The 113542-nt window shown below is 68.3% G+C and carries 101 protein-coding genes, 1 tRNA gene, 2 pseudogenes and 1 riboswitch (2 of these 105 only partly in view); of the genes and pseudogenes, 67 read left to right on the top strand and 37 right to left on the bottom strand.

Annotated features, from left to right (window positions below):
• The 5 genes in view from TMO_RS31670 to TMO_RS29430 are tightly spaced (at most 43 nt apart) and all read left to right on the top strand, a layout consistent with a single transcriptional unit that may run on beyond the window.
• Window positions 1-64, top strand: partial view of a hypothetical protein gene (locus TMO_RS31670; RefSeq protein WP_014745833.1) — the 3' portion only. 89 nt of this gene lie to the left of the window's left edge; the window shows 64 of its 153 coding nt (coding positions 90-153); the start codon falls outside the window, past its left edge; it ends in the stop codon at window positions 62-64.
• A 12-nt stretch (window positions 65-76) separates the two neighbouring features.
• Complete coding sequence (locus TMO_RS11660) at window positions 77-712, top strand: DUF2460 domain-containing protein (RefSeq protein ID WP_014745832.1); 636 nt, start codon at window positions 77-79, stop codon at window positions 710-712.
• A 15-nt stretch (window positions 713-727) separates the two neighbouring features.
• Complete coding sequence (locus TMO_RS11655; RefSeq protein ID WP_014745831.1) at window positions 728-1561, top strand: DUF2163 domain-containing protein; 834 nt, start codon at window positions 728-730, stop codon at window positions 1559-1561.
• A 2-nt stretch (window positions 1562-1563) separates the two neighbouring features.
• A complete protein-coding gene (locus TMO_RS11650) occupies window positions 1564-4851 on the top strand; it encodes a phage tail protein (protein ID WP_041604936.1) in 3288 nt (1095 codons plus the stop codon).
• Window positions 4852-4894: 43 nt separating this feature from the next.
• The gene (locus tag TMO_RS29430; RefSeq protein WP_014745829.1) at window positions 4895-6349 is read left to right on the top strand and encodes a DUF2793 domain-containing protein; all 1455 of its coding nucleotides are present in this window, start codon (window positions 4895-4897) and stop codon (window positions 6347-6349) included.
• An 82-nt stretch (window positions 6350-6431) separates the two neighbouring features.
• Here TMO_RS29430 and TMO_RS11640 read toward each other — a convergent pair.
• Window positions 6432-6506 (bottom strand) — tRNA-Val (locus TMO_RS11640).
• Between the two features lie 265 nt (window positions 6507-6771).
• Here TMO_RS11640 and glmS point away from each other — a divergent pair.
• Window positions 6772-8598, top strand: a complete 1827-nt coding sequence (gene glmS, locus TMO_RS11635) for a glutamine--fructose-6-phosphate transaminase (isomerizing) (protein WP_014745828.1) — start codon at window positions 6772-6774, stop codon at window positions 8596-8598.
• A 90-nt stretch (window positions 8599-8688) separates the two neighbouring features.
• Here the strand turns inward: glmS and TMO_RS11630 are convergent, their stop codons facing one another.
• From TMO_RS11630 to TMO_RS11615, 4 genes are read right to left on the bottom strand one after another with little or no spacing between them, the layout of a single operon-like run.
• Window positions 8689-9216, bottom strand: a complete 528-nt coding sequence (locus TMO_RS11630; RefSeq protein ID WP_014745827.1) for a cupin domain-containing protein — start codon at window positions 9214-9216, stop codon at window positions 8689-8691.
• Between the two features lie 33 nt (window positions 9217-9249).
• Complete coding sequence (locus TMO_RS11625; protein WP_014745826.1) at window positions 9250-10545, bottom strand: TRAP transporter large permease; 1296 nt, start codon at window positions 10543-10545, stop codon at window positions 9250-9252.
• A complete protein-coding gene (locus TMO_RS11620; protein WP_014745825.1) occupies window positions 10545-11075 on the bottom strand; it encodes a TRAP transporter small permease in 531 nt (176 codons plus the stop codon). Before TMO_RS11620 ends, TMO_RS11625 begins: the two co-directional genes overlap by 1 nt.
• A 36-nt stretch (window positions 11076-11111) precedes the next feature.
• Window positions 11112-12131: a TRAP transporter substrate-binding protein gene (locus TMO_RS11615; protein ID WP_014745824.1), complete on the bottom strand. Its 1020-nt coding sequence runs from the start codon at window positions 12129-12131 to the stop codon at window positions 11112-11114.
• Between the two features lie 204 nt (window positions 12132-12335).
• On the opposite strand from TMO_RS11615, the gene TMO_RS11610 reads away from it, so the two are divergent.
• Genes TMO_RS11610 through fahA form a run of 3 tightly spaced genes read left to right on the top strand, consistent with a single transcriptional unit; the run spans window position 12336 to window position 15706 of the window.
• Window positions 12336-13742 (top strand): amidohydrolase family protein, encoded by a 1407-nt coding sequence (locus TMO_RS11610; protein WP_014745823.1) that lies wholly within the window; start codon window positions 12336-12338, stop codon window positions 13740-13742.
• On the top strand, window positions 13742-14434 hold the full coding sequence (locus TMO_RS29425; protein ID WP_014745822.1) for a TetR/AcrR family transcriptional regulator: 693 nt from the start codon (window positions 13742-13744) through the stop codon (window positions 14432-14434). Before TMO_RS11610 ends, TMO_RS29425 begins: the two co-directional genes overlap by 1 nt.
• 15 nt (window positions 14435-14449) lie before the next feature.
• Entirely contained in the window at window positions 14450-15706 is a 1257-nt protein-coding gene (gene fahA / locus TMO_RS11600; protein ID WP_014745821.1) for a fumarylacetoacetase, read from the top strand.
• Between the two features lie 12 nt (window positions 15707-15718).
• On the opposite strand, the gene TMO_RS31240 is transcribed toward fahA, so the two are convergent.
• Together TMO_RS31240 and TMO_RS11590 are read right to left on the bottom strand one after the other, a co-directional pair.
• Window positions 15719-16642: a hypothetical protein gene (locus tag TMO_RS31240; protein ID WP_145978120.1), complete on the bottom strand. Its 924-nt coding sequence runs from the start codon at window positions 16640-16642 to the stop codon at window positions 15719-15721.
• Window positions 16643-16854: 212 nt separating this feature from the next.
• On the bottom strand, window positions 16855-17214 hold the full coding sequence (locus tag TMO_RS11590) for a hypothetical protein (RefSeq protein WP_014745819.1): 360 nt from the start codon (window positions 17212-17214) through the stop codon (window positions 16855-16857).
• Window positions 17215-17399: 185 nt separating this feature from the next.
• Between TMO_RS11590 and TMO_RS11585 the strand changes: the two genes are divergently transcribed.
• The 19 genes and pseudogenes from TMO_RS11585 to rpsD all read left to right on the top strand — a co-directional run bounded on the left by TMO_RS11585 (window position 17400) and on the right by rpsD (window position 40987).
• Window positions 17400-18890: an NAD-dependent succinate-semialdehyde dehydrogenase gene (locus TMO_RS11585; RefSeq protein ID WP_014745818.1), complete on the top strand. Its 1491-nt coding sequence runs from the start codon at window positions 17400-17402 to the stop codon at window positions 18888-18890.
• Between the two features lie 92 nt (window positions 18891-18982).
• A complete protein-coding gene (gor, locus tag TMO_RS11580; protein ID WP_014745817.1) occupies window positions 18983-20332 on the top strand; it encodes a glutathione-disulfide reductase in 1350 nt (449 codons plus the stop codon).
• A gap of 352 nt (window positions 20333-20684) precedes the next feature.
• Complete coding sequence (locus tag TMO_RS11575) at window positions 20685-22079, top strand: class II 3-deoxy-7-phosphoheptulonate synthase (protein ID WP_014745816.1); 1395 nt, start codon at window positions 20685-20687, stop codon at window positions 22077-22079.
• 170 nt (window positions 22080-22249) lie between these two features.
• Window positions 22250-23380, top strand: coding sequence for a nicotinate phosphoribosyltransferase (locus tag TMO_RS11570; protein WP_014745815.1), 1131 nt, complete (start codon window positions 22250-22252; stop codon window positions 23378-23380).
• Between the two features lie 41 nt (window positions 23381-23421).
• Entirely contained in the window at window positions 23422-25086 is a 1665-nt protein-coding gene (locus TMO_RS11565) for an NAD+ synthase (protein ID WP_041604934.1), read from the top strand.
• A gap of 80 nt (window positions 25087-25166) precedes the next feature.
• On the top strand, window positions 25167-26522 hold the full coding sequence (gltX, locus tag TMO_RS11560; RefSeq protein ID WP_014745813.1) for a glutamate--tRNA ligase: 1356 nt from the start codon (window positions 25167-25169) through the stop codon (window positions 26520-26522).
• A 94-nt stretch (window positions 26523-26616) separates the two neighbouring features.
• Window positions 26617-28008 carry a cysteine--tRNA ligase gene (cysS, locus tag TMO_RS11555; protein WP_014745812.1) on the top strand — a complete coding sequence of 464 codons (1392 nt, stop codon included), beginning with the start codon at window positions 26617-26619 and terminating at the stop codon, window positions 28006-28008.
• Window positions 28009-28244: 236 nt separating this feature from the next.
• A complete protein-coding gene (locus tag TMO_RS32920) occupies window positions 28245-28577 on the top strand; it encodes a DUF1800 family protein (RefSeq protein WP_145978119.1) in 333 nt (110 codons plus the stop codon).
• Window positions 28558-29577: a DUF1800 domain-containing protein gene (locus TMO_RS30420; RefSeq protein ID WP_081598884.1), complete on the top strand. Its 1020-nt coding sequence runs from the start codon at window positions 28558-28560 to the stop codon at window positions 29575-29577. The genes TMO_RS32920 and TMO_RS30420 overlap by 20 nt, the downstream gene beginning before the upstream one ends.
• A 13-nt stretch (window positions 29578-29590) precedes the next feature.
• A complete protein-coding gene (locus tag TMO_RS30415; protein ID WP_081598883.1) occupies window positions 29591-30769 on the top strand; it encodes a DUF1501 domain-containing protein in 1179 nt (392 codons plus the stop codon).
• Window positions 30770-30876: 107 nt separating this feature from the next.
• Complete coding sequence (gene cimA, locus TMO_RS11545; protein WP_014745809.1) at window positions 30877-32514, top strand: citramalate synthase; 1638 nt, start codon at window positions 30877-30879, stop codon at window positions 32512-32514.
• A gap of 53 nt (window positions 32515-32567) precedes the next feature.
• Window positions 32568-33323 (top strand): annotated as a pseudogene (locus TMO_RS32195) (RNA methyltransferase); the annotation flags it as partial.
• Window positions 33324-33509: 186 nt separating this feature from the next.
• Entirely contained in the window at window positions 33510-34139 is a 630-nt protein-coding gene (gene pncA, locus TMO_RS32190; protein WP_041606115.1) for a bifunctional nicotinamidase/pyrazinamidase, read from the top strand.
• 110 nt (window positions 34140-34249) lie between these two features.
• Window positions 34250-34463, top strand: a riboswitch (cobalamin riboswitch).
• Between the two features lie 98 nt (window positions 34464-34561).
• On the top strand, window positions 34562-35368 hold the full coding sequence (locus TMO_RS29420; RefSeq protein ID WP_014745807.1) for a type 11 methyltransferase: 807 nt from the start codon (window positions 34562-34564) through the stop codon (window positions 35366-35368).
• 47 nt (window positions 35369-35415) lie between these two features.
• Window positions 35416-37575, top strand: coding sequence for a TonB-dependent receptor (locus tag TMO_RS11530; protein WP_014745806.1), 2160 nt, complete (start codon window positions 35416-35418; stop codon window positions 37573-37575).
• Entirely contained in the window at window positions 37575-38516 is a 942-nt protein-coding gene (locus tag TMO_RS11525; protein WP_014745805.1) for an ABC transporter substrate-binding protein, read from the top strand. Before TMO_RS11530 ends, TMO_RS11525 begins: the two co-directional genes overlap by 1 nt.
• Window positions 38513-39508 (top strand): FecCD family ABC transporter permease, encoded by a 996-nt coding sequence (locus TMO_RS11520; RefSeq protein ID WP_014745804.1) that lies wholly within the window; start codon window positions 38513-38515, stop codon window positions 39506-39508. Before TMO_RS11525 ends, TMO_RS11520 begins: the two co-directional genes overlap by 4 nt.
• Window positions 39505-40296, top strand: coding sequence for an ABC transporter ATP-binding protein (locus TMO_RS11515; protein ID WP_014745803.1), 792 nt, complete (start codon window positions 39505-39507; stop codon window positions 40294-40296). Before TMO_RS11520 ends, TMO_RS11515 begins: the two co-directional genes overlap by 4 nt.
• A 76-nt stretch (window positions 40297-40372) precedes the next feature.
• The gene (gene rpsD / locus TMO_RS11510; RefSeq protein WP_014745802.1) at window positions 40373-40987 is read left to right on the top strand and encodes a 30S ribosomal protein S4; all 615 of its coding nucleotides are present in this window, start codon (window positions 40373-40375) and stop codon (window positions 40985-40987) included.
• 106 nt (window positions 40988-41093) lie between these two features.
• Here the strand turns inward: rpsD and TMO_RS11505 are convergent, their stop codons facing one another.
• From TMO_RS11505 to ccoN, 8 genes are all read right to left on the bottom strand, one after another.
• Window positions 41094-41810 (bottom strand): sulfite exporter TauE/SafE family protein, encoded by a 717-nt coding sequence (locus TMO_RS11505; RefSeq protein WP_014745801.1) that lies wholly within the window; start codon window positions 41808-41810, stop codon window positions 41094-41096.
• 29 nt (window positions 41811-41839) lie between these two features.
• Window positions 41840-42496, bottom strand: a complete 657-nt coding sequence (locus TMO_RS11500) for a hypothetical protein (RefSeq protein WP_014745800.1) — start codon at window positions 42494-42496, stop codon at window positions 41840-41842.
• A 104-nt stretch (window positions 42497-42600) separates the two neighbouring features.
• On the bottom strand, window positions 42601-43134 hold the full coding sequence (locus TMO_RS29415; RefSeq protein ID WP_081598882.1) for a FixH family protein: 534 nt from the start codon (window positions 43132-43134) through the stop codon (window positions 42601-42603).
• Window positions 43131-44711, bottom strand: a complete 1581-nt coding sequence (locus TMO_RS11490) for a 4Fe-4S dicluster domain-containing protein (protein WP_014745798.1) — start codon at window positions 44709-44711, stop codon at window positions 43131-43133. Before TMO_RS11490 ends, TMO_RS29415 begins: the two co-directional genes overlap by 4 nt.
• A complete protein-coding gene (gene ccoP, locus TMO_RS11485) occupies window positions 44708-45577 on the bottom strand; it encodes a cytochrome-c oxidase, cbb3-type subunit III (protein ID WP_014745797.1) in 870 nt (289 codons plus the stop codon). Before ccoP ends, TMO_RS11490 begins: the two co-directional genes overlap by 4 nt.
• A complete protein-coding gene (locus tag TMO_RS30405; protein ID WP_014745796.1) occupies window positions 45564-45731 on the bottom strand; it encodes a cbb3-type cytochrome c oxidase subunit 3 in 168 nt (55 codons plus the stop codon). Before TMO_RS30405 ends, ccoP begins: the two co-directional genes overlap by 14 nt.
• Complete coding sequence (gene ccoO / locus TMO_RS11480; protein ID WP_014745795.1) at window positions 45728-46489, bottom strand: cytochrome-c oxidase, cbb3-type subunit II; 762 nt, start codon at window positions 46487-46489, stop codon at window positions 45728-45730. Before ccoO ends, TMO_RS30405 begins: the two co-directional genes overlap by 4 nt.
• Before the next feature lie 17 nt (window positions 46490-46506).
• A complete protein-coding gene (ccoN, locus tag TMO_RS11475; RefSeq protein ID WP_081598881.1) occupies window positions 46507-48018 on the bottom strand; it encodes a cytochrome-c oxidase, cbb3-type subunit I in 1512 nt (503 codons plus the stop codon).
• Window positions 48019-48581: 563 nt separating this feature from the next.
• Here ccoN and TMO_RS11470 point away from each other — a divergent pair.
• The 4 genes from TMO_RS11470 to TMO_RS11455 all read left to right on the top strand — a co-directional run bounded on the left by TMO_RS11470 (window position 48582) and on the right by TMO_RS11455 (window position 52768).
• Window positions 48582-49112, top strand: a complete 531-nt coding sequence (locus TMO_RS11470) for a PaaI family thioesterase (protein WP_014745793.1) — start codon at window positions 48582-48584, stop codon at window positions 49110-49112.
• A gap of 549 nt (window positions 49113-49661) precedes the next feature.
• Complete coding sequence (locus TMO_RS11465) at window positions 49662-50621, top strand: tripartite tricarboxylate transporter substrate binding protein (protein WP_014745792.1); 960 nt, start codon at window positions 49662-49664, stop codon at window positions 50619-50621.
• Between the two features lie 176 nt (window positions 50622-50797).
• Complete coding sequence (locus tag TMO_RS11460) at window positions 50798-51232, top strand: tripartite tricarboxylate transporter TctB family protein (RefSeq protein WP_014745791.1); 435 nt, start codon at window positions 50798-50800, stop codon at window positions 51230-51232.
• An 18-nt stretch (window positions 51233-51250) separates the two neighbouring features.
• On the top strand, window positions 51251-52768 hold the full coding sequence (locus TMO_RS11455) for a tripartite tricarboxylate transporter permease (RefSeq protein ID WP_014745790.1): 1518 nt from the start codon (window positions 51251-51253) through the stop codon (window positions 52766-52768).
• A 16-nt stretch (window positions 52769-52784) separates the two neighbouring features.
• Here the strand turns inward: TMO_RS11455 and TMO_RS11450 are convergent, their stop codons facing one another.
• Window positions 52785-53630 (bottom strand): LysR substrate-binding domain-containing protein, encoded by an 846-nt coding sequence (locus TMO_RS11450; protein ID WP_014745789.1) that lies wholly within the window; start codon window positions 53628-53630, stop codon window positions 52785-52787.
• A gap of 679 nt (window positions 53631-54309) precedes the next feature.
• Between TMO_RS11450 and TMO_RS11445 the strand changes: the two genes are divergently transcribed.
• Window positions 54310-56001, top strand: a complete 1692-nt coding sequence (locus TMO_RS11445) for a rhodanese-like domain-containing protein (protein WP_081599012.1) — start codon at window positions 54310-54312, stop codon at window positions 55999-56001.
• A complete protein-coding gene (metC, locus tag TMO_RS11440; RefSeq protein WP_014745787.1) occupies window positions 56002-57180 on the top strand; it encodes a cystathionine beta-lyase in 1179 nt (392 codons plus the stop codon). It begins immediately after the preceding gene.
• A 72-nt stretch (window positions 57181-57252) separates the two neighbouring features.
• On the opposite strand, the gene TMO_RS11435 is transcribed toward metC, so the two are convergent.
• Window positions 57253-58665, bottom strand: a complete 1413-nt coding sequence (locus tag TMO_RS11435) for an amidohydrolase family protein (protein ID WP_014745786.1) — start codon at window positions 58663-58665, stop codon at window positions 57253-57255.
• Between the two features lie 183 nt (window positions 58666-58848).
• Here TMO_RS11435 and TMO_RS11430 point away from each other — a divergent pair, with 183 nt between their 5' ends.
• The 7 genes from TMO_RS11430 (at window position 58849) to TMO_RS29410 (ending at window position 65891) form a co-directional block, all read left to right on the top strand.
• Complete coding sequence (locus tag TMO_RS11430) at window positions 58849-59592, top strand: TetR/AcrR family transcriptional regulator (RefSeq protein WP_014745785.1); 744 nt, start codon at window positions 58849-58851, stop codon at window positions 59590-59592.
• A 45-nt stretch (window positions 59593-59637) separates the two neighbouring features.
• Window positions 59638-60162, top strand: a complete 525-nt coding sequence (locus TMO_RS11425) for a sigma-70 family RNA polymerase sigma factor (protein ID WP_014745784.1) — start codon at window positions 59638-59640, stop codon at window positions 60160-60162.
• Entirely contained in the window at window positions 60159-61118 is a 960-nt protein-coding gene (locus tag TMO_RS11420; protein WP_081598879.1) for a FecR family protein, read from the top strand. The genes TMO_RS11425 and TMO_RS11420 overlap by 4 nt, the downstream gene beginning before the upstream one ends.
• A 138-nt stretch (window positions 61119-61256) precedes the next feature.
• Entirely contained in the window at window positions 61257-63752 is a 2496-nt protein-coding gene (locus TMO_RS11415) for a TonB-dependent siderophore receptor (RefSeq protein ID WP_041604932.1), read from the top strand.
• Window positions 63749-64009, top strand: a complete 261-nt coding sequence (locus TMO_RS11410; RefSeq protein ID WP_145978118.1) for an iron transporter — start codon at window positions 63749-63751, stop codon at window positions 64007-64009. The genes TMO_RS11415 and TMO_RS11410 overlap by 4 nt, the downstream gene beginning before the upstream one ends.
• Before the next feature lie 14 nt (window positions 64010-64023).
• Window positions 64024-65544 (top strand): PepSY-associated TM helix domain-containing protein, encoded by a 1521-nt coding sequence (locus TMO_RS11405; protein WP_187297772.1) that lies wholly within the window; start codon window positions 64024-64026, stop codon window positions 65542-65544.
• On the top strand, window positions 65541-65891 hold the full coding sequence (locus TMO_RS29410; RefSeq protein ID WP_014745779.1) for a DUF3325 domain-containing protein: 351 nt from the start codon (window positions 65541-65543) through the stop codon (window positions 65889-65891). The genes TMO_RS11405 and TMO_RS29410 overlap by 4 nt, the downstream gene beginning before the upstream one ends.
• Window positions 65892-65972: 81 nt before the next feature.
• Here the strand turns inward: TMO_RS29410 and grxD are convergent, their stop codons facing one another.
• The 6 genes and pseudogenes from grxD to purC all read right to left on the bottom strand — a co-directional run bounded on the left by grxD (window position 65973) and on the right by purC (window position 70781).
• Window positions 65973-66326 carry a Grx4 family monothiol glutaredoxin gene (gene grxD / locus TMO_RS11395; protein ID WP_014745778.1) on the bottom strand — a complete coding sequence of 118 codons (354 nt, stop codon included), beginning with the start codon at window positions 66324-66326 and terminating at the stop codon, window positions 65973-65975.
• A gap of 67 nt (window positions 66327-66393) precedes the next feature.
• Window positions 66394-66630, bottom strand: coding sequence for a BolA family protein (locus TMO_RS11390; protein ID WP_014745777.1), 237 nt, complete (start codon window positions 66628-66630; stop codon window positions 66394-66396).
• A gap of 79 nt (window positions 66631-66709) precedes the next feature.
• Window positions 66710-68916: pseudogene (gene purL, locus TMO_RS11385) on the bottom strand (phosphoribosylformylglycinamidine synthase subunit PurL).
• A 77-nt stretch (window positions 68917-68993) separates the two neighbouring features.
• Window positions 68994-69683 (bottom strand): phosphoribosylformylglycinamidine synthase subunit PurQ, encoded by a 690-nt coding sequence (gene purQ, locus TMO_RS11380; RefSeq protein WP_041604931.1) that lies wholly within the window; start codon window positions 69681-69683, stop codon window positions 68994-68996.
• 85 nt (window positions 69684-69768) lie between these two features.
• On the bottom strand, window positions 69769-70011 hold the full coding sequence (gene purS / locus TMO_RS11375; RefSeq protein WP_041604930.1) for a phosphoribosylformylglycinamidine synthase subunit PurS: 243 nt from the start codon (window positions 70009-70011) through the stop codon (window positions 69769-69771).
• Entirely contained in the window at window positions 70011-70781 is a 771-nt protein-coding gene (purC, locus tag TMO_RS11370; RefSeq protein WP_014745772.1) for a phosphoribosylaminoimidazolesuccinocarboxamide synthase, read from the bottom strand. The genes purS and purC overlap by 1 nt, the downstream gene beginning before the upstream one ends.
• Before the next feature lie 353 nt (window positions 70782-71134).
• Between purC and fabI the strand changes: the two genes are divergently transcribed.
• Window positions 71135-71917 carry an enoyl-ACP reductase FabI gene (gene fabI, locus TMO_RS11365; RefSeq protein WP_014745771.1) on the top strand — a complete coding sequence of 261 codons (783 nt, stop codon included), beginning with the start codon at window positions 71135-71137 and terminating at the stop codon, window positions 71915-71917.
• A 173-nt stretch (window positions 71918-72090) separates the two neighbouring features.
• The gene (locus tag TMO_RS11360) at window positions 72091-72408 is read left to right on the top strand and encodes a DUF1476 domain-containing protein (protein ID WP_014745770.1); all 318 of its coding nucleotides are present in this window, start codon (window positions 72091-72093) and stop codon (window positions 72406-72408) included.
• A gap of 83 nt (window positions 72409-72491) precedes the next feature.
• Here TMO_RS11360 and TMO_RS11355 read toward each other — a convergent pair whose 3' ends face one another.
• A complete protein-coding gene (locus TMO_RS11355; RefSeq protein WP_014745769.1) occupies window positions 72492-73331 on the bottom strand; it encodes a metallophosphoesterase in 840 nt (279 codons plus the stop codon).
• 174 nt (window positions 73332-73505) lie between these two features.
• Between TMO_RS11355 and TMO_RS11350 the strand changes: the two genes are divergently transcribed.
• Window positions 73506-73967, top strand: a complete 462-nt coding sequence (locus TMO_RS11350) for a hypothetical protein (RefSeq protein ID WP_014745768.1) — start codon at window positions 73506-73508, stop codon at window positions 73965-73967.
• 73 nt (window positions 73968-74040) lie between these two features.
• On the opposite strand, the gene purB is transcribed toward TMO_RS11350, so the two are convergent.
• Window positions 74041-75339, bottom strand: coding sequence for an adenylosuccinate lyase (purB, locus tag TMO_RS11345; protein WP_014745767.1), 1299 nt, complete (start codon window positions 75337-75339; stop codon window positions 74041-74043).
• Window positions 75340-75645: 306 nt separating this feature from the next.
• Between purB and TMO_RS11340 the strand changes: the two genes are divergently transcribed.
• Complete coding sequence (locus TMO_RS11340) at window positions 75646-76794, top strand: adenylate/guanylate cyclase domain-containing protein (RefSeq protein WP_014745766.1); 1149 nt, start codon at window positions 75646-75648, stop codon at window positions 76792-76794.
• Window positions 76795-76802: 8 nt separating this feature from the next.
• On the opposite strand, the gene TMO_RS32180 is transcribed toward TMO_RS11340, so the two are convergent.
• The 3 genes from TMO_RS32180 to TMO_RS11330 form a co-directional block, all read right to left on the bottom strand.
• On the bottom strand, window positions 76803-76967 hold the full coding sequence (locus TMO_RS32180; protein WP_014745765.1) for a JAB domain-containing protein: 165 nt from the start codon (window positions 76965-76967) through the stop codon (window positions 76803-76805).
• A 105-nt stretch (window positions 76968-77072) separates the two neighbouring features.
• Entirely contained in the window at window positions 77073-77303 is a 231-nt protein-coding gene (locus TMO_RS11335) for a helix-turn-helix transcriptional regulator (RefSeq protein WP_014745764.1), read from the bottom strand.
• A gap of 358 nt (window positions 77304-77661) precedes the next feature.
• The gene (locus TMO_RS11330; RefSeq protein ID WP_014745763.1) at window positions 77662-78567 is read right to left on the bottom strand and encodes a LysR family transcriptional regulator; all 906 of its coding nucleotides are present in this window, start codon (window positions 78565-78567) and stop codon (window positions 77662-77664) included.
• 210 nt (window positions 78568-78777) lie between these two features.
• Between TMO_RS11330 and TMO_RS11325 the strand changes: the two genes are divergently transcribed.
• The 5 genes from TMO_RS11325 to TMO_RS11305 all read left to right on the top strand — a co-directional run bounded on the left by TMO_RS11325 (window position 78778) and on the right by TMO_RS11305 (window position 84802).
• On the top strand, window positions 78778-80043 hold the full coding sequence (locus tag TMO_RS11325; RefSeq protein ID WP_041604929.1) for an efflux RND transporter periplasmic adaptor subunit: 1266 nt from the start codon (window positions 78778-78780) through the stop codon (window positions 80041-80043).
• Window positions 80040-83210, top strand: a complete 3171-nt coding sequence (locus TMO_RS11320) for an efflux RND transporter permease subunit (protein WP_014745761.1) — start codon at window positions 80040-80042, stop codon at window positions 83208-83210. Before TMO_RS11325 ends, TMO_RS11320 begins: the two co-directional genes overlap by 4 nt.
• A 20-nt stretch (window positions 83211-83230) precedes the next feature.
• Window positions 83231-84169, top strand: a complete 939-nt coding sequence (gene dmeF, locus TMO_RS11315) for a CDF family Co(II)/Ni(II) efflux transporter DmeF (protein WP_014745760.1) — start codon at window positions 83231-83233, stop codon at window positions 84167-84169.
• Between the two features lie 102 nt (window positions 84170-84271).
• Complete coding sequence (locus TMO_RS11310; protein ID WP_014745759.1) at window positions 84272-84538, top strand: DUF305 domain-containing protein; 267 nt, start codon at window positions 84272-84274, stop codon at window positions 84536-84538.
• Window positions 84539-84571: 33 nt separating this feature from the next.
• A complete protein-coding gene (locus TMO_RS11305; protein ID WP_014745758.1) occupies window positions 84572-84802 on the top strand; it encodes a hypothetical protein in 231 nt (76 codons plus the stop codon).
• A gap of 43 nt (window positions 84803-84845) precedes the next feature.
• On the opposite strand, the gene TMO_RS11300 is transcribed toward TMO_RS11305, so the two are convergent.
• The 5 genes from TMO_RS11300 to TMO_RS11280 all read right to left on the bottom strand — a co-directional run bounded on the left by TMO_RS11300 (window position 84846) and on the right by TMO_RS11280 (window position 90573).
• Window positions 84846-86051 carry an MFS transporter gene (locus TMO_RS11300; RefSeq protein WP_014745757.1) on the bottom strand — a complete coding sequence of 402 codons (1206 nt, stop codon included), beginning with the start codon at window positions 86049-86051 and terminating at the stop codon, window positions 84846-84848.
• Between the two features lie 61 nt (window positions 86052-86112).
• Complete coding sequence (gene cueR / locus TMO_RS11295; protein ID WP_014745756.1) at window positions 86113-86610, bottom strand: Cu(I)-responsive transcriptional regulator; 498 nt, start codon at window positions 86608-86610, stop codon at window positions 86113-86115.
• Between the two features lie 26 nt (window positions 86611-86636).
• A complete protein-coding gene (locus TMO_RS11290) occupies window positions 86637-87671 on the bottom strand; it encodes a 2Fe-2S iron-sulfur cluster-binding protein (RefSeq protein ID WP_014745755.1) in 1035 nt (344 codons plus the stop codon).
• 14 nt (window positions 87672-87685) lie between these two features.
• Window positions 87686-87952, bottom strand: a complete 267-nt coding sequence (locus TMO_RS11285; protein ID WP_014745754.1) for a glutaredoxin family protein — start codon at window positions 87950-87952, stop codon at window positions 87686-87688.
• Window positions 87953-88014: 62 nt separating this feature from the next.
• On the bottom strand, window positions 88015-90573 hold the full coding sequence (locus TMO_RS11280) for a heavy metal translocating P-type ATPase (protein ID WP_041604928.1): 2559 nt from the start codon (window positions 90571-90573) through the stop codon (window positions 88015-88017).
• A gap of 153 nt (window positions 90574-90726) precedes the next feature.
• On the opposite strand from TMO_RS11280, the gene TMO_RS11275 reads away from it, so the two are divergent.
• The 6 genes from TMO_RS11275 to TMO_RS11250 all read left to right on the top strand — a co-directional run bounded on the left by TMO_RS11275 (window position 90727) and on the right by TMO_RS11250 (window position 96017).
• On the top strand, window positions 90727-90942 hold the full coding sequence (locus TMO_RS11275; RefSeq protein WP_014745752.1) for a heavy-metal-associated domain-containing protein: 216 nt from the start codon (window positions 90727-90729) through the stop codon (window positions 90940-90942).
• Window positions 90943-90957: 15 nt separating this feature from the next.
• The gene (locus TMO_RS11270) at window positions 90958-91857 is read left to right on the top strand and encodes a hypothetical protein (protein ID WP_014745751.1); all 900 of its coding nucleotides are present in this window, start codon (window positions 90958-90960) and stop codon (window positions 91855-91857) included.
• Window positions 91858-91942: 85 nt separating this feature from the next.
• Window positions 91943-93763: a copper resistance system multicopper oxidase gene (locus TMO_RS11265; RefSeq protein WP_041604927.1), complete on the top strand. Its 1821-nt coding sequence runs from the start codon at window positions 91943-91945 to the stop codon at window positions 93761-93763.
• Window positions 93760-94923, top strand: coding sequence for a copper resistance protein B (locus TMO_RS30395; RefSeq protein WP_081598876.1), 1164 nt, complete (start codon window positions 93760-93762; stop codon window positions 94921-94923). The genes TMO_RS11265 and TMO_RS30395 overlap by 4 nt, the downstream gene beginning before the upstream one ends.
• 99 nt (window positions 94924-95022) lie before the next feature.
• Window positions 95023-95538 carry a DUF4396 domain-containing protein gene (locus TMO_RS11255; protein WP_014745748.1) on the top strand — a complete coding sequence of 172 codons (516 nt, stop codon included), beginning with the start codon at window positions 95023-95025 and terminating at the stop codon, window positions 95536-95538.
• A gap of 11 nt (window positions 95539-95549) precedes the next feature.
• A complete protein-coding gene (locus TMO_RS11250; protein ID WP_014745747.1) occupies window positions 95550-96017 on the top strand; it encodes a DUF305 domain-containing protein in 468 nt (155 codons plus the stop codon).
• Between the two features lie 20 nt (window positions 96018-96037).
• Here TMO_RS11250 and TMO_RS11245 read toward each other — a convergent pair whose 3' ends face one another.
• Both TMO_RS11245 and TMO_RS11240 read right to left on the bottom strand, forming a co-directional pair.
• Window positions 96038-96658 (bottom strand): hypothetical protein, encoded by a 621-nt coding sequence (locus TMO_RS11245; protein WP_014745746.1) that lies wholly within the window; start codon window positions 96656-96658, stop codon window positions 96038-96040.
• A gap of 38 nt (window positions 96659-96696) precedes the next feature.
• Window positions 96697-97143, bottom strand: coding sequence for a TIR domain-containing protein (locus TMO_RS11240; protein WP_041606081.1), 447 nt, complete (start codon window positions 97141-97143; stop codon window positions 96697-96699).
• An 84-nt stretch (window positions 97144-97227) separates the two neighbouring features.
• On the opposite strand from TMO_RS11240, the gene TMO_RS11235 reads away from it, so the two are divergent.
• On the top strand, window positions 97228-98742 hold the full coding sequence (locus TMO_RS11235) for an SIR2 family protein (RefSeq protein WP_014745744.1): 1515 nt from the start codon (window positions 97228-97230) through the stop codon (window positions 98740-98742).
• Here TMO_RS11235 and TMO_RS11230 read toward each other — a convergent pair.
• Entirely contained in the window at window positions 98739-99596 is an 858-nt protein-coding gene (locus tag TMO_RS11230; protein ID WP_014745743.1) for a toll/interleukin-1 receptor domain-containing protein, read from the bottom strand. The two genes, TMO_RS11235 and TMO_RS11230, sit on opposite strands and share 4 nt — an antisense overlap.
• Before the next feature lie 316 nt (window positions 99597-99912).
• On the opposite strand from TMO_RS11230, the gene TMO_RS11225 reads away from it, so the two are divergent.
• The 10 genes from TMO_RS11225 to TMO_RS11180 all read left to right on the top strand — a co-directional run bounded on the left by TMO_RS11225 (window position 99913) and on the right by TMO_RS11180 (window position 113265).
• Window positions 99913-100872 carry an ArdC family protein gene (locus TMO_RS11225; RefSeq protein WP_014745742.1) on the top strand — a complete coding sequence of 320 codons (960 nt, stop codon included), beginning with the start codon at window positions 99913-99915 and terminating at the stop codon, window positions 100870-100872.
• A 169-nt stretch (window positions 100873-101041) separates the two neighbouring features.
• Window positions 101042-101842: an endonuclease/exonuclease/phosphatase family protein gene (locus tag TMO_RS11220; RefSeq protein WP_014745741.1), complete on the top strand. Its 801-nt coding sequence runs from the start codon at window positions 101042-101044 to the stop codon at window positions 101840-101842.
• 180 nt (window positions 101843-102022) lie between these two features.
• On the top strand, window positions 102023-104179 hold the full coding sequence (locus TMO_RS11215) for a ParB/RepB/Spo0J family partition protein (protein WP_014745740.1): 2157 nt from the start codon (window positions 102023-102025) through the stop codon (window positions 104177-104179).
• 371 nt (window positions 104180-104550) lie between these two features.
• Window positions 104551-104808 (top strand): hypothetical protein, encoded by a 258-nt coding sequence (locus TMO_RS32820; protein WP_051045506.1) that lies wholly within the window; start codon window positions 104551-104553, stop codon window positions 104806-104808.
• 69 nt (window positions 104809-104877) lie between these two features.
• Entirely contained in the window at window positions 104878-105369 is a 492-nt protein-coding gene (locus TMO_RS11205) for a DUF6878 family protein (RefSeq protein WP_014745738.1), read from the top strand.
• A 10-nt stretch (window positions 105370-105379) separates the two neighbouring features.
• Entirely contained in the window at window positions 105380-105754 is a 375-nt protein-coding gene (locus tag TMO_RS11200) for a DUF6915 family protein (protein ID WP_014745737.1), read from the top strand.
• An 85-nt stretch (window positions 105755-105839) separates the two neighbouring features.
• Window positions 105840-106439, top strand: a complete 600-nt coding sequence (locus tag TMO_RS11195; protein WP_014745736.1) for a DUF6927 domain-containing protein — start codon at window positions 105840-105842, stop codon at window positions 106437-106439.
• Window positions 106440-106604: 165 nt separating this feature from the next.
• Complete coding sequence (locus tag TMO_RS11190; RefSeq protein WP_014745735.1) at window positions 106605-110948, top strand: strawberry notch family protein; 4344 nt, start codon at window positions 106605-106607, stop codon at window positions 110946-110948.
• Window positions 110949-110961: 13 nt separating this feature from the next.
• Window positions 110962-112098, top strand: coding sequence for a toprim domain-containing protein (locus TMO_RS11185; RefSeq protein ID WP_081599011.1), 1137 nt, complete (start codon window positions 110962-110964; stop codon window positions 112096-112098).
• Window positions 112099-112326: 228 nt separating this feature from the next.
• Window positions 112327-113265, top strand: coding sequence for a DUF2493 domain-containing protein (locus TMO_RS11180; RefSeq protein WP_014745733.1), 939 nt, complete (start codon window positions 112327-112329; stop codon window positions 113263-113265).
• Window positions 113266-113272: 7 nt separating this feature from the next.
• Here TMO_RS11180 and TMO_RS11175 read toward each other — a convergent pair whose 3' ends face one another.
• On the bottom strand, window positions 113273-113542 hold the 3' portion of the coding sequence (locus TMO_RS11175) for an SOS response-associated peptidase family protein (protein WP_081598874.1). Its footprint extends 231 nt past the window's final position; 270 of the gene's 501 nt are visible here — the last part of the coding sequence; its start codon lies off the right edge, out of view — the gene reads right to left on this strand; it ends in the stop codon at window positions 113273-113275.

Here is a 113542-nt window from a genome sequence, read left to right as displayed (position 1 = left end):
CCGCGCCTGGGCGGCCCGTGCCGCGGCAGAGGCGGCCGAACGCGCGCGCCGCCGCGATGGTTGATGGTCGGATGCGATGATCGAGGATTTTCACGACATCCGCTTCCCCGAGGACATCGCCTGGGGGTCGGCCGGCGGGCCGGTATTTTCCACCGATGTGGTGGTGCTGGCCTCGGGCCATGAGCGGCGCAATGCCGACTGGGCCGAGGCGCGCGCCCGCTATGACATCGCCATGGGCGTGCGCGGGCTTGAACAGCTGGCCCGGCTGATCGCCTTCTTCCGGGCCCGCCGCGGCCGGGCCTGCGGCTTCCGCTTCAAGGACTGGACCGATTGCAGCAGCGATGCCGGCAATGGTCCGCCCGGGCCGCTGGACCAGCCGCTGGGCCAGGGGGACGGCAGCACCACCGGCTTTCAGCTGATCAAGCGCTACGAGACGCCGCCCTGGCATGTGGACCGGCGGATCGTGAAGCCCGTCGCGGGCAGCGTGCGGGTGGCGGCGGACGGGGCCGAACTGCCCCCGGCGGCCTTCACCGTCGATGCCGCGACCGGCCTGGTCAGCCTTGCCGTGGCGCCTGCGGCAGGGGTGGTGCTGACGGCCGGCTTTGCTTTCGACGTGCCGGTCCGCTTCGACACCGACCACCTGCCGGCGACGCTGGAAGACTATGGCATCGGGGCCCTGCGTGCGGTGCCGCTGGTCGAGATCCGGCTTTGAGGGAGGGGAGACACCATGCGCACGACCTCGGCGGCGCTTGCCGCTGCACTGGCCCGACCGCTCGGCAGTCTGGCCCGGCTCTGGCGGGTGGAACGCCATGACGGCGCTGTCATCGGTCTGACCGATCATGACCGCGATCTCGTGGTTGAGGGCACGCTCTACCGTGCCCGCGCCGGCATGGTGCCGGGGGCGGTGGATGCCCGCACCGGGCTTGGGGTCGACGGGCTCGATGTCGGCGGGCCGCTGGATGACGACGCGATCTCGGCCGCGGATATCGCCTGCGGGCGGTTCGACGACGCCCGGGTGGACTTCGCCATTGCCGACTGGACGGCGCCCGAAACCGGGCGGCTGCTGCTGGCGGCGGGCCGCATCGGCGAAATCTCCATCACCGGCAGCCGCTGGCGGGCAGAGCTGCGGGGGGTGTCGCAGCGCCTGCAGCAGGGCATCGGCATCGCCTATGGTCCGGATTGTACGGCCGATTTCGCCGATGCCCGCTGCGGCGTGGCGGTGGCGGGCACGGGGTTCGAGGTCGACGGGGTGATCGCCGCGGCAACCGCCACCGCGATCGCCGATCCCGCCCGGACCGAGACGGCCGGCTGGTTCGACGGCGGCCGCCTGACGATCCTGGACGGCGCACTCGCCGGCCTTGTGGCCGATGTCGCGATCAGCACGCAAGGCGGGATCGTTCTTGCCAGGCCGCTGCCGACGGCACCCCCGGCCGGCTGCGGCTACCGGCTGCGGGTCGGCTGCGACAAGCGGATGGCGACCTGTGCGACGCGCTTCGACAATGCCGCCAGTTTCCGCGGCTTTCCCTTCACACCCGATCCCGGCGCGCTGGAGGCGGAGTGATCATGGCCGGGTTCTTTCTCACCTCGCTGATCAGCGGGTTGCTGCCTTCGGGCGGGCTGGGTGATGCCTTGGGCAGCCTGGCGCGCCGGGCGGCGAGCGGCGGGTTCGAACCGCGCGAGGGGCCGCGGCTGCAGGATCTGGCGGTCCAGACCACCGGCCATGGTCGGGTCATTCCCCGGGTCTATGGCAGCGTGCGGCTGGCGGGTAACATCATCTGGGCGCGGCCGATCACCGAACGCCGCCGCATCATCCCCGTCACCACATCCGCCGGCGGGGTGTTCGGCATTCTGGGGGCGGGCCGGCTGCTTTCGGCCGGACGGGTGGAGTACGAGTACTTCGCAAGCTTTGCCGTGGGTTTCGCCCAGGGCCCGATCCTGGGCATCCGGCGGATCTGGGCCGACGAGACGCTGATCTGGTCGGCCGATCCCGCGGCGGGGCTGTCCGGCATCGCCGCCTCTGCCGCGCCCGGCCGGTATTTCCGGCTGTATCGGGGGACCGCCGATCAGGCGCCGGATCCGCTGATCCTGGCCCATGAGGGCGTGGCTGGGACACCCGCGTTCCGCGACCTTGCCTATCTCGTCTTCCAGAACCTGCCGCTTGCCCCCTATGGCAACCGGGTGCCGCTGATCGAGGCCGAAATCGTGCGCGGCAGCCCCGTGGTGGCGGGGGTGGATCCCGCCGCCTTTGCCAGCGTCACCCCGGTCGCCCGCGACGGCCTGCGGCGGCTGCCCTCGCTGATCGCAGGCGCGCCGATCGACGCGCTGACGGGGCCGGCAGGCGGGGTTGCCGGCGATAATGCCTATGCCTGGACGGATGCCTGTGCCTCGATGGATGGCGGGGTGGAGGATGGGGCGATCGCCCGTCATGTGACCGCGAGCGACATGGCGAACCGCGTCCGTCATGTCGCCCGCCAGCGCAGCTCTGCCGGTCGCTGGCTGGCGGAGGAACGCTGGAGCCACACGATCCCGCTGACCTCGACCCGGCGTGGCTGCGCCTGGGCGCCGGCCGACCGGCCGGTACAGCTTTATGCGCGCGACGGCGAGGCGGCCGCGGTGCTCGTGGAAATCGAGACCGGCCGCCATCGGCTGGTGGCGCTGCCCGGGATGGTGGCGGGCGATGTCCGCGGTGTCAGCGCCTGGGGCACGCGGATCTGGATCCTGGGCGGCCGGCCAGGCGGCCTGCTGGCGCTTTGGGCGCTGGATGACAGCGGCAGCGATGCGGAGGCCACGATGATCCTGGACGGGTTGCCGGCGGCACGGACGCTGATGCGCGGCGACGACGACGGCCTGCTGCTGCTGTCGGCTGCGCGGCTGCGTCATCTTGCCGGGCTGACCGCCACGGCCGACCGGGACCAGACGCTCAACCCCTGGCCGGATCAGCGGCCGGTCGGCCTGCACCGGGCGGCGGACGGCATCGTCGTCGTGGTCTTCACCGACCGGGTGGCGCAGATCGATCGGGCGGGGCGGGTGGCGACGACGCCGGTCGAGATCGAGCCCGGCCATGTGGTCGGCTTTGCCGCGGGGGGCGGGCGGCTGATGGCCGTGCCCTGGGTGCCGGCGGGCGACAATGCCGCCTGGATCGACCGGTGGCTGGCGCTCACCCGGCCGGCGGAGACCGCGGATCTGGGAGCGGTGATCGCCGATCTGGCCCAGGCCGCCGGTGTGGATCCGGACGAGCTGGATCTGACCGGCGTCAGCGGCATGGCGCTGCGCGGATATGTCGTCGCCCGCCAGGGCAGCGCGCGCGAGGCGCTGGAGCCCTTGCTCGCCAGCTGGTTCGTGGATGCGGTGGAGCGCGACGGCCGACTGGCCTTCGTGCCCCGCGGCGGGCCGGTCGCCGCCGTGATCGACCCGGGACGGCTGGGGGCACATGGTGCCGGCGACGAGCCGCCGCCGCTGGTGGAGCGCACCCGCATCCAGCAGGCCGAGATGCCGCGCGAGATCGGTGTCGCCTTCATCGACGGTGCCGCCGACGGTCGGCCGGGTCTTGCCCGGGCCCGGCGCAGCCTTGCCGGGGCCGAGGATCGCCAGGCGGTGGAACTGCCGCTGGTGCTGACGGCGGACGAGGCGGCGCGCATCGCCCGCACGCTCGCCGACGAGGCGCTGGTGGGGCGCGACCGCTGGCGTTTCCGGCTGGGCTTCGGCGATCTGCTGCTGGAGCCGGGCGACGTGATCGGGCTTGCACCCGATCCGCGCCTGCCGATGATGCCGGCCCGGCTTCGGATCGAACGCATGGCCTTCGGCACGCCCGGGCTGATCGAGGTGGAGGCCGTGGCCGACCATGACGGTCTGCATGCCACCGCCCGCCCCGGTGCCGATGACATCCCGCCGGTGACCACGGCCCCGGCACGCGCCGAAGGCCTGGCCGAGGTGACGGTGCTGGACCTGCCGCCGGTGGTGGAACCCGCCCCCGATCCCGGGCTGGTGGTGATGGTCACCGGCGGTGGTGGCGGCCTCAGGGCGGCGCGGGTGGAGGTGGCCGACAGGGCCGACGGCCCCTGGCGAGAGGTGGCGGTGCTGGCGCCTGCCGCGAGCGGCACGGCAACCACCCTTCTGGCGACGGGCCCGGCGACGCTCCGCGACGATCTGGCCAGTGTCACGGTCGATTTCGGCGACGATCTGCGGGTCGATGCCGGGATCACCGAGGCCGATGCCGAAAGCGGCCGCAGCCTTGCCCTGGTCGGGGCCGAGATCCTGAGCTTCGGGGCGATCGAGCGGGTGTCGGCCGGTCTCTGGCGGCTGTCGCGGCTGCGGCGCGGGCTGCGCGGCACCGAGGCGGCGATCGGCGCCCATGCGATCGGCGAGACGGTTCATCTTCTGGATCCCGAGCGGCTGGCGGTCATGGGCTGGCGGCCGGCCGATATCGGCGCCGTGCTGCATTTCCGGGCGGTGACGCCTGCGGGTGCGATCGGCCCCACCCGCATCCACAGCCTGACCGGCGCCGGGTTGCGGCCGTTCCGGCCGGTCGATCTTCAGGCAAAGCGGCAGACCGACGGCTCGGTGCTGATCCGCTGGTTGCGCGCCGACCGCCTGGCCGGCTGGACCGACGGCGCCGACGAGCCGATGAGCGAGACGGCCGAGCGCTACCAGCTGGACATCCTGGCGAGCCCGACCGAGACGGCAGCCGTCCGCCGCACGGTGATCGTCGAGGGCGCCGGCAGCTGGAGCTATTCCGCCGCCCAACAATACGCCGACTTCTTCACCTCACCCGCCACTCTCGGCCTGAAGGTCGCACAGATCGGTGCGGCGACCGGGCCCGGCCCGGCGCGCTATGCGAGCGTGGTGCCCTGAGGGCGCGTTCCGTCTTTTCCGTCAGATCCTGAAAGGTCCGGCCATGGCCGATGCCACGCCGCGCCTGGGGCTGCCGTTGCTTGCGGCCGCCCAGGCGCAGAAACACGTCACCCATAACGAAGCCCTGACCGTGCTGGATGTTCTGGCGCAGATCGCGGTCAAGAGCCGCAGCCAGACCCTGCCGCCCGCCAGCCCGGCTGAGGGCGATGCCTATCTGATACCGTTCGGGGCCTCGGGCGCCTGGGCCTGGCGCGACGGGCAACTGGCGCTCTGGACCGCGGGCGGCTGGCGCTTCATCACCGCGCGCGACGGCTGGGTGGTGCTGGTCGAAGCCGAACAGGCCTTCGTGGTCCGCCGGGCCGGTGCCTGGACGGCGACCACCATGCTGGCCCACAGCCATGCCACCACCGAGGTCACCGGGCTGGATGCAGCACTTGCGACCCGGGTTTCGAAAGCCGGCGACGTCATCACCGGCCGGCTGGATGTCGGCCAGAAGCTGGTGGTGGGCGACGGCAGCGCGGTCGATGCCGAAGGGCTGGTGGTGCGCCACGCAACCGCGGCCACGGTTTCGGCCCATGTGAATGCCGGCGGCGAAGCGGCGCTGGCGCTGCGCGAGGCCGGCAGCCGCAAGGGGGCCCTGGCCTGGCAGGGAGGCAATATGCGGTTGCGGACCGACATCGCCGCACCGCTGGTGCTGGCGACCCAGGGGGTGGACCGGCTGACCGTGCCGGCCGATCGGGCGGCACTCGGCATCGGCACCGCGGCGCCGGCACAGGGGCTGCATCTGGCCGGTTCCGCCGTGGGGCTGCGCCTGCAGGCGACGGGCGGGGCCGCGCGCAGCTGGGATCTGATCCAGACCGCCGACGGGCATCTGGAGGTGATGGATGCAGGCGTCGGCACCGCCATGATCAGGCTGCGCAGCGTGACCGCGGCCGAAGGGGCGGAGGCCGTGATGATCGGCGGCCATGCCGGGGTCAGCGCCCGGTTCTACAATGTCGCCGGATCGGGCGGTGGCCCCGCCTGTGCGCTGGCGCTGGGTGTCAACGGCACGACCGGGCGCTCGCTGAATGCCGCCGGCACGATCAACGCGGCCGGGGCGGATTTCGCCGAATATGTTCCCCTGGCGCCGGACTGCCGGGCGGTGACGCCCGGCACGGTGGTCGGCATCGATCAGGACGGGCGGGTGACCGACCGCTTCGAGGCCGCGATCGCCTTCGCCGTGGTCTCCACCGCACCGGCGCTGGTCGGCGGCGATACGGGGGGCGACGAACCGGCGGCGCGGATCGCCTTTGCCGGCCGGGTGCCGCTGCGGCTGACCGGACCGGTGGTGCCCGGGCGGGTGGTGGTTGCGGCGGCCGCCATGGCCGGGGGCATTCTGACCCGCTGCCTGGGCCCTGACGAGCGACTGAGCGATGCCTGCGATCCGCGTATCCTGGGCCGCATCTGGCGCAGGCTGGGGGCCGATACGGCCGAGATCGCGGTGCGGGCGGGGGCCTGACAGGCACGAGGCCTGGCCGCGAAAAGCGGCCCGGAATGAACAAGGCCCCCGGCATCCGAAGATGCCGAGGGCCTTGTCGAATTGGTGGGCGCGACAGGGATTGAACCTGTGACCCCACCCGTGTGAAGGGTGTGCTCTACCGCTGAGCTACGCGCCCGCAGGATCGGGTCGGTGCCGGCTTTCGCCGTCCCGGCCGCCTGAGGTGGGCGCTTTATATGGCCCTGCATCATGGCTGTCAAGCGGGTGATCGCAGGCAGATTGCAGTTTCGTGATGGGCCATCCGCCGACCCTCGCAGGCGGCGCGTCTGCAACATTCCGTAACGCGAAGTGATTGGCAGCGGATGGGTGGCTCTGCTACCCCCTGAGATCGGAACCGCGGTCTGCCGGCCGTGGGAAGACCTGACAAGCACGGAGTTGGCCTGATGTGTGGCATCGTTGGTGTCGTTGGGGTTGCAGATGCGGCGGCGGTGTTGATCGAAGGGCTGCGCCGGCTTGAATATCGCGGCTATGACAGCGCCGGCATCGCCGTGCTGGATGCCGAAGGCCGGATAGAGCGGCGCCGGGCGGAAGGGCGCATCGCCCGGCTTGAGGCGCTGCTTGCCGAGCGGCCGGTTCCGGGCATGACCGGCATCGGCCATACCCGCTGGGCCACCCATGGCGCGCCGACCGAGGCCAATGCCCATCCCCATGCCACCGGCCGGGTGGCGGCGGTGCATAACGGCATCATCGAGAATTACCGCGATCTGCGCGCCGAGCTGCAGGCGGCGGGCCGGGTCTTCGCCAGCCAGACCGATACCGAGGTCATTCCCCAGCTGATCACCGCGCTGATCGAACAGGGGCTGGCACCGGTGGAGGCCTGCAAGGCGGCGCTGAAGCGTTTCGAAGGCGCCTTCGCGCTGGGGCTGGTCTTCGCCGGCGAACAGGAACTGCTGATCGGCGCCCGCCGCGGCAGCCCGCTCGCGGTCGGCCATGGCGAGGGCTGCATGTATCTGGGCTCCGACGCCATGGCGCTGGTGCCCTTCACCCGCGAGATCACTTATCTGGACGAAGGCGACATGGTGGTTCTGACCCGTGCGGGCATGACCATCTACGACGCCGGCGGCGCCGAGGTTGTGCGGCCGCGGCGGCGGACGGAGCTTTCCAGCGGCGCGGTCGGCAAGGGCGGCCACCGGCACTACATGCTGAAAGAGATCTACGAGCAGCCGGCCGTCATCGGCGACAGCCTCAGGACCTATCTCGACCCCGGCCGCGGCACGATCGAGATGAAGGAGATGCCCTTCGATCCGAAGGCGCTGACCCGCATGATGATCGTCGCCTGCGGCACCTCGGCCTATGCCGGCATGGTCGCCAAATACTGGGTGGAGCAGCTGGCGCGGCTGCCGGTCGATGTCGACATCGCCTCGGAATTCCGCTACCGCGACACGCCGCTGATCCCGGGCGAGGTGGCGGTGTTCATCTCGCAATCGGGCGAGACGGCGGACACGCTCGCCGCCATGCGCCACGCGAAGGCCGCCGGGTTGATCACCATTGCGGTGGTCAACGTGCCGGAAAGCAGCATGGCGCGCGAGGCGGATCTGGTGCTGCGCACCAAGGCCGGCCCCGAGATCGGCGTGGCCTCGACCAAGGCGTTCACCTGCCAGCTGGTCACGCTCGCCTGCCTCGCCATCGGCCTGGGGCGCGCCCGCGGCACCATCGATGCCGCCCGCGACCAGAAGCTGACCCAGGCGATCGCCGAGGTGCCGTCACGCGTGGCCGACGTGCTGAACAATGACGACCGGATGCGCAGCATCGCCGAAAGCCTGGTCCATGTGACAGGCGTGCTCTATGTCGGCCGCGGCACCGCCTTTCCGATCGCGCTGGAAGGGGCGCTCAAGTTCAAGGAGATCAGCTATATCCACGCCGAAGCCTATGCGGCGGGAGAGCTGAAGCACGGCCCGATCGCCCTGATCGACGACGGTCTGCCCGTGGTGGCACTGGCCCCCTCCGGTCCGCTGTTCGAGAAGACGGCCTCCAACATCGAAGAGATCGTCGCCCGCCGCGGCCGGGTGATCCTGATCACCGACGAGGCAGGGGCCGGGCGCCTGGCCGATCTGGTGGCGGAGGTGGTGGTGCTGCCGACCGTCGACCCGGTGGTGGCACCGCTGCTCTATGCCCTGCCGGTCCAGCTGCTGGCCTATCACACCGCCGTGCTGAAGGGCACGGATGTCGATCAGCCGCGCAATCTGGCGAAGTCGGTGACGGTGGAGTAGGACGTCGATAACCAGGAAGCCGAGAGCCAAGAAAAAGGGGGCGGCCCGGGTTCGCGGGCCGCCCCCTTTTTTGTGATCAGTTTCCGGCTGTCACACCCCGGCGGAGGTGTCGATCAGCACCGCGATCAGCTGCGCCGGCTGGTCCGACAGGTTCTGCCAGGCGTGGTTGGTCTCGCGCTGGATGACCACGTCGAAGGGCTCCAGGATGGTTTCCTCTTCGTCGAGGATCAGCTTCACCCGGCCCGAGAGCAGGACGATGTAGTCGATCGATCGGGTGCAGTGCATGTTGGGATGTCTCGCATCCGCATCATGGGCGTCGCTCGCCCCCATGCGGGCGAAGACATCGGCCGACAGCACCCGGTCGTTCTCTCCCACCCCGGCCGGCGGCAGCTGAAAGATCCGGAAGGTGTTGCCGCCCCGGGCGGGGGCCAGAACCACCGGGCGGTCGGCGCCGTCCGGGGTGGCGGTGTCCGGGCCTCCCTCGGCCATGGCCCAGAGATCGATCAGACCACGATGGCTTGCCGTTTCCAGCACATGCGGCGAGGGGCCGTCGGAGAGGATCCGCGAGCGGCCATCGGCGGTGTTGGTGGTGACGATGCGGCGAATGGGTTTGAGCATATGCGTTTTCCATATCAGGGAAGCGGGGAGGGCTCAGGAGGTGAGCAGGTAGAGCGACAGCACCGGAAACACCGCGAGCAGGATCAGGCGGAGCAGATCCGAGACCACGAAGATCGAGACGCCGCGGAAGATGGTGCCGAGCGGGATGTTGCCGGCGACGCCCTTGAGGACGAAGACGTTGAGGCCGATCGGCGGCGTGATCATGCCGAGTTCGATCACCACGATGTTCACGATCGCCCACCAGACCGGGTCGTAGCCGAGCGAGACGACCAGCGGCAGCACGAAGGGCAGGGTGATCAGCATGGCCGAGACGGTCTCGAACACGGCCCCCAGCGCCAGATACATCACCAGCAGCGCGAAGATGATCACCAGCGGCGGCACCTCCATGGCACCGATGGTCGAGACCAGCACCTGCGGCGCGCCGCTGATCGTGAAGAAGTACGAGAAGATCGAGGCGCCGAAGATGATCAGATAGATCACCGCCGTGTTGGTGGCGGTTTCGCCCAGCGCATGCAGGAAGCTGCCCCAGCTCAGGCGCTGGCGCAGCAGGGCCAGGAACAGGGTGAAGCAGGCGCCGACCGCGGCCGCCTCGTTCACCGTGACGATGCCGCCATAGATGCCACCGATCACGGCGATCAGCAGGACCAGCACCGCCCAGCTTTCGCGCAGCACCTTCCACCGTTCCGGCCAGCCGGTGCGGGGGCCTGCGGGACCTGCCTCGGGCACGAAGCGGGTATAGACGGTGATCGCGATACCGTGGAAGACGACCGCGATGATCGCCGGGATCACGGCGGCCACGAAGACGTCCAGGATCGAGACCTGCGCCAGCACCGCATAGATGATCATGATGATCGAGGGCGGAACCAGGGCGCCGAGCGTGCCGCCGGCGGCGATGCAGCCGGTGGCGAAAGAGGGCGCGTAGCCGCGGTCCAGCATCTGGGGCAGGGCCACCCGGCCGAAGGTCGCCGCCGTGGCGGGCGAGGAGCCGCAGACCGCGCCGAACAGCGCGCAGCCGCCCATGGTCGCGATCGCGAGCCCGCCGCGGCGATGACCGACGAAGGCATGGGCCAGGCGGTAGATCTCCGCCGACAGGCCGCCCGCGGTGGCGAAACTGCCCATCAGCAGGAAGAGCGGGATGACCGCGAATTCGTAATTGGCGATGATCCCGGCCGGCTCCGAGACCAGGATGCTGAGCGAGGGCTTCACCCCGCCCAGGATCGCATAGCCGATGAAGCCGGCCATGCCCATGGCGATGCCGATCGGAACCCGGACCAGGATCAGAGCGAACATCAGGGCGAGGCCGAGCGCGCCGGTGGTCAAAGGATCCATCAGACCTCTCCCTGATGCGCGGCAAGACGGGCGGTGTTGCCGGTGGCGAGGTCGCGCAGCGCCGTGGCGACCACCACCAGCTGCACCGGCACGCAGAGCATGAAGAGGGCGGTGGCCGCCACCCACCAGGGGGCGATTTCGACCTCGAGGATGAACGACGTCTCGCCGCTGTCGATCAGCTCCTGCGTGTAGACCACCAGCTGCCAGGCGAGCAGGGTGAAGAAGACCAGGGTCATGATTTCGGCGAAGAGATCGCAGGCGAGCTGCGCCCGCCGCGGCAGCCGGTCGGCCAGGAAGGTGACCTTGATGTTCTGCCGGCTGGCGATGGCGGCTGGGAAACAGGCTGCCATCGCCACCGCGATGAACAGGGTCGAGAGATCATAGACCCCGGCGATCGGGGCATCGGCGAGCCAGCGCGCGCCGACATCGGCCAGGGTCGCGATGGCGATGATCAACAGGGCGGCGAGGCCTGCCAGCGCGATGAGCCGCGTGCAGGCGACGTTGAGCCCGTCGAGGCGGTCGAGGGTCATGTCAGACGCTCCGCTCCCGGGGGATCACCGGCCGGATCATTCGGCGCGGATACGGTCGAGTTCGGCCCTGAAGGCCGCGGCGAGAGCCGGTCCGTTCTCCTGCTCCGCAACGAATCTGTCCGAGCAGCCGGCCATCGCCGCCGACCAGGCGGCTGCGTCTTCGGCGGTCGGGATCACGATCGTCTGCCCGGGCGCCGCCTCGGTCTCCGCCAGCCGGCGGGCGTTTTCGGCATCCATGGCGGCGCCGAAGATGCGCGCCAGCTTTTCGCCGCCCTCCGCCTGCATGGCCTTTCGGACGTCTTCGGGCAGGGCCTCGAACCGCTCCCGGGTCATCACGAAGCCGAAGGGCATCGAGCCCAGCGCCGCGTGGTAGTGATATTTCGTGGCGCTGGAAATGCCGAAGGCATAGAGCGCGGCATAGTGCATCGGGGTCGCATCGATGATCCCGCGGCTCAGGCTTTCGGGGATCTTGGTGATCGGCATGCCGACCGGCACGCCGCCCACCGCCTCGACGCATTGCTGTTCCAGCTTGCCGGCGATCCGGATCTTCTGGCCCTTCAGGTCCGCAACCCGGTTCATCGGCTTGTTGCCGTGGAGCAGATAGGGCGAGGTGGCGACCATGCTCAACACCTCGAAGCCGTCATAGCCCCTGAGCCGGCCGCTTTCGACCATCCGCCAGAAGGCGACCGAGCCTTCGCCTGCGGTCCGGGAGGTGTCGGGCAGTTCGATCACCCAGTTGTCGGGGAACAGCCCCGGATTGTAGGCCGGGATGATGAAGGCGATGTCGGCGACGCCGTCATTCAGCATCTTGATCTGCTTGGACCCGTCGCGCCCGAGCGTGCCGCCGGGGAAAAGCTGGATCCGGACCCGGCCGCCCGCGGCCTCTTCCACCGCCTGGACCCAGGGCTTGATCGCCTCCTGATAGGTGATCTCCTGCTCGGGCGTGAAGACGGCGAATTTCAGGTCGATGACCTCTTCGGCCCGGGCGGCGCCGGCGGCCAGCGTCGCCGTTGCCAGCGTGGCGGCCAGGACGGCCGCGATGCGCGGAAACCTCATGAGTCCTCCCCCTGTCTTTTTGGATGTGGTCGGTCTTCGACGGATCGGGCCGATGTGCAGCAGGCGTCCGTCTGCCTTGGGGAATTGGTAGGCGACGCTTCGGCAGATGTAAAGCGCTTGTTTGAATCAAATGATTGGATCACTTGCTTGATGCGAGTGCTGGGGCTATGGTTCGGTTCAACGAACTGAAGGGAGGACGCCGCCGTGCCGAAAGAGATCCTGATCAGGAACGTCTATCTGGCGGACCCGGATCTGCCGCCGCAGACGCGCCCGCGTACCACCGACATCCTGGTGCGGGACGGCCGGATCGTGGCGGTCGAAGACGGGATCCAGGCGCCGGATGCCGAGGTGATCGAGGGGGATCGGGCGATTGCGGTGGCCGGCATGGTCGACAGCCATCGCCATGTCTGGCAGACGGCGATCCGCGGCGTGGCGGCCGACTGGTCGCTGGCCGATTATGTGCGCGAGATCCGGGTCGGCTATGCCACCGCCTACACGCCCGAGCACATCTACCTGGCCAATCTGGCCGGCGCGCTCGAAGCGCTGGACACCGGCGTCACCGCGCTTTGCGATTTCTCGCATCTGATGAACAGCCCCGCGCATGCCGAAGCCGCGATCCAGGGGCTGACCGATGCCGGCATCCGCGGCGTGTTCTGTTATGGCTTTTACGACGTGCCGGCGCGGGAGCGGGCCTTCGCCAGCCATGACGATCGCCTGCGCCATGCGGAAGAGGTGGCGCAGAGCTTTCGAGCGACCGCGGGGCCGTTGCTCGATTTCGGCGTCGCCCTCACCGAATTCGGCCTGGTCGGGCCGGAGGTGACGGATCGGGAGCTGGACTTCGCGCGGCGCCATGATGCGCTGATCACGCTGCATGTCGGCACTTTCGGCTCGCCCCACGGCATTGCCGATCTCGACCGCCGCGGCCGTCTGGGGCCGGACATGCTGCATGTCCATGCGAATATGTGCGGCGATGACGAGCTGGAACGGCTGGTCGCCTCGGGTGGCGGGCTGTCGATCACGCCCGAGACCGAGATGCAGATGGGCATGGGCTGGCCGGTGACCAACCGGCTGATCGAAGCCGGCGGGCTGCCCAGCTTCGGTGTCGACATCGCCTCCAATATCGGCGGCGACATGCTGACCCAGATGCGTCTGGCCCTGCAGACGGCGCGCGCGATCGACAATCAGAAGGTGCTGGATCAGGGCATCGTACCCGACAGGATCGGGCTGACCGTGCGCGATGCGCTGCGCTTCGGCACCGAGGGCGGGGCGCGTGCGATGCGGATGGGCGGAGAAATCGGCACGCTCCGCAAGGGCGCCCGGGCCGATATCGCGCTGTTCGCGACCGGCGGGCTGAATATGATGCCGATGGGCGACCCGGTTGCGATGCTGCTGCTGGAATCACGGCCGGGCGATGCGGTGACCGTGCTGGTCGACGGCCGGGTGGTGAAGCGCGACGGCCGGTTGGTCGGCGTGGATCTGCCGGGGCTGCGCGAGAAGCTGGACCGGGCCTTTGGCGAGATCGCCGACCGGGTGGCGGAGAGCCGCGACACCGCCGCCGGATCGTCCAATGCCTATGCACGTGTGGTGAAGAGAGCGACCGGAACCGATTGATGACCGAGATGGAAGCCCAGGGACAGGGTCAGCCGGCCGAGGGGCCGAAGGAGCGTATCCGGCTGGTCGCCCGCATGCTGATCAGCGAGCGCGGCGTCGATGCCGTCACCACCCGCGACATCGCCCGCGGCGCCGGGCTGAACGTGGCCGCAGTGAACTATCATTTCGGCACCAAGGACAATCTGGCCGTCGACGTTTTCCGCCAGGTGGCGCGGCGAAGTGCGGAATACCGGCTGGAGCAGCTGGACCGGCTGGAAGACGAGGCGCGCGCCGCCGGGCGTCGGGTCCGGATCCGCCAGATCGTCGAAAGCTTCGTGAGTGGCTATTTTCGCGAGGACACGCCGGCCGAGGGCGGGCTGCTCGCCAATCTGATCCTGAAGAACCGGCTGATGCCGACCGAATGGACCTCGAACCTGATCGCCGAAGAGCTGGACGGCATGGCCCGGCGCTATATCGCCGCGATCGCGGCGGCGGCGCCCGACCTCGATCATGCCGAGGTCTGCTGGTTCTACAACTTCATGGTCGGCACGGTGCTGATCTCGGTCAGCCAGCGCGATGACGGCCGGCGTGTGGAGCGTCTGTCGGACGGCGACTGCTCCATCCAGGCGCGCGACGAGATGCGCGAGCACCTGGTGCGGTTCATCACCGGCGGGATCTCCACCGCCGGCCGGCAGAGCGCCGGTCAAGACTGAAGGAAATCGACAGACATGTCCGGGCGTCTGGAAAGCTGGCTCGCGAGTGCGAACCGGGCCGAGACTTCTTTTCCCCTCAACAACCTGCCCTGTGGGGTGTTCAGCCGTGGCGGTGATGCGCCGCGCTGCTGCACCGCGATCGGCGGTCAGGTGCTGGATCTGGCCTGGCTGCAGCGCGCCGGCCTGCTCGACGGTCTGCCGCCGGTGTTCGATCAGCCGTCCTGGAACGGCTTCATGGCCGCCGGGACGGCGGCATGGTCGGCCTTGCGGCAGCGGCTGACCCACCTGCTGTCGGCCGGGGCGGCGGAAGAGGCGCAGCTGCGCCCGACGCTGGTGCCGCTGACGGAGGTGCAGTTGCATCTGCCGTTCACCGTCGCCGAATACACCGATTTCTTCTCCAGCGAAGACCATGCCCGCAATGCCGGCATGGCACTGCGTGGCGCCGATACGCTGGTCGAGAATTGGGTGCACATCCCTGTCGGCTATAACGGCCGGGCCTCGACGGTGGTGGTCTCGGGCACGCCGGTCCGGCGGCCGCTTGGCCAGATTCTGCCGGCCGGCGCGACGATGCCGGTTTTCGCCGCCTCGGCGCGGATGGATTTCGAACTGGAATTGGGGGCGGTGGTCGGCCTGCCCAACCGGCCGGGTGAGCCCGTCACCCTGGCCGAGGCCGAGGCGATGATCTTCGGCTATGTGCTGCTCAACGACTGGTCGGCCCGCGACATCCAGGGCTGGGAGAACCGGCCGCTCGGACCCTTTCAGTCCAAGGGCTTCGCCACCTCGATCGGCGCCTGGATCGTGACCCGCGAGGCGCTGGCGGCGGCCCGCTGCGCCGCACCCGCGCGGCACCTGCCGCTGCTGCCCTATCTGGACGATGCGGGCCGGCCGGCGCATTTCGACATCGACCTGACCGCAAGGCTGAGCACGTCTGTTGGCACCGAAGCCGTCATCACCCGGACCAACTACCGGCGGATGTATTTCTCGCTGGTCCAGCAGCTCTGCCACCATGCCGCCAATGGCTGCGCCATGCGCACCGGCGACCTGATCGGCTCCGGCACCGTCTCGGGGCCCGCGCCCGAAAACCGTGGCTGCCTGCTGGAACTTACCTGGAACGGCCGCGACCCCCTGCATCTGCCCGACGGCACGACCCGGACCTATCTGGAAGACGGCGACAGTCTTACCCTGTCAGGCCACGCAGAATGCGACGGCTACCGGATCGGCTTCGGCGAATGTGCGGGGACCATCACGCCGGCTTTGGCGAAGGGCGGCTGACAGCCAGGCCGGTCACTTCGTCTCACGGCCTGCATCATCGCCATTCTTCCGAGTCCAATTCATCGGCGGTGGTGCAGGCTTTGCCGCGTCGGCGGGCTGCGAGGTTTCGGACGTTGCCGGAGGAGACACGGGTTTGCCACTCATCGTGTCTTCTTCTCCTGTCTGAGGTCCTCCACGTCCCCCGGGACTTCCCCGTAAGTCCAGAAGCCCTTCACGACCTTGCGCATCCGTGGCGGCTGCGGCTTCTCCATCACCTGTCCCGTCTTCGGATCCCGCATCACGCGGTTGCGCAACTTCTGTGCCAGAGAGGCGATGTCTTCCATGTGATCCTCCATGGATCATGCTCTGAAAAAGCATAACGCAGATCAGTACGAGCGCGAAGCCCAACCCTATGATCAGAAAATGGAAGGCTCTGCTGCGGGCTTTCAGGCGCGCCCAATTGTTACGGCGGCTGATTCCGGCCGATGTGGCGAGCTGTGTTATGAAGACGTTGCGGAGGTCTTCCAGAACGGCACGCTCCACGATCGCGTGGACGTCAAGATCGCTTCCGGGTGTATCCGACCTGACGACCGCCAACGTATTCGCCTCAAGGTTGCTGTCTGCTGCTGAGGCCGGGGGTGTCGGCGTATAGTACGACATCAGCCGTTCTGCATAGCCGAGCAGGTCCTCCTCGTGCATAGGATAACCGAACGCACGTGTACGTATTGCCTGATGAAGAAAGTACAGAAGAGCAAAAATATCTGCAATCAATAGGACCAGAATCCCGTAGATAAATATTATCCATAGATCATGATCCGCCGCTGGTAAATTGTAAATAGTGAGGCTGATCAGGGTAATTATTATACCGATAGAGGTCGCGAAGAATGGCAAGCTTCGAACGACATTTTCTTCCTGATCTAGTTCTCGTTTGAAGCCATCGAGGACGAGCTTCTCCAAATAGTCCCCGGCTCTTCCTGAGGGAAGCCGCGCGTAGGCTGGATCTGTCAGGTTATCTGCGCGCATATCATCATCCAGCAGGTCGAAACGCCTGATGTTGCTGGGGGTCCATCTTCAGGTTCAATTTCTTCTGAATATATACAGAAGTCAAATAATTTAACTTATGAGATAGGTGCAACCAGTTCGTGTGGTGGTGAATATTTACCTATGCTTTAGAGCCATACTCCGCCATCCCGCTCCACCTGCCGCCCACGGTCCGGCCTCTCGCCCTCGCGTTCGTCCGGGGCCCTGTCGCCCTCCAGCGGGGCGTCGTTCTGGGGCAGGCGACGCATGATGATGTTGCCGTCGCCGTCGATTTCGGGGGCGGCGTAGCGGGGCAGGTCTTCGATGGCATCGCGCAGGCTGGTCAGGGCCTCGTCCGCTGCGCGGCCCAGGCGTTCGAGCTTGGGGCCCAGACCCTCTTCCGGATGGTCGTTTCCAGCCGCCAGGGTCGGGCCGCCCGCAAGCAGAACAACCCCCAGAACGGCTGTGCCGATGCGGTGCGTCGTCTTCCGGTTGCCGTGCGGGCGCATGACCTGATCCTCCAGCCCTGCATGATCCGCGGAACAGGGTCCACGGCGTGTGGGGGTTCCTTGCGGCACCCCCGGCCGCCATATAGTCTGATGCCGCATTCGGGCGGGTTCAAGTCATGGCCGGCCCGGAGGGCGGCGAAGTTTCGCGTGCGGACCCCGGGGCGGTCGCCCCGGAGCCAGGCCGCATGTGGGAGACATTCCAGGGAGGACTTCAGGTGATTCAGCTCTCGCACAAGGGTCTGATGCGCGAGGCGTGCTATATCGACGGCGCCTGGGTCGGCGCCGATGATGGCGCCACCATCACCGTCGACAATCCGGCGACGGGCGCCGTCATCGGCCGCGTGCCCAAGATGGGCGCCGCCGAGACCCGCCGCGCCATCGAGGCCGCCAATGCCGCGCTGCCGGCCTGGCGTGCCAAGACCGGCAAGGAGCGGGCGGCCCTGCTGCGCAAGTGGTTCGAGCTGATCATGGCGCATCAGGAAGACATCGCCCGGATCATGACCACCGAGCAGGGCAAGCCGCTGGCCGAGGCCAAGGGCGAGGTCGCCTATGCCGCGTCGTTCATCGAATGGTTCGCCGAAGAGGCCAAGCGCGTCTATGGCGACACCATCCCGACCTTTTCGGCCGGCAAGCGGATCGTGGTGACCAAGGAGCCGGTGGGCGTCGTCGGCGCGATCACGCCCTGGAACTTCCCCGCGGCGATGCTGACCCGCAAGGCCGGCCCGGCCCTGGCTGCCGGCTGTACCATGGTCTGCAAGCCCGCCTCGCAGACCCCGTTCACCGCGCTGGCCCTGATGGTGCTGGCCGAAGAGGCCGGCATCCCCAAGGGCGTGCTGAACCTGGTGACCGGCTCTGCCTCGGCGATCGGCGGCGAGATTACCTCCAGCCCGATCGTGCGCAAGCTGACCTTCACCGGCTCGACCGAGATCGGCAAGGTGCTGATCGAACAGTGCGCCGCCACCGTCAAGAAGGTGTCGATGGAGCTGGGCGGCAATGCGCCGTTCATCGTGTTCGACGATGCCGATCTGGATGCGGCGGTGGAAGGCGCGATCGTCTCCAAATATCGCAACAACGGTCAGACCTGCGTCTGCGCCAACCGGCTTTATGTCCAACGCGGCGTGGCCAAGACCTTCGCCGAGAAGCTGGCGGCCCGCGTCGCCCAGATGAAGGTCGGCGACGGGCTGGAGCAGGGCGTGGTGCTGGGGCCGCTGATCGACGACGCTGCGGTCGAGAAGGTCGACGAGCTTCTGGCCGATGCTACCTCGAAGGGTGCGGAAGTCATGCTCGGCGGCGGCCGTCACGAGCTGGGCGGCCGGTTCTACAAGCCGACCATCGTCTTCGGCACCACCCAGGAGATGCGGGTGGCGCGCGAGGAGATCTTCGGGCCCGTGGCGCCGATCTTCGTCTTCGACGAGGAGAAGGAGGCGGTCGCCTATGCCAACGACACCGAATTCGGCCTGGCCTCGTATTTCTATACCCGCGATGTCGGCCGGGTCTTCCGGGTGATGGAAGCGCTGGAATATGGCATCGTCGGCATCAATGAAGGCCTGATCTCCACCGAAGTCGCCCCCTTCGGCGGCGTGAAGGAGAGCGGCATGGGCCGTGAAGGCTCGAAGTACGGCATCGAGGACTACCTCGAAGTGAAGTACGCCCTGATCGGCGGCATCGGCGCCTGATCCGGACCGGCGGGGCAGGGCGGGTCGCGGCCCGTCTGCCCCTGCCGGACGACGACGCACCCAGGGACGCGAACGCCAGGAGACGCGAACGCATGTACGATTACGACCTGCTCACCATCGGCGCCGGATCGGGCGGCGTCGCAGGCTCGCGGCGCGCAGCCGAATACGGCGCCCGCGTCGCCATCGTCGAAGCGGGCCGGGTGGGCGGCACCTGCGTGCTGAGGGGCTGCGTCCCCAAAAAGCTCCTGGTCTATGGTGCGCATTTCCGCGACGAGATCGAGGATGCCCGCGGCTTCGGCTGGACGATCGAGGGCGCCAACCACGACTGGGGCGCGCTGATCCGCACCAAGAACCGCGAGCTGGAGCGGCTGGAAGGCATCTACGAGACGATGCTGGCCAATTCGGGCGTGACCGTGCTGCGCGGCCACGGCCGGGTTACCGGCCCGCACGAGGTGGAGGTCGACGGTCGTACCGTCACCGCCGAGCGGATCCTGATCGCCACCGGCGGCCACGCCTACCTGCCGAAGATCCCGGGCATCGAGCACGTCATCACCTCCGACGAGGCGCTGGATCTGACCGAGCGGCCCGGGCGGCTGGTGATCATCGGCGGCGGCTATATCGCCACGGAATTCGCCTCGATCTTCTCCACGCTCGGCACGCAGACGACGCTGGTGCTGCGCGGCGACCGGATTCTGCGCGGCTTCGACGCCGACATCCGCACGGCTGTCGAAGGCGAGATGCAAGGGCGGGGCATCGGCTTCCGCACCGGTGTCGAGCCGGTGCGTATCGATCGCCTGGCCGACGGTTTCGCCGTCACCCTCACCTCGGGTGAGGTGCTGGAGGCCGACCGGGTGATGTTCGCGACCGGCCGCGTGCCCAACACCGCCGGCCTCGGACTTGAAGAGGTGGGGGTGCACACCCGCGAGAACGGCGCGATCGTGGTGAATGATCGCTACGAGACCCAGCTCCGTTCGATCCTGGCGGTGGGCGACGTGACCGACCGCTTCCAGCTGACCCCGGTTGCGATCGCCGAGGCGCGCTCGCTGGCGGAGCGGCTCTATAACGACAACACCTACCGGCTGCGCTACGACACCCTGCCGACCGCCGTGTTCTGCACCCCCCAGGTGGGCACCGTCGGCCTGACCGAAGAGGCAGCGCGGCGGATGTATGCCTCGATCCGGATCTATCGGGCGCGCTTCCGGCCGATGAAGCACACGCTGACCGGCCGCGAGACCCGGGTGCTGATGAAGCTGGTGGTCGATGGCGCCAGCGACCGCGTGCTCGGCGCCCATATGGTCGGCGACGATGCGGCCGAAATCATCCAGTCGCTGGCGGTCGCGATCACCTGCGGCGCCACCAAGAAGCAGTTCGACGAGACGATCGCGCTGCACCCGAGTGCGGCCGAGGAATTCGTCACCATGCGCAGTCCGGTGAAGGATTGAGACGGCAGAGAGGCTGAACCCGCAGGTATTTGTTGCGATGCACAAAGTCGGCTTGCCGGATATTACATCCGTCACTGATCGGCCGTGCGGCGGTGTTGCATCATCTTCCGGTCCGCGTTTTGTTTGAAAACCACCGGGGGCGGCGGTATAGGTTCGAAACCGGCAACCGCCCGGGAACCGGAGCCGATCCGGTCCACGGGGTGGCCTTGCCGTCGCTCTTTGTCTCTCCGGCCGGCATCCGGTGCCGGCCGTGCCCTCTCCGTGACCAGCTCACGTCCCGCCCAACGCACCACGTAAAGCCGTCCGACCAGATCGGCCCGCCGATCCCGACGCCCGCGAGGACCGAGACCCGATGCCTGCCACCTGGACCCCGCAAGCCTGGCGCGCGCTGCCCATCAAGCAGCAGCCGACCTACGACGACCCGGCGCATCTCGCGCGCGTCGAGGCCGAGCTTGCGGGCTATCCGCCGCTGGTCTTTGCCGGTGAGGCGCGGCGCCTGAAGGCGCATCTGGCGCGCGTCGCCGAAGGCAAGGCCTTCCTGCTCCAGGGCGGTGACTGCGCCGAGAGCTTCGCCGAGTTCAGCCCCAACAACATCCGCGACACGTTCCGCGTGCTGCTGCAGATGGCGGTCGTGCTGACCTATGGCGCCGGCATGCCGGTGGTGAAGGTGGGCCGCATGGCCGGCCAGTTCGCCAAGCCGCGCTCCGAGGATTTCGAGAACCGCGACGGCGTTGCGTTGCCGTCTTATCGCGGCGACATGGTCAACGGCATCGAGTTCGATGCCGCGGCGCGCAAGCCCGATCCCGACCGGCTGATCCGGGTCTACAACCAGTCGGCGGCGACGCTGAACCTGCTCCGGGCCTTTGCCCAGGGCGGCTTCGCCGACCTCAACCTGGTGCACAAGTGGAACCTGGCCTTCGTCGGCGGCTCTGAACAGGCCGAGCGCTACCGCGCAACGGCCGAGCGGATCTCGGATGCGCTCGACTTCATGGCCGCCTGCGGGGTGAATTCGGAAACCGCGCCGCAGCTGCGGCAGACCGATTTCTTCACCAGCCACGAGGCGCTGCTGCTGGGCTACGAGCAGTCGCTGACCCGTGTCGACAGCACCTCGGGCGACTGGTACGCCTGTTCGGCCCACATGCTGTGGATCGGCGACCGGACCCGCCAGCTGGACGGCGCCCATGTCCAGTTCATGTCGGGCATCGCCAACCCGATCGGCGTCAAGGCCGGCCCGTCAATGGATCCGGACGAGCTGCTGCGCCTGATCGACGCGCTCAACCCCGCCAACGAGCCCGGCCGGCTGACCGTGATCGTGCGCATGGGGGCGGACAAGGTGGCCGACAAGCTGCCGGCCCTGGTCCGCAAGGTCGAAGGCGAGGGCCGCAAGGTGGTATGGTCCTGCGATCCGATGCATGGCAACACCATGAAGACCGAGACCGGCTACAAGACCCGCTCGGTCGACCGGGTGCTGGCCGAGGTGCGGAACTTCTTCGCCGTCCATCAGGCCGAAGGCAGCCATGCCGGCGGCGTGCATTTCGAGATGACCGGCCAGGACGTCACCGAATGCGTCGGCGGCCTGCGCGCCATCGACCAGTATGGCCTGGCCGACCGCTACCACACCCATTGCGACCCGCGGCTGAATGCCGAACAGAGCCTGGAACTGGCCTTCCAGATCGCCGATGCCCTGCGCCGTGAACGCCTGGGCCTGCCCCAGGCGCCGGCCGCGGCGGCGGGTGCTGCACGGTGACATCCGTATCCGCGACCCCCAAGGGTCGGACCGATGCGGCGGCCCCGGAGACCGGGGCCGCCGTCATTCCTTCCGCTGGCCCCCGAACATCCTCTGCCGACAGCTCTTCTGCCGACAGCTCATCCGCGGACGCCCCGTCCGCCGGCACCACGGAACTGCCGAGGCTGCGCATGTCTGCCACCAACGACTTCGTCGCCGCCTATACCGATGTCTACTTCAAGCGCACGCGGCGCATCGTCGAGCGTTTCGGCGATCGCAGCGTGACCTATGCCGTGTTCATGCGCCGCCCGGTGCTGGCGACGCTGAAACTCGCCATCGACTGGATCGAGGCGATGGCCCGGCTGCGCGGGGTGGAGATCGTGATCGAACCCTGCCACGAGGAAGGCTCGTGGGTGGGGGCGGGCGAGCCGCTGATGTACATCACCGGCCCGATGTCGGCGCTGGTGGAGCTGGAGACGGTGTATCTCCAGCGTTTGGGCGCCCCCTGTGTCGCCGCCTATAACGCCTGGAGCATGGCGGTCGCCCTGCCGCGCGCGGCCTTCCTCGCCATGGATGCCCGCCATTGCGCCGGTGCCGAAATGGCCGAGATGATGGCCTATGCGGCGAGCGTCGGCTCGGCTGCGGCCCAGGCGGAAGGGGCGGTGGGCTTCATCGGCAATGCGACCGATGCGACCGCGGTGCATTTCGGCAATGCCCATGGCTTCGGCACCATGCCCCATGCGCTGATCGGCTATGCCGGCTCCACGCTTCGGGCCGCGGAGATGTTCGTCGACACCTTCCCGGGCGATGCGCTGACCGTGCTGGTCGACTATTACGGCGCCGAGATCACCGATGCGCTGGCCGTCTGCCGCCGCTTCCCCGAGATGGCGGCGGCCGGCAAGCTGTCGGTGCGGCTCGACACCCATGGTGGCCGCTTCCTGGAAGGGCTGGATCCGGCGCTGTCTTATGCGGCGCTGGAGCGCAACCGCCCCGACGCGATCCGTCGCTATCGCAGCGAGACCGAGCTGAAATGGCTGCTCGGCCCCGGCGTTTCGGCGGCGGCGATCTTCCAGATGCGGAACGCCCTGGACGATGCCGGGTTCGACAAGGTGCGCATCGTCGCTTCCAGCGGCTTCGGGCCCGAGAAGTGCCGGGTGATGGGCAGCGTCGAAGCCCCGATCGACGTGGTCGGCACCGGCTCTTTCCTGCCCGAGAAGTGGAGCGAGACCTACGCGACCGCGGACATCGTCTCGTATGACGGGCGCGAGAGCGTGAAGGTCGGGCGCGAATTCCTGCTGCCGTCGCGGCGGCCCCGCCGCTGACGGCCCTCCGTGCCGTGCTTTCCGACAGGATCCGGACCGACATGACCCAGCTTCTGACCCTGGCCCTGGCCCAGATCAACCCCGTCGTCGGCGATGTCGAGGGCAATGCCCGGCAGCTGCTGGAGGCACGGCAACAGGCGGCGGAGCAGGGCGCCGATCTCTGCGTCACCGGCGAGCTGTCGCTGATCGGCTATCCGCCCGAGGATCTGGTGCGCAAGCCGGCGCTGATGCGCGCGGTGGCATCCGCGCTCGACATGCTGGCGGCCGCGACCGCCGACGGCGGGCCGGCGCTGATCGTGGGCGCCCCCCATGCCGAGGGCGGCAAGCTCTACAATGCTGCCTATGTTCTGGATGGCGGCCACGTCACCGGCGTGGTGCGCAAGCATGCGCTGCCCAATTACGGCGTGTTCGACGAACTCAGGGTCTTCGATCTGGCGCCGCCGGCCGGGCCGGTGGTGATCCGCGGCTGGCGGGTCGGGCTGATGGTCTGCGAGGATATGTGGCGGCCGGATTCGGCCGAATGCCTGGCCGAAAGCGGGGCCGAATTCCTGCTGGTGATCAACGGCAGCCCCTATGAGGTCGACAAGCGCGACCAGCGTCTGGCCCATGCGGTGGCGCGGGTGCACGAAACCGGCCTGCCGCTCGCCTATGTCAATCTGGTCGGCGGCCAGGACGAGCTGGTCTTCGACGGTGCCTCTTTCGTGCTCGACCGCGACGGCGCGCTGAAGGTTCAGGCGCCGGCCTGGATCAGCGGTACCACGCCTGCCCATATCCGCCGGACCGAGGCGGGCGAGGTGGTGGCCGAGGCTGGCCCGCTGTCGCCCGAGCCCGAGGTGCTGGAGGCGGTCTACTCGGCGATGATGCTGGGCCTGGCCGATTACGTGAACAAGAACGGCTTCCCGGGCGTGGTGCTGGGCCTGTCGGGCGGCATCGACAGTGCCCTGTCGCTGGCGGTGGCGGTGGACGCGCTGGGGGCGGATCGGGTCCGCGCGGTGATGATGCCGTCCCGCTATACCAGCCGCGACAGCCTGGACGATGCGGCGCTTTGTGCCGAACTTTGCGGCGTGCGGCTGGACGAGATCCCGATCGAGCCGGCCGTGCAGGCCTTCTCGACCATGCTGGCGCCGGTCTTCGGCAATCGCGGCCCGGATGTGACGGAAGAGAACATCCAGTCGCGCATCCGTGGCGTCATCCTGATGGCGATGAGCAACAAGTTCGGCGACATGGTGCTGACCACCGGCAACAAGTCCGAGATGTCGGTCGGCTATGCCACGCTTTATGGCGACATGTGCGGCGGCTATTCGGTGCTGAAGGACGTCTACAAGATGACGGTCTTCGAGCTGTCGCGCTGGCGCAATGCCCAGAAGCCGGAAGGCGCGCTTGGCCCCGACGGGCCGGTGATGCCCGAGCGGGTGATCGCCAAGCCGCCATCGGCCGAGCTGCGCGAGGACCAGAAGGACGAGGACAGCCTGCCGCCCTATGAACGGCTGGACGCCATTCTGGAAGGCCTGGTCGAGAAGGAGCTGCCGCACCGGGTGCTGGTGGAGCAGGGCCAGGATCGCGACGAGGTCGACCGCATCGCCCGCCTGCTCTACGTGGCTGAATACAAGCGTCGCCAATCGCCCCCGGGTGTGAAGATCACCGGCCGTGCCTTCGGGCGCGACCGGCGCTATCCGATCACCAACCGCTTCCGCGACCGGGCCTGAGGCCCGGTCGCCGCCCTGTCGGCGCCGCGGCTGCGGACCGGCGCGGCCATCTGCCCTGGTTCCACCGAGTATCGGCCCATATGACCGTCAAGACCCGCTTCGCGCCGTCTCCGACCGGACGTCTCCATGTCGGCAATGCCCGCACCGCGCTGGTGAACTGGCTCTATGCCCGCGCCCATGGCGGGGTGATGCAACTCCGGATCGATGATACCGACCGGGAGCGCAGCCGCGAGGACTATGTGGCGGGCGTTCTGGCCGATCTCGACTGGCTGGGCATTCCGGCCGACGAGAGCTTCCGCCAGACCGAACGCGCCGATCGCCATGCCGCCGCTTTCGAACGCCTGGTCGCCTGCGGCCGGCTCTATCCCTGTTACGAGACCCCGGAAGAGCTGTCGGCGCGCCGTGCGGCCCAGCTGGCCGCCGGCCGGCCGCCGGTCTATGACCGTGCGGCGCTGGCCCTTTCCGATGCCGATCGTGCGGCGCTGGAAGCCGAAGGCCACCGGCCGCACTGGCGCTTCCGGCTGGATGACCGCGAGACGTCGTGGGAGGATCTGGTCCGCGGCCGGATCGACGTTCATGCCGGATCGCTGTCCGACCCGGTGCTGATCCGCGCCGACGGCGCCTCCACCTATACGCTCGCCACCGTGGTCGACGACGCCGAGACCGGCGTCACCCATGTGATCCGCGGCGAGGACCACATCACCAACACGGCGGCGCAGATCCAGCTGTTCCATGCGCTGGGGGCCGCGGAACCGCATTTCGGCCATCTGGCCTGGCTGCTGGATGCCGGCGGTGCCGGGCTTTCCAAGCGCGTCGGCTCGCTTGCGGTGGCGGAACTGCGCGAGGACGGCATGGAGCCGCTTGCGGTGGCGGCCTTCCTCGCCCGGCTCGGCACCTCGGATGCGATCGAACCGGTCGCAGGCCTGGACGAGCTGGTGGCGAGCTTCGACATCAGCCGCTTCGGCCGGGCGGCCGCCCGTTTCGACCCGGCCGATCTGGTCCAGCTGAATGCCCGGCAGATCCGGCGTCTGGATGCCGAGGGCGTGCGCGCGCCGCTTGTCGGGCTGGGCGTGCCCGATGAGCTGGTGGCCCCGTTCTGGGATGCCGTCTCGGGCAATATCGAGCGGATCGCCGAGGCGGGCCGTTGGTGGCAGGTGGTGGCGGGCCCCGTGACGCCGGTGATCGAGGTCGACGAGACATCGCAGGCGGTGCTGGCCGCAGCCCGCGACACCTTGCCGCCGGAGCCCTGGGACGAGACCACCTGGAGCGCCTGGACCCGCGGGATTCAGGGCCTGACGGGGGTGAAGGGGCGGGGGCTTTTCAGGCCGCTGCGCCTGGCGCTGACCGCGGCCGAGCATGGACCGGAGCTGAAAAAGCTGCTACCGATGATCGGCGCCGCGCGCGCCGCGGCCCGGCTTTCCGGCCAGGATGCCTGATGCCTGGTGCCTGATGCCCGAGGCCACCCCATTCAACCGGCCGGCGCCTCCGCCGTTCGCCCGTCTTTGATTGCCTGCCCGAGGACGAGCCATCATGGCGCTTTCCGTCTACAACACCCGTACCCGTGCCAAGGAAGCTTTCGAGCCGATCGATCCGGACCATATCCGGATGTATGTCTGCGGCCCCACGGTCTATGACCGCGCCCATATCGGCAATGCCCGGCCGGTGGTGGTGTTCGATACCCTCTACCGCCTGCTGAAGGCGAGCTATCCGCGTGTCACCTATGTCCGCAACATCACCGATGTCGACGACAAGATCATCGTGCGGGCGAAGGAAAGCGGCGAGGCGATCGAGACCCTGACCGCCCGCACTGCGCTGATGTTCCACGAGGACATGGGCGAGCTGAACGCGCTGCCGCCGTCGATCGAGCCGCGCGCGACCGAGCACATCCCGCAGATGATCGACATGATCCGCCGGCTGATGGCCAAGGATCATGCCTACGAGGCCGAGGGCCATGTGCTGTTCAGCGTGCCGTCGATGCCCGATTACGGCGGGCTGTCGCGCCGCGACCGGGAAGAGATGGTGGCGGGGGCCCGGGTGGAGGTTGCGCCCTACAAGCGCGATGCGGCCGACTTCGTGCTCTGGAAGCCCAGCGCCGATGATCAGCCCGGCTGGTCCAGCCCCTGGGGTCGCGGCCGTCCGGGCTGGCATATCGAATGCTCGGCCATGGCCGAGGCCCATCTGGGTGAGACCTTCGACATCCATGGCGGCGGCCAGGACCTGATCTTCCCGCATCACGAGAACGAGATCGCCCAGAGCCAGTGCGCCCATGACGGCGCGCTGTTCGTGCGCTACTGGATGCATAACGGCTTCATCAATGTCGACGGCGAGAAGATGTCGAAATCGCTCGGCAACTTCTTCACCGTCCGCGATCTGCTGGGCCATGTGCCGGGCGAGGCGGTGCGCCTGCTGATGCTCCAGACCCATTACCGCCGGCCGCTGGACTGGACGCAGGAGGGCATGGAGCGGGCGAAGCAGACGCTCGACCGCTTCTACAACACCCTGCGGCTGATGGACGAGATCGAGCCTGACGGCGATTGCCGCGTCTATCCCGACGCGGTGCGTGCGGCGCTTGAAGACGACCTCAACACCCCGCTTGCGCTGATGCATCTGCACGAGCTGGTGGGGGAGGCGAACCGCACCACCGATCGGGCCGAACGGGCCCGGCTGAAGGCGCAGATCCTGGGAGCGGGGCATGCCCTTGGCCTGCTGCGGCTCGACCCCGAAGCCTGGTTCCGCGGCGGCCCCGCCTCGGGCGGCGAGACCGGCCCCGACGAGGCCGAGATCGAGCATCTGATCAACGAACGCCTGGCCGCGCGCCGCAACCGCGACTTCGCCACCGCCGACCGGATCCGCGACGATCTGAAGGCACGCGGGGTGGTGCTGGAGGACGGGCCGGACGGCACGCGCTGGAAGCGCGGTTGAGGAAGTTGGAGTGCTTGCCGAGGATTGACACACGAACGCCACTCGGTGGAGCCTCTATGAAGAGGGTATTCTGAAACTCCGGTTCTGGAGCGGGGCCCGATCAGGTAATGCCACCTGATCGGGCCATCTGGACGGGCGAAAGTGCTCGCAACTCAAGAGCCTCGCGTCCGTCGGGTCGAACGTGATGCTCCAAATGGAGTTGATCCCTCCATCAGCGGCTGCAACAGGATCGCTGCATGATCTCAGATGATGCATATCTTGCCATGACCCGTTTCGGGATGGGATACCGTCCTGATCTGCCAGAGCAGGTCGGGGAAGCGCCCAGGGCGTGGCTTCGCAGGCAATTGTCGTCGGATATGCAGCCACGTCCTCCGGTTACACTCATACCTGATCTTAAGGCACGCTGGGCCATACGCTTTCCGACCCCGGAAGAAAAACGTATGGCCCCAGAGAGAGACTCATACCAGACATTTGTCCAGTATTCCGACAGGATACGGGATGCCCGCATTATGACCGCTCTCCAGACTGAGACGCCACTGAGAGAGCGGCTTGTCCATTTCTTTTTTTGAGCATTTTACAGTTTCTCAAACGCAGCCATCTCTCCTCGGTCTGACCGATCTATACGAGAACGAGGCCATACGCCCACATGTGACCGGGCCCTTCCGGACCCTCTTGGGTGCAGTCATGCACCACCCCTTGATGCATATCTATTTGAATAATAACAGCTCCATAGGTCCGAATTCTCAAATGGGGCAGAAAAATGGGCTGGGAATCAACGAAAACTTGGGGCGAGAACTCCTGGAGCTGCATACACTGGGCGTGTCTGGCGGATATAAGCAGTCAGACGTTGCTGCCGCAGCTCAGATGCTGACCGGATGGTACATAAAATACTATGATCGGAATCGCCCTCTGGACATGATGTTCTTGGACAGTCGCCATGAGCCGGGAACCAAGATCATATTGGCGCGGGAATTTCAAGAAAATGGGCAGAAGGAGATGGATGATCTTCTCGATTTTCTCGCGGGGCATCCTTCTACCGCTCGATTTATTTCGCGAAAGCTGGCGAAATATTTTATTTCTGATCAGCCGCCGGACGATGTTGTGCAGGAGATGACGGCGGTCTATCTCGCCAGGGATGGGCGCATCGATGCGATGATGGATGTTCTACTTGATCATCCATCAAGTTGGCAGCCCCAGGGGCAGAAGGTTCTGCTGCCGGAAGACTGGGGCATCGCATTCTTGAATCTGTTCGGATTGTCGACACGCGAAGCGGCTGTGGAAGTCCGGTCCGCATCTCAGGCACTCGGGCACGGCGTTCATGCAGCGAGGTCACCGAAAGGCTGGCCCGACGATCGTGATGTCTGGTTTTCGCCGGGCAATATGGTGCTACGCGCGGGACTGGCCGCACGCATGTATGAAGCCTTGAACTGTCGTGATGATCTTGATACCGCACTCAGCATATACTTCCGCAACGCTTCGATTGACGTCCTTGCAACCATCCGAGGAGCGCCCACACTGAAGGATGCGTATGGCCTGATCGCTGCGTCACCACATTTCTGTCTGCGCTGATGTGAGGGAATGCATGACACTGTCTCGGCGGTTGTTCATCAAGCGGACCCTGGCTTTCGCTGGTGCTAGTGCGAGCTTCCGGATTGGTTTTTGGAACAGACACGCTTCTGCGGAGGCTGCGGGAGAGCGTCGGCGTCTTGTCGTCGTGATCATGCGTGGTGCCGTGGATGCGCTTGGTTTGCTGGCCCCTGTAGGTGATCCTGCTTACACTGACATGAGAACCACGCTCGCCTTTCCGCGCGACCGGTTGTTGTCTTTGGATGATTTTTATGGGCTGACCCCGGCTCTCGAGCCGATCCATTCTTGGTACAAGGATGGCGATCTCCTGTTGGTGCCGGCTGTATCTTCACAATACCGGGACCGGTCGCACTTTGATGGGCAGTCTATATTGGAGAGCGGTCTGGATGATCCGACAAAAGTCAGCAGTGGCTGGCTCGGCCGGATCATGAAAGCGCATGGGGAGGAGCTGACGGCTGCTACCGTGAGCGGTGGTATCCCTACTGTCCTCCTTGGTGCGCCCCGCATCGTCAATCTCCCGCCGCCTGATGTCAAAGTTCCTGGCTTGGACGTTGTGGAACGTTTGGCCAAGATCTATGAGAATGACCCGGCATTTGCCTCTTTTGGGGACGAGATACGAGAAGCAGGTCGCATTGGTTCTGTTCAGGTATATGGACATCCGCTGATCCGGGCCTTTAACTCAGTCGCCGAGATACTTGCTCGCCGCGATGGGGCGAGTATTGCTATTGTTAATGCTGGTGGCTGGGATACACATAGCAGTCAGGGCACGGTGGACGGCCGCATGTTTACAGCCGCCAATGTTTTTGCCAACGGCTTGAAGCAGTTGCGCGAAACATTGGGAGCATCTGCCTGGAGGCAGACTGTCGTGTTGGGTATCTCTGAGTTTGGGCGCACAGTGCGCGTGAATGGAAGTGGCGGCACTGATCACGGGACCGGAGGCTTCGCGTTTCTTGCCGGCGGGCGCGTAAATGGTGGGCAGGTCTATGGTGAATGGCCCGGGCTTGCAGAACGCGCACTTTATCAGAATCGTGACTTGATGCCGGTTACGGATGTGCGATCTCTGATCAAGGGTGTCCTGGCGGATTTTCTGCAGACGCCCGCCAAGGACATTGAGGAGACCGCCTTTCCCAATTCGCGGAATGTTGTTGCCGCGACGGATCTGTTCAAAGCCTGACCGCGACAGGCTGCGCAGACAAGGCCTGCGTATTTACGTTTCGCATCGGCCGGTTCCGGGTGCTAAACATGTCCCGGAACAGCCGATCGACGGAGAATACGATCCCCATGTCCGGTGAGCGCATCTATCTCTACGACAGCACGCTGCGCGATGGCGCGCAGACCCGTGGCGTTGATTTCACGGCGGCCGACAAGGCCGCGATTGCGCGTGAACTGGACCGGCTGGGCATCGACTATATTGAAGGCGGCTGGCCCGGGGCCAACCAGACCGACGACGCCTTCTTCGGCGATCTGCCGCGGATGCAGCGGGCGCGGATCTCGGCCTTCGGCATGACCCGGCGGTCGGGGCGTTCGGCCGAGAACGATCCCGGATTGTCTGCGGTGCTGAACGCGCCGGTCCAGGCGGTGTGTCTGGTGGGCAAGAGCTGGGATTTCCAGGCGACCGTAGCGCTGGGCGTCGATCTCGACGAAAACCTGCGCATGGTGTCCGACAGCATCGGCCATGCCGCACGGGTCAAGGCCGAGGCGATGTTCGATGCCGAGCATTTCTTCGACGGCTACAAGGCCAATCCCGATTATGCGCTGGCCTGCGTCAAGGCGGCGTATCAGGCCGGTGCCCGCTGGGTGGTGCTCTGCGACACCAATGGTGGTACGCTGCCGCATGAGATCGAGGAAATCGTCTCCCATGTGGCGACGATCGTGCCCGGCGACCGGCTGGGCATCCATTGCCATGACGATACCGGCAATGCGGTCGCCAACAGCCTGGCGGCGGTCCGTGCCGGGGTGCGCCAGATCCAGGGCACGCTGAACGGTCTGGGGGAGCGCTGCGGCAATGCCAATCTGGTGACCCTGCTGCCGACCCTGATGCTGAAGATGGGCTACACGACCGGTGTCGACGAGGCCGGGCTCGCCCATCTGACCAGCGTCAGCCGCGCCTTCGACGAGCGGATGAACCGCGCGCCGAACATCCATGCGCCCTATGTCGGTGCCGCCGCCTTTGCCCATAAGGGCGGGCTGCATGCGAGCGCGGTGCTCAAGGATCCGCGCGCCTATGAGCATATCCGCCCGGAACAGGTCGGCAATCAGCGCCATGTCCTGGTCTCGGACCAGGCCGGCCGGGCCAATCTGCTGGCGCGGCTCGCCGAGATCGGTATCGAGGTCGACCCGTCGGATCCGCGCCTGCCCACCCTGCTGGAGCAGGTGAAGGCCAACGAGCATATGGGCTATGCCTATGACGGCGCCGAGGCCAGCCTGGAACTGCTCGCGCGTCGCGCCCTGGGCGAGGTGCCGGAATATTTCCGCCTGCTGTCCTTCCGGGTGATCGACGAGCGTCGCTACAATGCCCGTGGCGAGTTGGTGACCCTGTCGGAAGCGACGATCAAGATCTCGGTGGGCGGGGTGCCGGTGATGGCGGTGGCAGAGGGCAACGGCCCGGTCAACGCGCTCGACACCGCGCTCCGCCGGGCGATCGCCCAGACCTATCAGCCGGTGCGCGACATGCGGCTGGTCGATTATAAGGTCCGCATCATGTCGGCCCCGGATGGCACCGGCACCGATGCGGTGACCCGGGTGGTGATCGAAAGCGCCGATACCGCCGGCGACCACTGGTCGACGGTTGGCGTCTCGGCTAACGTCGTCAATGCCTCTTACGAGGCGCTGGCCGACGGCATCACCTGGCGGCTGTACCGTGCCGGCGTGTCGGTGCAGGCGGCGGCAGAGGTCGCGGCGGCCAACAGTGTCGCCTGAGGATACGTCGTCCGGCGGCCGGCCACCTTCGCAGCAACAAGATATATGAGCGCATGACCGATCAGTCCGAGCAGCGGCCGCCCAAAGCGGCCGCCACCCGTGGCATTGAAGGTGCCGTCGGCAACCAGGCCGCCATCATCCTGGTGAACACCCAGATTGCCGACAATATCGGCTCGGCCGCACGGTCGATGCTGAATTTCGGCCTGACCGACATGCGTCTGGTGGCACCGCGCTGCGAGTGGCCGAGCGAACGCGCGCGGGTGCTGGCCTCGGGTGCCGATGCGGTGCTCGACACTGCCCGGGTCTATGCGACGGTGGCGGATGCGGTCGCCGATCTGGATTTCGTGGTGGCCTCCACCGCGCGGCCGCGTGACATGGTGAAGCCGGTGGCGACGCCCGGCGCGGCTGCGGCGCGCATGCGCGGTCATGTCGAGGCCGGCGGCCGGGTCGGAATCCTGTTCGGGCCCGAGCGGACGGGGCTTGAGAATGACGATGTGGCGCTCGCCGATCTGATTCTGACCGTGCCGCTCAACCCTGCCTTCGCCTCGCTCAATCTTGCCCAGGCGGTGGCGCTGGTCTCCTATGAATGGTTCACCGCGCGCGACGAGACCGTGCCGGTGCAACTCGATCTCGGCCGCTATGGCCGGGCGAGCAAGCAGGAGATCGATGCCTTCCTGGAGCATCTGGGCCAGGCACTCGACTGGTCGGGGGTGGTGCGCAACCGGCAGATGCGGCCGACCATGCTGCGCAATCTGCAGGCCATGTTCCTGCGCGCGGATCTGACCGGGCAGGAGGTCCGCTCGCTGCGCGGCTTCCTGCACGGGCTGATGATCCGTGGCGCACGCGACGAGGAACTTGCCGCCTTCCCGTCCTATCGCCGCCGCCGCGAGGCGCTGGACGAGACCGATTCTGCGGCGTCTCCCGCAGAGGCAGCAAGACCCCGGCGCTCACGCCGTCGTCATGCCGAAGCCGAGGCGCGCGCCGAGGCCCTGCGCCTGCGCCCCGGCGCCGGTGATGCACTGATCGTGGTTGATCCACAGTATGATTTCATGCCCGGCGGCGCGCTGGCGGTCGCCGGCGGTGACGAGATCGTGCCGGTGGTCAACCGGATCGGACGGCTGTTCACCGAGGTGGTGCTGACCCAGGACTGGCACCCGGCCGGCCATGCCTCCTTCGCCTCCAGCCATGCCGGCAAGGCGCCGTTCGAGACCACGGAGCTCGCCTATGGCAGCCAGGTGCTCTGGCCCGACCATTGCGTGCAGGGCACCCGGGGCGCGGCACTCCATGACGATCTGGATCTGCCCCATGCCCGGCTGATCGTCCGCAAGGGCGACGATGCCGCGGTCGACAGCTATTCGGCCTTCCTCGCTGCCGACCGGCGCAGCGCCACCGGGCTTGACGGCTATCTGCGGTCGCGCAGCGTCAAACGCGTCTTCGTCTGCGGCCTCGCCACCGATTTCTGCGTGGCCTGGACGGCGCTCGACGCCCGCGCCGCCGGTTTCGAGGTGGTGCTGGTGGAAGATGCCTGCCGCGCCATCGACACCGGCGGTTCGCTTGGCCGCGCACGCGCCGAGATGACGGCGGCGGGCGTACGCTTTGCGGGGGCCGACGATCTCTTCATCTGAACAATGTCCCGGCGGTGCCGGCGTCGGGGCATTGCGTCATTCAATAATGTTATGTTATATCGTATCAATATCAGGGCGACGGGGCTGCTTGACCGGTGACGGGCAGCTCCACTACTGTCGCCCGCGACGGTTCCCCGTTGGGGATCAAAAGGGAACGGGGTACAGGCGGTGATCCGCATCATGCCCCGGCTGCCCCCGCAACTGTAGACGGCGAGCCGGCCGTCAGCGACGCCACTGGTGGCCCCGGTACCGGGACTGCCGGGAAGGCGACGGACCGGCGATGACCCGTGAGCCAGGAGACCTGCCGTCATTCGTGGTCACGCGCGTGCCCATCGGTCGGGGTGTATCGATGGCGATCCGGAACGGCGTCCAGCCGCTTCGGGTCCGGCCTGCGGTGACGTGCCACGCAGGTGAGGCCCAAGATGTCCGCCACGCCCGGAGCTGCTGCCGCCGGTCCGCCCCCGCTCCCGTCACCGGCCCCGTGGGCCGATGCCGATGCCGCCTTCTTCGCCGATCAGCTTGCCCGATCGGACTATGCCCGCAATCTGGGTGATGCGCTGCGCGGCCTTTATGGCGGGCGCCCGCGCAGCCTGATCGATATCGGTGCCGGCTCCGGTCTGCTCGGCCAGGCGGTCATCGCCCGCGGCGGGCGATGGTGTGCGATCGAGCCCAATGCCCATATGCGCGGCCGGCTCGCCGGGGTCGCAGAGGCGCGCCCCGACCTCTCGATCGATATCCGCGACGGCGTCTGGCAGGATCTCACCCCCTTCGATCCGGCAGCCCCTGCCGATCTGGTGCTCTGCGCCAATATTCCGGGGCCGATCGGTGCGGCTCGCGCCCTGCATGCCCGGACCCGGCCGCTCGGCCGCAGGCTCGCCTGGATCGTGCCGGCCCAGGCGGGGCCGCGGAGCTGGTGTCTGGCGGGTTTCCTACCGACCCATCTTCATGGTGAGGACATCACCCCGGGCGACCGGCTGGCGCTCGATGAACTTGGAAGCGATCTGGCACCCGACATGGTGCATCTGGTGCCCTGGACGTTCCAGGCCCTCTTTCCCGATCGCGCCGCGGCCCGCGCCCATATGCTCGATCATCTCCACCGCCGCGGTCATGTGGTCGACGACCTGGAACGGCGGCTGGACCGCCATCTCGATCTCGCCCTCATGCCGGCAGAGGAAGGCGTCATCGCCCGCGCGCCCAAACTCTCCGCCGTTTTCGTCTGGCACGACTGACCGACGACGCGGCCAATCACAAGACCTCCAATCCGGATCATCAGCCCATGCGCTTCTCCCTTCTGCGCCGGCCCGCCTTCGGCGTGCTGGCCCTCTCGTGCTCCGTTGCCCTTCTTCCCGATATCGCCGACCCCAAGGCGGCCCGGGCCGAGGATGCCACCGAACTCGACCGGATGCTGATCACCGCCCAGGGGCGCGACGAGCCCCGCGCCCGTGCCGCCGGCACCGTGCAGGTGATCGACACCGCCACCATCCGCCGGTCGTCCGCCCGGTCGGTGACCGATCTGCTGGCCGAAAACGCGGTCGGCTTCTTCAGCGACTGGAGCCCGGGCCAGACCTCGTTCAACATCCGCGGCGGCGCGACCGACGGCCAGGGCCGCGACTGGCGCAGCCAGGTGACGGTGCTGATGAACGGCCGCCGCGCCGGCACCGCCAATCTCTCCAAGCTCTCACCCGACGATCTGGACCGGATCGAGATCATCCGGGGCCCGGCCTCGGTGATCTATGGCGCCCAGGCGATCGGCGGCGTGGTCAATCTGGTCACCCGCAGCGGTGCCACCGAGGATCCGGGCAGCGAAATCACCGCCCGTGCCGGATCCTTCGGCCTTGCCCGCGGCCATGCCGCCAATGCGGGCAGCACGGCCGGTTTCGACCACTACGTCGGCATCGGCGGCGGCGTTTCCGATGATTACCACACCCCCGAGGGGCAACTCGTCAACACGGCCTGGAAACGCGGCGGCGGGCTTGCGGCGCTTGGCTTCGAGAACGAGACGGTCGGGCGCATCGACCTGACGCTCCGCACCGACGGTGTCTACGACGCCGGCTTCCGCGGCTCGCAGTGGGATGTGGACAATGTTGACGACCGGCGCAACGCCTCGCTCGATCTTGCCTGGGACACGACATTCGGTGGCGGGCTCGGGCTTTCGGCCCAGGCCTATGCCGTGCGTGACGTCGACAGCTTTCATTGGGGATCGGAGCGGCAGCGGAACGGGACGGCCGGTTTTTCGGTTGATGACAACCGCCGCCAGCTCGACGTTCTGGGTCTGAAGCTGGCGCCGCGGCTGGCGGTGGGGGACGATACCGACCTGTTGTTTGGGATCGATGCCGAGACCGCGAAACTGCGCAGCGACCGCTTCCGCCAGTCGGTCTCGGGCGGGGCCACCTCTCAGGTGCCACCCTATGACATCAACCAGGATACCGAGGATTTCGGCGTCTATGGCGAGGGCGTGCACCGGGCCTTCGACGACGCGCTGACCCTGCGCGCCGGCGCCCGCTGGACCTATGGCCGGGTTTCGACCAGGGCCACCCCCAACCAGCCGCTGCTGGTGGAACGCACTGAAAGCTGGGACGATGTCACCTGGAGTGTCGGCGCCGCCTGGGCGGCCTGGCCGACGGTGACCCTCAGGGCCGGCGTCGCCACCGGCTTCCGCGCGCCGACCGGCACCGAGCTTGCGGCAGACTTCACCGCCGTCGGCGGCGGCCGCACCTTCGGCAACCCGAACCTCGATCCCGAACGCAGCCTGCAATACGAAATCGGCGCCGCCCATGCCGATGGGCCGCTGTTCCTGGATCTGGCGCTGTTCCAGAACACCATCACCGACCGGATCACCACCGTCACCACCGGGCCGGATGAGCGGACCTATGCCAATTCCGTGGGCGATGCGGTGATCCGCGGGCTGGAGCTGCAGGCGGCCTATGACATCGCCCGCCGCCTGGGCTGGGACGGCTGGACGCTGATCGCGCGCGGTTCGGGCGTGTGGAATTTCGAGATGCGCGACAAGGGGGCCGATGCGGCCCTCTCCGGCCCCTATACCGACAAGCTGCAGCGCATGCACGAAACCCAGGCGGCGCTCGGCATCACCACCGGCCAGCCCGGGGTGTGGAGCCTGACCACCACGGCTGTGTTCCGCGGCCCGCTCTATTACGATACCGAAGAAAGTCTGGTGGCAGGGGCGGAGCCCGACAGCCGCTATGTCCATCGCAAGGGATCGAGCTGGCTGATGAACCTGCGCGGCGACTGGTTCGTGACCGAGAAACTGACGCTGTTCGCCGGCGTCGACAACCTGTTCGACGTCAATGATCATCCGCTGTTCATCGCCACCGACACCGTGCCCTCGCTGGGCGATCCGGTGTCGTCGAATGGCGGCGGCACCGGCAACAGCCAGGCGGGGCGGGCGGCCTATGTCGGCCTGACCTATCGCTTCTGATGGCGCGGGTATTCGGTCTTCTGCTGATCCTGTTCACCTGCATCGCCGCGCTTCCTGCGGCGGCGGAAGAGGGCTGGCCGCGACAGGTGACCGATGCGCTCGGCCGCGCCGTGACGATTCCGGCGCCGCCACGCCGGATCGTCGCGATCTTCTCCAGCAATGTCGAAATGCTGGCTGCGATCGGCGCCGGGCCCGACATCGTGGCGATCGAGGCCTGGACGCGCTGGCCGCCGGATCTGGTCGCCCGCACCGCCCGCATCGGCGGCCGGCTGGGATTTTCGGTGGAGGCGATCGCGCGGCTCGATGCCGATCTGGTGGTGATGACCCCGGCGCGCCAGGCCGCGGCAGGGCTGGTCGATCCGTTGGGCCGGATCGGCATTCCGGCGCTGGTGCTGACCCATGACCGGCTGGACGACATCCTGGCCAATATCCGGCTGCTGGGACACGCCACCGGGCGTGAGGCGGCCGCGGCCGCGGTCGCCGACGCCATGGGCGCCCGGATCGCGCATCTCGGCGCATGCCTGAAGGGGCGGCCACCCGTGCCGGTCTATATGGAGACCGGCAGTGACGAGCGTGGCGCCGCCTTCACCATCCGCGACGCCACCTATACCGGCGACATCCTGCGCGCGGCGGGCGGTGTCAGCGTCTTCGCAGGCCGCGACCGGCTGGGGCGGGTGTCGGGAGAGGCGGTCGGGCGGGCCGACCCCGACAGGATCCTGATCGCGGGCCCGCCCGAGCGGGTGCCGGCCCTGATGCAGCGGCCGGGCTGGGACGGAATCCGCGCGGTGCGCGCCGGCCGGGTCGACGCGGTCACCCGCGCGCTGCTGCTGATCCCGGGGCCACGGGTGGTGGAGGGGGCGGAGATGCTGGCCCGGCTGCTTCATCCCGATGCCTTTGCCGCAGGCGGCGCCTGTCTCATGCCTGCGGAGGGTGATAAATGACGACGCAGAGGGCCTTCGCTGCCCTGATCGCCTTGCTGCTGGTCGCGATCCTGGCGGGGCTCTGGCTGGGGACCGAGCCGGCGCGGATCGCCGATCTGGCGGCGCTGCTGCGTGGCGAGGACAGCCCCTTCACCCGGCTGCTGCTGGCCTGGCGGCTGCCGCGGGTGCTGGCGGCAGTGGCGGTCGGGGCCTGTCTGGGGCTGGCGGGGGCGATCTTTCAGGGCGTGTTCCGCAACCCGCTGGCGGAGCCCTGGCTTCTGGGCACGGCCCCCGGTGCCGCCGTCGGTGCCGCGATCGCGCTCCTGGTGCCGCTGCCGGTGGCGCCCGGTCTGGCGCTGCCGGTGCTGGCCATCGCCGGCGCCTGGGGGGCCACCTGGGTGGTGATCGCGGCCGCACGCGCCGCCGGCATCGCCGACGTCACCGGCGTGCTGCTGGCCGGCGTGGCGGTTGCGGCCGCACTCGGTGCGGTGCGCGGGCTGATGCTGCTGGCGCTTTCCGACGACACGGTCAATCTGCAGGTGGTGATGAGCTGGACCATGGGCGGCATCCACACGCCCGACATGGCAGGGCTCGGCCTGCTCTGGCTGGCGACGCTCGGCGCCCTGATCCTCGCCCTCGTGCTCGCCCCCGGCCTCGACCGGCTGGGGCTGGGTGACGAGGCGGCCGGTGCCATGGGCCTGAATGTCCGCCGCTTCACCGAGCTTGCCGTGCTTGCCGGCGCCGCCATCACCGCGATCGCGGTGGGCTGGGGCGGGCTGGTGGGGTTCGTGGGGCTGATGGTGCCGCATCTGGCCCGCCGCCTGGTCGGCCCCACGCATCATCTGCTGCTGCCGGCCTCCGCCCTTGCCGGGGGGGCGCTGGTCGCGATCTTCGACGGCCTCGCCCGATCCCTGCTGCCGCCGGCCGATCTGCCGCTCGGTCTGTTGACGGCGCTGGCCGGGGCTCCGGTCTTTCTGCTGCTGCTTGGCCGGGCACGCGGAGGTGTGCGATGAGTGCGGCGGGCCTCGCCCTCGACCATGTGACGCTCCGCCTGGGCGGGCGGGTGGTGCTGGATGATCTGTCGTTCGATGTCCGGCCGGGGGAACTGCTGGCTCTGGTCGGGCCGAACGGCTCGGGCAAGACCACGGCGCTGCGCACGCTCACCGGCGCGCTCATACCCGATGCCGGCCGGGCGCTGATCGACGGGCGGCCGGTGGCCGGGCTCGGCCGGCGGGGCGTGGCGGCCAGGATCGCCCATCTGCCCCAGGGCTTCCGCAGCCACTGGAACCTGACGGTGCGCGATCTGGTCCGGCTGGGGGCTGCGCGCGGGGCAGGGTGGTGGCAGGCCGGGCGCCCGGCGGCGCCGGATCCCGCCCTCGATCTGGGGGAGCTGCTGGACCGGCGGCTGGATGATCTCTCGGGTGGTGAGCGGGCGCGAGCGGCGGTCGCCTGGGCACTGGCCGCGCCGGCCGGTGCCCTGCTTGCCGACGAGCCGGCGGCGGCGCTCGACATTGGTCACGCTCTGTCATTGATGCAGCTGTTCGAGGGGCTGCGCGGCGCCATGACCGTGGTCGTGGTGCTGCATGATCTGGGGCTGGCCCTGGCCCATGCCGACCGGGTGGCGGTGCTGGCGAAGGGGCGGCTGCTGGCGCTGGACACGTCCCAGGCGGTGCTGCAGAACGGGGCGATCGAGGCCGCTTTCGGCATCCGGCCGATCCCGGCGCCGGTCGCTGCGGGTGCCTGGCCGGTGGCCGTGCGTGCCGGGCCCGAAACCCGCGGAAATCCGGGCGATTCTCTTTGACATCCGGGGGGAGCGCCTGTATTCAGTGCCGATCCTCTACTGCGGTCTACCCCGTTACCGAACGGTTCGCTCTCAAATGACCAAGCGTATCCAGGCCAAGCACAAGATCAGCCGGCGGCTCGGCGTGAATCTCTGGGGCACGGCCAAGAGCCCGGTGAATGCACGTTCGTATGGCCCCGGCCAGCACGGTCAGCGTCGCCGCAAGCCTTCCGACTACGGTCTGCAGCTCGCTGCCAAGCAGCAGCTGAAGGGTTACTACGGCAACCTGACCGAGAAGCAGTTCCGTCGCGTCGTCGACGAGGCCACCCGTCGCAAGGGTGAGTCGACCGAGAACCTGATCGGTCTGCTCGAAAGCCGTCTCGACGCCGTCGTCTATCGTGCGAACTTCGTCGCGACGGTCTTCGCCGCGCGTCAGTTCATCAATCATGGCCATGTCGCGGTCAACGGCCGCCGCGTGACCATCCCCTCCTACCGCCTGAAGCCGGGTGACGTCGTGAGCGTGCGCGAGAAGTCGCGTCAGCTCACCTTCGTGCTCGAGGCTACCCAGCGCCGCGAGCGTGAAGTGCCGGAGTACATCGACGTCGACTTCGACAAGCTGACCGCGACCTATAATCGCATGCCGCAGCTGGCCGAAGTTCCCTATCCGGTCCAGATGGATCCGAAGCAGATCATCGAGTACTACTCGCGCTGATCCTGCCGGGTCCGGAGAGCTTTCGGGTTCTCAGGCACCAGATACAAGACACCCCGCCGGGCGACCGGCGGGGTGTCTTGTTTTGCAGTGACGGAGCCGGCGGCGGTTACGGCAGGCAGAGCACCGCGGCGCCGACCGAGGGGATGGCGGCCGAGAGCAGGCCCAGCGCGGCGATGGCGAGGCCCGCGGCCGTACGCAGGCCGGGCAGGGCGGCGGAGCGGCGCAGCCCGGCAAAGCCAAGGGCCGTGGCGGCGACGGCCGGCACGGTGCCGAGGCCGAACCCCGCCATCACCGAAAGCCCGCCTTCGGGGCTGCCGGTCATCATGGCGTAGAACAGCGCACCATAGACCATGCCGCAGGGCACGCAGCCCCAGGCGACGCCTGAGACGAAGGCCCCGCCGGGGCCGGCCGCGATACCGCCGCCTATGCCGGCCGGGCGCAGCACCCGGGCGATGCCGGCGGTGAGCGGCATGGCCAGGCGATCGAGGCGGGCGAGGGAGGGCACCAGCCCGGCCACCGACAGACCGACCCAGACCAGGGTGGCGGCACCGATCAGCCGGGCGATTTCATAGCCGCCGGCACGGTCGAGGCCGGCATAGACCGAGGTGCCGATCGCCCCCACCACCAGACCGGCGGTGGCATAGGCCAGCACCCGGCCGGCATGGGCGGCAGCCAGCGCCTTGATGCGGCCGCGCGTGCCGCCCTCGCCGTCGAAAGAGAACATCAGCCCGGCGGCGATGCTGCCGCACATGCCCGCGCAATGCAGACTGCCGGCGAAACCCATCAGGGCGCCGCCGGCAAAGGTGAGTTCGGACACCGCCATGATAGGGCTCTCCGCGGGGGCGGGCGGGGTCAGTGCTGGGCGTCGGCGGAGGACGGCACCTCGGGTTCGTCGCTGCCGTCGACCGCGACCAGCATCATGGTGGCGATCATCACCGGCACCGCGATCAGGGCGGCGTAGAGCGCCACGCCCATGCCCAGCAGCACGCAGCCGATCACCAGCGCCAGCAGAAGATTGGCGAGCAGCAGCGGCAGGCCGCGCTCCGAGACCATGCCCTTCAGGAAGCTGACGGCACCGGTCTTCGCCCGGCGGCCCATCCGGCCCGCAACAGCAAGATCCGGCAGGGTCGGCAGGGGGGCGGGCTGGACGCCGGTGGTGCCGGCCCGGGCATGGGCCGCGCGGGCCAGCGCCGCCGGCAGGCCGATGATCAGCCAGACCAGGCTGGTGACGAACAGGCCGGGTAGGGCGATGGCGATGCCGCCGATCCGGCCCGCGGTGTACATCGCGCGCCCGGCAATCGCGAAGGCACCGAGACCGCCGCGGCCGGCGATCATGATGATCCGCGGCAGCAGCGACACGATCAGGGCGCCCAGCCCGGCAACGACGGCCACTTCGGCTCCGGCGACCATGCCGCCGATCGCCGCGGCGGCGATGATGGCGACGATCAGGGGCCACACGGCCGGTCGGCCACCCGAGATGCCGCCGGCAGGAGAGGTCGTCATGGACATGGCAGAAACTCCGGAAGATGTCGGACGTCGATCGGTTCGACGATCAAGGGGAGAGAGAAGCGGGCAAGGGGAGAGCAGAAGCGGGCAAGGGGAGAGATAGCCGGTCAGCGGATCACCGGCAATTCGACGAGACGTCGCACCCCCTCATCCCCCTGCGTGACCTTCAGGCGGATGAACCAGTTGCCGCCATTGGGGAAGTCGAGCGTGCCGACCAGCCTGTCGGACCCGGCGGGGGTGAAGCTGACGGGCAGGAGCTGCGGGATCCGGCCGGTATGCTCCGCCTCGCCCTGGACGACCACATCATCGAGCGGCTGCCCGCCGGCATCGGTCACCTGGACCACCAGCCGGCCGGTGCGGGGGGCATCGCCCGGCTCGAAGACGGCATCCACCTGCCAGCCGAGGGCGGCTTCGGTCTCGCGCTCTTTCAGCACCCGGTCGTATTCGATGCCGGTGGCATAGGGATCTTCGGTGACCAGGCCGGTGAAGCTGTCATAGGCCAGCGTCACGAAACCGGCCTGGACCGAACCCAGCACCAGGAAGAAGCCCACGATCGCCCGCGGGATCCAGCGATCCGACGGCCGGGGCGGCGGGTCCGAGGGGACGGTGTACCGTCGTGAGCCGTGGCGGGGGGACGTCATCTCTCCGGCTCCCAGAAGCGGGTGTCGACCCGGGCGAGTTCCGCGCCCGTCGCCGTGTCGTGGAAGACCAGCACGATCGGGTGCGGCCCGGCCGGGGGCAGGGCCTCGCCACGCAGCGGCGGCTGGATCACCAGCAGCCGGTTCGCGGCGCTGCGCTGGCCACCCACCGTCATCTCCGCCGCATCGCCACCGTCGCCGCTGGTGAAGCGGAGCGTCGCCTCGGGCATGCCCTCGACCGAGGCGGTCACCCCATCCAGCCGGGGCAGGCGGTGCGACAGGCGGACGGTGTAGTCGTTACGCACGCTGCCATCCGACAGCAGCACATAGCGCGGCGTGTTCTGCGGCTCGACATCGACCTGGACGTCGGTGATGTTCGCCACGCCGAAGCTGACCGCCGCCAGCGCCACGATCATCGCGCCGCCGAAGATCATCGCCTTGGGCCGGAAGAAGCCGATGCGGGCCGGCGGGGCCATCGGTGTCGGGTCGGCCTCTTCGGCATCGAACCGGATCAGCCCGGTCGGCCGGTCGATCTTCGTCATCACCTCATCGCAGGCATCGATGCACAGCCCGCAACCGATGCAGCCCATCTGCAACCCGTCGCGGATGTCGATGCCGGTGGGGCAGACCTGAACACAGCGGCCGCAATCGATGCAGTCGCCGCGGCCGGCCGGTGTCGCGGCCATGGTCGCGTCGGGCGCCAGGCCGACCGATCCGTCGGCGGCAAAGGCGAAGGCTTGCGGCGTATCGGTCGCGGGCGCGGGCAAGGGCGTCGCCAGCAGCTCGGGACGCAGCGCCACCCGCTTGCGGGCGCGCGGCTCGCCGCGGGTCCGGCGATAGGTCACGACCAGGCTGTCGCGGTCGAGCAGGGCGGCCTGAAACCGCGGCCAGGGGCACATGTGCAGGCAGACCCGCTCTCGCGCATGGGCGCCCAGCACATAGGTGAACAGCGCGATCAGGAAGACCGCGCCATAGACGGCGCCGGGCAGGCCGCCGCCCAGGAAACGGCCGGCCAGGCCCGGGGCGTCGACGAACCACTGGGCGAAGCCCAGGCCGGTCAGGATGGCGACGGCGGCGCTCATGGCGCCGGTCAGCGGCCCGATCGCGGCTTCGTTGCCCTTCGCGATCCGGTGCGCCAGCCGGCGCACGCCGCCGAAGATGTCGGTCCAGACCGTCTGCGGGCAGGAAAATCCGCACCAGACCCGGCCCGACAGGCTGGTGGCATAGAACAGGCCGAAGGCGCCGGCGACCATCAGCCCCACCGCGATCGGCAGATCCTGCGGCCAGAGTTCCAGGCCGAAGGCGAACAGCCGCCGGCCGGGCAGGTCGAACAACACCGCCTGATCGGGCAGGCCGGGCCCGCGATCCCAGCGGATCCACGGCACCAGGAACAGAATGCCCAGGAAGACCACGGTCAGCCGGGTCTTCAGGCGGCGGAAATGGCCGCGCACCGGCTGGGGCAGATGGGGTTTGCGCCGCGGCCGGCGGGCGGCCGGGGCTGCACGCCCCGGCCGGTCCGTTGCGGCCGCGGCATCGGTGGCGGCCACCGATGCATGCGTGATGCCGGATCCTGCGGTCATTTCTCGCCACCCCCGAGCGTGTGGACATAGACCGCGATCATCCGCACGGTCGATTCGTCCAGCCGGTCGCCGAAGGCCGGCATCACGCCCATGCGCGGATTGGCGATCTGCCGCTCGATCGCCTCCTGGCTGCTGCCATAGAGCCAGATCGCGTCGTTCAGCCGTGGCGCACCGAAATCACGGCCGCCCTGGCCCTCGGCCCCGTGGCACGAGGCGCAGTTGGCCGCGAACAGGGGGGCACCCGGCATGGCGCTGCGCGTGGCATCCGCGGCCGGATCCGACAGGGCCTTCACATAGGCGGCCGTCTGGCTGATCTGCTCGGGCGTCAGGATCTGGCCGAAAACCGGCATCAGCGACTGGCGTGTGTCGGGATGGGCCGACCGGATGCCGTAGAGGATGGTCTGGCGGATGTCGGCGATCCTGCCGCCCCAGATCCAGTCGTCGTCGACCAGGGCCGGGAACTGGCCGATCTGGCCGCCGGCACCCACGCCATGGCAGGCGGCACAGTTCTCGTTGAAGGCCGCCTGGCCGCCGGTGGTGGCAAAGCGGCGGAGCGCGTCGTCGGCCTCGATCTCCTCAAGCGGGGTTTCGACCAGGGCGTTGCGCATGGGGGCCTGGGCCGCGCGGGCGGCCACCACCTCCTTGCGCAGCTCTTCGGTGCTGCTGTATTTCAGCGCGCCCTCGTAATAGCGCTCGGTCGACGCGAAGGACGGGTAGAGCACCATGTAGAGCAGGGCGACCGCGATCGAGATCAGGAAGACGCCGACCCACCAGCCCGGGATCGGGGTCGACAGCTCTTTGATGCCGTCCCATTCATGGCCGGTGGTGTAGCGGCCGGTCAGATCATCACGTTCAGGCGCGGCCATCGTCTTCGTCCTTGATCAGGAAGGGGATGTTGGCATGCGCCTTCATCTGCTCACGCGATGAAGGCCGGAAGGTACGCAGCAGGATCAGCGCGAACAGCACGACCGCCGCGACCAGCCAGTACTTGTAGACAAGGGCACTCAGCGCATCGATCACTGTCCGCCCTCCACTTTCGAGCCGGCGATGCCGGCACCGATGCCGCTTTCCAGCCGGACATCGGTGAAGTCGACCATGGTGCCCAGCACCTGCAGATAGGCGACCAGCGCATCCATTTCGGTGATCCGGTCGGGCTGGCCGTCATAGTCGCCGACCTTCGCGCCCGGATAGCGGCGCTGCATCTCTTCCGGATCGGTGCCATTTGCCTGGGCGGTGAGATCGGCTTCGGCGCGGGCGATCATCTCCTGGCTGTAGGGAACACCCACGGCCCGCAGCGCGCGCAGATGTTCCGAGACCTCCGAGACGTCCAGGTCGCGGTCCAGCAGAGCGGCGTAAGAGGGCATGATCGAGACCGGCACGACGCTGCGCGGATCGACCAGATGCGCCACCTGCCATTCATTGGAGTATTTGAGACCGACCCGGGCGAGATCGGGGCCGGTGCGCTTCGACCCCCAGAGGAAGGGATGGTCGTACATGCTTTCGGCCGCGATCGAGTAATGGCCGTAGCGCTCCACCTCGTCGCGGAACGGCCGGATCATCTGGCTGTGGCAGGTATAGCAGCCCTCGCGGGTGTAGATGTTGCGACCCATCTGCTCCAGCGGCGTATAGGGGCGGACCCCTTCGACCGGCTTGACCGTGCTTTCCACCTTGAACAGCGGCACGATTTCGACCAGGCCGCCGATCGAGATGACCATCAGCGTCAGGATGAACAGCAGCGAGGTGCTGCGTTCGATGCGGGCGTGATTGAAACGGGGCATGTCTCCGACCCTCCGCCTCAGGAACCCGCAGCCGGCGCGGCGCCACGCGCAGGCGCGGCATCGCGCGCACCCGGCAGGGTTGCCGGGGCGGGCTGGCGGATGGTCATGAAGATGTTGAAGGCGAACATCAGCCCGCCGGTCAGATAGAGCACCCCACCCAGCGCGCGGGTGACGTAATAGGGGTGCAGCATGGCGACGCTGTCGGCGAAGCTGTAGCGCAGGAAGCCGAACTCGTCATAGGCGCGCCACATCAGGCCCTGGGCGATGCCCGAGACCCACATCGCGGTGATGTAGAGCACGATGGCGAGAGAGGCGATCCAGAAATGCCACTCCACCAGCCGCATCGACCAGAGCGGCCGGCGCCAGAGCCGCGGCACCAGATAGTAGAAGGCGCCGAAGGTCATGAAGGCGACCCAGCCGAGGGCGCCCGAATGGACATGCCCGACCGTCCAGTCGGTATAATGGCTGAGCGCATTGACCGGCTTCAGCGCCATCAACGGGCCTTCGAAGGTCGCCATGCCATAGAAGGCCACGGCCACGACCAGGAAGCGCATGATCGGATCGGTGCGCAGGCGGCCCCAGGCGCCCGACAGCGTCATGATGCCGTTGATCATGCCGCCCCAGGACGGCATCCACAGCATGATCGAGAAAGCGGCACCCAGCGTCTGCGCCCAGTCGGGCAGGGCGGTGTAGTGCAGGTGGTGCGGCCCGGCCCAGATATAGAGGAAGATCAGCGCCCAGAAATGGACGATCGACAGCCGGTAGGAATAGATCGGCCGCTCCGCCTGCTTGGGCACGAAATAATACATCGCGCCGATGAAGCCGGCGGTGAGCAGGAAGCCGACCATGTTATGGCCGTACCACCACTGGATCAGCGCGTCCTGCACGCCCGAGAAGTTCGAATAGCTCTTGGCGCCGACGAACGACACCGGCATCGCCAGGTTGTTCACCACATGCAGCACCGCGACGGTGATGATGTAGGCCAGGAAGAACCAGTTGGCGACGTAGATATGCGGCTCCTTCCGGCGTGCCAGCGTACCGACGAAGATCGCCATATAGGCCAGCCAGACGATGGTCAGCCAGATGTCGGCATACCATTCCGGCTCGGCATATTCGCGGCTCTGGGTAACGCCCAGCACATAGCCCACGATGGCCATGACCAGGAAGGCCTGGAAGCCCCAGAACACGAAATTCGCCAGCCGCGGACCGCCCCAGAGGCCGGTGCGGCAGGTGCGCTGCACAACATAGAACGAGGTGGTGAACAGCGCATTGCCGGCAAAGGCGATCACGACCGCGGTGGTGTGCACCGGGCGCAGGCGGCCGAAGCTGCCTTCCAGCCCCATGTTCAGCTCGGGGAAGGCCAGCAACAGGGCCACCCAGGTGCCGGCGGCAAAGCCGAACACCGCCCAGAACACGGTGGCGATGGCGAAGCGGCGGACCACCGCTTCGTTATAGCCGGCGATGGTGGCACTGCTCACCGGCGTGGATATGGCGGGGGCATGGCCCGCCACGGCTGTCGTCGCAGTCATTCCGAATGCCCCTGCATCGAGAGATGGCCGGATTCTTCTGATGTCGACATCAGAATCTCTTGTGCCTGACGACATGGTGATGCTGTCGGGCGGCAATCGCCGACGCTGATGGAAGAAGCCATCTCATGACCTCACGGTATTTCTTGGGTGCCGTCGTTCTGGTCATGCGCGACGACAAGGGCCGCGTCATGGCCGGCAGCTTTGGGATGTGGCGATGCGGCAGGGCGGGTCCCGAATGTGGAGACGATCCTGCCTGCGCATGCAGATCCGTCATCGGCCCAGCACAAAGAGCCACCACGACCGCAGTCGTGATGGGGCTGGAACCGAACCGACGGTGCGCCCGTGATCGGGCTGTTTTGCTGCATCGCGCCATGGCGCGGACTATCGCGGATGCGTGACCGCGCATGCAATCGACAGACTGTCGCGGCGGCATTCTGTCGCACGGGAGCGCGCATGCCGCCGGACGGCGGATCCCGTTCGGGTTAATCTGAGGGCCGGAGTGATCGCCATATGCGGAAGCGGCCGGACGAAGCCGCCCCGCCGACCAAGGAGAGCTGCGCCCGATGACCACCGATGGCTTCAACCCCTGGGCTGCCCTGCCGGACGCCCCCCTGCCCGACATCCAGGAAAAGCGTGTCCGCGCCGGTGTGGCGGCACAGGGCTTCACCGCGCATCTGGGCGCGGAACTCACAGCCCTCGGCAGCGGCCGCTGCCGCATCGAAATCGCCGCCCGGCCCGAGCTGATGCAGAACCACGGCGTGTTCCATGGTGGGGTGATCGGCTATCTGATCGACAATGCCTGCGCCTGTGCCGCCGCCACGCTGGTGCCTCTGGGCCATGGGGTGATGACGGCGGATTTCGGCGTCTCGCTGCTGGCCGCCGCGGCCGGCGGCCGGCTGGTGGCGGATGCCCGGGTGGTGAAACCGGGCCGTCGGCTGACCGCCGTGGAAGCGCGCGTTCACGTGCTGACGGAAGACGGCACGCCCAGACTGGTGGCGACCGGCCGGGCCAGTATTGCCGTCATAGAGGGCCGTGAGAGCCCCGCCGCGGCGGCGACCCACACTGTGTCTCAGGAAGACCCTCGGGGCGGATGAGGGGTATCGGTGACGAAAAATGGCGGGCACCCGTCCGAGACGGGGCCCGCCCAAGTCAAGCCGGTTACCCAGTCGACGGACAAGGCGTGTCGTCATCCCTCCCTGCCGTCCCGACCGAGGATGCGGTTTCGGCACCGGAGCGTCAAGTAAGGGATTGGGGAAAAGCTTAGAAAATTTACTAATGGTTGTATGAAACGGTTGTCTGAGGGGGCGGGTATGCTTCCGCTACACATGAAAGTAATACAACCATATTGTATCGGTTCTGCTCGATGGCCGATGGATATTCGACATGCGATTGCACGGTGAGGCGCATCATCGGGCGCGGTATTGTCCGTATCCTCAGGGGAAACTTCTCCCGACATGTCACAACCTGAGGGTATTCGGTGGATAAATCATCATGAAAGCTTATTGATTCCGTGTTTTTTTGAATTTTTTCTGACGCTGCGAACGGCATAGGATCTCCCCGACCCCCGGCAGACGTCGCATCCCCCGGGGAAGCGGGGATGCAGATCAGGCCGTCCCCGGGACGCTCACAGGGAAGGCAGAGAGATGAAGAAATTCCTGGCGACCGCCGTTCTGGGCGGCGTGCTGGCCCTCGGTCTCGGCGGTGCCGCCAAGGCGGAGTTCCCCGAGAAGAACGTGCGGATCATCGTGCCGTTCTCGCCCGGCGGTGCCGTCGACTTCACCAGCCGTCTGATCGCCGAGGTCGGCTCGGACTATCTGGGCGGCCAGAAGATCATCGTCGAGAACATGCCCGGCGGCGGCGCCGTCGTCGGCCAGAGCTATGTGGCGCGGGCGAAGCCCGACGGCTACACCGTGCTCGCCTATACCTCGTCGGTGATCAACAACCCGATCGTCAAGAAGACCCCCTACACCTACAAGTCGTTCCAGACGCTGGCGATGTACTGCCTGGATCCCGAGGTGGTGATCGCGCCGTCGGACTCGGCTTTTGCGAATGTGGCCGATCTGGTGAAGGCGTCGAAGTCGGGTGCGGTCAGCATCGCGACCCCGGGCCATTCCACCTCGCATCACATCGCGGCCCTGGTGCTCGCGAAGGAAGCCGGCGCGCAGTTCAACTACATCCACAACGAGAGCGCCGCCATGCAGTTCCAGCAGGTGATGGGCGGTCATGTGGATGCCGCCTTCGTCTCGATGGGCGAGGCGCTGAGCAATGCCAAGGACGGCCGGATCAAGATCCTGGGCGTGATGTCGGAAGAGCGCGTGCCCGCCATGCCCGACGTGCCGACGCTGGCCGAGGTCGGCCTGCCGGCGCTGGATCACATGGCGACCTTCCGCGGCCTGGCCGTGCCGGCCGAGACCCCGCGCGAGGTGGTCGACAAGCTGGCCGCGGCCCTTGAGAAGGTGGTGGCCGATCCCCGCTTCGTCGAAGGCATGAACAAGGGCGGCTACCCGATCGCCTATCGTGGCCCGGATGCCTTCTCGACCTATGTCGACAAGGTCGCCGTGGTGATGGAGGAAATCCTCCCCACGCTGAAGAAGCCGGAATAATCTCCGGCCCAGACGGTGTGACCGGCGGCGCCACCTCCCCCCAGGGGATCTCCGAGGCCCCTCCCTTCGCGGAGATCCCCGTCCCCCCGCGGCCCGCCGGTCGCACCACCTCTTTCCCGGGCGATCGCCACTTCCGGTGATCCCGCGCACCCCGACTTCAGCAGGGACACGGCGTCATGCCACGAGCATCGGGCAGCAGACTGCCCGAGATCTGCCTCGGTGCCGCTTCGCTGGCACTTGCGGCTTTCGTCTTTTTCGAGACATCCGGCTACGATTCGATCGCGGCACTGGCGCCTGAGCTTTTCGCCGGCATCCTTGCGGTCTGCGGGCTGCTGCTCTTCGTGCCACAGGCCGGCCGCAAGGCCTCGGACTTCGTGCTCCGCCAGCAGATCCTGCCGGCCGCCATCGCCCTCGGCATCGGGCTGGTGATCCTGGCGGTCGAGCCTGCGGGCTTCGAGCTTCCGGCCTTCATCCTGTTCATCGTGATCGCGCGGCTGCTGGGCGACCCGCTGTCGATCCGTCTGGTGGTGACCGCGATCGTTTTCACCGCGGCGATCCGTCTGGTCTTCGGTGTGCTGCTTGGCGTGCCGTTGCCCTCGATCACCGGCTGACCCGGGAGGCCCCTGCACATGATCGATCAGATCCTTCCCGCCCTGCTGCATCTGGCAGAGCCCGCGGTCTTCGGCTTCCTGGTCTTCGGCGTGATCATCGGCCTGGTGGTCGGTGCCATGCCGGGGCTGAACGACAGCATCACGCTGGCGGTGCTGGTGCCGATCACTTTCGCCATGCCGGGCGACCTCGCCTTTCCGCTGCTGGTCGGCATCTACTGCTCGGCCTGTTTCGGCGGCTCCTTTCCGGCCATCCTGCTCAAGATCCCCGGCACTGCGTCATCGGTGGTGACGGCGATCGACGGCAATGCCATGGCCCGCAAGGGGCAGGGCGGTCTGGCGCTGGGCATCGCCACCTACAGCTCGGTCTTCGGCGGCATCACCAGCGCGCTGGTCCTGCTGCTGTGTGCGCCTTTCCTTGCCGAACAGGCGCTGCGCTTCGGCCCGCCGGAGTATTTCGCGCTGGCGCTGCTCGGCCTGTCGACCGTCATCGGCATGGCGACCGGCAATGCGGTGCGCAGCACCATCGCCTGCGTGCTCGGCCTGCTGATCGCCACGATCGGTTTCAGCCCGCAGAGCGGCTATCCGCGCTTCACCTTCGACGAGCCCTGGCTGTATGACGGCCTGCCGCTGGTGCCGATGCTGATCGGCCTGTTCGGCATCGCCAGCCTGCTCGACATGGCAGAGGAAGCCTGGGTGCGCCGCCGCAACCCGGCCTCGGCCAAGGCGGCCGAGGTGGCCACCGCCGGTGTCCGCTTCCGCGACCTGCTGCTGCCGGCCTCGATGATCCGTCGCCTGCTGCCGACCTGGGTTCAGGCCTCGGCGATCGGCAATGTGATCGGCATCCTGCCCGGCGCCGGCATGCTGATGGCGATCTACATGGCCTATGGCCGCGTCGCCCGCCGCTTCGGGCCTGAGGCCGGCACCGGCCTGCCGGAAGGCGTTGCGGCGCCGGAGGCGGCCAATAACTCGGTGGTCGCAAGCTCGATGGTGCCGCTGCTTTCGCTCGGCATCCCCGGCAACTCCACCTCGGCGCTGTTCCTGGGCGCGCTGCTGATCCAGGGTCTGCGCCCCGGCCCGTCGCTGTTCACCGACAGCCCCGACATCGCCTATCTGATCGTCGTGGCCTTCGTGGTGGCCAACGTCCTGATGTTCCCGCTGGGTCTCGCCATGGCCCGGGCCATCCCGGGGCTGGTCGCCCGCATCCCGCAGGGCATGCTGGGGGCGGCGGTGGCGCTGCTCTGCATCGCCGGCGCCTATTCGGTCGCGAACAGCACCTTCGGCGTGGTCGTGGCGCTGGGCTTCGGCATCTTCGGCTACCTGATGAACAAGCTCCATGTCCCGCTCTCGCCGCTGATCCTGGGCGTGGTGCTGGAACCGGTCATCGAACGTTCGCTCTATCAGAGCCTGTCGCTTTCGGGCAATTCGCCCTGGATCTTCTTCGAGCGGCCGATCTCGGGCGTGCTGATGGTGGCGGCGATCGCCTTTGTGGCATGGCCGCTGATCGGTGGCCGCATCACGCGGCGCCGCAAGGCCTGAGATCCGGGCCGGGGTCTCAGCCGCGGGCGGCCATCAACCGGAACAGGTTCTTGGCCGCTTCTGAAACCGCATCGTCGCGCTGATACAGGTAGTAGCGGATGTTGCCGAGCGGCGGCAGCCCGTCGGCCTCTCCCACCACCCGGAGTTCGGGCGTCAGCGCCTCGATGCTGCGGGCGGTGATGCCGAGGCCGGCCGCCACCGCCGCACGGATGCCGGCGAGGCCCGGGGCGGTATACCGCTCGTGCCAGGTCCGGCCGCTCCGCTCCAGTGCCGCGAGCGCGATCTTGCGGAAGATGCTGGGCTCGTCGGCCAGCACCAGCGGCAGGGGGCGGTTCGGGTCGACCCGGAAGTCGTTGGCCGCGATCCAGACCACCGGCGAGGTGCGGAGCAGGAAATGGCGCCGGCTTTCGTCGAAGCGGGTGGAGATGGTGAGGTCGATGGCGCCCTTCTTCAGCAGCTCCATCAGGTCGGGGCTGCGGCCGACATGGATCACCAGCGACAGGGCCGGGTTCGCCCGCGCGAAGCGGCGCAGCATCTCGGGCAGCACCGTGTCGGCGATGTCGGCGGGCGATCCCAGACGCACCGGGCCGCCGGTGGTCACCGCATGCAGCGCCGCCAGGGTCTCTTCCTGAAGCGCCAGCATGCGCCGGGCATAGTCGACCAGCTTGCGGCCCGAGGGGGTCAGTTCCTTGGTGCGGCCGCTGCGTTCGAACAGGGCCAGGCCGAGCTGATCCTCCAGCCGGCGCATCTGCTGGCTGACGGCGGCCTGGGTGCGGTGCACGGTTTCGCCGGCGCGGGCGAAGGTCTCCTGATCGGCGATCGCGACCAGGGTGCGAAGGGCGGCGAGGTCGAAGTTAATCATAAGCGTTCCTGATGGGAATCGCGGGATAACTCGTTATTTTCGGAATGAGTTTAGCGCTAGCCTGCAGAGATGCAACGCACTGCCTGTCGGGCAGGGCGCTGAACGGGAAGGAAGAAGGAATACGCGGATGATCGATCGTCGCCGGATTCTCGCCGACGGGATGGTGGCCGAAGCGCGCCAGATCCTGGCCGCCGAAGGTCTGACCCGGGCAGCTCTCGCCCAGGTGCTGGACCGCCTGAAGACCCTGGCGGCCCGTGCCGAACTCTGGTCCGAGGCGGATTTTCCGCCGCCGGAAGAGGGCGAGCGTCAGGCCCGCTACATGATCCGCGAGGACAGCGATCACGGTTTCGCGCTCTATCTGAACGTGATGCGCCCGGGCAAGCTGATCCCCCCGCACGACCACACCACCTGGGCCTGCGTGGCTGCGGTGGATGGGGTCGAGGTCAACCGCCTTTACCAGCGCACCGATGACGGTACCGTGCCGGGCCACGCGACGCTGGTCGAGGCCGGGCGGATCGAGGTCGGCCCCGGCCGGGGCGTGGCGCTTCTGCCCGACGACATCCATTCGGTGGTGATCGAGGGCGAGCAGATCATCCGCCATCTGCATTTCTACGGCCGCGCGCTGGAGACCCTGTCGGGCCGCACCACCTTCGATCTGGCCGCCGGCACCTGCAAGACCATGGGCCTCGGCGTGCCGACCCGCTCGATCCCGGTGCCGCCGGCGCCGGTCGACGACACCCCGGCCGAGGGCGTGATCACCGCCGCCCATCTGAAGGCGGCGCTTCACGACGGCGGCGAGATCGCGCTGCTCGACGTGCGCGAGCATGGCCAGTACGGCTGGTCGCATCTGTTCTATGCCGTGCCGCTGCCCTATAGCCGGCTGGAGCTGGACATCGAGCGGCTGGTGCCGAACAAGGCCGCGCGGGTCGTGGTCTATGACGACGGCCTGTCGACCGTGGCGGCGCGTGCCGCCGCCCGCGCCCGGGCGATCGGCTATCGCAACGTTCTGGTCCTGGATGGCGGCGTCGCCGCCTGGGCCGCGGCCGGCTACGAGCTGTTCGCCGGCGTGAACGTGGTCAGCAAGACCTTCGGTGAAGTGGTCGAGCACGAACTCGACACCCCCTCGATCTCGGCCGAAGAGCTGCAGGCGGCACTGGCGCGCGGCGAGGATCTGGTGGTGGTCGACGGCCGTCCGGTCGATGAATACCGCAAGATGAACATCCCGGGCGCGATCTGCTGCCCGAATGGTGAGCTGGTGCACCGCATCCGCAGCATCGCACCCGACCCGAAGACCCGGATCGTGGTCAACTGCGCCGGCCGGACCCGCAGCATCATCGGCGCCCAGACGCTGCGCGATGTCGGCGTGCCCAACCCGGTGGTGGCGCTGCGCAACGGCACCCAGGGCTGGCGCCTGGCCGGTTTCGATCTGGAGCATGGCAGCGACCGGCTCTATCCCGAAGCCGTCGACGGCAATGACGAGGCCGCGGACTGGCTGGTGGGCTTCGCCGCGGTCAACGGCATCACCTTCATCTCGCCCGAGGTGGCCGGCGCCTGGCTGCGCGATGCCAGCCGCACCACCTATCTTCTCGACGTCCGCACGCCCGAGGAATACGAGCTGCATCATGCGCCCGGCGCCCTGCATGCGCCGGGCGGCCAGCTGATCCAGGCCTCGGACCAGTGGCTGGGCGTGCGCAATGCCCGCGTCGTGCTGACCTGCGACACCGGCATCCGCTCGGCGGTCGTGGCCAACTGGCTGAAGCGCATGGGCTGGGATGTGGCGGTGCTGGAAGGTGGCCGGTCGGGCTGGGGCCGGATCGGCGCCTCTGGCCTTGGCCACGAAGAGGCGGCGGGCCGTCTGCCGGCGCTGGTGGTGCTGCGCCCGGCCGAGATTGCGGCTATGCAGGCCGATGGCGGCGCGCCGGTGGCGCTGATCGACCTCCGCCCGGGCATGGCCTTCCGAAAGGGCCATGTCGAGGGGGCCCGCTGGGCGATCCGTCCGCGGCTGGCCGCGGCCGTGGCCGATCTGGCCGCCGATGCCCGCATCGTGCTGATCGCGGCCGATCCGCGCATCGCGCGCTGCGCCGCTATCGATCTTGCCGGGCTCGGCCGCAAGGTCGCGGGACTTGCGACCGCCGATGCCGCCGACTGGAAAGCGGCGGGCTTCAACGTCGTGGCAACTCCGGACGAACCGTCGGAGGCCGATTGCATCGACTTCCTGTTCTTCGTCCATGATCGCCATGATGGCAATCTGGAGGCTGCGCGCCGCTATCTGGCCTGGGAAACCGGGCTGCTGGCCAAGCTCGACGATCGCGAGCGGGCCGGATTCGCCATCATCGGCGCCGGCCATGACGTCAAGGAAGGGAATGCGTGAATGAGCGCGGATCGTGAGCTGTCTGAAGAGACCCGGCTGATCCATCTGGGTCGCAGCCAGCCGATGGAGGGTGTGCGTCCGGTGAGCCCGCCGGTCGTCCGCACCTCCACCGTGCTCGCCCCGGACATCGCCACCATGCGCGCCAACAAGGCGCGGCGTGAGGATGGCAGCCGGGTGTTCAGCTATGGTGCCCGCGGCACGCCGACCAATCATGCGCTGGAAGAGGCCTGGGCCGCCCTTGAAGGGGGGGAGCGGGCGCTGCTCTTCCCGACAGGGCTGGCTGCCATCGCCCATGTCCTGCTGACCTGCCTGCTGCCCGGATCGCATGTGCTGATCCAGAACACGGTCTATCCGCAGGTCCATGCCATCCGGTCGAAATTCCTGGAGCCGCGCGGTATCGCATCGACCTATTTCGACGGCACGGTCGAGGATGCGGCGGCGAAGATCACCCCGGCCACCCGGATGATCTATGCCGAGAACCCCGGCTCGTGGGTCTATGACCTGATCGACGTCAAGGCGCTCTCGACGCTGGCCCATGACCACAACGCCCTGCTGGTGATCGACAACACCTGGGCGTCGGGCCTGCTGCACAAGCCGCTTCTGCACGGTGCCGACATCTCGGTCATTGCCGGCACCAAATATGTCGTCGGCCATTCCGACGTCATGATCGGTGCCGTGGTCGCCAATGGCGAGCTGGGCCGCGAGTTGTGGCGGATGCAGGTGGTGATGGGCCAGACCGTCAGCCCGGATGATGCCTGGCTGACCCTGCGCGGCCTGCGCACGATTGCCGCGCGCCTGCCGATCCATGCGGCCAGCGCGCTCGGTATCGCCCGCTTCCTCCAGGGTCATCCCCTGGTTGAGAGGGTGCTGCACCCGGCGCTGGACAGCCATCCCCGCCATGATCTTTGGCGCCGCGACTTCAGCGGGTCCAACGGGCTGGTGACCATCGGCATGCGCCCGGACATCGACCTGAGCGCGGTCGACCGCTTCGTCGACACGCTCCGCCTGTTCGGCATCGGCTCGTCCTGGGGCGGGTTCGAGAGCCTGGCTCTGCCGCAGGCCCCGGAGACGGTGCGCGGCTGGACCGGGCCCGGCGTGCCGGTGCGCCTGCATATCGGTCTGGAAAACCCGGCCGATCTGGAAGCCGATCTCGCCCGTGGTCTGGCGGCGATCGGCTGATCATCCGGCATCGGTTCAGACGATGACGACGGCCCGTCCCCGAATGGGGACGGGCCGTCGTCACGTCCAGGGTCAGGTCAGGTTGGCGAAAAGAGGCGCGGCCATCGCCTCGATCGGCCCGCGATCCACCCGATCCGCCGCGGCAGTGATCCGCATGGCGGATGCCTGAAGGCGGCCGGCCAGATCCGGCCAGTCGATGCCGGTCAGGGCGCCGTCACGCTTGAGGACCCGGCCGTCGACCATGACCATGTCGATATCCGACGGTGCGGCATTCAGCACGATCGCCGCCACCGCATCGATCGTCGGGCACATGTTGATGGTGTCGGTGCGCACCAGGATCAGATCCGCCCGCTTGCCCGGCGCGATCGAGCCGATGCGGTCTTCCAGATGCAGGGCTTCGGCACCGCCGAGGGTCGCCATCCGCAGCACCTCGCGGGCGGTGGGGGTGATCTGCCGCGGTGCGCCGCCCCGGGCTTCCAGTGCCGCATTGCGCCGGGCGCGCTCGGCCTGAAGCATCAGCCGCATCTGCCGGAACATGTCGCCGGCATAATTCGAGACGATGTCGATGCCGAGCCCGGTGCGGATGCCGGCCGCCTGCGCGATGAAGGCCAGCGGATGGCCCATGCCCATCTGCATCTCGGTCTCGGGCGTCACCGACAGCCCGGCCCCGGCTTCGGCGATCGCCGACTGTTCAGCCGCGGTCAGGGCGGCGCCATGCACGAACAGCAGATCGGGGCCGAGCGCGCCTGCATCGGCCAGCTGCTGCACCACGCGGTGGCCCTGATCGTAACCGCCCATGGCGACATGCAAAGAGATGCTGTGGGCGCCAAGCTCGCGCGCAAGGTGCAGCTCGCCCAGAAGATGAGGCAGGGGCGTCGCCTCGGCCTCGGCGGGCGCCATGCCGAACAGGATCCGGTCCTGGCCCGAGAAATCCGTGCCGGCCCGCAGCCGGCGGATATCGGCGGCAAGCCAGTCCGGCGCAATCTCGGCCACCAGCGGATCATGGCCGCGCGGATTGCCGAACAGCCCGTAGCAGAAGACGCCCCGCCCGCCGGCATCGATCAGCCCTTTGAGCGCCGCATCGGCATGGTCGGGGCTGTTCAGGATGTGGCAGTGGTCGACCATGGTGGTGACACCGGCATGCAGCGCTTCCAGCGCGCCGATATGGTTGCCCAACCAGACGTCGTCGGGCGCATAGAACGCCGAATAGATCATCCGCATACGGACGAAATAGTCGAACAGCGACCAGTCCGCCGCGACGGAGCGCAGCTGGGTCTGCCAGACATGGCGGTGGGTATCGACGAAGCCGGGCATCAGGATGCCTCCTGCGGCGTCGACGATCTTCGCATCCGGATGATCGATCCGCCCGCCGACGGCCTGGATCATCCCGTCCGCGATCAGAACGTCACCACTCGTCTCGTCGCTGCCGTCGGCCATGGTCAGAAGCCGGGCGTTGCGGATCAGGATCGGTCTCTCTGCGGTCATCTCATGTCCTCCCTGGTATGCCGGCGCTCTGCTGGGGCCGGTCAGGAGGCATGATGGCGCGAGGATGAATTGAATCACAATATGATTCTTATATCACGATATATAAATCTGATCGCACCTTGCCGGCGTCACCGCCATGGTGCATAGCAGGGGATGGAGAGACCGGCCGAAAGGGAGGGCAGGGTGGCTGCGACATCCGGCAAGATGCGGCTTGCGGACCGCAAGCGGGCCTTCGCGCGGGAGGAAATCCTGAACGCGGCGGAACGGCTGCTTCTGGCCGGGGATCTGCCCGATTTCTCGATGCGCGCGCTGTCCGAGGAGGCGGGGGTCAGCTTCGCGACCCCGTTCAACCATTTCGGCAGCAAGACGGGCATTCTGCGCAGCCTGGCCCAGCGCATGTTCGACGCGATCACCGATCGCTATGTTGCGGACAGCGCCGCGGGTGCGGGCGATGCCATCGACCGGACCTTCATGATGGGGCAGGCGGGCTGCGCGGTCTGGCTGGAGCGGCCGGCCGTGCATCGCTATCTGATCGGCACGCTGGTGGCGGGCGGGCCCGCAGCCGGTGGCGGCAGCGCCGGCGATCCCGAGGAATTCCGCCGGCGATCGCGGGCCCTGTGGATCCTGGCGCTTGGCGATCATGACGGCATCGATCCGGCCATGCGGCCGCTGGCGGTCGGGGCCCTGCCCGAACAGCTGGCGATCATGTTCCGCGGTGCCGCGGCACTCTGGGCCGGTGGAGAGGTCGCCGACGACCAGTTCGGCGCCGCCGTCGATCTGGGCATCGCCACCTCGCTGATCGGCTATGTTCCGGCGGGGCGGCGGGATGACCTGACCGGGCGCATCGCCCGCGCCGCTGCGGTGCTGGCACCCCGGAGCCCCGTGGGGGAGAGTGTTGTTGTTGCGACCGGTTCGCAATCCGACTAGCATGCGACCGCATCGGGTTTCCGCCCCGGAAGGCATGCAGGCGCCGTGCGCGACGACGATCCCAGGCTCAAACTGTTTCTCGACCACCGCGCGACGCTCGTGGATTACGCGACGCCGATCGTGGGCGATCGCATGCGCGCCGAGGATGTCGTGCAGGAGGCCTATATCCGCTTCGCCCCCGGCGCCGCGGATGGGGTGGCGGCCGGGCGGGTGGCGCAGCCGGTGGGCTATCTCTATCGCATCGTCCGCAACCTTGCGCTGGATGTCACCCGCAGACGCCAGACCGAGGATCGCAACCGCCTGCAGCACCGCCCCGACTGGCTGGCCCCGGCCGAACTGCCGGCCCCGGATCAGGGGCTGCTGGATCGGGACGAGACCCGGCGGATGGCCGCGGCGCTCGCCAGCCTGCCGGAGCGGGAGCGGGTGGCGTTGAAGATGCACCGCGTGGACGGCTGCAACCTGCAGGGTATCGCCGATCACCTGGGTGTCTCGGTGACCACCGCCCACCGGCTGGTACAGGGGGCGGTCGTTCAGCTGACACTGGCGCTGCGCGACGAGGACGGGGCATGACCACCCGCTCCGGCACAAGACCATCCGCGGACCTTTTGGCTGTGGCGGCGGACTGGCTGGTCCGGCTGGAAGCCGCACCGGGTGATCAGGCACTCGGCCGGGCGTTCCGGGCCTGGTGTGCGGCCGATCCCGCCCATGCCGCGGCCTTTGCCGAGGTCCGTCGCAGCTGGCTGGCGGTGCCTGAGGGGCTGGCAGCGATGGCGCCGCCGCCGCGAGTGGTCACCCGCCGGCCGCGGCGTGGGCGCTGGGCAGCCGGGCTTACCGGTCTTGCGGTCGCGGCCGGTCTTGCGGTGATGCTGCTGCCCGGGCTGGCCCTGCGGATGACGGCGGATGCCGCGACCGGGGTGGGGGAGCTTCGGCTGGTGACGCTCGCCGATGGCAGCCGCATGCGTCTGGCCCCGCTCTCGGCCGCCGATATGCAGCTGGACGGCAACCATCGGCGGGTGATCCTGCGGCGCGGCGAGGCCTTCTTCGATGTGGTCTCCGATGCCGGCCGGCCCTTCGTGGTTCAGGCCGGCGGGGTGCAGGTCACGGTCACCGGTACGGGGTTCGAGGTCGACCGCGATGACGACCGGGTGACGGTCGCCGTCCGCAGCGGCACCGTCCGGGTGGAGGGTCCCGGTGTTTCGGCCGTGCAGCTCTCCCCGGGAGAGATGGTCGAGATTGCAACCGATGGCTCCGCCCCGATCCGAGGCCGTATCGCCCCCGATGCCGTGGCGCTCTGGCAGGACGGGCGGCTGTTCGTCGACGGGGCGACGGTCGGCGAGGTGGTAGCCCGGCTGCGGGCCTATACCCCCGGGCTGATCATCGTGGCGGATGATGCCCTGGCCGACCGCGAGGTGACGGGGCTTTACGACCTGCGCGATCCGCAGGCGGCGCTTTCGGCGCTGATGCGGGCCCATGGCGGGCGGATCCGCCGGGTGGGGACGCTGCTCACCATCCTCGACGGCGCCTGAATACCAACCCGCAACCCCTTGTGGTAGAAGCGACGTCTTTTTCTCAGAAAAATGCCGGTCCCTGCGGAAAATCCGTCCCGGCTCCGCGTCTGTTTGTCCTGAAAATGCGAAGCACTCGCATAACGGATCGGGCAGAACATGAAGGAGACGGGGATGGGCCAGGGGCAGCAGCGCCGCCGGAAGGTGCCGCAGGGCGTCGCAGCGATGGTTGCGGCATCGGTCGCGACGCTTCCGGGAACCATGGCTGTGGGGAGCGCGGGGCTGGTTGCCGGTATGGTGATCACCCGGGCCGAGGCGGCCGATCTTTCGGCAGAGGTCAGCTTCGACATTCCGGAACAGCCGCTGGCGGGCGCACTCGGCGCCTTCGGCCGACAGGCGGGGTTGCAGGTCTCTGCCGATACCGCCGTCACCCGCGGCGTTGAGAGCCGCGGCCTCAAGGGCCGGATGACGCCGGCGGCGGGGCTGGCGCAGCTGCTGGCGGGCACGCCGGTTACCGGGTCGATCACGCCCGACGGGGTGGTGGTGCTGCAGCGCCTGGCAGGCGAGGGGGCGACCGTGCTCGACCCGCTTCAGGTCGGCGCGGCCAGAACGGCCGAAGTGGCGACGGGGCCCGTGACCGGCTATGTCGCGACCCGTACCGCGACCGCGACCAAGACCGACACGCCGCTGCTGGAAACCCCGCAATCGGTGTCGGTCGTCACTCGCGACCAGATGTCGGCCCGCGCCGTCACCACCGAGGGCGAGGCGCTGGCCTATACCGCCGGTGTCCGCGTCGGCGGCCGTGCCGGCGGTATCATGCCGGGCGGCGACAATATCCAGGTCCGCGGCTTCGGTGGTGATGGCACCTATGGCGCCTCGTCGAACGAATATCTGGACGGCATCAAGGTCGGCGGCGCCAATTTCGCGGTCGGCGGCTTCGAGCCCTATATGTTCGAGCGGATCGAGGTGCTGAAGGGCCCGGCCTCGGTGCTCTACGGCCAGAACACCCCGGGCGGTATCGTCAACCGGGTGAGCAAGACCCCGTCCGACCAGGCGATGAACGAGGTGATGCTGCGCGGCGGCAGCTTCGGCCGCCATGAAGCCGGCGCCGATATCGGCGGCCGGCTGGTCGAGGACGGCCGGCTGGCCTTCCGGGTGGCCGGCCTGATGATGGAAAGCGACAACCAGGTCGACGGCATCGATCAGGAGCGCACCGCCATCGCCCCGTCGCTGACCTGGCGGGCCGGGGACGACACCACGCTCACCCTGCTCGGCAGCTGGCAGCGCGACGATGTCGACGGCGGCTTTTCCAACATGCTGCCGATCGTCGGCACGCTGAAGGATGCGCCCTATGGCAAGCTGCCGCGCAGCTTCTATGCCGGCGACACCGATTACGGCCATTGGGACCGGGATCTCTATACCCTGGGCTACCAGTTCGAGCACCGCTTCGACGATGCGATCACCTTTCGTCAGAACGCCCGCTATATCGCCAACCGGCTGGATTTCGCGACCGTCTATATCCGGGCACTTCAGTCGGATGGCGTGACGCTGGATCGCAACGCCTTTGCGGCGCGCGAGTCATCGGACGTCTATGTGGTCGACAACCAGGTGCAGATCGACGGCACCACGGGGCCGCTGGACCACACCCTGCTGACCGGCTTCGAATACCGCCGCCACGACAGCGACACGATCCGGCGCTTTGCCCAGGTGAGTTCGATCACGCTGCCCCAGGGTGGCAATGCCACCTTCGCGGGCGAGCCGCCGATCTATCAGAATCTTGAGACGCGACGCAACCAGTGGGGCCTCTATGCGCAGGACCAGATCCGGATGGGCGGCTGGATCGTCAACCTCGGTGGTCGCTATGATCGGGCGGACAGCCGGGTCAAGGATCGTCGCACCCCCGGCGAGACGTCGCAGGATGATGAGGCTTTCACCAGCCGCATCGGCCTCGGCTATGCCTTCGATATGGGGCTGACCCCTTATCTCAGCTATTCGGAGAGCTTCGAGCCGCAGAGCGGTACCACGCCGACCGGCGCGGCCTTCAAACCCAGTCGCGGCACCCAGTACGAAGCCGGTCTGAAGTATCAGCCGCCCGGTTGGAATGCCATGTTCACCGCATCGGTTTTCCAGATCACGCAGACCAATGTTCCGAAGTCTCTGGGGTCGGGGCTGGGGTACCGCCAGATCGGCGAGGTGACGAACAAGGGGCTTGAACTCGAAGCGGTGGCGAGCCTGGCCTCGGGCTGGGATGTTCAGGCCGGGTTCACCTGGCTCGACAGCGAGGTGACCAAGAGCACCGAGCTGGATCTTCACCACCGCCCGACCATGGTGCCCGAGGTGACCGCGGCGCTCTGGACCCGCTACACCTTCCAGGCTGGCTTCGCCGAGGGGCTGGGGCTGGGGGCCGGCGTGCGCTATGTCGGCAGCACCTATGGCAACGACACCAACACCCTGAAGGTGCCGTCCTACACCCTGTATGACGCGGCAGTCAGCTACGATCTTGGCCGGGCGTCGCCGGCGCTCACCGGCGTCGAGCTGGCGGTCAATGCCTCCAACCTGTTCGACGAGACCTATGTCTCGGGCTGCGAGGTCGACAAGCAGTGCTATTGGGGCCAGGGCCGCACGGTGCTGGGGACCCTGAAGTACAAGTGGTGATCGCCATGCGGGGCGTTGGGTTGCGCCTGCTGGCGGCGGGGCCGGGCGGCTATCTGGTGGCGGCGCTGGCCGCCACCCTTGCCGTCCGGCTGCTGCCGGGGCCGGTGATCGAGACGGTGCTGGCCGGCAGCATGGGCAGTTTCCTGGTCTGGGTGGCGGTGGTGATCCGGGTGTTCGCCGTCGACGACCCCCGCCGCGCCCTGGCCGAGGTGGCGGTGCTGGCCGGGTTGATCGCCGCGGCGGGGGGCTGGCGATGAGCTTCCGTCAGAAGATGTCCTGGCTTCATACCTGGGCCGGGCTGGTGGTCGGCTGGCTGCTGTTCGCGATCTTCCTGACCGGCACGGCCTGCTATTTCCGGCCGGAAATCTCGACCTGGATGCACCGGCTGGCGCCGATCACGCGGCCCGATCAGCCGACCCAGGCGCGCCTGGCGGCGGCATGGCTTCAGGCCGAAGCGCCCGATGCGGTCAGCTGGCTGATCGATGTCTCGGATGGGCGGGAACCGGTGCTGAAGGTGGCCGCCGGTCGGCCGCACGGCTATGTCGCCCGGAGGCTGGATCCTGTCACCGGCACACCCGAGGCCGGCCCCGAGACCGCTGGCGGCGATTTCCTGTTCTATCTCCACTTCACCCTGATCATGACCGATTGGGGCCGGATCCCGGGCCGCTATCTGGTCGGGATCTGCGCGATGATCATGGGGGTGGCGCTCGTGACCGGGGTGATCGTCCACAAGCGGATTTTCAAGGACGCCTTCACCTTCCGCCCCCGCGCCGCGGCCCAGCGGACCTGGCTGGACGGTCACAACCTGCTGGGCGTGATGTCGCTGCCCTTCCATCTGATGATCACCTGGAGCGGGCTGATCACCCTGATGCTGCTCTATATGCCCTGGGCGGTCGATACCGGCTATCCGGGCGGCCGGGCGGACTATGCCGCCGATCTGGACGGGATCGCGGTGGCGGCGGCGCCTGCCGGACCGGCGGGGCCCGCGCCGCTCACCGATCTGGGGCCGGTGGTGGCGGCGGCCGGTGCTGCATGGTCGGCCGATGGCCGCGACATCCGGGTCGGGCGGATCGAGGTCGAGCGGCCGGGCACGACCGCGGCGCGGCTGACCCTGACCCCCCAGGATGCCGACCAGCTTGCCCGCCTGCCGGACGCGCTGGTCTTCGACGGCACCACCGGCCGGCTGATCGATGACGGCCGCGGCCGAAGCGGGGCGGTTGCCGCCACCCATCACACGCTCTACGGCCTGCATCTCGCACGGTTCGCCGGGCTGCCGCTGCGCTGGCTGTTCTTCGCCGCCGGCCTTGCGGGCACGGCGATGATCGCAACCGGGCTGGTGCTCTGGTCGGTGAAGCGCCGGCCTAAGGCCGGTGCGGCCGGCCGCGCGCGCGGCCACCGGCTGGTCGATGCGTTGAACATCGGCTGCGTGGTCGGGCTGACTGCCGCGATCGCCGGCCACTTCCTGGCCAACCGCCTGCTGCCGGCCGATCTCGCCGGCCGGGCGGAGCTGGAGCCGGCCGCCTTCTATCTGGTCTGGCTGGCCTTTCTGCTGGCGGGGGCCTGGCGGTCCGATGGTATCGGCTGGATGCGCGCCGTTGCGGCCGCCGCGCTTCTCTGGGCGGCGGTGCCGGTCGCGGATGTGATCGTCACCGGCCGCGATCCGCTCAGCGCCCTGGCCGCCGGCGATCGGGTGTTCTGGGGCATGCAGCTCACCTGCCTCGTCACCGCGCTCACGCTCGGCCGGTTGGCGATGATCCTCAGGGTGCGCAGCCGGCAGGGAGGGGCGGCATGATCCCGCTGCTCCTGCTGCTGATCATCGGCACCTCTGCCGCCACCGCGCTGGCGCTGGCCATGCCGCGCCATCACGAACAGGCCCATGGCCGCGGCGCGATGATCCGCCGCCAGCCGGTCCGGCGCCGCCTGGAAGGCTGGGGGCTGATCCTGATTGCGGCCGGCCTTGCCGTCTTCACCGACGGCTGGGGCCGCGGCCTGGTCGAGGTCGCGGGCGTGGCCGGCCTTGCCGCGCCGCTGACCGCCGGCCTCTTCGCCTGGCGCCCGGCCTGGGCGGGGCGGGTGGTGGCGGGCGGGTGGCTGGCCCTCGTGGCCGGGCTTTGCGGTCTGGTCTTCGGCTTCGCCTGACGCCGGATGCCGGACGTGAAACGGCCCGCCTCTCCATGAAAGAGGCGGGCCGTTCGGTCGTCAGACGTCGTCAGTACAGGATCAGCGCACGCCGACCTGGCGGGCATCGATGCCCTGGCCGTTCAGGTATTCGCTGAGTTCACCGGTCTCGAACATTTCCGAGACAATGTCGCAGCCGCCCACGAACTCGCCCTTCACATAGAGCTGCGGGATGGTCGGCCAGTTCGAATACTGCTTGATGCCCTCGCGGATGCCGCCATCCGCCAGGACGTTCACGTCGCGGAAGGGCACGCCCATGTAGTTCAGCACCTGAACCACCTTGGCGGAGAAGCCGCACATCGGCCGGTCGGCGGTGCCCTTCATGAACAGCACCACGGGCTCGGCGTCGATATGGGACTGGATTTCGGCGAAAACCGGATTGGACTGGTCGGTCATGATATCCTCGGACCTTAAAGGCTGTCATTCCTGGACGCCGGCCGTCTGGCCCGGCCGGCGGCCCGCCTCAGTCGGCGGGGGCGGAGGTCTGGAGGGCAAGGGCATGGAGCACGCCGCCCATGCGGCCCTGCAGCGCCTGATAGACCATCTGGTGCTGCTGCACGCGCGTCTTGCCCTTGAAGGCCGAAGAGACCACCCGCGCCGCATAATGATCGCCGTCGCCGGCGAGGTCTTCGACCAGCACCTCGGCATCCGGCAGGGCGTCCTTGATCAGGCGCTCGATCTCGTTCTGGTCCATCGGCATCCGCGTCTCTCCCGTCACACGCGATCTTTGTGTCGCTGAACCGCGCCCCGGGGTCGCCGGAGCGCGGTCCCGCCGGTGATCAGGCCGGCGTCGACATCAACCCCGGCAGCCATCCCTCGTGGGCACTGCGCAGCGTCTCCAAGGATATCGTGCCGGCCCCGGTCAGAGTCAATTCGGTGCCGCCGGTCACGCCGATCTGGGCGGCCGGCACGCCGGTCACCCAGGCCTGGGCGATGACGGCATCGGCCGCGGCCGCCGGGGCGGCGATCACATAGCGGCCCTGATCCTCGCCGAAAGCCCAGGCGAGCGGTGCCTGGAAAACCGGTGGATCGATCTTCGCACCGATGCCCGAGGCCAGCGCCATCTCGGCCAGCGCCACCATCAGGCCGCCGTCGGAGACGTCGTGGACGGTGTCGATCAGGCCTTCGGAGATCAGGGTGCGGACGAAATCGCCGTTGCGGCGCTCCACCGACAGGTCACCGGGGGGGTCTCGCCATCCTCGCGGCCCAGGATCTCGCGCAGATAGAGTGACTGCCCCATATGGCCGCGGGTCTCGCCGATCACGATGATCGCGTGATCCCGGCCCTTGAAGGCGATGTCGGCCCGGCGCGAGACGTCGGCGATCAGGCCGACGCCGCCGATTGCCGGGGTCGGCAGGATGCCGGTGCCCTGGGTTTCGTTGTAGAGCGAGACATTGCCCGAGACGACCGGGAAGTTCAGCGCCCGGCAGGCCTCGGCCATGCCCTGGATGCAGCCGACCAGCTGGCCCATGATCTCGGGCTTTTCGGGGTTGCCGAAATTCAGGCAGTCGGTGATGGCCAGCGGCTTCGCACCCGTGGCGGTCAGGTTGCGCCAGGTTTCGGCGATGGCCTGACGGCCGCCCTGATAAGGGTCGGCATAGCAGTAGCGCGGCGTGACGTCGGTGGTGATCGCCACCGCCTTCTGCGTGCCGTGGATGCGCACCACCGCCGCATCGCCGCCGGGGCGGCCGACGGTGTCGCCCATCACCATGTGGTCGTACTGTTCCCAGATCCAGCGCCGGGAGGCGAGATCGGGCGAGCCCATCAGCTTTTCCAGCGTCGGCAGCACGGCGTCCAGATCGTCGCGGCCGCGGGGCAGCACGATCGGGCGGCGCTGGGGCGTGGGCGTCCAGGGACGGTCATATTCCGGGCTGCCATTGGCCAGCGGCTTGATCGGCAGGTCGCCGGCCACGGCATCGTGGAACTTCAGCACCATGCGGCCGGTATCGGTCACCTTGCCGATGACGGCGAAGTCCAGCTCCCACTTCTCGAAAACCCGCCGGGCCTCGTCCTCGCGGCCGGGCTTCAGCACCATGAGCATGCGCTCCTGGCTTTCCGACAGCATCAGCTCGTAGGGCGTCATGCCCACTTCGCGGGTCGGCACCTTGTCGAGCCACAGCTCGATGCCGGCATCGCCCTTGTCGGCCATCTCGAACGACGACGAGGTCAGGCCCGCCGCACCCATGTCCTGGATGGCGACGATGGCGTCGGACTTCATCAGCTCCAGGCAAGCCTCGATCAGCAGCTTTTCGGTGAAGGGGTCGCCCACCTGCACGGTCGGCCGCTTCTGCTCGGCATCCTCGCCGAACTCGGCCGAGGCCATGGAGGCGCCGTGGATGCCGTCGCGGCCGGTCTTGGAGCCGACATAGACCACCGGATTGCCGATGCCGGCGGCGGCCGAATAGAAGATCTTGTCGGCATCCGCCAGGCCCACGCACATGGCGTTGACCAGGATATTGCCGTTATAGGCCGGGTGGAAATCGGTCTCGCCACCCACCGTCGGCACGCCGACGCAGTTGCCGTAGCCGCCGATGCCCGACACCACGCCCGAAATCAGGTGCTTCATCTTCGGATGCGACGGATCGCCGAAACGCAGCGCGTTCATCATCGCGATCGGCCGCGCACCCATGGTGAACACATCGCGCAGAATGCCGCCCACACCCGTCGCCGCACCCTGATAGGGCTCTATATAGGACGGGTGGTTGTGGCTCTCCATCTTGAAGATGATCGCCTGGCCGTCGCCGATATCGACGACACCGGCATTCTCGCCGGGGCCGCAGATCACCCAGGGGGCGGTGGTCGGCAGGGTCTTCAGCCACTTCTTCGACGACTTGTACGAGCAGTGCTCGCTCCACATCGCCGAGAAGATGCCGAGTTCGACCAGGTTGGGCTCGCGGCCCATGATCTGGCGGATCCGCTTGTATTCGTCGCGGGTCAGCCCGTGCTCGGCGACGATCTCGGGGGTGATCTTGGTTTCGGCCGTCATCGGTCGCGATTCCCGTCAGTCTCGGAAACTTGGGGCCCGGCCATGCCGGGCTTCGGAGGCTGGAACTCCGGGGCGGCTCAGGAGAGACCGCCCAGCAGCGAGCGGAACATCCGGGCTCCGTCGGTGCCGCCCAGCGCCGGGTCGGCCAGACGTTCGGGATGCGGCATCAGCCCCATCACATTGCGCGCCTCGTTGTAGACGCCGGCAATGTTGCGGGCCGAGCCGTTGGGGTTCGCCGCCCCGGTCGGGTTGCCGCCGGCATCGACATAGCGGAAGGCGACCAGGCCTTCGCCCTCGATCCGGGCCAGCGTCTCGTCGTCGGCGAAATAATTGCCCTGGTGATGGGCGACCGGGAACCGCACGACCGCGCCCTGCTCATAGCCTGCGGTGAAGGGCGTGTCGTTGCGCTCCACCTTCAGCAGCACGTCTCGGCAGACGAATTTCAGACCGGCATTGGTCATCAGGGCGCCCGGCAGCAGCCCGGCCTCGATGGCGATCTGGAAGCCGTTGCAGATGGCGAGCACCCGGGTGCCCTTTGCGGCGGCGGCCTTCACCTGCGCCATGATCGGCGAATTCGCGGCGATCGCGCCCGAGCGCAGATAGTCGCCATAGGAAAAACCGCCCGGAAGGACGATCAGATCGACCTTGGGCAGTTCATCGGCACGGTGCCAGACCATGTGCGGCGCACGGCCCAGCGCCGCCTCGACGGAAACGGCCACGTCGCGGTCGCAGTTCGAGCCGGGAAAGACGATGACGGCGGCATCCACGGGCTTGGATTCCCTGATTTCGGATCGGGTCGGCAGGGGCTGAAACATCGCCGGCCCGGGCGGGTGGCCCGGGCCGGCGGCGGGATCAGTCCGCGATCTCGATCGCGTAGTTCTCGACCACGGTGTTGGCGAGCAGGCGCTCGCACATCTCGGCGACGCGGCTGCGGGCGGTGGCCGCATCGGCGGCGTCGACGTCCAGCTCGATATACTTGCCGAGACGAACCTCGCCCGCTTCGGCATAGCCGAGGCCGTGGAGCGCGTTGGCGATGGCCTTGCCCTGCGGGTCGAGCACGCCGGGCTTCAGGGTCACGTGAACGCGGGCCTTCATCATGCGTCCTCCTCGGTCGGGGTCTCGGCCACGTCGCGACCCGGATCCTCGGGCAGGATGCCGAGCCGGCGGGCGACTTCCTGATAGGCTTCCTCGACGCGGCCCATATCGCGGCGGAACCGGTCCTTGTCGAGCTTCTCGTTGGTCTTGACGTCCCAGAGCCGGCAGTTGTCGGGGCTGATCTCGTCGGCCAGGATGATCATGTCCTGGTCCTCGTCGAACACCCGGCCAAATTCCAGCTTGAAGTCGACCAGTTTGAGGCCGATGCCGAGGAACAGGCCCGACAGGAAGTCGTTGACCCGGATCGACATGTTCAGGATTTCGTCGATCTCGGGGATCGTGGCCCAGCCGAAGGCGGTGATGTGCTCTTCGGTCACCATCGGATCGTTCAGATGGTCGGCCTTGTAGTAGTACTCGACGATCGAGCGCGGCAGCCGCTCACCCTCTTCGAGGCCGAGGCGGGTGGCGAGCGAACCGGCGGCGACGTTGCGGACCACCACCTCGATCGGGATGATCTCGACCTGCCGCACCAGCTGCTCACGCATGTTCAGGCGCTTGATGAAGTGGGTCGGCACGCCGATTTCGGCCAGCCGGGTCATCAGGTATTCGGAGATGCGGTTGTTCAGCACCCCCTTGCCGGTGATGACACCCTTCTTCTTGTTGTTGAAGGCGGTCGCGTCGTCCTTGAAGTACTGGATCACGGTGCCGGGCTCCGGACCCTCGAACAGGATCTTGGCCTTGCCTTCGTAGATGCGCCTGCGGCGGGACATGGGCGTCCTCCGGGGAGTTCGGACGGGCGGTAGGCCGTCGACGGGTCCGCACATCCGGGAATCGACCCGGGAGCGTCGGATCTCGACGAGCTGAGCCCAGGTCCGTGAGCAAATCGGGTCCATGAGCAAATCAGTCGGGCCGGGCCGACTTAGGAGTCGGTCCAGCGCGCGCGAAACATAGACAATCCGCTCCGCCAAGACAACGGCTTCCGACGCGACCCGGCCATGCGGTTTCGCCCGCTGCGCGAGCTTCGCAGGACTGCCCCGGCAGGCCCGGCGGACTCTGCGCTCGCGATTGTCATGCTGCAGGTGCACACTGCCGTTTAGCAGATGCAACCACGGAGTCGCTTCAGATGACCACCACTGCCGTCCCCGGGCCGCTTGCCGGCCGCAAGGGCCTGATCGCCGGCATCGCCAACGAGCATTCGATCGCCTGGGGCTGCGCGAAGGCGTTTCGGGCGCTGGGCGCGGATCTGGCCATCACCTATCTGAACGACAAAGCGCGCCCGCATGTCGAGCCGCTGGCGCGCGAGGTGGATGCCCAGCTGCTGCTGCCGCTGGATCTGCGGGTCGACGGGGCGCTGGAAGCGGTGTTCGAGCAGGTCGAGGCCGATTGGGGCCAGCTCGATTTCCTGGTCCATTCGATCGCCTTCGCGCCGGTCGAGGATCTGCACGGCCGGCTGACCGACTGTTCGAAGGCGGGTTTCCTGCAGGCGATGGACGTGTCCTGCTGGTCGTTCATCCGCATGGCGAAGCTGGCCGAACCGTTGATGAAACAGGGCGGCACCCTGGTCTGCATGAGCTATTTCGGCGCCCAGATGGTGGTCGACCACTACAACGTCATGGGCCCGGTCAAGGCGGCGCTGGAATGTGCGGTGCGCTATCTGGCGGCGGAACTGGGCCCCAAGGGCATCCGGGTCCATGCGGTCTCGCCCGGCCCGCTGGCCACCCGCGCGGCCTCGGGGCTGACCGGGTTCGACGATCTTCTGGCCAAGGCCCATGAAAAGGCGCCGATCTCGTCGCTGCTGTCGATCGAGGATGTGGGGGCGGCGACCGCGCATCTCGCCACCGACGCCGCCCGGCTGATGACCGGTCAGACCCTGTTCGTGGATGGCGGCTACCATATCATCGACTGAGCGGCCATATGATTGGGAAGGTACCGGGCCGGTTGCGCTAGGCATTGCCGCCTGCTGCTGGTATGAGAAAGGGCGACGGGGCCGTCGGATTGCGGGCTGGCGAGAGCCGCCGCGGCATGACGGCTGAAGCCAGGTCCGCACCACCGATCAGGTTTTGCAGGAGTAGTCCAGCGATGAGCACCTTCGACAACCGCGAGCGCGCCGAAGAAAACCGCTTCGCCCACGACCAGGAACTGGCCTTCAAGGCCCGCGTGAAGCGCGCCCGGCTGCTCGCCGCCTGGGCCGGGCCGCAGATCGGCCGCACCGACATCGCCGCCTATGGCGACGAGCTGATCGATGCCGACATGAAGGAGCCGGGCGATGAGGACATCATCGCCCGTCTGCTGGCCGATTTCGCCGCCGCGAATGTCGAGACCTCGCGCCATGTCGTCGAGATCCAGCTCCAGCGCCTGGGCGAGGAAGCCAAGGCAGCGGTGCTCGCCCAGGGCTGATCGCCCCGGCACCGAGACCGACTTCAGCGAACCCGCCCGGGCCTGGCCCTGGCGGGTTTTCTGCATCTGGGGAAGGGGCTGCGTCAGATGGTGAGCAGGGCGAAGCCCTCGCTGAGCCCTTCCTCGGGATAGCCCCATTGCCGGGCGACCACGCGGGTCCGGCCGACCCGGTAATCGACATCGTGATGGGTGTGGCCGTGCAGCCAGAGCGCCGGCTCATGCGCCTGCATCAGATCGGTCATGTCCGAGACGAAGGCGGGGGAGAGGGGGCTGCCCTCGAAGCGTTCGGCCACCGATGCCGCCGCCGGCCCGTGATGGGTGACGACCACGGTCGCCGACGGATCGGAGGCGGCGAGTTCCTGCGCCAGCCAGGCCCGGAAATCCAGATGCAGGCCCCGGGCATCTTCCGGGCTGAACGGCCGGTCGCCCTCGCGGATGCGCTGATGGTCGTAGAGCACCTGGCCCGCCAGATCCATGGCGGTTGCGGCTGCCTCGTCACCATAAAGCCGGTAGTCGGTCCAGGCCGTGCCGCCCAGAATGCGGACCCGGCGGTCCCGGGCGTCGATGTCGATCGCATCGCCGTCCAGCACGCGCAGATTGCCGGCGGCCGTCGCCGCGCGGCGCATCTCCCGAATCAGCGGCGCCCGGTCATGGCCGTAGAATTCGTGATTGCCCGGGATATAGAGCACCGGCAGATCGCCGAAATTCCGGCCGGCCCAGTCGATCCCGCCGGTACCGTTGGCGATGTCGCCGGCCAGAATCACCAGATCGGCCCCGGCATCCCGTGCGGCATCGGCCGTCCGGCGCCCCAGATCGTCTATCGCCGCCAGGGCGGCCTCCGGTTCCAGGCCGGCGCGTTCCAGCCGTCGGCGCCTGACGTCGAGATGAAGGTCCGAGAGAAGGGCGAGGCGGATATCGGTCATCGGGGGAGAACTCGCATGGGGTCGATGATGGCATATCATAACATGGCGCGGCGGACGGGCCGATGACACAGCCTGTACGGGACGGGAACTCGCGGATCGATCGAAAGAATTGACGCCTTGATCCCGTATGATAGCGTGTGCAGAGAGAGTTACCTTTCCCGAGTGCCCCGCCTCATGGACACCTTCAATCTCCAGACTTTCGAAGCCTTGGTCGAGACGCACGACTACGGGTTTCACAAGAGCATCCCGATCGAGGCCCTGGCCGAGTGGCTGGAGATGGAGTATCGCGAGGCGCTCGAGACCGCCAAGCGGATCGAGGCACTGACCGACTGGCAGCTGGTGATCGGCCGCCGGGGCCAGAAGACCCGGCTGGTGAAGCGCGATGCCGCCGCGATCGCGGCCGAGCCGCAGACGGTCGCCGCTTCTGACGCGGCAGCGCCCGCCCAGCCCTTCTATGCCGTCCGCACTCGCACCGGCGGCCCTCGTACGACCGAGACGGTCGAGGTCTATTTTCCGATCCGGCTTGGCCAGAACGTCGCGCTGCGCCTGCCGGCCGATGTGACGCGTGAGGAGCTGGACCGTTTCGCGCTGTTTCTGAAGAGCCTGCCGGTCCGCGCGCCCCAGGACGACGTGTGACCCATGAAAAAAACCCCGCAGCAGGTGCCGCGGGGTTTTCTCTGATATCCGGTGTGGGGATAAGAGTTCGGGATCAGGCCCGCCCGAAAACCCGCCGGAAGATCGTGTCGACCTGCGCCATGTGATAGCCCAGATCGAACAGCCCTTCGATCTCGGCGTCGGAGAGGCGGGCGGTGACCTCGGGGTCTGCCTTCAGCAGGTCGATGAACTGGCCCTCGCCGCGCCAGACCGGCATGGCGTTGCGCTGCACCAGGCGATAGGCATCCTCGCGGCTGACACCCTTCTTGGTGAGGGCGAGCAACACGCGCTGCGAGTGGACCAGGCCGCCCAGCGCATCCAGATTGGCCATCATCCGCTCAGGGTAGACCACCAGCTTGTCGACCACGCCGGCCAGGCGGTTGAGCGCGAAATCGAGCACGATGGTGGCGTCGGGGCCGATCATCCGCTCCACCGAGGAATGCGAGATGTCGCGCTCGTGCCAGAGCGCCACATTCTCCATCGCCGGGGTGACATAGCCGCGCACCACGCGGGCCAGACCGGTCAGGTTTTCGGTCAGCACCGGGTTGCGCTTGTGCGGCATCGCCGACGAGCCCTTCTGCCCGGGCGAGAAATACTCTTCCGCCTCGTAGACCTCGGACCGCTGCAGATGGCGGATTTCAACCGCCAGCCGCTCGACCGAGCTTGCCACCACGCCCAGCACCGCGAAGAACATCGCATGGCGGTCGCGCGGGATCACCTGGGTCGAAACCGGCTCGGGCTTCAGGCCCAGCTTTTCGGCCACATGCTCTTCGACCCGGGGGTCGATATTGGCGAAGGTGCCGACGGCGCCCGAGATGGCGCAGGTCGCGATCTCGTCACGCGCTGCCACCAGCCGGGCGCGGGCGCGCTGGAATTCGGCATGATAGCCGGCAAGCTTCAGGCCGAACGTCACCGGCTCGGCGTGGATGCCGTGGCTGCGGCCGATGGTGGGCGTGTCCTTGTATTCGAAGGCCCGGCGCTCCAGCGCGGCCAGCACCTTGTCGACATCCTCGATCAGCAGATCGGCGGCCTGCTTCAGCTGCACGGCGAGGCAGGTATCCAGCACGTCCGACGAGGTCATGCCCTGATGCACGAAGCGGGCTTCCTCGCCCACATGCTCGGCCAGGCTGGTCAGAAAGGCGATGACGTCGTGCTTCACCTCGCGCTCGATCTCGTCGATGCGCGGAATGTCGAAGGCGCCGCGCTCCCACACCGCCTTCGCGGCTTCTTTGGGGATCACCCCCAGCTCGGCCTGGGCGTCGCAGGCATGGGCTTCGATCTCGAACCAGATGCGGAACTTGTTCTCCGGTTCCCAGATCCGGACCATCTCGGGGCGGGAATAGCGCGGGATCATCGCTGGGCTGTCCTTCGCAGGCGAAACACACGCGAACCGGAGCCGTCCGGCCGCTTCGGGCAGGGTTATAGCCCGTGGCAGCCGCCGGGCAAAGGGCAGATGACCACTGGCGGGGCGGCGGTGCGCGTAAAGCTGCTGCGCCGGGGCCAATCGTGGCTTAGTGTGGGACGACGGCAGCCGTCATGAAGATGTCTTGAAGCAGATGGCTTCGGGAGGTCGACAAGAGGACACGGCCGCCCAATATCCAGAAACAACACCGTATGCACCGGTGTGGCGGGCAGGCTGTCGGGTGAAAGGTGAGGGGGCATGAGGGAAGCGACCACGCAACGCCTGCGCAACGCGCTGGGCTGGCTGGGTTTCCCGCTCGCCGGCATGCTCTGCGGCCTGGCCTTCGGCATCCTGGAAGGCAAGAACGACACCTGGATCGCCATGGTCTATGGCGCCGGCGTCGGCGGGGTGATGATCGCCTTCGCGATGGGGCGGCTGTTTCCCAAGGTCAGCCGCTGGCTGCGCGCCCAGGCGGCACCGATCTATGTCGGCGGCACCATGCTCGTCTGGTCGGCGCTGTCCTTCGTCTCCTATGCCGTGATGGGGCTGCTGCTGATGGTGGCGGACCAGTGGTTCGGGATCCTGGCCGGCCATCAGGATCACGGGCCGCTGATGTGGCTGGTGCTGCGCTTCGACGTGCTGCTCTTCTCCATGGGCGTGTCGGCCGTGGGCGGCCTGCTGTTCCGGATCCGCGACCTGATCGGCACGCGGGTATTCCTGGCCCTGCTGGTCGGCCGCTATCACCGCCCGACGCGCGAGGAACGCATCTTCCTTCTGGTCGATGTCGCCGGCTGGACCAGCACCGCCGAGCGGCTGGGCGAGCTGGGGGCGACCGATTATCTGGGCCAGATCCTGTTCACCATGGGCTCACCCGTGCGCCGCAACCGGGGCGCCATCGACCGCTATGTCGGCGACCAGGCGATCATTTCCTGGAACATCAGCTGCGGCGCGCGCCAGGCCGCGCGTCAGGCGGCCCGGGCGATCACCTGCACCTTCGACATTCTGGAGGCGGTGGAGCGGGCCGGTCCGGACTTCATCCGTCGTTTCGGCGAGGCGCCGCGGGTCCGGGCCGTGATGCATGTCGGCACCGTGGTGGTCGCCGAACTGGGCGATGCCAAACACGAGATCGCCTTCATCGGCGATACGATGAACACCGCCGCCCGGCTTGAAGGCCTGGCTAAGACGCTGAAAGTGCCGGTGCTGGTGTCTGAAGCCGTTCTGGCGCTGGCGCCGCTGCCGGCAGGAGTCGATTCGCGGTCATTGGGTGCGCATATGCTGCGCGGCCGGACCGAAACTGTTGATGTCTATGAACTCTCCCGCCCGGCGCAACGCCCGGCCCGTGCGCCCACCGAGCCGCCGGCAAGGGCGGTGCCGCAGCTGGCGGTCGACGTTACCCCGGCGGAGTGAGGCTCCTTTCAGAGCAGCCCCAGGGCCTTGAAGCTCTTGTAGCTGCGCCGGCCGATGATGATGTGGTCGTGGACCGAGATGCCCAGATGGCGCGCGGCTTCGACCAGACGGCGGGTGAGGTCGATATCGGCGGGCGAGGGGGTCGGGTCTCCCGACGGGTGGTTGTGCGACACACGATCACCAACCCCTAAGGGACTGGATTTATTGCTAATTTTGGCTCGGAAGGTGGAACTTGGTAGCGGCACTTGGGATCGGTGTTTGATGCTCCAACGTGCCCATCACGCGTCATCCTCGTCGGTCACGGTGAGGCGCCGTGACGCACGGCAAGCCACCAGGTTCTTCTCGTCCCAAGCATCGAGTTCGTCAACGGGGTATAGGACCGCCTTGCCGATCTTCACGAAGCCCGGGCCCACCCGCATCGCACGCCAGTTCCGCAATGTCCCGACCGAGATCTCGCCACGATACCGCTCCGCCACCTCGTCGGCGGTGAGAAATTTCCGTTCGGCCATTCGATACTCCCGAACCAAAAAGGCTCCATGTCCGTCTGGCTGGAGCTAGGTCAGCCATGGCCACCGGCTGTGGTTTGCGCTGATACCAGCCGCTCACCGCCGGTCCGCTTCTGACCAATCCGCTCACGCTCCAGCACTCAGCAACGAAGGCACCAGCTCGTCCGATGTGAAGAGAGAAAAGATCGTAGTAGCGCAAAGGGGCTGGAAAGGGCGGCGAATCGGCGTACGGCCCATAGCTGCGCTCTACCCGGCGCGCCACGCAGGCGCGTCCGGAACGGGGGCTGCGAGGACTCCGTCGCCCCGCCTACTCCGATGAGGCTTGATCAGCAGCAAGCTTCAGCAATGATCCAAGGCTACTCTATCTGTCGAGGCGCCGATTTCCTGCGGGCTTCGACAGATCGCGAACAACGGCGACGAACCGGCCCCTCGCAGGGTTGTCGTTCTCCTTGAGCCAAGCCGCAGTAACCGGGACCGCGGCGTCCGGTTCGGCAATGGGCTTGAAGACGACACCACTGTGGGCAACGCCGGTGGCCGACTCGCCGATGACGGTGGCTCCAAAACCCAGGCCGACCAACGAAAGCAGCGCCTCGCGCGAGACGAAGTGCTGGTCGGCCTCAAGATACGCATCCGGGGCAACCCGACCGGCGAGAAAGGTATAGAGCACCGACCCGCTCTCCCATGTCCGGAGAACCAGCGGTGCTTCCGCCAGATCGGACCATGACACCGCCTCGCGGGTCGCCAGCGGGTGATCCTCAGGGAGAACGGCGGCGAGCTCCTCGTCCCAAAGGTGCAGAGTCGCGAACTCAGCGGACGCGACCTCGAGCACCGTTAGCGCGACATCAATGCGGTGCTCGCGCAAGGCGGCGAGCAAGTCGGGCGGACTGCCCTCCTGGAGCTCGAGCGCGACTTCAGGGGCCTCAGCACGGAACGCCGCCAGCGCCGTGCGGAGCGGCCCGGTGCTCAGCGAGACGTAGAAGCCAATCGAGAGCGCACCGGCCTCGGCGCGAGCGATGCGACCGGCCTGGCCCGTTGCCTGATCGAGCTCGTAGATGATCCGGCGAGCCGACCGAAGGAAGCGCTGGCCGGCATGGGTGAGGCGAACGCCGCGTGGGTAACGCTCGAACAGGTTTGTATGCAGCCGGCTTTCGAGCCTCTGGATGTGCTGGCTGACGGTCGGCTGGATCACCCCGAGCGCAGCCGCCGCCCCGCTGAAGCTGCCCGCATCAGCCACCGCCACGAAGTAACGGAGCTGACGCAGTTCCATCTGACCTCCGGCTGACGAGTCGCAGCGCCAACGCTGCGGCTTGCCAGCGTGACAAGGTCAACAGGCCGCCGATCCTCGTCCGGGAGGGAGGTTTCCGGGCTCCGCGTGGGCTCTTGACCTTCCCATCGTTGGAAAGACCACCTTCACGACAAACGCCGCTGAAACCGCGCTCAGGAGTCCGAGCGCTGCGACGCACCGAAGGTGAATGCCATGGCACGCAGAGCCGCAGCCGTCCTCTTGGCGACCGCCGTCACCGCCGCCGCCGGCCTCGCCGTGGCCTACCGCGAGGAGGTGGCGCCCTACGCCGATCGCGTCCTCGCGCTTGCCTGGTCCGGAGAAGATGCAGGCGGCGCGCCCACCGAACCGGCCGCTGCGCCCCCGGCGCCGCAGGTTCCGGTGGCCGAGGTGGTCACGCGCGAGATCGCACCCTCCGCCGAGTTCACAGGCTTCGTGGCCGCGACGAGGAGCGTGGAGCTTCGGCCGCGCGTGGGCGGAGCGATCGAGGCGGTGAGCGTTCCGGAGGGCGGGCTGGTCCGGGAGGGCCAGCTCCTGTTCCAGATCGACCCGCGCCCGTTCCAGGTGGCGGTCGAGACGGCCGAAGCGCAGCTCCGCCAGGCCGAAGTGCTGCTCGCCCAGGCCGAAGCCGACTTCGAGAGGGCGGAGAAGCTCGTGCCCAACGGCACGATTTCCCGCAAGAGCTACGACGACGCGCTGGCCAAGCGGCGCGAGCGGCAGGCGCAGGTGCAAGCGGCGAAGGCCGCGGTCGCGGCGGCCCGGCTCGATCTCTCCTATTCCCGTGTCACGGCCCCGATCGCCGGCCGGGTCGATCGGGCCTTGGTGACCGAAGGCAATCTTGTCGCCGGCGGCGGCGCCGGCGCGGCGACCGTGCTCACGACCATCGTCTCCATCGATCCCGTCCACGTCTACTTCGACATCGACGAGGCAACCTACCTCGACTTCGTGGCAAAGGCTCGCCCCGACAGCAGCGGCCGCGCCACGGTCCGGCTGCCCGTCCGGGTCAGTCTCATGACCGATAACGGCTTCCCGCACGCGGGCGTGCTCGATTTCCTCGGCAACCGCGTCGATCGCAGCACCGGCACGGTGCGCGCCCGCGCCGTCGTTCCGAATCCGGACGGGCGGCTCACGCCGGGCCTGTTCGCGCGGGTGAAGCTCGTGACCGATGCGTCGCGCCAGACGGTGCTCATCGACGATCAGGCCGTCGGCGCCGACCAGGGCCGGCGCTACGTGCTGGTGCTGGGAGCGGACAACAAGGCCGAGTATCGCCCGGTCGAGCTCGGGCCGGTGATCGACGGCCTGCGCGTCGTCACGAGCGGCCTTGCTCCCGGCGAGACCATCATCGTCAAGGGGCTGGTGCGTCCCGGCATGCAGGTCGCGCCTCGCCCGACCTCGATGGCGCCCGGCACGGCGCCGTCCGGCCACGCGGCCAACGTGGCCTCCCAGGAGGCGCGCCGATGAACCTGCCCCGCTTCTTCGTCGACCGCCCGATCTTCGCGGTCGTGCTCTCGGTGCTGATGCTGATCGGCGGCGCCCTCGCGCTGCTGCGGCTGCCGCTCAGCGAATATCCCTCCGTGACGCCGCCGACGGTTCAGGTGACGGCGAGCTATCCCGGCGCCAACCCGCAGGTGATCGCCGAGACGGTGGCTTCGCCGCTGGAGCAGGCGATCAACGGCGTCGAAGGCATGCTCTACATGGGCTCGCAGGCGGCAACCGACGGGCGCATGACGCTCACCGTCACCTTCGCGCAGGGCACCGATCCCGACATGGCGCAGATCCAGGTGCAGAACCGGGTCTCGCGCGCGCTCCCGCGTCTCCCCGAAGAGGTGCAGCGCATCGGCGTCGTCACCCAGAAGACCTCGCCCGACGTGCTGATGGTCGTGCATCTCCTCTCGCCCGACAAGCGCTACGATCCGCTCTACGTCTCGAACTACGCCATCCTCCAGGTGCGCGACGTGCTCGCCCGCCTGCCCGGCGTCGGCGACGTCGTGGTCTGGGGCGCCGGCGAATACGCGATGCGGATCTGGCTCGACCCGGCGAAGGTGGCGGCGCGCGGCCTCAGCGCGAGCGACGTGGTCGCCGCCATCCGCGAGCAGAACGTCCAGGTGGCCGCCGGCTCGGTCGGCCAGCAGCCCTATGCCTCGGCCGACTTCCAGGTTTCGGTGAACACGCTGGGCCGGCTCTCGAGTGAAGAGCAGTTCGGCGACATCGTGGTGAAGACCGGGGCCGACGGCCAGGTCACGCGACTCAAGGACGTTGCACGCGTCGAGCTCGGCGCCGACGCCTATGCGCTGCGCAGCCTCCTCGACGGCGAACCCGCCGTCGCGCTCCAGATCATCCAGAGCCCCGGGGCCAACGCGCTCGACGTCTCGAACGCCGTGCGCGGTGCCATGGACGATCTCAAGCGCGGCTTTCCTGAAGGCCTGGAGTATCGGATCGCCTACGATCCGACGGTGTTCGTCCGCGCCTCGCTGGAAGCGGTCGCGGTGACGCTGCTCGAAGCCGTCGCGCTCGTGGTGCTCGTCGTGGTGCTGTTCCTGCAGACCTGGCGGGCTTCGATCATCCCGCTCGTGGCGGTGCCGGTGTCGCTCGTCGGCACCTTCGCGGTCATGCACCTCCTCGGCTTCTCGCTCAACACGCTCTCGCTGTTCGGCCTGGTGCTCTCGATCGGCATCGTGGTCGACGACGCGATCGTGGTGGTGGAGAACGTCGAGCGGCACATCGCGCTGGGCGAGCCGCCCAAGGAGGCGACCCGCAAGGCGATGGACGAGGTGACCGGGCCGATCGTCGCCATCACCTCGGTGTTGGCGGCCGTGTTCATCCCCTCGGCCTTCCTCTCCGGCCTGCAGGGCGAGTTCTACCGACAGTTCGCGCTCACCATCGCAATCTCGACCATCCTGTCGGCGGTCAACTCGCTGACCCTGTCGCCCGCGTTGGCCGGCGTGCTGCTGAAGCCGCATCACGGCGGCGCACCGCGCGACCGCCTCACGCGGATCATCGACCGCCTGTTCGGCTGGTTCTTCCGGCTGTTCAACCGCTTCTTCGAGGGCGCCTCGCGCGCCTACGTCTGGTCGGTACGCCGCGCCGTGCGCGTCAGCGGTCTCGTGCTCATGCTCTACGCCGGGCTCCTCGGCCTCACCTGGCTCGGATTCCAGAGCGTGCCGACCGGCTTCGTGCCGGCGCAGGACAAATACTACCTCGTCGGCATCGCCCAGTTGCCGACCGGCGCTTCGCTCGACCGCACCGAGGCTGTCGTCAAGGAGATGTCGAGGATCGCGCTCGCCGAGCCCGGCGTGGAGAGCGTCGTCGCGTTCCCCGGCCTGTCGGTCAACGGCTTCGTCAACATCCCGAACGCCGCTGTGATGTTCGCGATGCTGGACCCGTTCGAGCAGCGCCGGGAACCCTCGCTCTCGGCCAACGCCATCGCGGGCCGCCTGATGGGCAAGTTCAGCCAGATCCCCGACGGCTTCCTCGGCATCTTCCCGCCGCCGCCGGTGCCAGGCCTCGGCGCGATCGGCGGCTTCAAGATGCAGATCGAGGACCGGGCGGGCCTCGGCCTCGATGCGCTCGCCGCGGCGCAAGGCGCGATCATGGCGAAGGCGTCCCAGGCGCCCGAGCTCACCGGCATGCTGGCGAGCTTCCAGGTCAACGCGCCGCAGGTCCAGGTCGACGTCGACCGCGTCAAGGCCAAGGCGCAGGGCGTGCCGCTCACCGCCATCTTCGAGACGCTGCAGGTCAACCTCGGCTCGCTCTACGCCAACGACTTCAACCGCTTCGGGCGGACCTACCGCGTCATGGTCCAGGCGGACGCGCCGTTCCGGATGCAGGCCGAGGACATTGGCCGGCTGAAGGTGCGCAACGCGGCCGGCGAGATGATCCCGCTCGCGGCGCTCGTCACGATCTCGCGCAGCTCGGGGCCGGATCGCGTGATGCACTACAACGGCTACCCGTCGGCCGACATCAGCGGCAACCCGGCGCCGGGGTATTCGTCGGGTCAGGCGACGGACGCGATCGAGCGGATCGCCCGCGAAACGCTGCCGGCCGGCATGACATTCGAGTGGACCGAACTCACCTATCAGGAGAAGCAGGCCGGCAACACCGCCCTGTTCGTCTTTCCCCTGTCGGTGCTGCTCGCCTTCCTGATCCTGGCCGCCCAGTACAATAGCTGGTCGCTGCCGCTCGCCGTGCTGCTGATCGCGCCGATGGCGCTGCTCTCGGCCATCGCCGGCGTCTGGCTGTCGGGCGGCGACAACAACATCTTCACCCAGATCGGCTTCGTGGTGCTCGTCGGCCTCGCCGCCAAGAACGCCATCCTCATCGTCGAGTTCGCCCGGACCAAGGAGGACGATGGTCTCGATACCTTGAGCGCCGTGCTCGAAGCGGCCCGGCTGCGCCTGCGCCCGATCCTCATGACGTCGCTCGCCTTCATCGCCGGCGTCGTGCCGCTCGCGACCGCGACCGGGGCCGGCGCCGAGATGCGCCAGGCCATGGGCGTCGCGGTGTTCGCCGGCATGCTCGGGGTCACGCTCTTCGGCCTGGTGCTGACGCCGGTCTTCTACGTCGTGGTCCGGCGGCTGGCCGGCCGGCGGCACCCCCAACCGGCGCCGGTCCCGGCGCCTGCCGAATGAATCCAAAGAAAGGAGAGACCATGCACGGCCACACTTTCGCCGACCACCAGCACGATCACGTCTTCCTGGGCGCCTACCACGACCGCAACGCCCGCCGCACGCATTGGGTGATCCTCCTGACCGCTGTCATGATGGTCGGCGAAATCACGGCGGGCATGCTGTTCGGCTCGATGGCCCTCCTTGCTGACGGCTGGCATATGGCAACCCACGCCGGGGCCCTCGCAATCACCGCCTTCGCCTATGCCTTCGCCCGCCGCTATGCGCGCGACGCGCGGTTCACCTTCGGCACCGGCAAGGTCGGCGAGCTCGCCGGGTTCGCCAGCGCCATCGCGCTTGGCGTGACGGCGCTGCTGATCGGCTGGGAGTCGGTCGAGCGGCTGATCGATCCGGTTCCCATCGCCTTCGGGGAGGCCATCACGGTCGCTGTGCTGGGGCTCGCGGTCAACCTGGCGAGCGCCTGGCTGCTGGCCGGCGGAGGCCACGATCATCACCACGGCCACGCGCACGAGCACCATCACCATCATGATCACCAGGACCAGAACCTCCGTGCGGCCTATCTGCATGTTCTCGCCGACGCGCTGACCTCCGTTCTCGCCATCGTCGCCCTCGTGGTCGGGCGCTATCTCGGCTGGGTCTGGATGGATCCGGTCGTCGGCGTCGTAGGCGCCTTGGTGATCGGCCGCTGGGCCTACGGCCTGCTGCGCGACACCGCGGCCGTACTGCTCGACGCGGGCGCCGATCCACGCCTGGCCGAACGGGTGCGGGGAGCGATTGAGCGCGGCGGCGATCGGATCAGCGACCTTCACCTGTGGCGGGTCGGCCCGGGGCGTCACGCCGCGATCATCGCGCTCGTCACTTCGGAGCCGCGCGATCCCGAGCACTACCGCACCCGCGTGTCCGACTGGCCCGAGCTGGCGCACGTCACCGTCGAGGTCCATCGCTGCAGCGCACCGCACTGAGGCGTGGCCGGATCGCTTTCGAATGGAGCGGCGGCGAGCGCTTGACCTTGCCAGCGTTGCAAGCCGCACGGTCGGCTCATCCAATGATGAGGAGATCCGACGATGCCGAAGAACGAAGCCGCCATGCAGGCGCTGCGCGCCGCTAACGACCGCATGCACCACGCCATGGCGGTCGAGCTCACGGGCGATCCCGACCGCGACTTCGTCCGGGCGATGATCCCGCACCACGAGGGCGCGGTCGAGATGGCGAAGATCGCGATCGAGCACTGCGCCGATCCGGAGCTGAAGCGCCTGGCCGAGGAGATCATCGCGGCGCAGGATCGCGAGATCGCCTTCATGCGCGACTGGCTCGCGCTTCACCCGGCCTGAGCTGCCGCCTGGCCGGCGAAGGAGGGCTCCGCCATGTCCGATCGATGCGCCACCCCGATGCTCGAGGCGCGGGTGCTTGCAGCGTTCCATCAGGCCTGCGCGGAGCGCGCGCTGGAGGTCGCCGACGGGCTGCTCTCGATCCTCGAACTCATCGCCCGGCAGCGAGACGGCGAACTCGATCCCGACGGCGCTTTGGAGGAGCCGGCGCTAGGCGACGCCTATCTGGCGATCGCCGCCGCCGTTCGCCGGCCCCGCGAGCATTGAGCGAGCTCAGCGCCGCGACCTCAATGCCGTGCGTCGCGCAGGTTCATGATGGCTTCTCGGGTGTGGGACGAGGTTTCCGCTTAAGGGCGGTGGCAGCCAGCCAAACAGTCGCGCCGACCGCGATCATCACGGCCGGAACGGCGCTCCAGTTGACCGCGACCCACCCGAACCCCGTCTGGACGCCGCCGGCGGCGAGCGTGGCAAGCGCCGTCGCGCCGAAGACGAGGAACTCGTTCGCCGCCTGGACCTTGGCGCGCTCGGCGGGCTGGTAGGTCTCCGCGAGGAGCGTCGTCCCGCCGATGAAGAGGAAGTTCCACCCGACCCCGAGCAGAAGCAACGCGACGTGGTAGTGGGTGAGCGCGGCCGGGTCGGCCAGCGCGGTCGCCGCGCTCGCGAGCAGCAGGCCGGCACCCGCCAGCAGCACGCGGACGACGCCGAAGCACGCGATCAGGCTCCCCGTGACGAAGGAGGGCACGAACATGCCGAGCAGATGCCAGCGGGTGACGCTCGCGGCCGCGTCGGGCCCGTGCCCATCGGCCACCACCGCGAGCGGCGAGGCCGTCATCACGAAGCTCATCACCCCGTAGGCGATTGCGGCGTTGAGGACGGCGACGACGAAGGCCGGCTGGCGGGCGATCACGAGGAGCGGTCGACCGCCGCCCCGCTCGGCGGGGCCGGGCGCCGGCATGCGCAGGCCGGCGAGCACGACCATCGACAGAAAAGACAGGGCGACAACCGCCAGATACGAGCCGGCGAACTCCGCCGTGGGCAAGGCGCTTCGGCTCCACGCCGCGACCTGCGGCCCGATCAGCGCGGCCGCGACCCCGCCGGCGAGCACCCACGAAACCGCCTTGGCCTTGCCCGACGGGTCGGCAGCATCAGCGGCGGCGAAGCGATAGTACATCGCGAAGCCCTGGAACACGCCCATCAGGGCGCCGCCCAGGCAGAACAGCGCGAAGCTCCCGAGCATGATCGCGCCAGCCGAGACCGCGCCGCTCGCCGCGCCGAAGAAGGCGCCGAGCTGGAAGCCGCGGCGTCGGCCGACCCGCGCCATCAGCAGCGAGGCGGGAATCGTCGCCAGCGCGGTGGCGACCGTCATCAAGGCCACCGGCAGCGTCGCCAGCGCCTTGTCTGCGGCCAGCATGTAACCGGCGAGGCCGGAGAAGGTGAACACCACCGCGGCCGCGGACAGATAGAGAGCTTGGGCGACAGCCAGCACGGCAACCGCTCGACGGTCAGTTCCGATCATCGGACGGCTCAGCTCCTCTATTGCATGCAACTGGCCCGGTTGCTCCGGGCGCCGGCCGAGCTCAGTGGCGGGGCGCAGCCGCCGCACCGCGCCGCGTCGCCGAGGGCCCGCCGGCTTCGCCGAACCGCGGCGCCGCCGCGCGCTTGGGGCGCGCCGGCGCGGCCACCTGGGCCGCCTCGGCGAGATCCTCGATGATCGGGCAGTCGGGGCGGTCGTCGCCCTGGCAGGTTGCGGCCAGATGCTCCAGCGTGCGGGTCATGGCCTGCAGCTCGGCGATCTTCGCCTTGAGTCCGGCGACGTGGGAGAGCGCCACCGCCTTCACGTCAGCGCTCGCCCGGCCGCGGTCCCGCCACAGCGCGAGCAGCTCCGCGATCTGCTCGACCGAGAACCCGAGGTCGCGCGCCCGGCGGATGAAGCGCAGCGTGTGCACGTCGGACGGGCTGTAGTTGCGGTAGCCCGCGTCCGAGCGGATGGCCTTCGGGATGAGGCCGGTCTGCTCGTAGTAGCGGATCATCTTAGCCGAAACGCCGGAGGCCTTGGCCGCTTGCCCGATATTCATGGTTCGTCTCCTTGTCTCGATTGCTGTTACGCGCTCGCGGCGCGGGCCGCGGGCGCTTCTTCGGGCGTGAAGAACACGTCCGCATGCAGGTCCTCACGCCGCAGGCCGCGCGCGGTCGCGATGGCCATCGCTGCGTCCACCATCGCCGGCGGGCCGGCGACATAGGCCTTCCAGCCGTCGAGGTCGTGCAGATCCTGCCCGACCGCGTCGGTGACGAACCCCGTCCGCCATTTCGGTTGCGGCGGGGACTCAGAGAGGACCGGCGTGAAGGTCAGGTTGGGGTGCCGCGCTTCCAGCCCCTCGAAGTGGTCGGCGAGATAGAGGTCGCGCTCCGCCCGCGCCCCGAAATAGACGTGGATCGGCTGCCGCATGCCATGCGCGAGCGCGGTCTCGACGATCGACTTGATCGGCGCGAGGCCCGAGCCGCCCGCGACGCAGAGGATCGGCCCGGCATGCTTCTCGCGCAGGTAGGACGAGCCGAACGGCCCCTCGACGGTCACGGGGTCGCCGAGCTTCAGGAGCGCGTGGATGCGCGCGGTCGCGGCGCCGCCCGGCACGCGACGGATGTGGAACTCCAGCTCCGGCTCGCCGGGCCAGTTCGCCATCGAATAGTCGCGGGTCGGCGCGCCCGGGAAGGTCACCCGGGCGTACTGGCCGGCCGTGAAGGCGAGCGGCGCCCCGTCCTCGACGGCGAGCCGGACGCGCTTGATGTCGTGGGTGGCGTCCTCGATCGCCACCACGCGGCAGCGCAGCCGCCGGCGCGGGTGATCGGCGACCTCCTCGTCGCCGCCGAGCCAGGCGACGGCGGCGTCGGTCCGGGGCAGCGCCCGGCAGGCGAGGATCAGACCTTGCGTCTTCTCCGCGTCGGAGAGCGCAAAGCGGGTATGATCGAGCAGATCGACCTCACCTGACACGAGGCGGGACTTGCACGAGCCGCACCGGCCCGAGCGGCAGCCGTGCGGGTAAGGGATGCCCGCCTCAAGCGCGACCTCCAGGATCGTGCGGCCCTCGGGGACATCAATGGTCAGCCCGGCCTGTCGGATGTCGACACGTCTGGTCATGGCGACGCTCCCCCTCACGCCGCCTTCGACAGGCCGAGCGCCTCGGCGAGGCCCGGCTTCTGCGACGGGAAGGTGCCGTAGAAGACCTTCTCGCCCACCAGCGTGATGGGCGCCACGCGCACCCCGGTGCGCGCCTTGGCTTCCTCCATCACCGTCTGGTCCGACAGGTCGCGCTCCTCGAAAGGAACGCCTCGCGCGTCGAGCCAGGCTTTCAGCGCCCGGCAATCCGGGCAGGTCGGCGTGGTGTAGACGATCACCTTGGTATCTGCGGTCTCGGGCATGTCGGCCTCCTTGCGTTTCGTCTTGGGCTGACCCGGGCCCTCGTCGCGGCCCGGGCCGGCCGTCATTCGGCGGGCGCCAACGCGGGTCGGCCCGTCGCGCGGTCAGGCGCGGACGTCTCGGCCGCCATCGGCGGCCGGAAGCCCTTCAGCCGAAGCGCGTTGCCGAGCACGAAGACGCTGGAAAGCGCCATCGCGGCGGCCGCGAACACGGGCGAGAGCAGGACGCCGTAGGCGGGGTAGAGCGCGCCCGCCGCCACGGGGATCAGCACCGTGTTGTAAGCGAAGGCCCAGAACAGGTTCTGCTTGATGTTCCGGATGGTCGCCTGGGAGAGCGCAATTGCGTTGGGGACGCCCCGCAGGTCGCCCGACATCAGCACCACGTCGGCCGACTCGATCGCCACGTCCGTGCCTGTGCCGATGGCGAGGCCCACGTCGGCCTCGGCGAGCGCCGGGGCGTCGTTGATGCCGTCGCCCACGAAGGCGACGCTGCCGAGCCGTTGCCGCAGACCCTTGAGCGCCTCGACCTTGCCGTCGGGGAGGACCTCGGCCACGACCTCGTCGATGCCGAGCTGTCTGGCGATGGCCTGCGCGGTCCCCGCGTTGTCGCCGGTGATCATCGCGACCTTGAGGCCGAGCGCGTGCAGGGCCTGGATCGCCTCGGGCGTCGTCGGCTTGATCGGGTCCGCGACCGCGATCACTGCGGCGAGCCTGCCGTCCACGGCCGCATAGAGCGGGCTCTTGCCCTCGACCGCCAGCCGCTTGGCCGCAGGCAGCAGGTCGGCGACGTCGTAGCCGAGCTTCTTCATGTAGCGATCGGCTCCGACCTCGACCTTGCGGCCCTGGACCGTCGCGGCGACCCCGAAGCCGGGCACCGCGTCGAAGCTCTCGACCGCCCCGAGCTTGAGGCCCCGCTTGCGGGCGGCCTCGACGATCGCCTCGGCGATCGGGTGCTCCGAGCGGGTCTCGACGGCGGCGACGAGGCCGAGAACCTCCTCCGTCGCGAAGCCTGGGGCCGGGACGAAGTCGGTGAGCTCCGGACGGCCCTTGGTGAGCGTGCCGGTCTTGTCGAGCGCGACCACCTTGGCACCGCGCAGCGTCTGCAAGGCTTCGCCCTTGCGGAACAGCACGCCCATCTCGGCCGCGCGCCCGGTGCCGACCATGATGGAGGTCGGCGTGGCGAGCCCCATCGCGCAGGGGCAGGCGATGATGAGCACGGCCACCGCGTTCACCAGCGCGAAGGTGAGCGCCGGCGCCGGCCCGAAGACGAGCCAGATCCCGAAGGTTAGCGCCGCCACGCCCATCACGATCGGCACGAAGACGGAGGTGACCTTGTCCACCAGCGCCTGGATCGGCAGCTTCGACCCTTGCGCCTGCTCGACCATGCGGATGATCTGGGCGAGCACGGTGTCCGCGCCCACCTTCGTGGCACGGAAGGTGAAAGCGCCCGTCTTGTTGATCGTGCCGCCGACGACTTCAGCGCCCGCCGCCTTGTGCACGGGCACGGGCTCGCCGGTGATCATCGATTCGTCCACGTAGGACGTGCCCTCAATCACCTCGCCGTCCACAGGCACGCGCTCGCCAGGACGCACCTGGACGAGGTCGCCGGCCTGCACGTCGGCGAGCGGCACCTCAACGGCCTCGCCGTCACGCAGGACGCGGGCGGTCTTGGCCTGCAGCCCCATGAGGCGCTTGATGGCTTCCGACGTGCGGCCCTTGGCGCGCGCTTCGAGATAGCGGCCGAGAAGGATCAGCGTAACGATGACGGCCGCGGCCTCGTAGTAGACGTTCTGCGTGCCTTCGGGCAGCAGCCCGGAGGCGAAGGTCGCCACCACCGAGTAGCCCCAGGCGGCGCTGGTGCCGAGCGCGACCAGCGAGTTCATGTCGGGGGCCCCGCGCAGGAGCGCCGGCACACCCTTCTGGAAGAAGCGCAGGCCCGGCCCGAACAGCACGAGCGTGGTTAGCGCGAACTGGAGATACCAGCTCTCGCGGTGGCCGATATTGGTCATCACCCAGTCATGCACGGCCGGGATCAGGTGCGAGCCCATCTCGAGCACGAACACCGGCAGGGTGAGCGCGGCCGCGATGAGGAGCGCCCGGCGCAGCGAGCCCATCTCGCGCTCGCGCCGCTCCGCCTCCTGGTCGGAGGGAGCGTCGGACGCCACCGCACGCGCCTCGTAGCCCGTCGAGCGGACGGCCGCGACGAGATCGCCCGTGGAGACCGCGCCGGCGAGATGCCGGACCTGGGCCTTCTCGGTCGCGAGATTGACCGAGGCGCTCACCACGCCCGGGACGCGGACGAGCGCCTTCTCGACCCGCCCGACGCACGAGGCGCAGGTCATCCCCTCGATCGAGAGTTCGGTCGTCTCCTCGCCCACCGAATAGCCGACATCCTCGACCGCGCGGGCCACGGCTGCCGGATCGGGCTCGCCGGCGAACGCCACCTCGGCGCGTTCGGTCGCGAGGTTCACGGCGGCGCGCGTCACGCCGGGCAGCGCCTTCAAGGCCTTCTCGACGCGCCCGACGCAGGAGGCGCAAGTCATCCCCTCGATGCGGACGCTGAGCGTGCCGCCCGAGGGCGCCGGAGGATCATTCTCGCGCCGAAGCGCAACCACGGAAGCCATCGTTTCCACTCCCTTCATTGGGGCTTTGGACCCGATGTGGGGCTTCCAACGATGGGAAGGTCAAGGGCTAATCGATGCCGTGACTTCGGGGCTTGACCTTACCACGATGGCAAACCCCAGTTGGGTTGGAAGCGAACGAACAAGGAGAGTCGCATGCTTCGCTTCCACGTCCCCAACATGACCTGCGGCGGCTGCGCCAAGTCGGTCACCAAGGCGCTGCAGAGCGTCGATCCCAAGGCCCGGATCGAGACCGATCCGACGACTCGCGAGGTGCGGGTCGAGAGTTCGGCCGCTGAATCGAACCTCCTCGCGGTCCTGGAGGAAGCCGGCTACCCCGCCGAGCGCCGCTCCGAGCCCGCCGCTGGTTGAACGGGGAGCCCCCACATGACACGCAAGCCTCTCGTGACCGGCGCGATGGCGCTGGCGATCACCGCAGTCCTCGCTTCGGCTCCGGCCGCAGCACAGGCCTCGATCAAGGGCACCTTCGCGCTGCCGGGCGCTACCGAGAAAGCGGCCGGCGACCTCATCGTCCGGGGGACCGAGCCGCTGACCCGCGAGCTTGAGGTCGCCTTCATCGACAAGGCGACGGGCAAGCCGATCCTCCGCTACGACGAGGAGCTGAGCCAGGAGCTTCACGTCCTGGCCACCGACTCGGCGCTCTCGACCTTCGTGCATGCGCACGCGGAGAAGGCCGGTCCGGACGGGCGGTTCCGGCTCCAGGTCCGCTTCCCGAAGCCCGGCCTCTACCATGTCTATGCCGACGCGGCGCCGTCCGGCCTTGGCCAACAGGTGATCCGCTTCGACGTGCCGGTGGACGTCTCCTCCGACAATCCTGCTCCGAGCGAGCGGCCTGTCAGACCGGCGCCTGCCGCGTCGCCGAACGCCACGCTCGAAGGTGTCGATGGTCCTTACACCGTCAAACTCGACGCCCGGGCGCTGCGCGCGGGCGCCGCGGGCTTGATGGCGCTGACCATCCTCAAGGACGGCAAGCCCGCGACCGACCTTCAGCCGTACCTGGGCGTGCCGGCGCACGCGGTGTTCGTCGGCGCGGACGACCTCGCCTACGTCCACGCCCATGCGACCGCCGCCGATCAGGCCAGGAAGGGACATGGCGGGGCGCACGCCGGCCATGGATCGCACGGCGCTGCAGGGCCCATCCCAGCCGAGCTGACGCTCCACGCGACGCCGCCGCGCGCCGGCCGCTATGCGCTGTGGCTTCAGTTCATGGGAGGCGGACAGGTGCGGACCGTGCCCTTTGACGTGATGGTCCCGGGATCGTCCTGACAGTGACCGGCGGACTGCGGCTTCGGCCGCCATTCCCGCTCACGAGGACCCGATGGGGCTGAGCAATGACTAAGGAACCAGAACAATGAACCGACCCATCGCAAGGCGAGCGCTATTGAAAAGCGGCGCGCTCGGGCTGGCCGGCGCCGGCCTGTCGGGCCTCTTCCCCGCATGGGCGCGGAGCGGCACGCCGGGTCTCAGGCCGGACTCGCCGACCCTTACGGGGGAAGACATCCGGCTTTCCGTCGGCCACAGCCTGTTCGAGGTCGGCGGCCGTTCGGGCCACGCGATCACGATGAACGGCGTGCTGCCCGCGCCGCTGATCCGCCTGCGCGAAGGCCAGGACGTCCGCATTCACGTCGAGAACACCCTCGACGAGGACACCTCGATCCACTGGCACGGCCTCATCCTGCCGTTCCACATGGACGGTGTGCCGGGGATCAGCTTCCCCGGCATCCTGCCCAAGCAGACCTTCACCTACGAGTTCCCGATCAAGCAGTTCGGGACTTACTGGTATCACTCACACTCCGGCCTGCAGGAGCAGGTCGGTCACTACGGCCCATTGGTCATCGACCCGGCGGGCGCGGAGCCTGCGCCCTACGACCGCGAGCACGTCGTCGTGCTCTCCGACTGGACCTTCATGCACCCCCACCAGGTGATGGCGAAGGTCAAGAACGAGGGCGGCTACTTCAACCGGCAGAAGCAGACGCTGGCCGGGCTGCTGCGCGACAACGATCCCGAGGAGAGGATGCCGCTCTCGGAGCGGATCATGTGGGGCCGCATGCGCATGGACCCGACCGACATCTCGGACGTGACGGGCTCGACCTACACCTATCTGATCAACGGCCATGGACCGGGCGAGAACTGGACCGGCCTGTTCCGGCCCGGCGAGCGCGTGCGGCTGCGCTTCATCAACGCGTCGGCCATGACGATCTTCAACATCCGCATACCGGGACTGCCGATGACGATCGTGCAGGCGGACGGCACGCACGTCCGGCCGGTCGAGACTGACGAGTTCCAGATCTCGGTCGCCGAAACCTACGACGCGATTGTCACGCCCACCGAGGACCGCGCCTACACGCTCGTGGCGGAGTCGATCGACCGCTCTGGCATGGGCCGCGCGACGCTCGCGCCGCGCCTCGGCATGACCGCGCCCGTCCCGCCGCTACGCCCGCGTCCCACGCTGGGCATGAAGGACATGGGCATGGGCGGGATGGACCACGGCGCGATGGGCCACGGCAACGCCGGTGCAACGAACCATGCGGCTATGGGGCATGGCGCGCCTGCTTCCGCCGGCGCCGACCATGCGGCGATGGGCCATGGGTCCGGCGGCATGGACCACGACATGCGCGACGAGTCGCTCGTCCCGCCGACGGTGAAGGTCGGCGTCGGCGTCGACATGATCGCGCCGATGCCGGTTGACCGCACGGGCGACCGGCCGCTGGGCCTAGAGAACGAGCCGCATCGCGTGCTGACCTACCACGATCTCGCGCCGCTCACGCCCTTCCATGACAAGCGGCCGCCGACGCGCAGCGTCGACATCCACCTGACCGGCAATATGGAGCGGTTCATGTGGAGCTTCGACGGCAGGAAGCTCAACGAAGGCGCCGAGCCGATCCGCTTCGCGCGCAACGAGCGGGTGCGGGTGAACCTCATCAACAACAGCATGATGAACCACCCGATCCACATCCACGGCCACTTCTTCGAGCTGGTCACAGGCATGCCGCATGGGCATCCGGTCAAGCACACGGTGAACGTGATGCCGGGCGGCAAGGCGAGCTTCGACCTGACCGCGGACGCGCCCGGCGACTGGGCGTTCCACTGCCACCTGCTCTACCACATGCACGCCGGCATGATGAACGTCGTCAAAGTCCGGCCCATGGACGACAAGGGAGGTGCCGCATGACCACGGCCCTCATCCTCGCCGCGGCGTCCGCGCTGACTCTCGCCTCGCCCGCGCTCGCGCAGCACGCCGGCCACGGCACGCCCGCCGCCGATCCGCACTCCGGCCATGCGGCGCCCGCCGCGGCCCAGCCCGCGCCGCCCGATCCGAACTGCACGCCCGAGCATGCCGCGATGGGGCATTGCACGCCCGCTGCGGCAGCTCCCGTACCGCCGTCACCGGACCCGCACGCCGGCCACAAGATGCCGGGCGCATCGCAGCCGACGAACTCGAAGCCGCACGCGGGCCACGCGATGCCACAGCCGGCGCCGGCTCCCGGCGACCACGCCGGGCATCGGGAGACGGCTCCGGCACTCGCGGCCGACCCGCATGCTGGCCACGCGACGTCCGGGAACGCGCCGGCATCCGCTCCGCCGGTCGCGCCGCCGCCACCTGAAGCGTTCAGCGGACCGGAGCACGCCGCCGACACGGTGTTCGACCCGACGTTCATGGCCAAGAAGCGCGCGGGTGAGCTGATGGCCGAGCACGGCGGCTACACCGGCTACATGGTGCTCTTCGACCGCTTGGAGTACCGGGCGGTGGACGGCCACGACGGCTACGCCTGGGACGGCGAGGCCTGGTATGGCGGCGATTACAACCGCCTCTGGCTCAAGACCGAGGGCGAGGGCGCCTTCGGCGAGGCGGTGGAGAGCGCCGAGATCCAGGCGCTCTACAGCCGCGCGATCGACCCATGGTTCAACCTTCAGGCGGGCGTCCGCTACGACATCCGCCCCAAGCCCGACCGCGCGCATCTCGTCGTCGGCCTCCAGGGTCTCGCGCCCTACTGGTTCGAGGTGGACGCGGCAGCTTTCCTGTCAGACGAGGGCCATCTCACTGCCCGCCTCGAGGCCGAATACGACCAGCGCATCACCAACCGCCTTATCCTGCAGCCACGGGTCGAGCTCGATCTCGCCGCGCAGGATGTGCCCGAGCTTGGCATCGGCGCCGGTCTGTCGTCGATCGAGGCGGGCCTGCGGCTGCGCTACGAGATCGAGCGCGAGTTCGCGCCCTATGTCGGTGTCCAGTACGAGCGCCGCTTCGGCGACACCGCCGACTTCGCGCGCGCCGCAGGCGAGGACGTCGGCCGCTGGGCCTTCCTGTTCGGGATCAGATCATGGTTTTGACCGCGGCCGGCTCGCTGCCCCGGACGAGGACGGCCTGCGCGCCTCGGGTCACCGATCAGCACCGCCGGCCGATCTGGCCAATTCAACGGGAGACGTCATATGGAGCGCAATCATTCAACCCACGCCCATAGGCACCCTGACGCGGCCGGGGCGCAGGCTCATTCCGCCGGCATCTCCCTGAACCGGCTGGCCTTCACGGCCACCGCCCACTGCCTGTCGGGCTGCGCCACCGGCGAGGTGCTCGGCCTGGTGATCGGCACCGCCCTGGGTTGGGCGACGGCGCCGACGATTGCGCTTGCCGTCGTCCTCGCCTTCTTCTTCGGTTACGCCTTCACCATGATCCCGCTCCTCAGGGCGGGCTTGGCCTTTGGAGCCGTCCTCAAGCTGGCGCTCGCGGCCGACACCGTCTCCATCCTGATCATGGAGATCGTCGACAACGCCATCATGCTCGTGATCCCCGGCGCCATGGATGCGGGGCTTGCGAGCCCTCTCTTCTGGGGGAGCCTCGCGGTGGCGCTGCTGATCGCCGGCGCCGTCGCGTTTCCCGTCAATCGATGGCTGATCTCGCGTGGCAAAGGTCACGCCGTCGTTCACGCGCACCACCAGCACCACTAAGGAGGGCGGAAATGAAAGATCACGCGGACCACAAGACGAAGGGATCCTATGGCGCGCTAGGGTTCGAGATGGTGGCCCACTTCGTGATCATGTACCTCGTCATGTACACGATGATCGCGACGCTCGATCATTTTTACCTCAACATCAACAATCTCTACATGACGCTGATGATGGTGACGCCCATGGCGCTGATCATGCTGGTCTCGATGGGCTCGATGTTTCCCTCGCGGTCGCTGAACATCGCCATCGCCGGCGTCGCGATCATCGTCTTCGTCGCGAGCTTCGCCGCGATGCGCACCCAGGCGGCCGTCGGCGACGAGGAGTTCCTGCGCTCGATGATCCCCCATCATTCAGGCGCGATCCTGATGTGCGAGGAGGCGTCGATCACCGATCCCGAGATCGTGGCGCTGTGCGGCGAGATCGTGAAGGCGCAAAGGGAGGAGATCGCGCAGATGAATGCCATCCTGGCGCGCTATTGATCGTGTGCCTGCGGCGTCCGCTAGAGCCGCCAGTGCTCGATGATCTTCGGACGCATGAAGGCAGGGGTGCCCTCGCGCCAGCGTTCGAAGCTCCGCGAATTGGGGGACTCGAACAGCATCATGCCCTGGCTGTTGACGGCAGCCGGACGCACCACCTTAAGGTGGCCTTCCGCGTCGATTTCCACGTACGGGTAGAGGCCCAGGAACTCGCGACCACGGTAGTAGCCCTGGCCCTCGGGTAGCACCGGGAGCACCGCCACGTGCCCTTTCGCGCCATCGAACCAGCCGAGCTCCCAGCACATCCAAAGCGACTGGTCGGCATTCGCGGTGTCGAGAAACAGCAGGGTGTCGCTGACCGACATCACGCTGCGGATGAACTCGGCGTTCGCCGGCGTCACTTCCGCCCGGTCCGCCTCGGGCGCGTCGAGCCAGTCGCAGAATACGACGAAGCCCATCTCGACCAGCAGGTCATAGACGCCGAGCACAACCTCGGCGTCACGGATCGTCTGCGACAGAAAGATATCGTACCGCGTGGCCTGCCGGCGCGACACGCGCCGCAGCGCTTCGTCGACGCTGACTCCCTCGCGCTGGGCACGCTGCCGGGCACGCGCCCGGATCGCCCCTTCGCTCAGGATGGCCATGTCCCGGCTTGCCTCAGGTCTTTCGCCGTTCCAACAATCTATTTGCCGGCCTTTTTGGCGGCTTCCTCAATTCGAGCCGCCAGCTTGTCGCCGTCCACATATCTGTAGACGGGCACCCCGTGCTTCGTGAGCAAGGCCGGCGTGTCCCCAGGCGTGTCCGTATTCCCGTCCTTGTCTTTCAAGTGATGAATTTGAATGCCCACCAACCCATTGCCGCGCGCAATCGACTTTTCGATCTCATAGTTGATGAATTTCCGCCCAGCCGTCTTGGCCCCGATGAACACCACCGTGACCGTGGTCCGCTCCAAGGCTCCATCGATCATCTTCTTGATCTCGGCGTCACCCTTCTTCTTCGCCTCCTCCCACAAGGAGGCGTCCTGAAAGCCCGCGGCGGCGCAGCCGACGATCTCGTGCAAATTACGGATCTGGTTGATGCGCCAGATATCGCGCTGGTAATGGAAGCTGAAGAAGACCCGCCTTGCCATGATGATCACTCGCCGTTGCTGAACCCGAGGCCGATATAGTCGCTCCAGGCGGCTCCGCCGAGTCGCAAGGATAATCGGAGACCCATGGACCGCGCCACCTTCGTCGAACGCTGGACCAAGAGCCTGGAACTCGGTTCCGCTGCCGCCTTCATTGGCGCCGGGCTCTCCCAGCGCGCCGGCTACCCGGGCTGGCGGCGTCTGCTCCGTGACATCGCGAAGGAACTCGGCCTCGACATCGAGGAGGAGCACGACCTCGCTGCGGTGGCGCAATACAGCGTCAACCGCGCGGTCGGGAAGCGAAACCAGCTCGCGCGCCTCATTGCCGAGGAGTTCCCGCCCAAGGCGGAAGCGCCGGAGCCCTTCCGCATCCTCGCTCGATTACCGCTGCGACACGTCTGGACGACGAACTACGACGCCTTACCGGAGACGGCATGGCGGAACGAGCGCAAGCTCCTCGACGTCAAGTCACGCAACGAGGATCTTGGCATCGACAAGCCATGGGCGCACACCGTCCTCTACAAGATGCACGGCTCGGTCGACCACCCGGCCGACGTCGTCATCGCCAAGGACGACTACGAGCTCTACCGGAGCATGCGGCCGGGGTTCCTGCAGGTTCTGACCGGCCACTTGGTCAGCAAGCAGATCCTCTTCCTCGGCTTCAGCTTCACCGATCCCAACCTCGGCCATTTGTTCGGCAGCATCCGCGAGGCTTTCAAGGAAAACGGACCCGAGCATTACGCGATCGTCCGCAAGCCAGCGCTCGGCGGCGGCAAGAACGCCAAGAAGCGGCTCGAGACGGAGCTGATCCGCCATCGGCTCTGGGTCGAGGACCTGCAGCGCTATGGAATTCAGTGCGTCGAGATCGACGAGTACGAGGAGGTCGACGACATCCTGCGCGAGGTCGAGATGACGCTCGCCCGTCGCAGCGTGATGATTTCCGGCAGCTTTCCCGACGTGCTCGATCCGGCCGAGCTCGATCGCCGCCGGCGCATCGAGGCTGTCGCTCGCGGGATTGGCCGGCTGGTCGCCGAGCGCAGCAAGCGCCTAGTGTCCGGGTTCGGGCTCGTGGTGGGCAGCGCGTCGATCTCCGGGGCGCTCGGCGTCGTCCTGAAAGAGGATGCGCCCAATCTGGAGAAGAGCCTGATGCTGCGGCCGTTCCCGCAGGAGGCGCCGCCCGGGATCAAGGACGCCGATTTCAAGCGTCGTTACCGCGAGGGCCTTGTCCAGCAGGCCGGCGTCTGCATTGTCATCGCTGGCGAGAAGGACGTCCAGAAAGGCGGTCGCGCCGAGCGCGTCCTTGCCGATGGCGTTCTCGATGAATGCGAGGCCGCGCGGCGGATCGGGCGGGCCGTCGTCCCGGTCGGCGCCACCGGCGGCGCGGCCGCCGAGGTCTGGCGGCAGCTCGACGCCGAGTTCGACGACCATTGGCCCAAGGCGCTGCGCAAGGATTTCGACCTGCTCAACGACCCGAAGCGGTCGCCTGAGGATCTCGTCGAGGCGGTCGGGCGCTTTCTCGACCATCTCGACAAACCGGCACCGCAAGCTTCCCCGAAACGGAAGAAGGGTAGGTCGTCGTCGGCCAATAAAGGCGCGCTTTAAGGCCCGGCAGGCTGGCGCGTCACGTTGGTCATATGCTCCAGCGCGATCTTCAGGTTGTTGTCGAGGTAGACGACGGTATCGAAGCCGTTGTCCTGGCCCAGCCGGCGGTAGGAGAAGCGCACCGCAAAGGCTTCTCCGCCGGGCCGGGAAAGCTGGGCCGAAACACCCCGCTCGCGCGCGTCCTCGATTCTTACGGTCAAGCCGTCCGGCGGGAGGGAGGCGACGAGCAGAGCCAGCACGTCGCGCATGAAGATGTCTTCTTCGTCCCGCGCCATGGCTTGAGCGAAGCGCCGGCTGGCTTCTTCGTTGCAGACAATTACGCACTGGCTGAGGATTACGTAAGGCCAATCGTGGCCATGATCGACGAATGTCCATTCCATGATGTGGGTATCGTCGATGCTCTTCCAGTCGAGCGACCAGTCCGTGTTGAAGCGAGGCGTCTCCGATCGCCCCTGCAGCGGGTTCGAGATGCCTGCCAAGGCGCGGTTCACCTGTTCGAGCGCCTCGTCCGGGTTGGCGCGGAAATCGGCATAGACCTTGTCGCGCAGGAAAAGCGGAATCGTGCAGTCGTCGATGACGCACGGCATGAGAAGCGTCTTTCGTTCCTCAAGCTCACGCATCAAGCCCGCGTTCAACTCCCGTTTGCACCAAGCGGATTCGACCGAATTCTTCGACAGAACGACGAGGATGGCGCTCGAATCGGTCAGCGCCGATTGCACTTTGTCGAGCAGAGAGTCGCCGACCTTCAATTCCCAGCGATCCATCCAGATATGGTGCTTGTTCTGCACGAGATTGGCCGCGAGCGTGTCGACGAACGCCCGGTCCTTCTGGCTGTGGCTTATGAAGATCGGCATACGTGACGGTAGCTCATTCGCCGGTCGGCCGCACCACATAGGAAATACCGGTCGCACGGTCGCGCCCGATACCGCCGAGCTGAGGGGAGAAGGCCTTCTCCCTGGTCGTAGCCCGTGGGGCGGTCTCCTCCACACCCTCTTCTGCGGGGGCACCCCGCAACGCCCCGATCGGAGCCTGGCCCGGTACGGAGGCGGGCGTGCGCCCAGCGCAAGGCGCTGCCGCGATCCGAAGAGAGGGAGAGGCCGGCGGCTGCCGCCGTGACGGGTTTGAGGGCTGCGGGAGAGGCTCGCGGCCGGCCCGTCATGGAGAACCGCCATGGCGCGCAATGCCGCTCGCGGCCGCTCCGGTTCAGACCGGGCGAGCCTTTATCAGGAAATCACCGACAAGCTCATTGCCGAGCTGGAGGCCGGCCGGCTGCCCTGGGTCCAGCCCTGGGGGTCGCGCGGCGTGGCAGCGCCGCTCTCCATGCCGAAAAACGCAGCCACCGGGCGGGCCTATTCGGGGATCAACGTCCTGATCCTCTGGGGCGCCGTGGTGGCCCGCGGCTTCTGCTGCCAGAGCTGGCTCACCTTCCGCCAGGCGCTCGCGCTCGGCGGCAACGTGCGCAAGGGCGAGCGCGGCACCACCGTCGTCTACGCGGACCGCTTCGTGCCGGACGACGAGAAGCAGCGCGCCCGCGAGACCGGTGAGGAAGCCCAGGCGATCCCGTTCCTGAAGCGCTTCACCGTCTTCTCCACCGACCAGTGCGAGGGCCTGCCCGACGATCTCGTCACCGCGCCGCCGCCAGTGCCCGACGGCCTGATCCTGCCCGAGGTCGAGGCGCTCATCCGGGCGAGCGGCGCCGATCTCCGGCTCGGCGGCGACAAGGCGTTCTACTCGCCGGCGCTCGACTACATCCAGGTGCCCCGGCCCGAGGCCTACTTCGAGCCGGTCAACTGGCACCGCACCGCGCTGCACGAGCTCGGCCACTGGACCGGCCACGGTTCACGGCTCGCCCGTGACATGACCGGCGGCTTCGGGTCGAAGAAGTACGCGCAGGAGGAGCTCGTCGCCGAGATGACGGCCGCCTTCTGCTGCGCCACGCTCGGCATCGTGCCGACCGTCCGCCACGTCGACTATATCGGCTCTTGGCTCGAGGTCCTGCGCGAGGACAACCGGGCCGTGGTGCGCGCGGCGTCGGCCGCGTCCAAGGCCGCCGACTTCCTGCTCGCCTTCCGGCCCGGCGCCGAGGCGTCCCACACGCACGACGTGGATCTCGAGCGGGTGGCCGCGTGATCGGTTCCGCCGCGTGGGTCGCGCGCCTAGCCATGTCGGGTGCTTCCCGGTCACCCGACCGTCGGCGAGCCGCGCCACGGCGGAAGCGAAAGTCCACGGTTTGTCCGAGCCGGGCCGCGAACTAAAGTCCCGCGCCGCTCGGAGCTGGCCTTCGTCAGGAGCAGAACGAATGCAGGTGATGTGTTTGAACGGTTGGGGCGGGAAGCTGCATCAGACGCTCGTGCAGTATGTCGGCTCCGAGCGCCCCGACGTTCTGTGTCTTCAGGAGGTCGTGCACAGCCCCGAGACGGAAAAGGACTGGCTGACCTATCGCGACGGCGACCACGTGCTGCCGCAGCGCGCCAACTTCTTCCGGGACGTCGCGTCGGCGCTGCCCAACCACGTCGCCTACTTCTGCCCCGCCGCGCAGGGTGTCCTCTGGGACGGCGACGTCTCGATCCCCTCGCAATGGGGGCTCGCGACGTTCGTGCACAGGTCGCTTCCCGTGATCGCGCAGGCTCAGGGCTTTGTCCACAAGTCGTTCTCAGCCCATGGGTACGGCGACCATCCGAGGTCCCGCAGCGCCCACGCGGTCCGGGTCTACGACTACGGGCGAGATAGGACCGTCAGCATCGCGCACATGCACGGCCTGCGCGATCTCAGGGGCAAGATGGACACGCCGGAGCGGGCCAAGCAGGCCCGTCGCCTGCTGGAGCTCTCTGACCGAGTCTCCGAGGCCGGCGACCTCAGGGTTGTGTGCGGCGACTTCAACGTCGAACCCGACAGCGAGACTCTGGCGATCCTCAAAGGAGCCGGGCTCACCGAGCTGGTAACCAGGTTCGGGTTCGAGAGCACGCGCAGCTCGCACTACGCGAAGCCCGGCCGGTTCGCCGACTACATGCTCATCGACCGCATCGGCGACTTCGCGGGCTTCGAGGTGACCTACGAGCCAGAGGTGTCGGATCACTGCCCGTTGGTCCTCCGGCTCTAGCGGCAGCATCGACGTGGCCCGACTGTCGGCGGTGCGCCGCAGGCTCGGCGCGTGCCGCCGGCCCTGTTCTTCCTAGTCTCCGGCGCGGCTCTCCCGAGAGGAAGAGGGCTGCGCCGGGCTTCGTGACGGGCTGGGAGGCCGAGAGAGAGGCTCTCGGCCGGCCCGTCATGGAGACTGACCATGGCTCAAGCTGCCAAGAAGATCGTCCTGAGCGCGTCCCGGGACATCCCGTTCAACAAGCTCATCCTCTCCCAGTCGAACGTCCGGCGCGTGAAGGCCGGGATCTCGATCGAGGAGCTCGCCGAAGACATCGCCCGGCGGGGTCTGCTGCAAGGCCTCAGCGTCCGGCCCGTGCTCGACGGCGAGGGCCAGGAGACCGGCATGTTCGAGGTGCCGGCCGGCGGCCGGCGCTACCGCGCCCTCGAACTGCTGGTGAAGCAGAAGCGCCTCGCCAAGACCGCCCCGGTCCCGTGCGTCGTCAAGACGGCGGACGACGGCATCTCGGCTGAGGAGGATTCGCTGGCCGAGAACGTCCGGCGCGTCGACCTGCATCCGCTCGACCAGTTCCGCGCCTTCCAGTCCTTGCGCGAGCAAGGCCAGTCCGAGGAGGACATCGCGGCCCGCTTCTTCGTGACGCCCGCGGTGGTGAAGCAGCGCCTGCGGCTCGCGGCGGTGAGCCCCAAGCTCCTCGACCTCTACGCCGAGGACGGGATCACGCTCGATCTCCTGATGGCGTTCACCGTGACGAACGACCACGCCCGCCAGGAACAGGTCTGGGAGGCGCTCGCCCGCCAGCCCTACAAGGAGCCCTACCAGGTCCGGCGCATGCTGACCGAGGGCGCCGTGCGCGCCTCCGACCGCCGCGCCCAGTTCGTCGGAGTCGCGGCCTACGAGGAAGCCTGCGGCGTGGTGCTGCGCGACCTGTTCCAGCATGACGACGGCGGCTGGCTGCAGGATCCGGCGCTGCTCGACCGGCTCGTCGTCGAGAAGCTGCAGGCGGAAGCGCAGACGATCGCCGACGAGGGCTGGAAGTGGATCGAGGTCGCGACCGACTTCCCCTATGGCCACAGCGCGGGTCTGCGGCGGCTGCGGGCGACGGGGCCGGTGCTCACCGACGAAGAGCAGGCGACCTACGACGCGCTCCAGCAGGAGTACGGCGCGCTTGAGGAGGAGTATGCCGACTCACCCGACGACCTGCCGGACGAGATCGACCAGCGGCTTGGCGAGATCGAGGCGGCGCTCGATGCCTTCCATAACCGTCCGCCGTCCTTCGAGGCGGCCGAGGTGGCGCGCGCCGGCGCGTTCGTCAGCATCGACAGCATGGGCAACCTGAAGGTCGAGCGCGGCTTCGTGCGGCCCGAGGACGAGGCGCCTGTCGAGCCGGAGGTTTCGGCCGCCGGCGCGGACGGGGACGAGGCGACCGTCGCGTCCGGCACCGATGTCGGCACGTCGCCCGCCGTGCAGCGCGCCGTCATCACCATCGGCGGGGCGAGCGAGCCCGAGCCGGAGGAGGACGAGGGCCTGAAGCCGCTGCCCGAGCGGCTGATGATGGAGCTCACTGCCCATCGCACGCTGGCGCTGCGCGACGCCGTCGCGAACGATCCGCACGTCGCGCTCACCGCGCTCTTGCACAAGCTCGTCACCGACACCTTCGTCCGCACCTCGACCGCGGGCGGGTGCCTCGAGGTGTCGGTCCGTCACGTCTTCTTCTCGGCGCAAGCGGCGGACCTGAAGGACAGCCCGTCGGCCCGTTCCGTCGACGAGCGGCGGAAGGCGTGGGCGGCGGACATGCCGGTCGGCGACGACCAGGCGCTGTGGGACTGGCTCGACGCGCTCGACGAGGCGAGCCGGCTGGCGCTGCTGGCGCACTGCGTCAGCTACGGCGTCAACGCCCTGTTCGAGAAGGTCGACCGCTACGGCGGCGCGGGCCTCTCCCAGCACGGGCTCGAGCGCCGCATGCGCCAAGCCGACCGGCTCGCCCGGGCGGTCAACCTCGACATGGCCGAGGCCGGCTGGACGCCGACGGTCGAGAACTATCTCGGCCGCGTCACCAAGGGCCGGATCCTGGAGGCGGTGCGCGAGGCGAAGGGTGAGCAGGCCGCGCAGCTCATCGACCACCTGAAGAAGGGCGACATGGCGAAGGAGGCCGAACGGCTCCTCGCCGACACGGACTGGGTGCCCGAGCCGCTGCGCACGCCCGGCGGTCCGGAGCAGTCCGTCGAAGCCGAGCAGCCCGAGGCCGATGCCGCCGAGCTGCCGGCCTTCCTCACCGATGACGAGGATGGGTCCGCTCAGGGCGAGGAGTCCGATCCGGTCCACGCGATCGCCGCCGAGTGAGCGTCGTCTGCCGGGGTGCGCCCATCGCGCCCCGGCAGCTTCTCTTCCAAAGGAGACATTCCATGGATACCCGCCGTTACGGCGAGGTCTCGGTGCTGCATCTCGAGCCCGAGACCTATGCCAAGCTCCTCCACCTCGCCGAGACCGGCCCCGGCCGGCCAGGCGGCTCGCGCTACGATCCCGAGGACCCCTGGCATGGCCTCATCGTCGAGCCGCACTCTTACGGCTGCTGGGTTCACACCGGCATCGTTGAGGATGGAGAAACCGAGGGCCTGCCCGCGTCGCTTCTCGCCGTGCTGCGCGAAGCGCATGCGAGCGACGCCGCTTGGGTGCTCTTCGACGCCGACCTTGAACCGCTGCTCGATCTACCCGTGTTTGAGCACCCGGACGAGCCATCAAGACCGGGCCGAGGGGGAACTGCGTCGGCCGAGCCGCAACGGGTCGTCTTCTCCTATCTCGTCCCGGTCCATGTCGAGGTGGAGGACGACACGGTGACCAGGGTCGTCGTGATCGACGAGACGCCTGTCACCGACCCGAAGGTCGTCGAGGGCGACCCGGCTTACCTCGATCAGGCGCTCGCCGCGTCCGACAACGGCCAGGACTGGCCGAGCTGGCGCTTCGGCTACTGACCACCACCGCACCGACCAACCCCGCGAGCCCGGCCACGCGCCGGGCTTCGTCATTTCTGGAGATAACACATGACCGACACCACTCAGGCGGCTGCGTCCGCCCCGACCATCAGCCCCGATTACTCCGCCTACCTCGCTCGGGAAGCCGAGCGTGACCGCCTCGCGGCGGAGCTGCTCCCGGCCAACAAGGCCGCACTGTTCGGCGCGCTCGAAGCCGCCGGCATCGTCATCGTCCTCGTGACCTTCGACGGTTGCGGCGACTCTGGCCAGATCGAGTCCGTCGAGGCGCGCGACGCGCACAACAACGACGTCGCTCTGCCCGCCGATGCGATCGAGATCGCCAAGGCGCCGTGGGAAGGCACCGAGCCGGAGCGGCAGAGGCTCCCGGTCCACGGGGCGATCGAGGAGATGGCCTACCGATTTCTCGAACAGACGCACGGCGGTTGGGAGGACAACGAGGGCGCCTATGGCGAATTCACCTTCGACGTCGCCGCCCGGACCATCACGCTCGAATACAACGAGCGCTTCATCGACACCGAATATTCCGAGCACGAGTTCTGAGGAGGGCGCGATGGGACATTGCTATCACCACGCGCTCTCCTCGGCGAGGAAATGGGGCGGGACGGCCGAAGACTACCTCGCCCTGCACCAGTGGTTCGACGAGTCGAAGGCGATCACGGCCGACTTCCGCCACCGGGCGCTCCGGCACCATGCCGAAGGCATCTTCATGCTGGAGCGCTTCTTCGGCGCGACCATCACAATCTCGACCGGCCGCGTCGTGCCGGTGCGGCTGATCGGCGAACAGCATGTGCGCGAGGATCTCGGCTTCATCCCGAGCTTCGCCGACTGGGTGCGCTGCATCCGGGCCGAACCCTGGATGGGCCGCGCCCAGCCGATCCACCGCGACGTCGACCCGTTCGCGGCGACGGCGGCCTCCGCCGCCTGACCTCTCATCACCCAACCACCCTCGAAGAGCCCGGCCGTCGCGCCGGGCTCTTAGCATTTCACGACCATGAGAAAGGAACCACGCCATGGGCTGGCTCTACATGCAGTCCCTCCAGGGCCATTCCGGCCCGCGCCAATATCTCGACGCTCAGTTCACCTATGAGCGTCCCGACCATCGCTCGACCGTGCTCAAATCGGCGCTCGTCGGCATGCGCGTCTACTATGCCGCCATCGAGCACATCCGGACGGACAGCGGACAGCGCGAGGTTTTCGCCGCCGTATGCCTCGTCCGCTACAACCCGCGCGACCGCGAGGGCTATATTTTCGGCTACAAGGATATGGACGAGGGCATGGGGCCTTGCGAGGCCGACTGCCCGGAGTCGATCCTCGACCTCCTGACGCCGACCGATCGGCCCTTTGCCGTGAAGTGGCGTGCCCGCTGCCGCCAAAACGCGGCGGCGCGTCAGGCACTCGCTGCCAAGCCGACGCCCCGGCCCGGGCAGACGATCGTGTTCGAGGAGCCGGTCGCCTTCGCGGACGGCCGCAGCTTCGACCGGCTCGAGGTCGTGAAGAACCGGCGCAGCCATCGCACCGTGCTGTTCCGGGATCCCGAACGCGGCGGGCTCTACCGCATCCCGAACGTGAAACGGCGGGAATACCGGCTCGTCGACGCTCCGCGCGCCTGAGCGCAGCCGTTCCGTCCACCTCCAGGCCCGGCGCGTCCCCGCGTCGGGCCTTTTCTCTTGGGGGCGTCAGAGAGGGAGAGGTCGGCCGGGACGGGGTTGAGCCGGGCGGGGTCGAGAGAGCGCCGCGTCCGGCCGCTCCCCTCCCGCTCTCCGAAAGCTCAGCTCATGACCCCGATCTCCTCGTCGGCGGCGGCTCCGGTCGCGCCGTTGCTTCCGCCTGCGTCATCCCCCGCCGACCGTGCCGCCGCGCTGTTCCGGGCCGGCGAGCGGCTCTTGCCCGTCCTTGCCCGCGGCGAGGCGGTCGACGCCCGCGCGCTGCGCGCTGCGATGGAGGCCGCCTTCGGCGGTTCCGACGCGGAAGGCTTTTGGAGCTGGAAGGACGCCTACGAGGCGTGCGAGGTCGCGCAGCTCCTCTTTCTCCGCAAGTTCGGTCCGGCCATGCGCGCCCGAACGGCGGCGGCGCAGCTCGCCATGCTGGCGAAGGTCGCGGCGCTGTTGCCGTCGCAGACGCGCCGCTCGGAGGAGAGCCAGGCGCTCCAGCAGTTCTCGACGCCGACCGCGCTCGGCTTCGTTGCAACCCTCGCTGCCGGGATCGCGCCCGACGACCTCGTGCTGGAGCCCTCGGCCGGCACCGGCCTCCTCGCCGTCTTCGCCGAGCTCGCCGGTGCGCCGCTCGTCCTCAACGAGCTCGCCGAGACCCGGGCCGGGCTGCTCGATCAGCTGTTCCCGGACGCGCCAGTCACCCGTCACGACGCGGCGCACATCCACGACCTGCTCGATAGTGACATCCGGCCGACCGTCGTCCTGATGAACCCGCCCTTCTCGGCCGGGGCGCATGTCGAGGGTCGCGTCGCCGACGCCGCGTTCCGCCATGTCGTTTCCGCGCTGGCCCGTCTCGCCGCGGGCGGTCGCCTCGTCGCCATCACCGGCGCGAACCTCTCGCCCGAGAGCCCGGCCTGGCGTGACGCCTTCGTGCGGCTGCAGGAGCGCGGGACGATCCGGTTCACGGCGGCGATCGAGGGGCGCGTCTACGCGCGGCACGGCACCACGACCGAGACGCGGCTCACCGTCATCGACCGCGTGCCGGCCGCCGATCCTTGCTCCTTCCCGGCCTCGCCCGGCATGGCGCCGGACGCCGCCACCTTGCTTGGATGGGTCGCCGAGCAGGTTCCGCCCCGCGCGGCGGTCCCGCCAAGCCGGGCAGGCGCACTCCCGGCTTTCCGCAAGGCCGCATCTCCGGCTTTGCGCCTGCGCGCGCCTGCGGCGCGTCCGCTCGCACCCGCGGCGGCCGACGCCGTCGAGCTCGAGTACGAGACCTGCGACTGGGCACCGGCCGAGGGGCGGCCGATCAGCGAGGCGCTTTATGAGAGCTACGCTCTCCAGTCGATCCGCATCCCGGGCGCGCAGCCGCATCCGACGCCGCTGGTCCAGTCGGCCGCGATGGCCTCGGTCGCGCCGCCGAAGCCGAGCTACCGGCCTCACTTGCCGACCGGCCTTGTGGCGGACGGATTGCTCTCGGACGCCCAGCTCGAGACCGTCATCTACGCCGGCGAGGCGCATTCCGGCCATCTCGCCGGGTCGTGGACGGTCGATGAGACCTTCGATCAGGTCTCGGCCGCCGCGGACGACGCAGAGGGCGCGATCCGCTTCCGGCGCGGGTTCATGCTCGGTGACGGCACCGGCGCGGGGAAGGGCCGCCAGGTCGCCGGCATCATTCTCGACAACTGGCTGAAGGGCCGCCGCCGCGCGCTCTGGGTCTCGAAGAGCGACACGCTGATCGAGGACGCGCAGCGCGACTGGTCGGCGCTCGGCCAGGAGCGATTGCTCATCACGCCGCTGTCGCGCTTCCGCCAGGGCACGCCCATCCGTCTGGAGCAAGGCGTCCTTTTCACCACCTACGCCACGCTGCGGTCCGATGCGCGCGAGGAGAAGGTTTCGCGCGTCCGCCAGATCGTCGACTGGTTGGGCTCCGACTTCGACGGAGTGATCGTCTTCGACGAGAGCCACGCCATGCAGAACGCCGCCGGCGGCAAGGGCGAGCGCGGCGACCAGGCGCCCTCGCAGCAGGGCCGGGCCGGGCTGCGCCTTCAGCACGCGCTGCCGAACGCGCGCGTGCTCTACGTCTCGGCGACGGGCGCCACCACCGTTCACAACCTGGCTTATGCCCAGCGCCTCGGGCTCTGGGGCGGCGAGGACTTCCCCTTCGCTACGCGGCCTGAGTTCGTGCAGGCGATCGAGGCCGGCGGCGTCGCCGCGATGGAGGTGCTCGCCCGCGACCTCAAGAGCCTCGGGCTCTACACGGCGCGCTCGCTCTCCTACGAAGGCGTCGAATACGAGCTGGTCGAGCACGAGCTGACGCCCGAGCAGACCCGCATCTACGACGCCTATGCCGGCGCCTTCGAGGTCATCCACAACAACCTCTCGGCCGCCATGGAAGCGGCGAACATCACCGGCGCGGAAGGCACGCTGAACCGGCAGGCGAAGTCGGCGGCGCGCTCGGCCTTCGAGAGCGCCAAGCAGCGCTTCTTCAATCACCTGATCACGGCGATCAAGACGCCGACCTTGATCCGCTCGATCGAGCGGGACCTTGAGGCTGGACACGCCTGCGTTGTCCAGATCGTCTCGACCGGCGAGGCGCTGATGGAGCGCCGCCTGGCCGAGATCCCGACCGAGGAGTGGGGCGACGTCTCCGTCGACATCACGCCGCGCGAGTACGTCCTCGACTATCTCGCGCACTCCTTCCCGACGCAGCTCTTCGAGGAGTTCACCGACGGCGAGGGCAACCTCTCGTCCCGGCCTGTCTTCCGGGACGGCCAGCCGGTCCAGTGCCGCGAGGCCGTCGAGCGCCGCGACCGCATGATCGAGCGGCTCGCCGCGCTGCCGCCCGTGCAGGGCGCGCTCGATCAGATCGTGCAGCGCTTCGGGACCGAGCACGTCGCCGAGGTGACGGGACGCTCGCGGCGCATCGTCCGCAAGATCGGGTCGGACGGTGAGATGCGTCTCGCCGTCGAGAGCCGGGCCGGTTCGGCCAATCTCGCCGAGACCTCGGCCTTCCAGGACGACGACAAGCGCATCCTGATCTTCTCGGACGCCGGCGGCACGGGCCGCAGCTATCACGCCGATCTCGGAGCGAAGAACCGGCGGCTGCGCGTCCACTACCTGCTCGAGGCCGGGTGGAAGGCCGACGCCGCGATCCAGGGGCTCGGGCGCACTAATCGCACCAACCAGGCCCAGCCGCCGCTCTTCCGGCCGATCGCGACCGACGTGAAGGCGGAGAAGCGCTTCCTCTCCACCATCGCGCGGCGGCTCGACACCTTGGGCGCGATCACCCGCGGCCAGCGCCAGACCGGCGGCCAGGGGCTGTTCCGCGCCGACGACAATCTGGAGAGCGTCTACGCGCGGGCGGCGCTGCGCCAGCTCTACATGCTGCTCTACGCCGGCAAGGTCGAGGGTTGCTCGCTCGGGCGGTTCGAGGACGCGACCGGACTTTCGCTCACCGACCGCGACGGCTCGCTGAAGGAGGAACTTCCGCCGATCACGCAGTTCCTCAATCGGCTGCTCGCGCTCACCATCGACCTGCAGAACACCTTGTTCGAGGTGTTCGAGGGGCTGCTGCGCGCCAAGATCGAGGGCGCGATCGCGTCCGGAACCTACGACCGCGGCGTCGAGACGATCACGGCCGAGAGCCTGACCGTCGCCGAGCGGAGGACGATCTACACGCATCCGGGCACCGGCGCCGAGACGCAGGTGTTCACGATCGCGCGTCGCGACCGGAACGAACCGTTGACGCTCTCCGAGGCGCTGGACCGCGGCCGCGAGCGCGGCTGCCGGTTGCTGGTCAACGCCAAGTCACACCGCGCGGCCGTGCAGGTCCCGGCGCCGAGCCTCGTGCTCGACGATGGCGAGGTGGAGCGCCGCATCCGCCTCGTGCGCCCGATGGAGCGCACGTCGCTCGCCGCCGCCATGCTGCCGGCGACCTCCTGGGAGGAGGCGGACGAGGCCGCCTTCGCGCGGGCCTGGGAATCCGAGCTCGCCGAGCTGCCGGAGTTCACGACAAGCACGATGTATGTCGTGACCGGCCTGCTGCTGCCGATCTGGCGGCGGCTGCCCGACGAGGGCTGCCGGGTTTACCGCCTCCAGACCGACGAGGGCGAGCGGATCATTGGCCGTCAGGTGTCGCCAGCGTGGGTGGCACAGGCGATCGGCTCGAATGCGCCCACGATGACGGCGGGCGATGCCTGGACCGCGGTGCTCGCCGACGGCGCGACGCTCCACCTTGCCGACGGGCTGACCGTCCGCCGCGCCACCGTGATGAACGCCACGCGCGTCGAGCTCGCCGGCTTCAGCGATGGCATGGTCGATCGGCTGAAGGCGACGGGGCTCGTCTCCGAGATCATCGCCTGGAAGCTGCGGCTGTTCGTGCCGACCGGCGCACAGGGTCCGGCGATCCTGGCAGCCTTGCTCGACCGGCACCCGCTCGCGCGGGTCGCCGCGCGGGCGGCGGCGTGAGGAGGGGCCGATGATGCTGAGCCCCGCCGCCGACCTGGCCCACCGCCTCGCGCACCACGCCGAGGCGGTGTGCCGCCACTATCTTTCCAACGGCCGCAAGGAGGGCCGCTATTGGCTCGTCGGCGACGTGTTCAACACGCCGGGCCGCAGCCTGTTCGTGCGCCTGACGGGCCCGACCTCGGGCAAGGGCGCAGCGGGCAAGTGGACCGATGCCGCCACCGGCGAACATGGCGACCTCCTCGACCTGATCGCCCTCAGCCAGGACCTCGACAGCTTGAAGGACACTCTGGACGAGGCGCGCCGGTTCCTGTCCTTGCCCCGCCCGGTTCGCGAGGCACAACGGGTCGGTCCTGCACCGCAAGGATCGCCGGAGGCCGCACGCCGGCTGTGGGCGATCTCGCAGTCGATCGCCGGCACGCTCGCAGAAGCGTATTTGCGTAGTCGCGGCATTATGGATCTGCGCAACGTCGGCGCGCTCCGCTTCCATCCGCGTTGCTACTACCGGGCCGACGACGAGGGGCCGACGGAGACTTGGCCGGCGCTAATCGCCTCGGTCCGCGATCTCGACGGCACGCTCACCGGCGTCCACCGCACCTGGCTCGACCCGACCACGCGCGACAAGGCGCCGGTCGCCACGCAGCGGAAAGCGATGGGCGACCTTCTCGGTCATGCCGTCCGCTTCGGCACGGCTCTCGACATCATGGCGGCCGGCGAGGGCATCGAGACGATGCTGTCGCTGCGGCAGGTCATGCCCGAGCTGCCAATGGCCGCGGCGCTCTCGGCCAATCACCTCGCCGCCTTGTTGCTCCCTTCGACGTTGCGCCGGCTCTACATCGCTCGCGACGACGATCCGGCCGGTCACCGGGCGACGGCACGATTGACCGAACGGGCGGAGGCGGCCGGCATCGAGGCGCTGACGCTGACGCCGGCCCTGGGGGACTTCAACGAAGACCTGCGCACCTTGGGCGCCGGGGCGCTCGCCGCGGCGCTCCGGGTGCAGCTCGCCCCGGCGGACGTGGACCGCTTCCTCGCCGCCTTCATTGCGGCAGGAGACCGGGAAAAGGCGGTAGGCCCGGCGTCTCCGGTCACGGGCGGTTCGGTTGCGGCAGGGTCCGAGCGTCGGGAGAGAGCCCCGCCCACGGCCTTCTGAGAGGGCGATCGGACCGGAAGCGGCCCGGGCCGGCAACGGCTGCGGCCAAGTTTCTTCCCCGGCGCCGTGCCGGCGCCTCCTCGCGCGACAACAAACTTGGCCTTCGCCGTCCTTCGCTGCGCTGCGGCCGCTCGGGCTTTGCCCGGCGGTGCAGTCCCGTTCCGCCCCCGGTCTTCGTCGCCTGCGAAGGCCGCGATGGGCGCGGCCACCCGACGAGAGGACCCGACCATGACGACCGACCACCTTTCCGACGACGAGCCCGCACACGCCGAATCCCCGACCTCCTCGCTTCTCTCCGAACTCCAGCTCTACGGACATCGTCCCTTCCAGGACGAGCCCGACCCCCGGCCGCTCCCCGAGGAGCCTGTCGTTCGCGGCGCGCTGGCCGACATCTTCGATGCCCTGGTCTCGACACTCGCCGACACGCGCCTCGAACCCGACCTCGACGACCTCCTCTGGTCCACGGTCAACCTCTTCCACCGCACGACCGACCGCATCGAGCGCGAGCTCGACGACAACGAGCAGGCGCAGAAGCGCTCACAGCGCGAGCAGGACGGCTCGGAGGTGAAATCGGTCGAGCTGGAACGGCTGCTCGCCGAGGGCCTGACGCTGATCGAACGCCGCAACGCCTTCGAGCTCATGCGCGACCAGGCCGCCGACCTCTTCGAGACCCACACCGGATCGATGTGGCGTCCCCACACCGGCTCGATGGTCAACCGACGCAACCTGACCGCCGCGATGATCGACAGCCGCGACTTCATTGCCGCCCGCAGGCGGGCCGACACCGAGGTGATGCTGCCCTCAGGGCCGAAGGTTGCCTTCACCGGCGGGCTCGACTTCAACGACCACCAGGCGATCTGGGCCGCGCTCGACCGGGTGCATGCCAGGCACCCCGGCATGGTCCTCCTGCATGGCGGATCGCCGAAAGGCGCCGAGCGCATCGCCGCCTGCTGGGCCGACAATCGCAAGGTCGTGCAGGTCGCCTTCAAGCCCGACTGGGCCAAGCACCAGAAGGCGGCGCCCTTCAAGCGCAACGACCAGCTCCTCGAGGTCATGCCGATCGGCGTCGTCGTCTTCCCGGGCTCCGGCATCTCGGACAACCTGGCCGACAAGGCGCGCAAGCTCGGCATTCCGCTCTTCGACTTCCGCAAGGGAGGCGGCGCGTGAGCGCCGTCTACCGCTCTCGCTGCACCCGGAAACTCCCAGCTCGGAGCGGTCGAAGCAACTCCTCCTCGGGGATCGTCAGGTCGAGCCACGCCATCCGATCCTCACGGCGGATCACGGCCATCTGTCGGCCGTTGTAGGGAGCCACGTCCGGATTGGCCGCGATCGTGAGGACGGCGTAGGACTCCGGCCAGTCCTCCGACGCCGGCCACCAGATGCCCGCAAAATAGAAGGAGTCGCCATCCGCCAGGCTGAACTTCCACCGGGTGCGCCGCGCACC

The sequence above is a fragment of the Tistrella mobilis KA081020-065 genome (assembly GCF_000264455.2).
GTDB classification, from domain to species: Bacteria; Pseudomonadota; Alphaproteobacteria; order Tistrellales; family Tistrellaceae; genus Tistrella; species Tistrella mobilis.
This window is presented reverse-complemented; position numbering and strand designations above follow the sequence as displayed.

What these genes read in the sequence shown, in the direction of transcription:
- TMO_RS11660 (WP_014745832.1), top strand. Translation starts at nt 77, where the DNA reads ATGATCGAGGATTTTCACGACATCCGCTTCCCCGAGGACATCGCCTGG.
- TMO_RS11655 (WP_014745831.1), top strand. Translation starts at nt 728, where the DNA reads ATGCGCACGACCTCGGCGGCGCTTGCCGCTGCACTGGCCCGACCGCTC.
- TMO_RS11650 (WP_041604936.1), top strand. Translation starts at nt 1,564, where the DNA reads ATGGCCGGGTTCTTTCTCACCTCGCTGATCAGCGGGTTGCTGCCTTCG.
- TMO_RS29430 (WP_014745829.1), top strand. Translation starts at nt 4,895, where the DNA reads ATGGCCGATGCCACGCCGCGCCTGGGGCTGCCGTTGCTTGCGGCCGCC.
- glmS (WP_014745828.1), top strand. Translation starts at nt 6,772, where the DNA reads ATGTGTGGCATCGTTGGTGTCGTTGGGGTTGCAGATGCGGCGGCGGTG.
- TMO_RS11630 (WP_014745827.1), bottom strand. Translation starts at nt 9,216, where the DNA reads ATGCTCAAACCCATTCGCCGCATCGTCACCACCAACACCGCCGATGGC.
- TMO_RS11625 (WP_014745826.1), bottom strand. Translation starts at nt 10,545, where the DNA reads ATGGATCCTTTGACCACCGGCGCGCTCGGCCTCGCCCTGATGTTCGCT.
- TMO_RS11620 (WP_014745825.1), bottom strand. Translation starts at nt 11,075, where the DNA reads ATGACCCTCGACCGCCTCGACGGGCTCAACGTCGCCTGCACGCGGCTC.
- TMO_RS11615 (WP_014745824.1), bottom strand. Translation starts at nt 12,131, where the DNA reads ATGAGGTTTCCGCGCATCGCGGCCGTCCTGGCCGCCACGCTGGCAACG.
- TMO_RS29425 (WP_014745822.1), top strand. Translation starts at nt 13,742, where the DNA reads ATGACCGAGATGGAAGCCCAGGGACAGGGTCAGCCGGCCGAGGGGCCG.
- fahA (WP_014745821.1), top strand. Translation starts at nt 14,450, where the DNA reads ATGTCCGGGCGTCTGGAAAGCTGGCTCGCGAGTGCGAACCGGGCCGAG.
- TMO_RS11590 (WP_014745819.1), bottom strand. Translation starts at nt 17,214, where the DNA reads ATGCGCCCGCACGGCAACCGGAAGACGACGCACCGCATCGGCACAGCC.
- TMO_RS11585 (WP_014745818.1), top strand. Translation starts at nt 17,400, where the DNA reads ATGTGGGAGACATTCCAGGGAGGACTTCAGGTGATTCAGCTCTCGCAC.
- gor (WP_014745817.1), top strand. Translation starts at nt 18,983, where the DNA reads ATGTACGATTACGACCTGCTCACCATCGGCGCCGGATCGGGCGGCGTC.
- TMO_RS11575 (WP_014745816.1), top strand. Translation starts at nt 20,685, where the DNA reads ATGCCTGCCACCTGGACCCCGCAAGCCTGGCGCGCGCTGCCCATCAAG.
- TMO_RS11570 (WP_014745815.1), top strand. Translation starts at nt 22,250, where the DNA reads ATGTCTGCCACCAACGACTTCGTCGCCGCCTATACCGATGTCTACTTC.
- TMO_RS11565 (WP_041604934.1), top strand. Translation starts at nt 23,422, where the DNA reads ATGACCCAGCTTCTGACCCTGGCCCTGGCCCAGATCAACCCCGTCGTC.
- gltX (WP_014745813.1), top strand. Translation starts at nt 25,167, where the DNA reads ATGACCGTCAAGACCCGCTTCGCGCCGTCTCCGACCGGACGTCTCCAT.
- cysS (WP_014745812.1), top strand. Translation starts at nt 26,617, where the DNA reads ATGGCGCTTTCCGTCTACAACACCCGTACCCGTGCCAAGGAAGCTTTC.
- TMO_RS32920 (WP_145978119.1), top strand. Translation starts at nt 28,245, where the DNA reads ATGATCTCAGATGATGCATATCTTGCCATGACCCGTTTCGGGATGGGA.
- TMO_RS30415 (WP_081598883.1), top strand. Translation starts at nt 29,591, where the DNA reads ATGACACTGTCTCGGCGGTTGTTCATCAAGCGGACCCTGGCTTTCGCT.
- cimA (WP_014745809.1), top strand. Translation starts at nt 30,877, where the DNA reads ATGTCCGGTGAGCGCATCTATCTCTACGACAGCACGCTGCGCGATGGC.
- TMO_RS29420 (WP_014745807.1), top strand. Translation starts at nt 34,562, where the DNA reads ATGTCCGCCACGCCCGGAGCTGCTGCCGCCGGTCCGCCCCCGCTCCCG.
- TMO_RS11530 (WP_014745806.1), top strand. Translation starts at nt 35,416, where the DNA reads ATGCGCTTCTCCCTTCTGCGCCGGCCCGCCTTCGGCGTGCTGGCCCTC.
- TMO_RS11525 (WP_014745805.1), top strand. Translation starts at nt 37,575, where the DNA reads ATGGCGCGGGTATTCGGTCTTCTGCTGATCCTGTTCACCTGCATCGCC.
- TMO_RS11520 (WP_014745804.1), top strand. Translation starts at nt 38,513, where the DNA reads ATGACGACGCAGAGGGCCTTCGCTGCCCTGATCGCCTTGCTGCTGGTC.
- TMO_RS11515 (WP_014745803.1), top strand. Translation starts at nt 39,505, where the DNA reads ATGAGTGCGGCGGGCCTCGCCCTCGACCATGTGACGCTCCGCCTGGGC.
- rpsD (WP_014745802.1), top strand. Translation starts at nt 40,373, where the DNA reads ATGACCAAGCGTATCCAGGCCAAGCACAAGATCAGCCGGCGGCTCGGC.
- TMO_RS11505 (WP_014745801.1), bottom strand. Translation starts at nt 41,810, where the DNA reads ATGGCGGTGTCCGAACTCACCTTTGCCGGCGGCGCCCTGATGGGTTTC.
- TMO_RS11500 (WP_014745800.1), bottom strand. Translation starts at nt 42,496, where the DNA reads ATGTCCATGACGACCTCTCCTGCCGGCGGCATCTCGGGTGGCCGACCG.
- TMO_RS29415 (WP_081598882.1), bottom strand. Translation starts at nt 43,134, where the DNA reads ATGACGTCCCCCCGCCACGGCTCACGACGGTACACCGTCCCCTCGGAC.
- TMO_RS11490 (WP_014745798.1), bottom strand. Translation starts at nt 44,711, where the DNA reads ATGACCGCAGGATCCGGCATCACGCATGCATCGGTGGCCGCCACCGAT.
- ccoP (WP_014745797.1), bottom strand. Translation starts at nt 45,577, where the DNA reads ATGGCCGCGCCTGAACGTGATGATCTGACCGGCCGCTACACCACCGGC.
- ccoO (WP_014745795.1), bottom strand. Translation starts at nt 46,489, where the DNA reads ATGCCCCGTTTCAATCACGCCCGCATCGAACGCAGCACCTCGCTGCTG.
- ccoN (WP_081598881.1), bottom strand. Translation starts at nt 48,018, where the DNA reads ATGACTGCGACGACAGCCGTGGCGGGCCATGCCCCCGCCATATCCACG.
- TMO_RS11470 (WP_014745793.1), top strand. Translation starts at nt 48,582, where the DNA reads ATGACCACCGATGGCTTCAACCCCTGGGCTGCCCTGCCGGACGCCCCC.
- TMO_RS11465 (WP_014745792.1), top strand. Translation starts at nt 49,662, where the DNA reads ATGAAGAAATTCCTGGCGACCGCCGTTCTGGGCGGCGTGCTGGCCCTC.
- TMO_RS11460 (WP_014745791.1), top strand. Translation starts at nt 50,798, where the DNA reads ATGCCACGAGCATCGGGCAGCAGACTGCCCGAGATCTGCCTCGGTGCC.
- TMO_RS11455 (WP_014745790.1), top strand. Translation starts at nt 51,251, where the DNA reads ATGATCGATCAGATCCTTCCCGCCCTGCTGCATCTGGCAGAGCCCGCG.
- TMO_RS11450 (WP_014745789.1), bottom strand. Translation starts at nt 53,630, where the DNA reads ATGATTAACTTCGACCTCGCCGCCCTTCGCACCCTGGTCGCGATCGCC.
- TMO_RS11445 (WP_081599012.1), top strand. Translation starts at nt 54,310, where the DNA reads ATGGGCCTCGGCGTGCCGACCCGCTCGATCCCGGTGCCGCCGGCGCCG.
- metC (WP_014745787.1), top strand. Translation starts at nt 56,002, where the DNA reads ATGAGCGCGGATCGTGAGCTGTCTGAAGAGACCCGGCTGATCCATCTG.
- TMO_RS11435 (WP_014745786.1), bottom strand. Translation starts at nt 58,665, where the DNA reads ATGACCGCAGAGAGACCGATCCTGATCCGCAACGCCCGGCTTCTGACC.
- TMO_RS11420 (WP_081598879.1), top strand. Translation starts at nt 60,159, where the DNA reads ATGACCACCCGCTCCGGCACAAGACCATCCGCGGACCTTTTGGCTGTG.
- TMO_RS11415 (WP_041604932.1), top strand. Translation starts at nt 61,257, where the DNA reads ATGAAGGAGACGGGGATGGGCCAGGGGCAGCAGCGCCGCCGGAAGGTG.
- TMO_RS11405 (WP_187297772.1), top strand. Translation starts at nt 64,024, where the DNA reads ATGTCCTGGCTTCATACCTGGGCCGGGCTGGTGGTCGGCTGGCTGCTG.
- TMO_RS29410 (WP_014745779.1), top strand. Translation starts at nt 65,541, where the DNA reads ATGATCCCGCTGCTCCTGCTGCTGATCATCGGCACCTCTGCCGCCACC.
- grxD (WP_014745778.1), bottom strand. Translation starts at nt 66,326, where the DNA reads ATGACCGACCAGTCCAATCCGGTTTTCGCCGAAATCCAGTCCCATATC.
- TMO_RS11390 (WP_014745777.1), bottom strand. Translation starts at nt 66,630, where the DNA reads ATGCCGATGGACCAGAACGAGATCGAGCGCCTGATCAAGGACGCCCTG.
- purS (WP_041604930.1), bottom strand. Translation starts at nt 70,011, where the DNA reads ATGAAGGCCCGCGTTCACGTGACCCTGAAGCCCGGCGTGCTCGACCCG.
- purC (WP_014745772.1), bottom strand. Translation starts at nt 70,781, where the DNA reads ATGTCCCGCCGCAGGCGCATCTACGAAGGCAAGGCCAAGATCCTGTTC.
- fabI (WP_014745771.1), top strand. Translation starts at nt 71,135, where the DNA reads ATGACCACCACTGCCGTCCCCGGGCCGCTTGCCGGCCGCAAGGGCCTG.
- TMO_RS11360 (WP_014745770.1), top strand. Translation starts at nt 72,091, where the DNA reads ATGAGCACCTTCGACAACCGCGAGCGCGCCGAAGAAAACCGCTTCGCC.
- TMO_RS11355 (WP_014745769.1), bottom strand. Translation starts at nt 73,331, where the DNA reads ATGACCGATATCCGCCTCGCCCTTCTCTCGGACCTTCATCTCGACGTC.
- TMO_RS11350 (WP_014745768.1), top strand. Translation starts at nt 73,506, where the DNA reads ATGGACACCTTCAATCTCCAGACTTTCGAAGCCTTGGTCGAGACGCAC.
- purB (WP_014745767.1), bottom strand. Translation starts at nt 75,339, where the DNA reads ATGATCCCGCGCTATTCCCGCCCCGAGATGGTCCGGATCTGGGAACCG.
- TMO_RS11340 (WP_014745766.1), top strand. Translation starts at nt 75,646, where the DNA reads ATGAGGGAAGCGACCACGCAACGCCTGCGCAACGCGCTGGGCTGGCTG.
- TMO_RS11335 (WP_014745764.1), bottom strand. Translation starts at nt 77,303, where the DNA reads ATGGCCGAACGGAAATTTCTCACCGCCGACGAGGTGGCGGAGCGGTAT.
- TMO_RS11330 (WP_014745763.1), bottom strand. Translation starts at nt 78,567, where the DNA reads ATGGAACTGCGTCAGCTCCGTTACTTCGTGGCGGTGGCTGATGCGGGC.
- TMO_RS11325 (WP_041604929.1), top strand. Translation starts at nt 78,778, where the DNA reads ATGGCACGCAGAGCCGCAGCCGTCCTCTTGGCGACCGCCGTCACCGCC.
- TMO_RS11320 (WP_014745761.1), top strand. Translation starts at nt 80,040, where the DNA reads ATGAACCTGCCCCGCTTCTTCGTCGACCGCCCGATCTTCGCGGTCGTG.
- dmeF (WP_014745760.1), top strand. Translation starts at nt 83,231, where the DNA reads ATGCACGGCCACACTTTCGCCGACCACCAGCACGATCACGTCTTCCTG.
- TMO_RS11310 (WP_014745759.1), top strand. Translation starts at nt 84,272, where the DNA reads ATGCCGAAGAACGAAGCCGCCATGCAGGCGCTGCGCGCCGCTAACGAC.
- TMO_RS11305 (WP_014745758.1), top strand. Translation starts at nt 84,572, where the DNA reads ATGTCCGATCGATGCGCCACCCCGATGCTCGAGGCGCGGGTGCTTGCA.
- TMO_RS11300 (WP_014745757.1), bottom strand. Translation starts at nt 86,051, where the DNA reads ATGATCGGAACTGACCGTCGAGCGGTTGCCGTGCTGGCTGTCGCCCAA.
- cueR (WP_014745756.1), bottom strand. Translation starts at nt 86,610, where the DNA reads ATGAATATCGGGCAAGCGGCCAAGGCCTCCGGCGTTTCGGCTAAGATG.
- TMO_RS11290 (WP_014745755.1), bottom strand. Translation starts at nt 87,671, where the DNA reads ATGACCAGACGTGTCGACATCCGACAGGCCGGGCTGACCATTGATGTC.
- TMO_RS11285 (WP_014745754.1), bottom strand. Translation starts at nt 87,952, where the DNA reads ATGCCCGAGACCGCAGATACCAAGGTGATCGTCTACACCACGCCGACC.
- TMO_RS11280 (WP_041604928.1), bottom strand. Translation starts at nt 90,573, where the DNA reads ATGGCTTCCGTGGTTGCGCTTCGGCGCGAGAATGATCCTCCGGCGCCC.
- TMO_RS11275 (WP_014745752.1), top strand. Translation starts at nt 90,727, where the DNA reads ATGCTTCGCTTCCACGTCCCCAACATGACCTGCGGCGGCTGCGCCAAG.
- TMO_RS11270 (WP_014745751.1), top strand. Translation starts at nt 90,958, where the DNA reads ATGACACGCAAGCCTCTCGTGACCGGCGCGATGGCGCTGGCGATCACC.
- TMO_RS11265 (WP_041604927.1), top strand. Translation starts at nt 91,943, where the DNA reads ATGAACCGACCCATCGCAAGGCGAGCGCTATTGAAAAGCGGCGCGCTC.
- TMO_RS30395 (WP_081598876.1), top strand. Translation starts at nt 93,760, where the DNA reads ATGACCACGGCCCTCATCCTCGCCGCGGCGTCCGCGCTGACTCTCGCC.
- TMO_RS11255 (WP_014745748.1), top strand. Translation starts at nt 95,023, where the DNA reads ATGGAGCGCAATCATTCAACCCACGCCCATAGGCACCCTGACGCGGCC.
- TMO_RS11250 (WP_014745747.1), top strand. Translation starts at nt 95,550, where the DNA reads ATGAAAGATCACGCGGACCACAAGACGAAGGGATCCTATGGCGCGCTA.
- TMO_RS11245 (WP_014745746.1), bottom strand. Translation starts at nt 96,658, where the DNA reads ATGGCCATCCTGAGCGAAGGGGCGATCCGGGCGCGTGCCCGGCAGCGT.
- TMO_RS11240 (WP_041606081.1), bottom strand. Translation starts at nt 97,143, where the DNA reads ATGGCAAGGCGGGTCTTCTTCAGCTTCCATTACCAGCGCGATATCTGG.
- TMO_RS11235 (WP_014745744.1), top strand. Translation starts at nt 97,228, where the DNA reads ATGGACCGCGCCACCTTCGTCGAACGCTGGACCAAGAGCCTGGAACTC.
- TMO_RS11230 (WP_014745743.1), bottom strand. Translation starts at nt 99,596, where the DNA reads ATGCCGATCTTCATAAGCCACAGCCAGAAGGACCGGGCGTTCGTCGAC.
- TMO_RS11225 (WP_014745742.1), top strand. Translation starts at nt 99,913, where the DNA reads ATGGCGCGCAATGCCGCTCGCGGCCGCTCCGGTTCAGACCGGGCGAGC.
- TMO_RS11220 (WP_014745741.1), top strand. Translation starts at nt 101,042, where the DNA reads ATGCAGGTGATGTGTTTGAACGGTTGGGGCGGGAAGCTGCATCAGACG.
- TMO_RS11215 (WP_014745740.1), top strand. Translation starts at nt 102,023, where the DNA reads ATGGCTCAAGCTGCCAAGAAGATCGTCCTGAGCGCGTCCCGGGACATC.
- TMO_RS11205 (WP_014745738.1), top strand. Translation starts at nt 104,878, where the DNA reads ATGACCGACACCACTCAGGCGGCTGCGTCCGCCCCGACCATCAGCCCC.
- TMO_RS11200 (WP_014745737.1), top strand. Translation starts at nt 105,380, where the DNA reads ATGGGACATTGCTATCACCACGCGCTCTCCTCGGCGAGGAAATGGGGC.
- TMO_RS11195 (WP_014745736.1), top strand. Translation starts at nt 105,840, where the DNA reads ATGGGCTGGCTCTACATGCAGTCCCTCCAGGGCCATTCCGGCCCGCGC.
- TMO_RS11190 (WP_014745735.1), top strand. Translation starts at nt 106,605, where the DNA reads ATGACCCCGATCTCCTCGTCGGCGGCGGCTCCGGTCGCGCCGTTGCTT.
- TMO_RS11185 (WP_081599011.1), top strand. Translation starts at nt 110,962, where the DNA reads ATGCTGAGCCCCGCCGCCGACCTGGCCCACCGCCTCGCGCACCACGCC.
- TMO_RS11180 (WP_014745733.1), top strand. Translation starts at nt 112,327, where the DNA reads ATGACGACCGACCACCTTTCCGACGACGAGCCCGCACACGCCGAATCC.